General features: G+C 66.0%; 80 protein-coding genes, 2 tRNA genes and 3 pseudogenes. 34 read left to right on the top strand and 51 right to left on the bottom strand.

Features of this window, described 5'->3' with window-relative positions:
• Nucleotides 1-188: 188 nt before the first annotated feature.
• The 14 genes from F9K20_RS13315 to F9K20_RS13380 all read right to left on the bottom strand — a co-directional run bounded on the left by F9K20_RS13315 (nucleotide 189) and on the right by F9K20_RS13380 (nucleotide 16,679).
• Nucleotides 189-1,286 carry a D-alanyl-D-alanine carboxypeptidase family protein gene (locus F9K20_RS13315; protein WP_291002502.1) on the bottom strand — a complete coding sequence of 366 codons (1,098 nt, stop codon included), beginning with the start codon at nucleotides 1,284-1,286 and terminating at the stop codon, nucleotides 189-191.
• A 156-nt stretch (nucleotides 1,287-1,442) separates the two neighbouring features.
• Nucleotides 1,443-2,078, bottom strand: coding sequence for a hypothetical protein (locus F9K20_RS13320; protein ID WP_291002504.1), 636 nt, complete (start codon nucleotides 2,076-2,078; stop codon nucleotides 1,443-1,445).
• Between the two features lie 174 nt (nucleotides 2,079-2,252).
• A complete protein-coding gene (locus F9K20_RS13325) occupies nucleotides 2,253-2,867 on the bottom strand; it encodes a hypothetical protein (RefSeq protein ID WP_291002507.1) in 615 nt (204 codons plus the stop codon).
• Nucleotides 2,797-3,516, bottom strand: coding sequence for a hypothetical protein (locus tag F9K20_RS13330; RefSeq protein WP_291002510.1), 720 nt, complete (start codon nucleotides 3,514-3,516; stop codon nucleotides 2,797-2,799). Before F9K20_RS13330 ends, F9K20_RS13325 begins: the two co-directional genes overlap by 71 nt.
• 51 nt (nucleotides 3,517-3,567) lie before the next feature.
• The gene (gene cobA, locus F9K20_RS13335) at nucleotides 3,568-4,527 is read right to left on the bottom strand and encodes a uroporphyrinogen-III C-methyltransferase (protein WP_291002513.1); all 960 of its coding nucleotides are present in this window, start codon (nucleotides 4,525-4,527) and stop codon (nucleotides 3,568-3,570) included.
• A gap of 12 nt (nucleotides 4,528-4,539) precedes the next feature.
• Nucleotides 4,540-7,230 carry a nitrate reductase gene (locus F9K20_RS13340; RefSeq protein ID WP_291002515.1) on the bottom strand — a complete coding sequence of 897 codons (2,691 nt, stop codon included), beginning with the start codon at nucleotides 7,228-7,230 and terminating at the stop codon, nucleotides 4,540-4,542.
• Between the two features lie 2 nt (nucleotides 7,231-7,232).
• On the bottom strand, nucleotides 7,233-7,562 hold the full coding sequence (nirD, locus tag F9K20_RS13345) for a nitrite reductase small subunit NirD (RefSeq protein ID WP_291002518.1): 330 nt from the start codon (nucleotides 7,560-7,562) through the stop codon (nucleotides 7,233-7,235).
• Between the two features lie 5 nt (nucleotides 7,563-7,567).
• Nucleotides 7,568-10,018, bottom strand: a complete 2,451-nt coding sequence (gene nirB / locus F9K20_RS13350; protein WP_291002521.1) for a nitrite reductase large subunit NirB — start codon at nucleotides 10,016-10,018, stop codon at nucleotides 7,568-7,570.
• A gap of 5 nt (nucleotides 10,019-10,023) precedes the next feature.
• On the bottom strand, nucleotides 10,024-11,784 hold the full coding sequence (locus F9K20_RS13355) for an ABC transporter ATP-binding protein (RefSeq protein ID WP_291002524.1): 1,761 nt from the start codon (nucleotides 11,782-11,784) through the stop codon (nucleotides 10,024-10,026).
• Between the two features lie 7 nt (nucleotides 11,785-11,791).
• Nucleotides 11,792-12,877: an ABC transporter permease gene (locus F9K20_RS13360; RefSeq protein ID WP_291002527.1), complete on the bottom strand. Its 1,086-nt coding sequence runs from the start codon at nucleotides 12,875-12,877 to the stop codon at nucleotides 11,792-11,794.
• Between the two features lie 75 nt (nucleotides 12,878-12,952).
• On the bottom strand, nucleotides 12,953-14,287 hold the full coding sequence (locus F9K20_RS13365) for a CmpA/NrtA family ABC transporter substrate-binding protein (protein WP_291002731.1): 1,335 nt from the start codon (nucleotides 14,285-14,287) through the stop codon (nucleotides 12,953-12,955).
• A gap of 366 nt (nucleotides 14,288-14,653) precedes the next feature.
• Complete coding sequence (locus F9K20_RS13370; protein WP_291002530.1) at nucleotides 14,654-15,877, bottom strand: CmpA/NrtA family ABC transporter substrate-binding protein; 1,224 nt, start codon at nucleotides 15,875-15,877, stop codon at nucleotides 14,654-14,656.
• 2 nt (nucleotides 15,878-15,879) lie between these two features.
• Nucleotides 15,880-16,488 carry an ANTAR domain-containing response regulator gene (locus F9K20_RS13375; protein ID WP_291002533.1) on the bottom strand — a complete coding sequence of 203 codons (609 nt, stop codon included), beginning with the start codon at nucleotides 16,486-16,488 and terminating at the stop codon, nucleotides 15,880-15,882.
• Nucleotides 16,489-16,592: 104 nt separating this feature from the next.
• Nucleotides 16,593-16,679: transfer RNA gene (locus F9K20_RS13380), tRNA-Leu, on the bottom strand.
• Between the two features lie 351 nt (nucleotides 16,680-17,030).
• On the opposite strand from F9K20_RS13380, the gene F9K20_RS13385 reads away from it, so the two are divergent.
• Nucleotides 17,031-17,345 (top strand): hypothetical protein, encoded by a 315-nt coding sequence (locus F9K20_RS13385; RefSeq protein WP_291002536.1) that lies wholly within the window; start codon nucleotides 17,031-17,033, stop codon nucleotides 17,343-17,345.
• A gap of 224 nt (nucleotides 17,346-17,569) precedes the next feature.
• Nucleotides 17,570-18,649, top strand: coding sequence for an AI-2E family transporter (locus F9K20_RS13390; protein WP_291002539.1), 1,080 nt, complete (start codon nucleotides 17,570-17,572; stop codon nucleotides 18,647-18,649).
• Here the strand turns inward: F9K20_RS13390 and F9K20_RS13395 are convergent.
• The 3 genes from F9K20_RS13395 to F9K20_RS13405 all read right to left on the bottom strand — a co-directional run bounded on the left by F9K20_RS13395 (nucleotide 18,630) and on the right by F9K20_RS13405 (nucleotide 21,462).
• Nucleotides 18,630-18,983 (bottom strand): hypothetical protein, encoded by a 354-nt coding sequence (locus tag F9K20_RS13395; RefSeq protein ID WP_291002542.1) that lies wholly within the window; start codon nucleotides 18,981-18,983, stop codon nucleotides 18,630-18,632. The genes F9K20_RS13390 and F9K20_RS13395 overlap by 20 nt on opposite strands.
• 38 nt (nucleotides 18,984-19,021) lie before the next feature.
• On the bottom strand, nucleotides 19,022-21,016 hold the full coding sequence (locus tag F9K20_RS13400; protein WP_291002544.1) for a protein meaA: 1,995 nt from the start codon (nucleotides 21,014-21,016) through the stop codon (nucleotides 19,022-19,024).
• A 98-nt stretch (nucleotides 21,017-21,114) separates the two neighbouring features.
• Entirely contained in the window at nucleotides 21,115-21,462 is a 348-nt protein-coding gene (locus F9K20_RS13405; protein ID WP_291002547.1) for a hypothetical protein, read from the bottom strand.
• Between the two features lie 237 nt (nucleotides 21,463-21,699).
• Here F9K20_RS13405 and ccrA point away from each other — a divergent pair, with 237 nt between their 5' ends.
• On the top strand, nucleotides 21,700-23,016 hold the full coding sequence (gene ccrA, locus F9K20_RS13410; protein WP_291002550.1) for a crotonyl-CoA carboxylase/reductase: 1,317 nt from the start codon (nucleotides 21,700-21,702) through the stop codon (nucleotides 23,014-23,016).
• Nucleotides 23,017-23,085: 69 nt separating this feature from the next.
• Here ccrA and F9K20_RS13415 read toward each other — a convergent pair whose 3' ends face one another.
• Complete coding sequence (locus tag F9K20_RS13415; RefSeq protein ID WP_291002553.1) at nucleotides 23,086-23,964, bottom strand: YihY/virulence factor BrkB family protein; 879 nt, start codon at nucleotides 23,962-23,964, stop codon at nucleotides 23,086-23,088.
• A 185-nt stretch (nucleotides 23,965-24,149) separates the two neighbouring features.
• Here F9K20_RS13415 and F9K20_RS13420 point away from each other — a divergent pair, with 185 nt between their 5' ends.
• The 4 genes from F9K20_RS13420 to F9K20_RS13435 all read left to right on the top strand — a co-directional run bounded on the left by F9K20_RS13420 (nucleotide 24,150) and on the right by F9K20_RS13435 (nucleotide 30,114).
• Nucleotides 24,150-24,704, top strand: coding sequence for a hypothetical protein (locus F9K20_RS13420; protein ID WP_291002555.1), 555 nt, complete (start codon nucleotides 24,150-24,152; stop codon nucleotides 24,702-24,704).
• Between the two features lie 113 nt (nucleotides 24,705-24,817).
• Complete coding sequence (locus tag F9K20_RS13425; RefSeq protein WP_291002558.1) at nucleotides 24,818-26,497, top strand: acyl-CoA dehydrogenase family protein; 1,680 nt, start codon at nucleotides 24,818-24,820, stop codon at nucleotides 26,495-26,497.
• Nucleotides 26,498-26,717: 220 nt separating this feature from the next.
• A complete protein-coding gene (locus F9K20_RS13430; protein ID WP_291002561.1) occupies nucleotides 26,718-28,133 on the top strand; it encodes an HlyD family efflux transporter periplasmic adaptor subunit in 1,416 nt (471 codons plus the stop codon).
• A 10-nt stretch (nucleotides 28,134-28,143) separates the two neighbouring features.
• Nucleotides 28,144-30,114, top strand: a complete 1,971-nt coding sequence (locus tag F9K20_RS13435; RefSeq protein WP_291002564.1) for a glycosyltransferase — start codon at nucleotides 28,144-28,146, stop codon at nucleotides 30,112-30,114.
• A gap of 6 nt (nucleotides 30,115-30,120) precedes the next feature.
• Here the strand turns inward: F9K20_RS13435 and F9K20_RS13440 are convergent, their stop codons facing one another.
• On the bottom strand, nucleotides 30,121-30,960 hold the full coding sequence (locus tag F9K20_RS13440) for a carotenoid biosynthesis protein (protein WP_291002568.1): 840 nt from the start codon (nucleotides 30,958-30,960) through the stop codon (nucleotides 30,121-30,123).
• A 268-nt stretch (nucleotides 30,961-31,228) separates the two neighbouring features.
• Between F9K20_RS13440 and F9K20_RS21340 the strand changes: the two are divergent.
• Both F9K20_RS21340 and F9K20_RS13450 read left to right on the top strand, forming a co-directional pair.
• A pseudogene (locus F9K20_RS21340) lies at nucleotides 31,229-31,447 on the top strand (thioredoxin reductase); the annotation flags it as partial.
• Between the two features lie 97 nt (nucleotides 31,448-31,544).
• Nucleotides 31,545-32,513, top strand: a complete 969-nt coding sequence (locus F9K20_RS13450; protein ID WP_291002574.1) for a cobalamin-binding protein — start codon at nucleotides 31,545-31,547, stop codon at nucleotides 32,511-32,513.
• Between the two features lie 4 nt (nucleotides 32,514-32,517).
• Here the strand turns inward: F9K20_RS13450 and F9K20_RS13455 are convergent, their stop codons facing one another.
• Nucleotides 32,518-32,889, bottom strand: a complete 372-nt coding sequence (locus F9K20_RS13455; RefSeq protein WP_291002576.1) for a cyclic nucleotide-binding domain-containing protein — start codon at nucleotides 32,887-32,889, stop codon at nucleotides 32,518-32,520.
• Nucleotides 32,890-33,109: 220 nt separating this feature from the next.
• On the opposite strand from F9K20_RS13455, the gene F9K20_RS13460 reads away from it, so the two are divergent.
• Nucleotides 33,110-34,951, top strand: a complete 1,842-nt coding sequence (locus F9K20_RS13460) for a hypothetical protein (protein WP_291002579.1) — start codon at nucleotides 33,110-33,112, stop codon at nucleotides 34,949-34,951.
• A gap of 6 nt (nucleotides 34,952-34,957) precedes the next feature.
• On the opposite strand, the gene F9K20_RS13465 is transcribed toward F9K20_RS13460, so the two are convergent.
• From F9K20_RS13465 to F9K20_RS13480, 4 genes are all read right to left on the bottom strand, one after another.
• Nucleotides 34,958-35,224, bottom strand: a complete 267-nt coding sequence (locus F9K20_RS13465; RefSeq protein WP_291002582.1) for a transglycosylase — start codon at nucleotides 35,222-35,224, stop codon at nucleotides 34,958-34,960.
• A gap of 299 nt (nucleotides 35,225-35,523) precedes the next feature.
• Nucleotides 35,524-36,003, bottom strand: a complete 480-nt coding sequence (gene rlmH, locus F9K20_RS13470; protein WP_291002585.1) for a 23S rRNA (pseudouridine(1915)-N(3))-methyltransferase RlmH — start codon at nucleotides 36,001-36,003, stop codon at nucleotides 35,524-35,526.
• A 69-nt stretch (nucleotides 36,004-36,072) separates the two neighbouring features.
• Nucleotides 36,073-36,486 (bottom strand): ribosome silencing factor, encoded by a 414-nt coding sequence (gene rsfS, locus F9K20_RS13475; RefSeq protein WP_291002588.1) that lies wholly within the window; start codon nucleotides 36,484-36,486, stop codon nucleotides 36,073-36,075.
• 207 nt (nucleotides 36,487-36,693) lie between these two features.
• Nucleotides 36,694-37,338, bottom strand: a complete 645-nt coding sequence (locus F9K20_RS13480) for a nicotinate-nucleotide adenylyltransferase (protein ID WP_291002591.1) — start codon at nucleotides 37,336-37,338, stop codon at nucleotides 36,694-36,696.
• 176 nt (nucleotides 37,339-37,514) lie between these two features.
• Here F9K20_RS13480 and F9K20_RS13485 point away from each other — a divergent pair, with 176 nt between their 5' ends.
• From F9K20_RS13485 to F9K20_RS13500, 4 genes are all read left to right on the top strand, one after another.
• On the top strand, nucleotides 37,515-38,516 hold the full coding sequence (locus F9K20_RS13485; RefSeq protein WP_291002594.1) for a serine hydrolase: 1,002 nt from the start codon (nucleotides 37,515-37,517) through the stop codon (nucleotides 38,514-38,516).
• A 3-nt stretch (nucleotides 38,517-38,519) separates the two neighbouring features.
• Nucleotides 38,520-39,005, top strand: a complete 486-nt coding sequence (locus F9K20_RS13490; protein WP_291002597.1) for a nuclear transport factor 2 family protein — start codon at nucleotides 38,520-38,522, stop codon at nucleotides 39,003-39,005.
• A 68-nt stretch (nucleotides 39,006-39,073) separates the two neighbouring features.
• Nucleotides 39,074-39,616 (top strand): PRC-barrel domain-containing protein, encoded by a 543-nt coding sequence (locus tag F9K20_RS13495; protein WP_291002600.1) that lies wholly within the window; start codon nucleotides 39,074-39,076, stop codon nucleotides 39,614-39,616.
• Between the two features lie 308 nt (nucleotides 39,617-39,924).
• A complete protein-coding gene (locus F9K20_RS13500) occupies nucleotides 39,925-42,117 on the top strand; it encodes an EAL domain-containing protein (RefSeq protein ID WP_291002602.1) in 2,193 nt (730 codons plus the stop codon).
• Nucleotides 42,118-42,120: 3 nt separating this feature from the next.
• Here the strand turns inward: F9K20_RS13500 and ada are convergent, their stop codons facing one another.
• The 5 genes from ada to proB all read right to left on the bottom strand — a co-directional run bounded on the left by ada (nucleotide 42,121) and on the right by proB (nucleotide 46,656).
• The gene (gene ada / locus F9K20_RS13505) at nucleotides 42,121-43,200 is read right to left on the bottom strand and encodes a bifunctional DNA-binding transcriptional regulator/O6-methylguanine-DNA methyltransferase Ada (RefSeq protein ID WP_291002734.1); all 1,080 of its coding nucleotides are present in this window, start codon (nucleotides 43,198-43,200) and stop codon (nucleotides 42,121-42,123) included.
• 98 nt (nucleotides 43,201-43,298) lie between these two features.
• The gene (locus F9K20_RS13510) at nucleotides 43,299-43,847 is read right to left on the bottom strand and encodes an SRPBCC family protein (RefSeq protein WP_291002605.1); all 549 of its coding nucleotides are present in this window, start codon (nucleotides 43,845-43,847) and stop codon (nucleotides 43,299-43,301) included.
• 116 nt (nucleotides 43,848-43,963) lie between these two features.
• Complete coding sequence (locus tag F9K20_RS13515; protein ID WP_291002608.1) at nucleotides 43,964-44,185, bottom strand: hypothetical protein; 222 nt, start codon at nucleotides 44,183-44,185, stop codon at nucleotides 43,964-43,966.
• A 22-nt stretch (nucleotides 44,186-44,207) separates the two neighbouring features.
• Nucleotides 44,208-45,494 carry a glutamate-5-semialdehyde dehydrogenase gene (locus F9K20_RS13520; RefSeq protein WP_291002611.1) on the bottom strand — a complete coding sequence of 429 codons (1,287 nt, stop codon included), beginning with the start codon at nucleotides 45,492-45,494 and terminating at the stop codon, nucleotides 44,208-44,210.
• Nucleotides 45,495-45,498: 4 nt separating this feature from the next.
• Nucleotides 45,499-46,656, bottom strand: coding sequence for a glutamate 5-kinase (proB, locus tag F9K20_RS13525; protein WP_291002614.1), 1,158 nt, complete (start codon nucleotides 46,654-46,656; stop codon nucleotides 45,499-45,501).
• 184 nt (nucleotides 46,657-46,840) lie between these two features.
• Here proB and F9K20_RS13530 point away from each other — a divergent pair, with 184 nt between their 5' ends.
• Nucleotides 46,841-47,968, top strand: a complete 1,128-nt coding sequence (locus F9K20_RS13530; protein ID WP_291002617.1) for a WD40 repeat domain-containing protein — start codon at nucleotides 46,841-46,843, stop codon at nucleotides 47,966-47,968.
• 15 nt (nucleotides 47,969-47,983) lie between these two features.
• Here F9K20_RS13530 and F9K20_RS13535 read toward each other — a convergent pair whose 3' ends face one another.
• From F9K20_RS13535 to rplU, 7 genes are all read right to left on the bottom strand, one after another.
• Entirely contained in the window at nucleotides 47,984-48,544 is a 561-nt protein-coding gene (locus tag F9K20_RS13535; protein ID WP_291002620.1) for an HdeD family acid-resistance protein, read from the bottom strand.
• A 53-nt stretch (nucleotides 48,545-48,597) separates the two neighbouring features.
• Nucleotides 48,598-50,160: an NAD(P)/FAD-dependent oxidoreductase gene (locus tag F9K20_RS13540; protein WP_291002623.1), complete on the bottom strand. Its 1,563-nt coding sequence runs from the start codon at nucleotides 50,158-50,160 to the stop codon at nucleotides 48,598-48,600.
• A 99-nt stretch (nucleotides 50,161-50,259) separates the two neighbouring features.
• The gene (locus tag F9K20_RS13545) at nucleotides 50,260-52,470 is read right to left on the bottom strand and encodes an EAL domain-containing protein (protein WP_291002626.1); all 2,211 of its coding nucleotides are present in this window, start codon (nucleotides 52,468-52,470) and stop codon (nucleotides 50,260-50,262) included.
• Between the two features lie 177 nt (nucleotides 52,471-52,647).
• Nucleotides 52,648-53,688, bottom strand: a complete 1,041-nt coding sequence (gene obgE, locus F9K20_RS13550) for a GTPase ObgE (RefSeq protein ID WP_291002629.1) — start codon at nucleotides 53,686-53,688, stop codon at nucleotides 52,648-52,650.
• Entirely contained in the window at nucleotides 53,685-54,206 is a 522-nt protein-coding gene (locus tag F9K20_RS13555; protein ID WP_291002632.1) for a GNAT family N-acetyltransferase, read from the bottom strand. The genes obgE and F9K20_RS13555 overlap by 4 nt, the downstream gene beginning before the upstream one ends.
• A 109-nt stretch (nucleotides 54,207-54,315) precedes the next feature.
• Complete coding sequence (gene rpmA, locus F9K20_RS13560; RefSeq protein WP_291002635.1) at nucleotides 54,316-54,588, bottom strand: 50S ribosomal protein L27; 273 nt, start codon at nucleotides 54,586-54,588, stop codon at nucleotides 54,316-54,318.
• 32 nt (nucleotides 54,589-54,620) lie between these two features.
• The gene (rplU, locus tag F9K20_RS13565; RefSeq protein ID WP_291002638.1) at nucleotides 54,621-54,932 is read right to left on the bottom strand and encodes a 50S ribosomal protein L21; all 312 of its coding nucleotides are present in this window, start codon (nucleotides 54,930-54,932) and stop codon (nucleotides 54,621-54,623) included.
• Between the two features lie 284 nt (nucleotides 54,933-55,216).
• On the opposite strand from rplU, the gene F9K20_RS13570 reads away from it, so the two are divergent.
• Nucleotides 55,217-56,212, top strand: a complete 996-nt coding sequence (locus tag F9K20_RS13570) for a hypothetical protein (RefSeq protein ID WP_291002641.1) — start codon at nucleotides 55,217-55,219, stop codon at nucleotides 56,210-56,212.
• Nucleotides 56,213-56,229: 17 nt separating this feature from the next.
• Here the strand turns inward: F9K20_RS13570 and F9K20_RS13575 are convergent, their stop codons facing one another.
• The 4 genes from F9K20_RS13575 to F9K20_RS13590 form a co-directional block, all read right to left on the bottom strand.
• On the bottom strand, nucleotides 56,230-57,483 hold the full coding sequence (locus F9K20_RS13575) for an aminotransferase class I/II-fold pyridoxal phosphate-dependent enzyme (RefSeq protein ID WP_291002644.1): 1,254 nt from the start codon (nucleotides 57,481-57,483) through the stop codon (nucleotides 56,230-56,232).
• Nucleotides 57,484-57,528: 45 nt separating this feature from the next.
• Nucleotides 57,529-57,759: a hypothetical protein gene (locus tag F9K20_RS13580; protein ID WP_291002646.1), complete on the bottom strand. Its 231-nt coding sequence runs from the start codon at nucleotides 57,757-57,759 to the stop codon at nucleotides 57,529-57,531.
• 130 nt (nucleotides 57,760-57,889) lie between these two features.
• Nucleotides 57,890-59,278 (bottom strand): cell envelope integrity protein CreD, encoded by a 1,389-nt coding sequence (creD, locus tag F9K20_RS13585; RefSeq protein ID WP_291002649.1) that lies wholly within the window; start codon nucleotides 59,276-59,278, stop codon nucleotides 57,890-57,892.
• Between the two features lie 1,357 nt (nucleotides 59,279-60,635).
• Nucleotides 60,636-61,466: a transglutaminase family protein gene (locus tag F9K20_RS13590; protein WP_291002652.1), complete on the bottom strand. Its 831-nt coding sequence runs from the start codon at nucleotides 61,464-61,466 to the stop codon at nucleotides 60,636-60,638.
• Nucleotides 61,467-61,736: 270 nt separating this feature from the next.
• On the opposite strand from F9K20_RS13590, the gene F9K20_RS13595 reads away from it, so the two are divergent.
• From F9K20_RS13595 to F9K20_RS13605, 3 genes are read left to right on the top strand one after another with little or no spacing between them, the layout of a single operon-like run.
• Complete coding sequence (locus F9K20_RS13595) at nucleotides 61,737-62,324, top strand: MarR family transcriptional regulator (RefSeq protein WP_291002655.1); 588 nt, start codon at nucleotides 61,737-61,739, stop codon at nucleotides 62,322-62,324.
• 16 nt (nucleotides 62,325-62,340) lie between these two features.
• Nucleotides 62,341-63,030 (top strand): DUF4166 domain-containing protein, encoded by a 690-nt coding sequence (locus F9K20_RS13600; RefSeq protein ID WP_291002659.1) that lies wholly within the window; start codon nucleotides 62,341-62,343, stop codon nucleotides 63,028-63,030.
• 41 nt (nucleotides 63,031-63,071) lie between these two features.
• Nucleotides 63,072-63,284 (top strand): hypothetical protein, encoded by a 213-nt coding sequence (locus F9K20_RS13605; protein ID WP_291002661.1) that lies wholly within the window; start codon nucleotides 63,072-63,074, stop codon nucleotides 63,282-63,284.
• Nucleotides 63,285-63,366: 82 nt separating this feature from the next.
• Here the strand turns inward: F9K20_RS13605 and F9K20_RS13610 are convergent, their stop codons facing one another.
• Both F9K20_RS13610 and F9K20_RS13615 read right to left on the bottom strand, forming a co-directional pair.
• Entirely contained in the window at nucleotides 63,367-63,723 is a 357-nt protein-coding gene (locus tag F9K20_RS13610; protein ID WP_291002664.1) for a hypothetical protein, read from the bottom strand.
• Between the two features lie 706 nt (nucleotides 63,724-64,429).
• Complete coding sequence (locus tag F9K20_RS13615) at nucleotides 64,430-64,669, bottom strand: hypothetical protein (protein ID WP_291002667.1); 240 nt, start codon at nucleotides 64,667-64,669, stop codon at nucleotides 64,430-64,432.
• Nucleotides 64,670-65,195: 526 nt separating this feature from the next.
• On the opposite strand from F9K20_RS13615, the gene F9K20_RS13620 reads away from it, so the two are divergent.
• From F9K20_RS13620 to F9K20_RS13630, 3 genes are all read left to right on the top strand, one after another.
• A tRNA-Ser gene (locus tag F9K20_RS13620) sits at nucleotides 65,196-65,285 on the top strand.
• Nucleotides 65,286-65,517: 232 nt separating this feature from the next.
• On the top strand, nucleotides 65,518-65,658 hold the full coding sequence (locus F9K20_RS13625; protein ID WP_291002670.1) for a hypothetical protein: 141 nt from the start codon (nucleotides 65,518-65,520) through the stop codon (nucleotides 65,656-65,658).
• A 175-nt stretch (nucleotides 65,659-65,833) separates the two neighbouring features.
• Nucleotides 65,834-66,682, top strand: coding sequence for a fumarylacetoacetate hydrolase family protein (locus tag F9K20_RS13630; protein WP_291002673.1), 849 nt, complete (start codon nucleotides 65,834-65,836; stop codon nucleotides 66,680-66,682).
• Between the two features lie 102 nt (nucleotides 66,683-66,784).
• Here F9K20_RS13630 and F9K20_RS13635 read toward each other — a convergent pair whose 3' ends face one another.
• The 3 genes from F9K20_RS13635 to F9K20_RS13645 all read right to left on the bottom strand — a co-directional run bounded on the left by F9K20_RS13635 (nucleotide 66,785) and on the right by F9K20_RS13645 (nucleotide 72,973).
• A complete protein-coding gene (locus F9K20_RS13635) occupies nucleotides 66,785-68,143 on the bottom strand; it encodes a VWA domain-containing protein (protein ID WP_291002676.1) in 1,359 nt (452 codons plus the stop codon).
• Between the two features lie 164 nt (nucleotides 68,144-68,307).
• On the bottom strand, nucleotides 68,308-71,526 hold the full coding sequence (locus F9K20_RS13640) for a hypothetical protein (protein WP_291002678.1): 3,219 nt from the start codon (nucleotides 71,524-71,526) through the stop codon (nucleotides 68,308-68,310).
• Between the two features lie 292 nt (nucleotides 71,527-71,818).
• Nucleotides 71,819-72,973, bottom strand: a complete 1,155-nt coding sequence (locus F9K20_RS13645) for a thiolase family protein (RefSeq protein WP_291002681.1) — start codon at nucleotides 72,971-72,973, stop codon at nucleotides 71,819-71,821.
• 230 nt (nucleotides 72,974-73,203) lie between these two features.
• Here F9K20_RS13645 and F9K20_RS13650 point away from each other — a divergent pair, with 230 nt between their 5' ends.
• The 6 genes from F9K20_RS13650 (at nucleotide 73,204) to F9K20_RS13675 (ending at nucleotide 78,184) form a co-directional block, all read left to right on the top strand.
• Nucleotides 73,204-73,707, top strand: a complete 504-nt coding sequence (locus F9K20_RS13650) for a Fur family transcriptional regulator (protein WP_291002684.1) — start codon at nucleotides 73,204-73,206, stop codon at nucleotides 73,705-73,707.
• Between the two features lie 31 nt (nucleotides 73,708-73,738).
• A complete protein-coding gene (locus F9K20_RS13655; protein WP_291002687.1) occupies nucleotides 73,739-74,602 on the top strand; it encodes a metal ABC transporter ATP-binding protein in 864 nt (287 codons plus the stop codon).
• Complete coding sequence (locus tag F9K20_RS13660; protein ID WP_291002690.1) at nucleotides 74,602-75,411, top strand: iron chelate uptake ABC transporter family permease subunit; 810 nt, start codon at nucleotides 74,602-74,604, stop codon at nucleotides 75,409-75,411. The genes F9K20_RS13655 and F9K20_RS13660 overlap by 1 nt, the downstream gene beginning before the upstream one ends.
• A 72-nt stretch (nucleotides 75,412-75,483) precedes the next feature.
• Complete coding sequence (gene ispG, locus F9K20_RS13665) at nucleotides 75,484-76,770, top strand: flavodoxin-dependent (E)-4-hydroxy-3-methylbut-2-enyl-diphosphate synthase (RefSeq protein ID WP_291002693.1); 1,287 nt, start codon at nucleotides 75,484-75,486, stop codon at nucleotides 76,768-76,770.
• A gap of 30 nt (nucleotides 76,771-76,800) precedes the next feature.
• Nucleotides 76,801-77,313, top strand: coding sequence for an EF-hand domain-containing protein (locus tag F9K20_RS13670; protein ID WP_291002696.1), 513 nt, complete (start codon nucleotides 76,801-76,803; stop codon nucleotides 77,311-77,313).
• A 181-nt stretch (nucleotides 77,314-77,494) separates the two neighbouring features.
• On the top strand, nucleotides 77,495-78,184 hold the full coding sequence (locus F9K20_RS13675) for an outer membrane protein (RefSeq protein WP_291002699.1): 690 nt from the start codon (nucleotides 77,495-77,497) through the stop codon (nucleotides 78,182-78,184).
• A 62-nt stretch (nucleotides 78,185-78,246) separates the two neighbouring features.
• Here the strand turns inward: F9K20_RS13675 and F9K20_RS13680 are convergent, their stop codons facing one another.
• Nucleotides 78,247-79,146 (bottom strand): polyprenyl synthetase family protein, encoded by a 900-nt coding sequence (locus F9K20_RS13680; RefSeq protein ID WP_291002702.1) that lies wholly within the window; start codon nucleotides 79,144-79,146, stop codon nucleotides 78,247-78,249.
• A 97-nt stretch (nucleotides 79,147-79,243) separates the two neighbouring features.
• Here F9K20_RS13680 and mtgA point away from each other — a divergent pair, with 97 nt between their 5' ends.
• The 3 genes from mtgA (at nucleotide 79,244) to F9K20_RS13695 (ending at nucleotide 81,791) form a co-directional block, all read left to right on the top strand.
• Nucleotides 79,244-80,869 carry a monofunctional biosynthetic peptidoglycan transglycosylase gene (mtgA, locus tag F9K20_RS13685; protein ID WP_291002705.1) on the top strand — a complete coding sequence of 542 codons (1,626 nt, stop codon included), beginning with the start codon at nucleotides 79,244-79,246 and terminating at the stop codon, nucleotides 80,867-80,869.
• Between the two features lie 192 nt (nucleotides 80,870-81,061).
• Nucleotides 81,062-81,247, top strand: a complete 186-nt coding sequence (gene rpmF, locus F9K20_RS13690; RefSeq protein WP_291002708.1) for a 50S ribosomal protein L32 — start codon at nucleotides 81,062-81,064, stop codon at nucleotides 81,245-81,247.
• A 133-nt stretch (nucleotides 81,248-81,380) separates the two neighbouring features.
• Nucleotides 81,381-81,791 (top strand): hypothetical protein, encoded by a 411-nt coding sequence (locus tag F9K20_RS13695; protein WP_291002711.1) that lies wholly within the window; start codon nucleotides 81,381-81,383, stop codon nucleotides 81,789-81,791.
• An 88-nt stretch (nucleotides 81,792-81,879) separates the two neighbouring features.
• Here F9K20_RS13695 and phaR read toward each other — a convergent pair whose 3' ends face one another.
• On the bottom strand, nucleotides 81,880-82,506 hold the full coding sequence (phaR, locus tag F9K20_RS13700; protein ID WP_291002714.1) for a polyhydroxyalkanoate synthesis repressor PhaR: 627 nt from the start codon (nucleotides 82,504-82,506) through the stop codon (nucleotides 81,880-81,882).
• 236 nt (nucleotides 82,507-82,742) lie between these two features.
• On the opposite strand from phaR, the gene F9K20_RS13705 reads away from it, so the two are divergent.
• Together F9K20_RS13705 and phbB are read left to right on the top strand one after the other, a co-directional pair.
• Nucleotides 82,743-83,927: an acetyl-CoA C-acetyltransferase gene (locus tag F9K20_RS13705; RefSeq protein ID WP_291002716.1), complete on the top strand. Its 1,185-nt coding sequence runs from the start codon at nucleotides 82,743-82,745 to the stop codon at nucleotides 83,925-83,927.
• A 96-nt stretch (nucleotides 83,928-84,023) separates the two neighbouring features.
• Nucleotides 84,024-84,752 carry an acetoacetyl-CoA reductase gene (gene phbB / locus F9K20_RS13710; protein WP_291002719.1) on the top strand — a complete coding sequence of 243 codons (729 nt, stop codon included), beginning with the start codon at nucleotides 84,024-84,026 and terminating at the stop codon, nucleotides 84,750-84,752.
• An 87-nt stretch (nucleotides 84,753-84,839) separates the two neighbouring features.
• On the opposite strand, the gene F9K20_RS13715 is transcribed toward phbB, so the two are convergent.
• The 3 genes and pseudogenes from F9K20_RS13715 to gloB form a co-directional block, all read right to left on the bottom strand.
• A complete protein-coding gene (locus tag F9K20_RS13715; RefSeq protein WP_291002722.1) occupies nucleotides 84,840-86,600 on the bottom strand; it encodes an NYN domain-containing protein in 1,761 nt (586 codons plus the stop codon).
• A 209-nt stretch (nucleotides 86,601-86,809) separates the two neighbouring features.
• A pseudogene (locus F9K20_RS13720) lies at nucleotides 86,810-87,243 on the bottom strand (cupin domain-containing protein).
• A 168-nt stretch (nucleotides 87,244-87,411) separates the two neighbouring features.
• On the bottom strand, nucleotides 87,412-88,182 hold the full coding sequence (gene gloB, locus F9K20_RS13725; protein WP_291002725.1) for a hydroxyacylglutathione hydrolase: 771 nt from the start codon (nucleotides 88,180-88,182) through the stop codon (nucleotides 87,412-87,414).
• Between the two features lie 145 nt (nucleotides 88,183-88,327).
• Here gloB and F9K20_RS13730 point away from each other — a divergent pair, with 145 nt between their 5' ends.
• A complete protein-coding gene (locus tag F9K20_RS13730) occupies nucleotides 88,328-89,062 on the top strand; it encodes a methyltransferase domain-containing protein (protein WP_291002728.1) in 735 nt (244 codons plus the stop codon).
• A gap of 193 nt (nucleotides 89,063-89,255) precedes the next feature.
• Here F9K20_RS13730 and F9K20_RS13735 read toward each other — a convergent pair.
• Nucleotides 89,256-90,685, bottom strand: a pseudogene (locus F9K20_RS13735) (chromosome segregation protein SMC); the annotation flags it as partial.

Consider the following 90,685-nt stretch of genomic DNA (forward strand, 5'->3'; position numbering starts at 1 on the left):
CTATCGGCGGCGGGAGCCGCCGATAGCGAGGCGGCGCGCCCGGCGCCCGGCCAGCAGCAGCGCACCGCGCCGACCGGCTGCCCATATCGAGACGGCAAGCTGGAGCTGATCGTTTAGAGACAGCCGCGCACGGGCTCGGTGCTAGCCGGATGGTCGCCTGGTAGCCGAGGACTCGGGTTGCGCTAGGCCTACTGCTGCTGGAATGACGCAGCGGCCGGCGGCGGCGTGGTGCCCCGCAGCTGCACCGTCGCCGGCGTGCCGTCGCCGCCCTCGGGTGCAACCTCGACGGTGATAGGTGCAGCCTTCGCCGCTTCCTCGGTGCCCGGCTTCTTTTTCTTGCTGGCCTTGGCGGTGCGCTTCTTGGCGCCTGCCTTGGCGGCACGCACCTTGCGCTCGTTGCAGCCCCATGAGGTGACATCGTTGCGCACGCTCTTCACGGCGGCGGCAGTCGCCAAGGGCATGTTATCCAGGGTGGTCGAGCTGAACAGCTGCTTCCAACCATGCTGCTGAAAGCCGTACTCGAGCAGGCTGGCGGCGCGCACGTTGCGTTCGCCGCTGCTGTGATCGCCCAGCACGACGGCGATGATGCGGCGTCCATCGCGGCTAGCGGTGGCGACGACGTTGAAGCCGGAGTCGCACGTGAAGCCGGTCTTCATCCCATCGGCACCTTCGAACGACCGCAACAGGCCGTTGTGCGTGACCATGCGGCTCTTACCGAGGCGCATTTCCGGCTTCGCCCAGAGATACTCGTACTCAGGGAAATCCTTCAGAACGGCGCGGGCGAGCTTGGCCAGATCGCGCGCCGTCGTCACCTGATTGGGCGCCGGCAGGCCATTGGGATTGACGAAAACCGTGCGCTCCATGCCGAGCCGCTTGGCAGTGGCGTTCATCTGCGCGACGAACGCCGCCTCGCTGCCGGCGACGGCTTCAGCCAGCATCACGGCCGCGTCGTTCGCCGATTTGATGATGAGCGCGTTCAAGGCGACGTTGACGGTGAGCTCGTTGCCGACCGCTACGCCGATCTTGCTCGGAGGCTGCGCATTGGCGGCGGCCGAGCAGGGAATTCTCGTATTGAGATCGAGTTTGCCGGCCTTGAGTGCCTCGAACACGAGGTAGGCCGTCATGATCTTGGTGAGCGATGCCGGATACCAGGGACTATCGGCATCCTCAGCGTAGAGAACCTTGTTGTTGGACAGCTCGATAACGAGTGCCGGGCCGGCCGCGGCTTCGCGCGGGGCGAGAGCAGCGAGCAGCAGCAGGGTGACGAATGCGGTGCCGCGGCGCATGCAATTCCCCCGACAGTCTCTGACCTCGCCCGATACCACATTCGACGGCGCTGCTGCAACGCAGCGCAGGGGCCTTTCCCGCGCGGTGTGACCGATGGCGCACAGTGCATGGGCGGCCGCAATCGGCCGTCCATGCGAGTTTCGATGCGCACCGCCTCAGGTGGCGAGCGTGCGATAGGCGTGCGCGAAGGCGAGCATGGTGATCGGAACGCTGACAAAGATGCCGACGAACAGTGCCAGGAGGCCGAGCAAGTTGACGAGCAGCAGCGCCAGGAAGAGCAGCAGCAGCTGCCACTTGTGGCCCTTGGTGATGCGCCAGCTCTCCTTCATTGCTTCGATCGGCCATAGCCCGCGTTCGATCACGAGATAGGGAACGAAGGCCAGTCCCAACGCGATAATGACGCCGGGGACGATGAGGGCGAGGAAGCCCAACGCGATCGCGACGACGGTGAGAATGTGGGCGAAGAGGAAGCGCCAGAACGGCGCCGGATTCCACAGGTCGGCGATCTGCACTCCCTCGATGTTGTCGTGGGCGCGCAGCGAGAAAGTCGTAAGGCCCATGCCGACGAAGATCGAGACGACTACGCTAATGAGAGTAACGACGAGATCATACACGGTCATCGGCTGCGGGATGATCTTGCCGTCGGGTCCGAATTCCGGCTGCGGGCCGAACATGCCGGGGATTGCGGCGATGACCATGGCCAAGAGAAACGCCCCGATGAGAATCCAGGGTCGCTTCTTGAAGGTCTCCCATCCAAAGCGCAGGCAGTCTTCAACTGACAACGTGTGCATGTGCACCCCCCGTTGAAATCAGCTTCTCAATACGCTGGTGCTGAAACCAATTCTGGTGCGGTTCGCCGCAGCCAGTCCGAACGCTGCGCCGAGCCTACATGGAACCGCCGGGGCTGTGGAGGGCCCCGGCGGAGTTGTACGCTTGACGGATGAGCCCCGCTCGTGGCGCGTCGGCTAAAAGTTGATCAAGGCGCCGGTGCTGACGTAGCGGAAGTCATCGATCCCGCCGGGAGCAAATCCAGTCACCTCGGCCGTGTGCTCACGGTACTTGACCCACAGCGACATCGAGGCGGCGTCGATCTCCTGCACGGCACCCACTCCCCAGCGGGTGAACTCACCCGAAGTAGCGCCGGCGGCGAGGGCTGTCGGACCGAGCTGATCGAGGTACTGGCCCGATTCGCCATAGAGAACAGTATGGCCAAGCGCCAGCCACTGCCGGCGGATGCCACCCTTCACGTACCACTGGTGCGAGTTGGGCTCGGTAAAGCCGCCGGTGGTCTTCTTGCCGTTGTTGTCTTCCTGACCATAGGCGGCGTGAAGGAACAGGCCCGTCGCGAGGTGCTGGGCGTAGCCGCCGGCCTGGAAGAATTCCGAGTCCTTGCTGAAGGAGACGGGCGGCGGCTGCGTGTTCTGGTCGGTGTTGACCGAGTAGCCGACGCCGAACGCCAGCTTAAAGCCAGAGACTTCTCCCGTATAGCGGCCGGCGACCTCCCAATCGTCATCCTCGCCGTAGCTCGCCGAGATGGAGAAGCCGGCGAAGATGGGGCTGTCGTAGCGCACCCCGTTCATGACGATGCCGTCGCAGTCGCCGCCCCACGGCCGCTGCTGCGAATAGCAGTAGCCGAGATCGCCCCATTTGACGTTGCCGGGAACGAGGGCACCGTTGCTGCGCAGGAAGAACTCCGCCATCGAACAGCACGTAGTTGGCGATAACCTGCGTGCCGGAGAGGTCGGTGAACATGGCAGCGCTCTTCGACGCCAGCGCGTTCTTGCCTACGGCCAGCTTGCCGAACTCTTTGCTCGCAATGTACCAGTGCGACATCTGCAAGTTGAGGCCTTGATCGCCGCTCGGCGTGTTTTGGTTCGCGCCCATCGGATTGTCGTGAAGGTCCTGGATACGCATCAGGTATCCGGCCTTCCAGCCGGGCGCGATCGTCGCCTCTCCGGTGAACCGGAAGTTCGTCGCCTGCGTCGGGCCGATGTCCTGGATGTAGGCGTTGTGCTCGACGCCGTCGTCCCAGAACATGATCTGCTTGGTCACGTACCCGGTGACGGTGAGGGAGACCTTGCGGTTGCCCTTGCGCGCCGTCGTCGCCTCGAGCTCCGCGATGCGCTCCTCGAGATCGGCACAACAGGAGCCACCGAGGTCGGCAGCCGCCAGCGAATCCGGATCGAGCACGCACAAGGTCAAGGCGGCTGCGAACGCAAGTCGAGACAACGCGAACTGCTTATTCAAGACGAAACTCCCCCATGCCACATACTACACGCGCTACCCGGGCGTAACACCCGGATACGAAGAGCAATCTTCGACACCCGCCTGATCGAGGTCAGAGGACTGCAAAGCCGCGGCGCGCCGTGCAGCGGCGACGCCAATTAGGATGATGCATGGCCCCGCCGCTGGCGCTGCGGCAATGCGCTGCGCCAGCGTGGCGAGGCTGGCTGAAAGAACGAGCTCATCGCGGCGGGTGGCGTTAACTACTGCAGCGACCGGATGGTTGCCTGGCAGTCCGCGCGCCATGAGCTCGCGGCAGAGGTCACCGATGGTCGCCTTCGGCATATAGACGGCAGTCGTGGCTTTCGGGTCGGCGAGGCCTGCCCAGTCGAAATCATCGGGCAGCCGGCCGTTGACCGCGTGACCGGTAATGGCCTGGAAGCGGCGCGCGCCGCGGCGGCGGGTGAGCGGCACCCCGAGCCTCGCAGCGGCCCCCTGCGCAGCTGAAATGCCCGGGACGACGCCGAAGGCGATCCCGGCTTTGTCGAGGGCGACGATCTCCTCCTCGAGGCGGCCGAACATCAGCGGATCGCCGGCTTTGAGTCTGACCACGCGGCGGCCGGTTGTGGCGAGCGCCACCATAAGATCGTTGATGTCGCCTTGCCGGCAACCGCGGCCGTAGCCCTTCTTGCCGACATCGATGCGCTCGATGTGTGCCGGGGCCAGTGCCAGCACCTCCGGCGATACGAGCTGGTCGTGGAGGATAACGTCGGCGGCTTCTATGGCGCGCAGCGCCTTGAGCGTGAGGAGCTGCGGGTCGCCGGGGCCTGCGCCGACGAGCATCACCTGTGGGCCACGCGGACCTCCGCCGTCGGCGTGATCGGTGTCAGGATTGCGCGCGCGAGCTTGCTCGCCCAAACGCGAAGCTCCGAGCGTATGGCTCACGCGGCGCAGCAGCGAGCGGGCGAGCTCCAAGAGTACGGCCCAGTCGCTCGATGGTGCGGATAGGGCGTGCATCTGCGCGGCCTCTCAGATCGTGGTGACGGCTTCGCGCGCGGAGGCCGTTGCCGGTGCGCGTCGAGCGTCGAGGATGTTGCGGATTTCGGCGCGGCAGGAGCCGCAGTTGGTGCCGGCCTGCAGCGCGTCGCCGATCGCCGCCACGGTCGTGCAGCCCCGCGCCGCAGCAGCCGCGATCTCGTTGGTGCCGACGCCAAAGCAGGCACAGACGGTAGCGCCGCGGTCCACGGTGCCGTTGGCCGGCCGGCCGGCCATGACGGCAACGCGCGCGTAGCGCCCAGGACAGGAAGCGCCGAGCTGCTCGACCGCCCAGTCGCGCGCTACCGCCACCGGTTCGGGCGCGAAGAACAGCGCCGCGGAAAGACGACCGCCTGCATAGGCGGCGAAGCGGCGATGGCCGGTGTGGGGGTCGTGGTAGGCGCTCAGCACCGGAGCATCGCCCGCGAGCAGCCCGGTGACGAACGCGGACCAATCCTCGGGAGGCGCGGCGAGGGCGAGCTCGATACGCCAGCCGCTACTGCACCGGGCGATGGCCCAATACTCGGCATCGATGGTGGGCGGCTTGTGGCGCAGCACGCAAAACCCGTAGGTGGCGGCGACGAAGCGCTCGATGCGCGCCGGCACGCTCTTCAGCGCCGGTTGTCCGGAGATCGGATCGGTGATTGCGGTCGCCAGTGCGTCGACGCGCGCCCGCGAGGCAAATTGATCGTTCCAGTGCATGGGCACGAAAATGGTGCCGGGCTGCTGGCGCGGCGAGACGAGTGCGCGCACGAGGATGGCACCGAGGCCCGTCGAGACGCGCACGAGGTCGGCATCGGCGACGTGATGGCGCGCGGCGTCATGTGGGTGCAACTCCACGTACGGCTCGGCGCAGTGTTGCGACAGGCGCGGGCTCTTGCCGCTGCGCGTCATCGTGTGCCAGTGGTCGCGCACGCGCCCCGTATTGAGCGTCAGCGGAAATGCCGGGGCGATTTGTGCGACGGCGGGCGCCTGCACGTCGACGAAGCGTGCTCTGCCATCGGCGGTGAAGAAGCGGCCGTCGGCGAACATGCGGGCCGACGACGCGCTGCCGAGGGGATGCGGCCACTGGAACGGTTCGAGCGCATCGTATGCATCGCCGTCCGTCGCAGCCAGCGCGCCGATGTCGAAATCGCGCGCCCCGCCGTTCTCGAAGCCCGAGAGGGCGGCGTGCTCGGCGAAGATCTCCGCCGCCGAGCCATAGGTGAAGGCATCGGCGTGGCCCATGCGCTTGGCGACCTCGCACACAATCCACCAATCGGGACGCGCTTCGCCGGGCAGCGGCAGGAAACTGCGCTGGCGCGAGATGCGCCGCTCCGAGTTGGTGACGGTGCCGCTCTTTTCTCCCCACGCCGCCGCTGGCAGCAGCACGTGCGCGAGGCGCGCCGTATCGGTGGCTGCCGTCACATCCGAGACGACGACAAACGGGCAGGTGCGGATGGCAGCTTCGACGTTCTCGGCCTCCGGCATGGAGACGGCGGGATTGGTGGCCATGATCCACAGCGCCTTGATGCGGCCATCGGCGACGGCGCGGAACATGTCGACGGCTTTGGGGCCCGGCTTTGATGCCATGGTCGGGGAGCGCCAGAAGCGCTGGACGCGGTCGCGATGCTCCGCGTCCTCAATGTTCATATGCGCGGCGAGCATGTTGGCGAGGCCACCGACCTCGCGGCCGCCCATTGCGTTGGGCTGCCCCGTCACCGAGAACGGGCCCATGCCGGGCTTACCGATGCGCCCGGTGGCGAGATGGCAATTGATGATGGCGCTTACCTTGTCGGTGCCCGATGTCGACTGGTTGACGCCCTGGCTGTAGACGGTGACGGTCTTCTCGGTGGCGGCGAACAACGCGAAGAACCGCTCGAGCGTGGCGGCTGGTATGCCGGTGCGCCGTACGAGATCGTAGAGGTCGAGCATCTCGGCCGATTGCAGCGCTTCCTTGAAGCCGCTGGTGTGGGCGCCGATATAGCGGCGCTTGATCGAGCCGCAGCGGGCCAGATAGCGCAGCAGGCCGAGGAACAGGACGACGTCGCTGTCGGGCTTGATGGGAAGGTGCAGGTCGGCGATGTCGGCCGTCGCCGTGCGGCGCGGATCGATCAGCACCACCTTCATCCGCGGCCGCTTCTCCTTGGCTGCGGCCAGGCGCTGATAGAGGACTGGATGGCACCAGGCGAGGTTGGAGCCGGTGAGCACGACGAGATCGGCGAGCTCCAGATCCTCGTAGCAGCCCGGCACCGTGTCGGAGCCGAAGGCGCGCCTGTGGCCGGCGACGGAGGAGGCCATGCACAGGCGCGAGTTGGTGTCGATGTTGGCCGAGCCGATGAAGCCCTTCATCAATTTGTTGGCGACGTAGTAGTCCTCGGTCATCAGCTGGCCCGAGACGTAGAACGCAACCGAGTCCGGCCCATGGTCGCGGATCGTGTCGGCGAATCTGCCGGCGACGAGGTTGAGCGCGCTGTCCCAGCTCGCCCGCTCACCGTCCACCGTCGGAGTCAGCAGTCGGTCATCGAGCCCGATGGTCTCGGCCAGCGCCGAGCCTTTGGAGCACAAGCGTCCGAAGTTCGCCGGATGATTGGGATCGCCGCGCACCGCGACGTCGCCGTTGGCACTGATCTCGGCGATCACGCCGCAACCCACGCCGCAGTACGGGCAGGTGGTCTTGATGCGGCGCGGGGCGGCCATGTCCATGTTCAGGCGGCCCTATGCGCCAGCGCGTCGAGCGCAATGAACAGCGTATCGCCCTCGACCTTGACGGGGATGGTGCGCACGCAGCCCTCGTCGGCTCCCTGCGCCTTGCCGGTTTCCAGCGAGATGACCCAGTTGTGCAGCGGGCACGTCACCGCGGCGCCATGCACGATCCCCTGGCTGAGTGGGCCGCCCCTATGCGGGCAGTGATCATCGATGGCGAACACGCGGTCATCGGCGGTGCGGAATACGGCGATCTTGCCGTCCGGGGTATTGATGCAGCGGGCCCCGCGTTGCGGGATGTCGGAGAGTGTGCCGATGGCGATCCAGTTCATCGCTTCTACTCCGCTGCCTGTGCGACACCGACCGCCGCCAGCGGTCGGAACTCATGCTTGTGCAGGCCGGAGACGCGCTCCGACCACGGATCGACTTGGGCGAACTTCTGCGAGTAGACGAAGCGGTCGTAGAAGGCGCGGCGGCGCTCCATGTCCTCGAGCACCTGGCGACGGATCTCGTCGACGCCGATGCGCTTGGTCCATTTGTAGATGCGCTCGAGGTAGCGCGCCTGCTCGCGATACATCTGGACCAGGGCGACGATTACCTCGAGCGCCTCGTCCTCGGTCTTGACCAGGCCGAGCACCTCGGTGCCCTTGATGTCGAGGCCGGCGGCGCCGGCGAAGTGGATCTCGTAGCCGCTATCGACGCATACGACGCCGACGTCCTTGCACGTCGCCTCGGCGCAATTGCGCGGGCAACCCGACACCGCCATTTTCACCTTGGCCGGCGTCCACGAGCCCCACATGAACTTTTCGATGCGGATACCGAGGCCGGTGGAATCCTGCGTGCCGAAGCGGCACCAATCCGTGCCGACGCACGTCTTCACGGTGCGCAGGCCCTTGGCGTAGGCATGACCCGAAACGAAGCCGGCTTTGCCGAGATCGGCCCACACCGCCGGCAGGTCCTCCTTCTTGATGCCCAGCATGTCGATGCGCTGGCCGCCGGTGACCTTCACGGTGGGGATGGAAAACTTGTCGACCACGTCGGCGATGGCGCGCAGCTCCTTGGCGCTTGTGACGCCGCCCCACATGCGCGGCACCACCGAGTAAGTGCCATCCTTCTGGATGTTGGCGTGGGCGCGCTCGTTGATGAAGCGCGACTGGTAGTCGTCGGCGTATTCGCCCGGCCAGTCGCAGACGAGGTAGTAGTTGAGCGCCGGGCGGCACTTGGCGCAGCCGCACGAGGTCTTCCACTCGAGCTCCTGCATCACGGCGTGGATGGTCTTGAGGCCCTTGGCCTTGATCAGGCGGCGCACGTCGTCGTGCCCGAGCGAGGTGCACGCGCACATCGGCTGCACGGCGGCGGGGTTGTAGGCGTCGCCGAGCGTCAGCGTCATCAGCTGCTCGACGAGGCCGGTGCACGAGCCGCACGAGGCGGAAGCCTTGGTGTGGGCACGCACGTCATCGAGCGTCGTCAGGCCCTTCTCCTTGATGGTGCCGACGATCTTGCCCTTGCACACGCCGTTGCAGCCGCAGATCTCTGCGTCATCGGGCAACGCTGCAACGGCCGCCATAGGGTCCAGGGGGGACCCTCCCTGGTAGGCCTGGCCGAAGATGAGCGTGTCGCGCATGTCGGAGATGTCGACCTGCTTCTTCTTCAGGTCGTTGAACCACGCGCCGTCGGCCGTCTCGCCGTAGAGCACGGTGCCGATGATGCGGTTCTCCTTGAGGACGACGCGCTTGTAGACGCCGGCAGCGGCGTCGCGCAGCACGATCTCCTGACGGTCCTCGCCGTCGGCGAAGTCGCCGAGCGAGAACAGGTCGATGCCGGTCACCTTCAACTTGGTCGGCGTGTCGTTGTGCACGAAGACGGCGCTGTCGTCGCCGGTGAGGCGCGCGGCGGCAACGCGCGCCATCTCGTACAGCGGCGCGACGAGGCCGTAGACCTGGCCGCCGACCTCCACACATTCGCCGAGGGCGAAGATGTCGGGGTCGGTGGTGCGCATGCCGTCGTCGACGAGGATGCCGCGGTTGACATCGAGGCCGGCAAGTTTGCCGAGTGTGGCGTTAGGGCGGATGCCCGCGGCCATGACCACCAGCGTAGCGGGGATGATGCGGCCGTCGGCGAGCGCGACGCCCTCGACCCTGTGCTGGCCGAGGATGGCCTTGGTCGAGGCTTTGGTTAGGATATTGATGCCGCGGCCTTCCAGCTCGCGCTGCAGCATGTAACCGGCCGCCGGATCGAGCTGACGCTCCATCAGCGTGGGCATCAAATGCACTACCGTCACGTCCATGTCGCGGGCCTTCAGCCCAGCCGCCGCCTCGAGGCCGAGCAGTCCGCCGCCGATGACGACCGCCTTGGCGCGCGACTGCGCCGCCACCAGCATGGCGTTGACGTCGTCGAGATCACGGTAGGAGAGGACGCCTGGCAGGTGGTTGCCCGGCACCGGCAGGATGAACGGCACCGATCCGGTGGCGATGACCAGCTTGTCGTAGCTCTGCGTCACGCCGCGGTCGGAAGAGACAGTCTTCTTGGCGCGGTCGATCTCGGTGACCTTGTGCCCCTTGTAGAGCGTGATGCCGTTCTTGATGTACCAGCCGTCGCCGTGAATGATGATCTGTTCGTAGTCCTTCTCTCCCGAGAGGACGGGCGACAGCATGATGCGGTCGTAGTTGACGCGCGGCTCGGCGTTGAAGATCGTGACCTCGTAGCGCCCAGGTGCCCGCTCGAACAGATGCTCGAGCATGCGTCCTGGCGCCATGCCGTTGCCGATGATGACGAGTTTCTCTCCCATGGCGCTTATTCCGCTGCTTGGATGCGCAATTTCGGGCCGGCAGCCAGCCGCTCGGCACGCTTGCGCTTGATTTCGTCGAGAAGGGCCGGCTCCGGATTGGCACCGCCCTCGTAGGCTTCGAGGAAGTCGAGAAGCTCCTCGCGGTAGGCGTAGTAGTCGGGGTGCGACAGCAGCATCTTGCGCGAGCGCGGACGCGGCAGGTTCACATCCATGATGTTGCCGATCGTCGCGTTAGGGCCGTTCGACATCATCACCACGCGGTCGGCGAGCAGGATCGCCTCGTCGACATCGTGCGTGACGCAGATAGCGGTGACCTTGGTGCGCGCCCAGACGTCCATCAGCACATCCTGCAGCTCCCACCGGGTGAGGCTGTCGAGCATGCCGAAGGGCTCGTCGAGCAGCAGCAGCTTGGGCGAGAGGGCGAACGCGCGGGCGATGCCGACGCGCTGCCTCATGCCGTTGGAGAGGTCGGCGGCGCGCCGGTGCATGGTATCGCCGAGGCCGACGCGGTGCAGGTAGTATTCGACTATGTCGCGACGCTCTGCTGCGCTCGCTTTCGGATAGACGCGGTCGACGCCGAGCGCCACGTTCTCGCGCGCCGTCAGCCACGGCATGAGCGAGGGGGACTGGAAGACGACGGCACGATCGGGGCCGGCGCCGCTCACCTCGTGTCCGTCGAGCACAACGCCGCCGCTTGATAGCTTGTTGAGCCCCGCCGCCATCGACAGGACCGTCGACTTGCCACAGCCCGAGTGGCCGATGAGGGTGACGAATTCGCCCTTCTTCATTTTGAGATTGAAGCCGTCGACGACGGTGAGCGGGCCCTTCGGTGTGGAGTAGGTCTTGCGCACCTCGAAGAACTCGACGTAGCGCTCCTCGATCGGCGAGTGCGCCGCCTTCTGGTAGGCGAGCGGCAACTCGCTCTTTACCGTCTTGGCGGTAATCGGCGTGACATTGGGGAGCACCGGCTCGGCCTGCGCATTTGCGCTGCGGGTGGCGCCCAGCTCCATCAAGCAGGCGGTGACCTCGGCCCGGATACGGATGAACTCGGGATCAGAGTTCATGGCCCCCCGGTCGCGCGGGCGCGGCAGGTCCACCTTGAACGAGGGTCCCAGCGTGGCCCGCGGTCCCGGCGTCAGCGGGATGATGCGGTCGGCGAGCAGGATCGCCTCGTCGACGTCGTTGGTGATGAGGATGATGGTCTTCTTGGCGCGCTCCGAGATCTCGGCGAACTCGTCCTGCAGCTTGGCGCGCGTCAGCGCGTCGAGGGCGGAGAGCGGCTCGTCGAGCAAGATGATCTCCGGCTGGATGGCGAGCGCGCGTGCCACCGCCACGCGCTGGCGCATGCCACCCGACAGCTCGGCCGGGCGCCGATCGAGGGCGTGCGACAGGCCGACCATGTCGATGTACTTGTGGATGATGGCGCCGCGCTCGGTCGCCGACTTGCCCTTGTGCACGGCATCGACGGCCAGCGCGACGTTGCCGTAGACGCTCAGCCACGGCATCAGCGAGTAGGACTGGAAGACTATGCCGCGATCGGGACCTGGCCCGGCGATGTCCTTACCGTGGATCTTGATCGTGCCGCTGTCGGGCGCGATGAGCCCGGCGATGGCCGAGATCAGCGTCGTCTTGCCGGAGCCGGAGAAGCCGACGATGGCGATGAACTCGCCCTCGGCGACGGAGAGATTGAGGTCGGCCAGCACCTCGGTGCGAGTTGCGCCCTCGCCGTAGCTCTTGGACAGTCCGGTGATGTCGAGAAAGCTCATCAGTGCCTCACCGGCTGGTCTGGAAGGTGAACGCCGACTGCAGCGCGTACATCAGGCGGTCGAGCGCGAACCCGATGATGCCGATGGTGAGCACCGCCACCATGATGCGCGCCAGCGACGACGAGGAGCCGTTCTGGAACTCGTCCCACACGAACTTTCCAAGGCCCGGGTTCTGCGCCAGCATCTCGGCGGCGATGAGCACCATCCAGCCGACGCCGAGCGACAGGCGCAGGCCGGTGAAGATGAGCGGCAGGGCGGACGGCAGTACAAGCTTGCGGATGGTCGTGAACGTCGAGAGCTGCAGCACCTTGCCGACGTTGACGAGGTCCTTGTCGATGGAGGCGACGCCGAGTGCCGTGTTGATCAGCGTCGGCCACATGGAGCACAGCGTCACCGTGATGGCCGAGATGAGCAGCGCCTTGGGCAGCGCATCGCTCGGGTTCACGTAGAGCGCCGAGACGATCATGGTGACGATCGGCAACCAGGCGAGCGGTGACACAGGCTTGAAGATCTGGATCAGCGGGTTGATGGCGCCGTTGACCGTCTTCGACAGGCCGGAGGCGATGCCGAGCGGCACGGCGATGAGGGTCGCGATGATGAAGCCGAGGCCGACGGTCTTCAGCGAGGTCAGGATCTGATCGAAGAAAGTCGGTTTGCCCGTGTACACGCGCCACTTCACCTCTTCCGGCTTGCCGGCGGCAGCAAGGGCGGCGTTGCGCACCTCTTGCCGCTCGTAGAACGCCGCCTCCTTGGCGCGCTCGGCGCTGTGGTCGGCAAACAGGTTCAGCGCCTGCTCCCACACCTGCGCCGGGCCCGGCAGAGCGCCGAGCGAGGTATCGACGCGCGGGGCGAGCAGGCTCCAGGCGAGAATGAAGAGGCCGATGCCGACCAGTGGGACGAGCAGCACGCGCTTGAGCTCGCCGAGCTGCTCGCTGACGTTGTCGCCCGCGGCGATGCGCAAGAGCGGCGTCACCCAGCCGAGCCCGAGCGCATCGAGCCAACCGGCAGCCTTGTTGATGCGGGCGAAGCGCCTCTCGCGGCGCATGCTGCGCTCGGCCTCGGTGGCGGCGATCGTGTCGGATGCGGTGGTCATGGTTTCAAGTCCCGGCTCAAATGCTGTCTTGATTGGCGACGGCCGCCGCGGTGGCGGCCGTCGCGCGGGCAGCGGTCATCCCCCGACGACTTCGCTGCCATCGACCTTCTGCTGGCCCTTGAGGCCGATGGGCAGCGCGTCGATGTAGGCGTTCGGCTTGCGCCCGTCGTAGATGATGCCGTCGATGAACTCCGCCGTCGGGGCGCGATAGCCGTCCGCGTTCCAGGGGAAGTCGGCTTCCTTCGCCTTGCCTTCGGCGACGAGGAGCTTGGCCGCCTGCAGATAGATTTCCGGGCGGTAGACGTTCTTGGCGACGTTGGCATACCAGTCGTCGGTCTTGGCCTCCGGGATCTGTCCCCAGCGGCGCATCTGGGTCAGGTACCAGACGGCGTCGGAGTAGTAGGGATAGGTGGCGAAGTGGCGGAAGAAGACGTTGAAGTCCGGCACTGCGCGCTTGTCGCCCTTCTCGTACTCGAAGGTGCCGGTCATCGAGTTGGCGATGACCTTGGCATCGGCGCCGACATATTCGGGCTTCGAGAGGATCTCGACCGCCTTCATGCGGTTGGCGTTGTTGTTCTCGTCCAGCCACATGGCGGCGCGGATGAGCGCCTTGGTGAGGGCGAGCGTCGTGTTGGGATTCTTCTCGGCGAACGTCTTGGTGATGCCGAACACTTTCTCCGGGTTGTTCTTCCAGATCTCGTAGTCGGTGATGACGGGCACGCCGATGCCCTTGAACACGGCGGCCTGGTTCCACGGCTCGCCGACGCAGTAGCCGTGGATGGTGCCGGCCTCGAGCGTCGCCGGCATCTGCGGCGGCGGCGTCACCGACAGCAGCACGTCGGCCTTGATCTGGCCGGAAACGTCGCTCGGCGAGTAGAAACCGGGGTGGATCTTGCCGGCGGCGAGCCAGTAGCGCAGCTCGTAGTTGTGCGTGGACACGGGGAAGACCATGCCCATGTTGAAGTTCTTGCCCTCGCCGCGGAACTTGTCGACCACCGGCTTCAGGGCGTCGGCCTTGACGGGGTGCACGGGCTTGCCGTCGGCGACCGGAATGTTCGGCTTCATCATCGCCCACACGTCGTTGGAGACGGTCACGGCGTTGCCGTTGAGGTCCATCGAGAACGGCGTGACGATGTCGGCCTTGGTGCCAAAGCCGATGGTGGCGGCCAGCGGCTGGCCGGCGAGCATGTGAGCACCGTCGAGTTCGCCGCTGATGACGCGGTCAAGCAGCACCTTCCAGTTCGCCTGCGGCTCGAGCGTGACGTAGAGGCCTTCTTCCTCGAAGAAACCGAGCTCCTTGGCGATGGCGAGCGGTGCCATATCGGTGAGCTTGATGAAGCCGAGCTTCAGCTCGTCCTTCTCGGGCACCAGCGGCTCAGCGCGGGCGGTGACCATCGAAGCGAACGCCATAGCCGCAAAGCAGATCAGGAAGGCGAGGGTAGAGACCCACGAAGGGTGGCTTGGCTGGCTGGCTGCAATCCCCTGGGTGCGCATCAATCGTTCCCTTCGCTTGGTCCAAAACAAAAAAGCTGCCGGCCAAGCCTCTGCGCATGCGCAATGGCTGGGTCGGCAGCTTTGCCTGATGAGCGCCCGTCGTTGGGCGCGATCGATTTCCTAAAGAGCAGAAACCATGCCACTTTGGCATGTTTGATATTCTTGTTGAGATTCAGTGCGATAGACGATCAGCGAAGAGTCGGCTGGGGAGCTGGCAAGACCAAAGAATGGTCAGACTGGCGGGCAATCGGCGCAAAATTTGTGCATCGCACATGCGCCAATTTAGCGCGTCTGGGCAGCGATGTAGCTGTCGAGCTGGTCGGGATCGAAGCGCCCGCCGTCGAAGAATCCGTCGGGCCCAAGCGTCAGGCTGGCGCCGGCCGAGCCGACTGGCGTCGGTGCCGACAACGCCCCTTCGACCTTGGCGTTGGCGACCGGCAATGCGACGCCCAGCGGCTTCAGGGCAGCACGATAAAGATCGGGCCGATAGGTGTCGCGCGCGATGCCGGCATGCTCGGCAGTATGCTTCACCTGCCCCCAGCGGACCATCTGCGAATAGAACCACAGCGCGTGGCTCTTCCAGGGGAAGGTGGCCGCCTTGGCGAAGGGGACGAAGAAGTCCTCCATAGGCCGTATATCGCCACCGCCGGCGTCGAGCTGCCCCGAGAGTCCATGCAGCATCCACTCCGCCGGACGCGCGAGATAGGCATTGTCGGCAAGGATGTGCGCCAGCTCGCCGTGGTTGCCCCGATCGGCGCACCACTGTGCCGAGCGACACAGTGCGCGTAGCAGCGCTGCCAGCGCCTCCGGATTGTCCGCCGCCCACTTAGCCCCGGCGCCCAGCACCTTCTCCGGGCTCGAACGCCAGATGGCCGCCTTCACCGTGGCGATGCGCCCGTTACCGGCGACGGCTGCGGCAGTGCTCCACGGCTCGCCGACGCAGTATCCGTCGATGGCGCCGCTGGCCAGCGCGTCGGCCATGAGCGGCGGGGGGACAATGACGATGTCGACCTCGCGTCGCGGGTCGACGCCGCAGGCGGCGAGCCAGTAGCGCAGCTCGTAGTTATGGCCCGAGAACGGGTGCACGACGGCAAAGCGCAGCGCCGGCTCGCCGCGCGCGGCGCGGTCGGCGCATACCTGCTTGAGGGCGTGCCCGGTGGTTGCGGGGTTGAAGTCCGGCGTCGCGCCGCGCTCGAGCATCAGCGCCCACAACGCATTCGATACCGTGACCGCGTTGCCGCCGAGGCCGAGCGCCATCGGCGCGATGGTCGGCACGGCGAGCGGCGTCAGGCCGAGATTGGCCGCGATCGGCATCGGGGCCAGGACGTGCGCGACCTGGAAATGGCCGACCGCCATGCGGTCGCGGATGGTGGCCCACGATGTTTCGCGCACCAGCGTCAGGTCGATGCCCTCGGCGATGGCAAAACCCTTCTCCTTGGCGGCGACGAGCACGGCGCTATCGAGCAGCGGTATGAAGCCGGCGATGATCTGATGATTGCCGTCCATCGTCATCGATCCTCCGGCGGAGCGAGCAGCCCGGCGGCGGTGATCAGGCTCTCGGCGATCTCGGAAAGCTTGCGGTTCTGGTTCATCGCCGTCTTGCGCAGCAGCGCATAGGCGTCGGCCTCGGATAAGCCGCGCGTCGACATCAGGATGCCCTTGGCGCGGTCAATGAGCTTGCGGTTTTCCAGCTCGGAGCGCGCTTCCTGCAGCTCGTGTGCCATGCGCGCGAAGGCGTTGAAACGGCTGATTGCCATGTCGAGGATCGGCTTCACGCGTTCACGCTTGAGGCCGTCCACGACGTAGGCGGAGACGCCGGCGTCGACGGCGGCCTCGATTGCGGCCTGGTCGGAGCGGTCGACGAACATGGCGATCGGCCGCTGCACGGCGCGGGACAGCTGGAACATGTTCTCCAGCATGTCGCGGTTGGGGTTTTCCAGGTCGATGACGATGACGTCGGGTTTGATGTCGGCGATGCGGCGCGCAATGCCGGCGACATCGTGAATGACGGTGATGTTGTCGTATCCGGCGTCGCGCAGGCCGTCCTCGATGACCGCAGCGCGCAGCCGGTTTTCGTCGATAACGAGAATGGAAAGGCTTGTCGGCGCTGCCGGCATACGTTCGCTCTGTCGAGGGCGCAGCGGGGGTGAGACGACCGCGGCATGCAGGGAGCGCGCCTTAGCACGTGGCGGCCGCCGCGCAAACAGTCGCGTCGTCGTGGTGGTGCCCCAGGCCCGACTCGAACGGGCACGTCCTTGCGGACAACAGATTTTGAGTCTGTCGCGTCTACCGGTTCCGCCACTGGGGCTATTGCTGCGCCGCTAGTGTGATGATCGAGCAGTCCGCCAAATCATCTGCGGCCGGGTCGAGAAGCGGACTTCTCGATCTGAATCACACTAGCTCATTGATTGTCCTAGTGTCCTTCAGATCGCGAAATTCGTTCTACATCTGGCGGCGTAGGGCGACGAATTCCGCGATCAGGACACTAGGGCGTTCGGCAAAGTCGCGCGCATCATACTGGCGGACTTGTTCCCGTCAACGCCATGACTTGCACGGGAATTTGAGGCTGCGCGGCCAGCTGTCACGTACCGGGGCCGGAACCCGACTACCAGAGCGGGGGTTGTGCGCCAATGGGGGCAGCAACATGGAGGAATAACCAATGAGAGCAGAGCTTCTTGCCGTGCTGGCCATCGCTGCGCTCGGCGTCTCGGGTGCCATGGCGCAGACGACGGGCGAGAGCCCGGCCGATCCGACCCTGAAGCAGGAGGCACCGGCCGCCGATCCGGCACAGCCGGCTGAGCCTAAGGGAAAAATGCCGATGCGCCGCGAGTTGCCGATCGTGCCCGATCCCACGGCTCCATCGAGCGAAGGCGCCGGTGCGGGCACTTCCGGCGCGGACGCGCCGAGCGCGACACCGCCTGAGCAGCCGGGTGCTACACAGCCGGCGCCAGCGGAAGAGCCGAAGAAATACTAAGCCGGCTCTGGTCTGCGCTGGCCCACACCAGCGCCACCACCCCTGATGCAAGAGAGCGCGCTGCCGGAAGGCATCGCCGCTCTCTTTGCGCTCGATGACAGCCCGTGGCTAGTGCTTCATCGCAACCAAGAGCGGTGATTTCCTCGCTATGCGCAGGTCGTCGCCGAACTGGCGTGATAAACCTGCCTTGCGGGGGGCTCAGCAAGCAGCAAGAGGATGCCAATTTGCCCACGCCGACCACCCCGATGACCGAAGCCGTGTTCATCCGCCGCGTGCTGATCGTCGTCGGCATCCTCGCCTTCGCAGCGGCGCTCTACCTGCTATCCGACATCATGCTGCTTGCCTTCGGCTCGGTTCTCGTCGCCGTCGTGCTGCGTGCCATCGCCCAGCCGATCTACCGCGGCACCTCACTGAGCCGCCGCCTGTCGCTCGCCGCCGCGGGGCTCGGCGTCGTGGTGCTGCTCGGCGGCATCGGCTACCTGTTCGGAGCGCAGATCAACAGCCAACTCGCCACGCTCATCGAGCGGTTGCCGGCGGCTGCCGCCGAGCTGTCCAAGTCGCAGCCCTTTCTGTCCATGTCCGAGCTCGTCAAGGGCTCCTCGGTCGGAAATCTCGTAGCGAGTGCGCTCTCCTGGGGCACCACCGTGTTCGGGGCGCTCGCGACGCTGGTCGTCGTCGTCATTGCGGGCGTTTACATGGCCATCCAGCCGGACGTCTATCGCAACGGCTTCGTCATGCTGTTCCCCAAGCGCGTGCAGGGAAAGGTGAGCGAGACGATCGACGATGCGGGCGAGGCGCTGCGCCTATGGCTCGGCGCCCAGTTGCTGGCCATGATCCTCGTCGGCGTGTTGACCGGTGCCGGGCTGGTGCTGATCGGCGTGCCGTCGGCGCTCGCCCTCGGCTTCATCGCCGGCATGCTGGAATTCGTGCCCATTATCGGCCCGGTCGTCGCCGCGGTACCGGCGCTGCTGCTCGCCTCGACGCAGAGCTGGGAGATGGTGGCATGGACATTGGCGCTGTTCGTCGTCGTGCAGCAGATCGAGAGCAACATCATCATGCCGCTCGTGTCGGGGCGCGCGGTGAAGGTGCCGCCGGCGGTCGGCCTGTTCGCCGTCGTCGCCATCGGCATCCTGTTCGGACCGCTGGGACTGCTGCTCGGCTATCCGTTGGCCATCGTCACCGACGTCGCCGTGCGTCGCCTCTACGTGCGCGAGATGCTGGGTGAGAAAGTCGAGATCGCTGGTGAGACCGCCGTTGTCGAGGCGGCCCGGTCGAAGGGGCTCCCTACTTCCAGGTGTAAGTGACGCGGCCGGTGCGGTGGCGGTGCTCGGTGATCTCGACGTGGTCGCCGACGTGCGGGTCGGTCGTCTTCAATGCCATGACGTTGACGTGGCGGCCGCTGCCGTCGAGGGCGACTTCCACGGAAAGGCCCTCCTCGACCAGCTTCGTGTTGCGGACGTTGAGCGGAGCGACCGAGGTCACCATTGCTGGCACGCGGACATTGTCGACGCGGCCGTCGTAGTCCTCGTAGACGAAATAGGCGGCGACCAGCGCGAGGGCGACGGCGCCGATGCCGATCTTCTTCAGACGTTCGCGCCACAGGGCGCGCTCGAACTTGCGCCGGGTCTCCTCTCGCATCGTCGTTTCTTCCTGATTTGATTGTCGGTGGGTGCCGCCTAGGCGGCCATGGCCTGGCTGCCGACGAGGCGCACGATGTCGCTCATGATGTCGTTGAGCTGGAAGTTCTTCGGCGTGTACACGGCAGCAACGCCGAAGGCTTTCAGCGTGCGCTCGTCCTCCGGCGGAATGATGCCGCCGACGACGACCGGCACGTCGCTCAAGCCCTCCTTGCGCATGCGCTCCATCACTTCTTGCACCAGCGGCACGTGGCTGCCCGACAGGATCGACAGGCCGATGACGTGCGCGCTTTCGTCGACCGCGGCGCGCACGATCTGCGCCGGGGTGAGGCGTATACCCTCGTAGACGACCTCCATACCCACGTCGCGGGCGCGCACGGCGATCTGCTCGGCGCCGTTCGAATGCCCGTCGAGCCCCGGCTTGCCGACCAGGAACTTGAGGCGCCGGCCGAGCTTGGCCGACAGCTCGTCGACCGAGCCGCGCACGTTCTCCAGAGCGACGCTGTCGCGCGCCACGGCAGATTGCGCAACGCCAGTCGGGGCGCGGTACTCACCGAATACGCGGCGCAGCGTTGCGCCCCACTCGCCGGTGGTGACGCCGGCGCGCGCCGCGGCGATCGACGGCTCCATTATGTTGCGACCTTCCTTGGCGGCCGCCTCCAGATCGGCGATGGCCGCCTTCACTGCCTTGGCATCGCGCGCGGCGCGCCAGGCCTTGAGGCGCTCGACCTGCTCGGCCTCGACGGCCGGGTCGACGACCATGATGGCGCCTTCGCCGGCGGTGAGCGGGGACGGCTCCGTCTCCGTCCACTTGTTGACGCCGACGACGATCTGCTCGCCGCTCTCGATGGCCGACAGCCGCGCCGTGTTGCTCTCGACGAGGCGCCGCTTCATGTAGTCGATGGCGGCTACGGCGCCGCCCATCGCCTCGATGGTGGAGAGCTCAGCCTTGGCCTGCTCCTTCAACTCCTCGACCTTGCGGGCGATCTCCGTCGAGCCGTCGAAGATATCGCCGTATTCCAGAAGATCGGTCTCGTAGGCGACGATCTGCTGCATGCGCAGCGACCACTGCTGGTCCCAGGGGCGCGGCAGGCCGAGCGCCTCGTTCCAAGCCGGCAGCTGCACGGCCCGCGCGCGGGCGCGCTTCGACAGGGTGACGGCCAGCATCTCGATGAGAATGCGGTAGACGTTGTTCTCCGGCTGCGGCTCGGTGAGGCCGAGGCTGTTGACCTGCACGCCGTAGCGGAACAGCCGGTCCTTCGGGTTGGTGACGCCATAGCGGTCGCGGGTGATCTCGTCCCACAGCTCGTTGAAGGCGCGCATCTTGCAGATTTCGGTGATGAACCTGAGACCCGCGTTGACGAAGAAGGAGACGCGACCCACCACCGTGCTGAACTGATCGAGCGGCACTTCACCCGAGGCCTTGACGGTATCCAGCACGGCGATGGCGGTCGCTAAAGCGTAGGCGAGCTCTTGGACCGGTGTCGCGCCGGCCTCCTGCAGATGGTAGGAGCACACGTTGGTCGGGTTCCATTTGGGAACCTCGCGGTAGGAGAAAACGATGGTGTCCTTGATGAGCCGCAGCGACGGCTCGGGCGGGAACACGTAGGTGCCGCGCGACAGGTACTCTTTGATGATGTCGTTCTGGATGGTTCCGGTGAGCTTATCGCGCGAAGCACCCTGCTCATCCGCGAACGCGACGTAGAGCGACAACAGCCACGCGGCGGTGGCGTTGATCGTCATCGAGGTGTTCATCTGGTCGAGCGGAATGCCGTCGAGCAGTGCCCGCATGTCGCCCAGGTGGGATACCGGCACGCCGACCTTGCCGACCTCGCCCTTGGCCAGCTCGTGGTCGCTGTCATAGCCGGTCTGTGTCGGCAGATCGAAGGCGATCGAAAGACCCGTCTGCCCCTTGGCGAGGTTCTTGCGGTAGAGCTCGTTCGATTTGGCGGCCGTCGAGTGGCCGGCATAGGTGCGGAAAATCCACGGGCGGTCGGGCGCCCGATTCTCGGCCCCGCTCTTGCCTTCGCGCATACGTCAACCTCGGCTGGGTTCGGCTGTTCCCGTAAAGTACCCATAACCGTCGGTGCAATGCAAAATGATCTTTGCCGCAACGGGCGGGGGCGGCGAGGCTAGGCGCGCCGCAGATCGCGTTTGAACTGATGGCGCTCAACGCGCAGCCCAGAAAGAATGGCTGTGACGCGCAGGCAGAGCAGCAGCACGAACAACGCGAAAATGATGCCGAGCGTGCAGGCGACCACGATATTCGTCTCGCGGTCAGGCGTCGGGTAGAAGCCGGTGAGCTCGAAAACGTAGTTCGTAATGAGGGCGCCGAGGATGAATCCGGGGACAAAAATAAGCGCCAGTACGGTCCGCGACAGGACATGCAGGGTCAGCACCCCGGCCCAGCCGGAGAGCATGGCCACCACGACCAGCGTATAGGTATCGACGGTGACCGCTCTGTTCAGAAAATCAAGCATGTGCAGCTTTTCCAGGACTGCCGCGCCGTGCCCTCCGGCCCGCCGGCCGGGGAAAATGATCGAGCCTTTTAGGCGGGGCTGCCTTAAAGGTCCGTTGACACGATCGACTAGCGGCGCCACAGCCTCTTCATTGCAGCGCGAAATCGTGCTTGAAACGCCGTCAGATACGTGCGGCCATGGCGCCGCAATCTAGTTTCGCCGGCCAGCGGGTCCGGCGTTCCATCACGGGAGCCAAGAATGACGAGCCAAAGCGCCGCCAGGACGGAAATCGCCATGGGCGCACCGGCGACCGCCGAAAAGAAGGATCTCTATGAAATCGGGGAGATTCCGCCGCTCGGGCACGTCCCCAAGAAGATGTACGCATGGGCCATCCGCAAGGAGCGGCATGGCGAGCCCGACACCGCCATGCAGATGGAGGTGCTCCCCACCTGGGAGCTGGACAGCCACGACGTCCTCGTCCTGGTGATGGCGGCGGGCGTTAACTACAACGGCGTTTGGGCCTCGCTCGGCAAGCCCATCTCGCCGCTCGACGGCCACAAGAACCCCTACCACATCGCCGGCTCCGACGCCTCGGGCATCGTTTGGGCCGTCGGCTCCAAGGTGAAGCGCTGGAAGGTCGGCGACGAGGTTGTCATCCACTGCAACCAGGATGACGGCGACGACGAGGAATGCAACGGCGGCGACCCGATGTTTTCGCCGAGTCAGCGCATTTGGGGCTACGAGACCCCGGACGGCTCGTTCGCCCAGTTCGCACGCGTGCAGGATCGCCAGCTCCTCGAGCGTCCGCGCCACCTCACCTGGGAGGAGAGCGCCTGCTACACGCTGGTGCTCGCGACCGCCTACCGCATGCTGTTCGGCCACCGCCCGCACGTTCTGCGCCCCGGCCATAACGTGCTGGTATGGGGCGCCTCCGGCGGTCTCGGCTCGATGGCCGTGCAGCTGTGCGCCACCTCCGGCGCCAACGCCATCGGCGTCGTCTCGGAGGAGGACAAGCGCGATTTCGTTATGCAGCTAGGCGCGCGTGGCGTCATCAACCGCAAGAACTTCGATTGCTGGGGGGAATTACCCAAGGTCGGCACCCCCGAGTACGACACCTGGTTCAAGAGCGCGCGCAAGTTCGGCGCCGCGATCTGGGAGACGACCGGCAAGGGCAACAACGTCGACTTTGTCTTCGAGCATCCGGGGCAGTCGACGTTCCCGGTGTCGGTATTCATCGTCAAGCGCGGTGGCATGGTGGTCATCTGCGCCGGCACGACCGGCTATAACCTCACCATGGATGCCCGCTACCTGTGGATGCACCAGAAGCGCGTGCAGGGCTCGCACTTCGCCAACCTTCTGCAGGCGGCGCAGGCCAACAAGCTCGTCGTCGAGCGGCGCATCGATCCCTGCATGTCCGAGGTGTTTCCCTGGGACCAGATCCCCAAGGCGCACATGCGCATGCTGCGCAACGAGCACAAGCCGGGCAACATGGCGGTGCTCGTCTCGGCGCCGACCACCGGGCTGCGCACCTACGAGGACGTGCTCGAGGCCAGCCAGCGGCTACATAAGAAGTAAGGCCGCTACTGTCGTTTCCGGCTCAGCGCTCGCTGCCGCTCGCTTGGCCGGGAAGACGGTGGGGCGTGGTCAGCGTGCGCGGGTGGGCGAGGGAGCGGCGACCGGATCGAGCCCCATGGCATTCATGCGCTTGAATTCGTAGATGCCGCGATTGAGCTCGGCGCCGAGGATGACGATCACTGCCGTCATCTGGAAGAAGATCATCGCCACCATCAGCTGCGACAGGCCGGCATAGAAGCGGGTGTAGTCGCTGAGGTTGAGGTAGTACGAATAAAGGCTCGCGGCGAGCAGCCACAGCGCGGTCGACAGCAGCACGCCCGGCCAAACGTCCTTGATGCGGCGGCGTCCGGCGGCGAGCCACAGGTGGATGGCCAGAAGCTGCGTGGAAATGACGGCCGCGGCCGACGCATAGCGCAGCGTGGCGCCGAGCCACGTCGAGCGCATGAGCATGAAGGATTGGGTCAGCTCGGGATCGAAACGCGCCGCCAGTGCCGGGCCGACGACCACCACCCAGGTGAGCACCAGCATCGACACAGCGCTGGCGAACACGAACACCATGCTACGCGCCAGGCAGTAGAGGTAGGGGCGCTTTTCGACCACTCGGTAGGCGCCGTTGAGGGCGGTGCGCAGTGTCTCGATGGCATTGGTAGCAAAGAAAAGCGATAGCCCGGCGCTCGCGGTGAGAAGGTCGATACGGGTGCGCCCCATGATGGCTTCCACCTGCGGGGCAAGGCCGGCGGCGACGCCCGGCGGCAGGATCTGGAACAACTGCTCGACCGCCTGCGCGGCCAGCTCGCGGCCGCCGAAAATTCCGGCCAGGGCCCCGAGAAAGATGCAGAACGGAAACAACGACACCACGAACGAGAATGCTACCGCGCCCGCCATGGCGAAGCCGCTATGCTCGTAAAGCCGATAGATGGCCTCGAGCAAGGTGCGGTAGCGCTGCATTCCCGTCTCCCGGACGCTGTTGAATTGGGGCGGACCCTAGCGGCGCACTCGGGTGAGGTCTATGCCAGTGTTGCCGCGCCGCCGGCGAAACATCCCTCGAGCCTCCAGGTCATTTCACCCGGAGCGTGGACGGGGCGCGCCGGCTTTCCTAAAATGACGGCTCAACGGCAAGAAGCGGGGCCCGCGTGGCAAGCAGGAACGAGGATCGAAAGCGCGAGAGCGTCTTTACCGGCTACGAGCCGACGCGGCCCGCGAGGCTGCGTGGTTCGGGGGCCGAGCCGCCTCCGTTGCCGCCCCCGGCGAGCGAGGGCAGCGACGGTTTTGGTACGGCCGACGAGGATGGCCTGCGCATGCTCGCTGCCTTGGAGACCCTGACCAGCCTCGAGCCCGACTACTCCGATGAGCTGGCGGCGGAGGCCTCTGTCACCATCATCGAGTCCGCCGGCCACGACATTGTCGCTGAGGCGCTGGGCGCTGAGACGTCCAGCCGTCCGCTGCGGGCGCTGCTACATGGTGACGATCAGGTGCCCGAGTTGCTCCTCAATGGCTATGAGACTTTCACTGGCCCCGGTGACGAGGCCATGGTGGAGATAGTCGAGGCAACGCACGATTTCGCAGCTTTCGAGCAGTCCGCGGAGCCGCAGGCCGCCCAGCCCGCCTCGCTCGCCGAGCGCATTGCCGCCGTCACCGGGCGCGGCGCCGCCGGCAGTCGCTTCTTCAAGGCGCTGTCGGGCGGGTGACGAGCGCCCTGCGGCACCAATTGCCTTGACGACTGGTCCGGTTATTCTGCAACGCAACGCTCGAGCGGCGCCGATCGCGGCGCGCCCGCTGCAAAATTCCCAGGAGGGTTACGATGTCGACTGCGGTGAAGACGGCCGAGCAGGATCTCCTTGCAGCCGGCCCCGATGCGCTGCTCGAACGCGCCGGGCGCGCTGTTACCTCCGCCGACAAAGTGCTGCAAGCGGCCAAGTCGGGGGTACGCGCGGCGGTCGCCGCGGCGGGCGGCATCGACAACGCTCAGCACGCCGCGCATGGCCTCGCCTGGCTGGCGACGGCGGTAGAAGGCTTGCGGCAGATGCACGTGTGGGGCACACGCCTTGCCGGCGAAGGACGCTTCGGTGAGTTCGAGCAGCTGATCCTCGCTGCCGCCTTCGCCGAGTACTTGGCGCAGATTTCCGGCGGCATTCCCATGAGCCAGCTGGAGCTCGTCCGCCCCGAGCAGCTCGGGGTGTCGCGCGCCGATGTGCGCCGCTACGAGGATGAAGTCGCCGACATGATCGCCGCCGGCGGCACGCAGGCGGTTAAGGCGCGCCTGGCCGACCTCATCGCCGCGCAGCCCAACGCCGCCACGTTCGGCGATTCCGGCCTCGACGAGACACACGCCGCCATCCACGACCAGATGCGCAAGTTCTCCGAGGCCGAGGTGGTGCCCCATGCTCACGAGTGGCACTTGAAGAACGAGTACATCCCGCTCGACATCATCGCCAAGGTGGCCGAGCTGGGCGTGTTCGGGCTGACGCTGCCCGAGGAGTACGGCGGGCTCGGGCTCGGCAAGGAAAGCATGTGCATCGTCTCCGAGGAGCTGTCGCGCGGCTATATCGGCGTCGGCTCGCTCGGCACGCGCTCGGAGATCGCCGGCGAGCTCATCCTCAACAACGGCACCGACGAGCAGAAGCAGAAGTACCTGCCGAAGATCGCCAGCGGCGAGTTGCTGCCCACCGCTGTCTTCACCGAGCCTAACACCGGCTCCGACCTCGCCTCGCTGAAGACGCGCGCCATCAAGGAGGGCGACACCTACAAGGTCACCGGCCAGAAGACGTGGATCACGCATCCGGTGCGCGCCGATCTGATGACGCTGCTGGTGCGCACCAACCCCCACGAGCCGGGCTACAAGGGTCTCTCGATGCTGCTGGCCGAAAAGCCGCGCGGCTCGGATGCGGATCCGTTCCCGGCCAAGGGCATGACCGGCGGCGAGATCGAGGTTTTGGGCTATCGCGGCATGAAGGAGTACGACATCTCATTCGATGCCTTCGAGGTGCCGGCCAGCCAGCTCCTCGGCGGTACCGAGGGCCAGGGCTTCAAGCAGCTGATGAATACCTTCGAGGCGGCGCGCATCCAGACGGCGGCGCGTGCGGTTGGCGTCGCGCAGGCGGCAATGGACTTGGGGCTGAAGTATGCGCTGGAGCGGGTCCAATTCGGCAAGCCGATCTATTCCTTCCCGCGCGTCTACAACAAGGTCGTCATGATGGCGGTCGAGACCATGATCGCCCGCCAGCTGACGTATTTTGCCGCGCGCGAGAAGGATCAGGGCCACCGCTGCGATCTGGAAGCCGGCATGGCCAAGCTCCTCGGCGCACGCGTCGCCTGGGCCAACGCCGACAACGCGCTGCAGATCCACGGCGGCAACGGCTTCGCGCTCGAATACCCGATCAGCCGCGTACTGTGCGATTCGCGCATCCTCAACATCTTCGAGGGCGCGGCGGAGATCCAGGCGCAGGTGATTGCTCGCCGCCTGCTCGAAGGCGCCAACTGAAGGCCCCTCACATCGTCCTTTTGTCGCAAGCCGCGCGTGGACCTGCCCGTGTTTGCGGGGGCAGGCTTAACGGCCTTCATCTCTTTTTAAGCGAATTCACCGAAACGGCCGACGATCCGACTGCGCATTAATTTATGCCCCCTAAGTATCATTGCAGCATTCGACCCGAGCGCCCTCGTCGTTCGGGTCGCCGCTTATTACGTGTCAAAGAGTATCATTGATGTCTTCGAACGTTACGCCGAAGCCGCTGCCAACACCCGACGTCTCCCCGGAGACGCCGGTGGGGGCGGCCGCCGAGGTTGGCGCCCTGGAGCGACTGCAGCGGCTGAACGAAGAGATGCGCGCGCGTGCGCGCCCCGAGGTCGTCGAAGCTCCCAAACAGCGGGCGCCAAAGCGGCTGGGCGAGAAGGTCAATGCGCTGCGCGCGCGCCGGGGCGTGAAGTCGCTGATCGCCATCATCGTCGCCGTTGCCCTCGGTTGGTATCCACTTCAGCGTCTACTCGCCGCGACGAGCGCCGAGGCGACCGTCAATGCACGCCTCATCAACTTGCGCGCGCCGATCGACGGGAAGGTCTCGCTTGTTGCGCCTTCAATTGCCGTCGGCACCGAGGTGGAGCCGGATGAGCCCCTCTTGCGCGTTACCAACGTACGCGCCGACCGCGGCCGTCTCGATGATCTGCGCCGCACCGTCGATGGATTGCGGTCGGAGATCACGGTACTGTCGCAGCGCTTGGGGCAGCTGCAGGGCATCGAGAAGGACGTGATTGCGCAGCGCAATGCCTTCCAGGAGGGCCGCATCCACCAGCTCGAAGCGAAGGCCGCCGAGCTTGCCGTGCAGATTACCACGGCGGAGGCCCAGCATGAGGATGCCAAGGAGGCACTCGAGCGGTCGAGAAAGCTGCGCCAGTCGGGGTCGCACACCGTCGCCACTCTTCTCCACGCCGAGCGCGACTACAAGGTGTCGAAGCTCGCCATCGAGGCGGCGCGCATCCGCCTCGAGGGAAACAAGATCGAGCTCGAGGCAGCACGCAAGGGTCTATTCGTCGGCGACAGCTACAACGATCTGCCGCGTTCGGCGCAGCGCCTCGACGAGATCCGCCAGCAGACCGTCGAAGTCTCCAGCCAGCTCGACGAGCGCAAGGCGCGCCTCGCCTACCTCGAGAAGGAGCTCGTCGCTGAGACTGATCTTTTTACCGCGCATTCGCACGCGATCATCAACGCGACCGTGCGCGGGCGAATCTGGGAGGTGCTCACCGCCAATGGCGAGGAAGTACGCACCGGCCAGGATCTCCTGCGCATCCTCGACTGCGCCGGTGCCGTGGTGACGGCGACGGTCAGCGAGGCGGTCTACAACAAGCTCTGGGTGGGACAGCCGGCCCAGTTCCGGCTGCGCGGCGAACGCCAGCAATATGGCGGCAGCGTCGTCGGCCTGACCGGTCTTGCCGCCGCCGGCTCGAACTTCGCCATCGAGCAGACGGCGCTGACCCGCGAGCCGTACCACGTCACCATCGCCGTTCCGGGCCTCGCAGCGCGGCGCGAGTGCAATGTCGGTCGTACGGGACAGGTGACCTTCGATACGTCAGCGAGCGCCGCCAACGCCGAGCCGGCTCGCATCATGACCGCCGCTGCCGAGTGAGGCGACACCCATGGCCGTCGCCTCGGGCATGACGTATTGGGACGCGCTACTGCCGAGCATCGTGCTGGGCTTGTTGGCAGTGGGCATCCTGCCCTGGCTCAATCGCGGCAACACTCGGGCACGCACGGTGGCCATCGGCGTGTGCATATTTCTCGCCTGGCGCTACATGTTGTGGCGCATCACCGAGACGCTGCCCCCCGCCGATCAGACGCTCGACTTCGCCGTCGGTGCCGTGTTCACGCTGGTCGAGATGCTGTCGATGCTCGGCGCCACGTTGGCGCTCGTATTTCTGACCCGCACGAAGGATCGCACGCCGGAAGCCGATACCGACGTCGTATGGCTCAAGTCGCAGCCCGAGCAGCCCCTCGTCGACGTGCTGATCTGCACCTATAACGAGGAGGAAGCCATCCTCGATCGCACCATCATCGGCGCACTCGGTATCGATTACCCGCGCTATCGGCTTTGGGTCTGCGACGATGGCCGTCGTGAGTGGTTAAAGGAGCTCTGCGAGCGCCACTCTTGCGGCTACATCACGCGCGCCGACAACCGCCACGCCAAGGCTGGCAACATCAACAATGCCCTCGCTCACTTGGCGGCGCTCGAGGAGCGACCGGATTTCGTCGCCATACTCGATGCCGATTTCGTCGCCAAGTCGCAGTTCCTGACGCGGACCGTGGCGCTGATGCGCGAGCCCGACGTCGGCGTGGTGCAGACGCCGCAGCACTTCTTCAACCCGGACCCCATCCAGACCAACCTCGCCCTCACCCGCGTGTGGCCCGACGAGCAGCGCTTCTTCTTCGACGTGGTGATGGCGTCGAAGGATGCGTGGGGCGGCGCCTTCTGCTGCGGCACCTCGTCGGTGCTGCGCTTCGCGCCGCTCGTCGAGATAGGCGGATTTCCGACCGATTCCGTCACCGAGGACTATCTGGCTTCGCTGCGGCTCAGCGAGATCGGCTATCGCACGATCTATCTGAACGAGCCGCTGTCGCTCGGCTTGGCGCCCGAAGGGCTGAAGGAATACATCTCGCAGCGCGCCCGTTGGGCGCTCGGCTTCATGCAGATTTGCCGCGGGCCGAGCGGTCCGTTCAGTCTGCAGGTGGACACTCCCCTTCTGCAGCGGGTGATGCTGCTCGAGACGTTCCTGCACTGGTCGGCGACGCACGTGTTTCGTCTGCTCGCGCTCGTCGTTCCGGCGCTCTACCTGCTGTTCGATATCCAAGCCGTCTACGCCAGCGTGCCCGATGCTATCTCGCACCTGTTGCCCTTCTTCGTCGTGCAAGCGGCGATTGTCACCTGGCTCACGAAAGGGCGCGTGCTCCCCCTCATGGCCGACCTGAGCCAGCTTCTCGGCGCCACCGACATCACCAAATCTGTGTTCGCCGGGCTGTTCAAGCCGCAGGGACACAAGTTCCAGGTCACCGCCAAGGGCGGCGACCGCAGCAAGGGGTTCGTGCAGTGGCGGATGCTGCGGATCTTCCTGATCTACTTGGCACTCAACGTGGGCGGCATCCTGTGGGCCTTCCTTCTGGATGACACGCGATCGCTTGCGGATGCCAGCATCATCGCGCTGATATGGAGTTGGTATAACATCGTCATCCTGACGATGGCGTGCTTCGTCTGCATCGAGGCCTCGCAGACGCGCCGCGGCGATCGTTTCCTAAGCGATGAGCTTGCTACGCTCACCATCGGCGACGTCGTTCTCCGCGCACCCATCGACAACATATCGGTGAGCGGCGTATGGCTGCTGGGAGCGCTGCCCGCTCCGCTCGGCACTCGCGTTCGCATCCAATTCGACGCCATCGACACCGAGGGAGCGTTGGCGCGCGCCGACGCCAGCGGCTTCGCGGTACAGTTTGCTCCCTCGCAGGAGATGCACGCCCGCCTTGTCCGCCACGTCTATTGCGACGAATACGGCGGCAAGCTGCCCGAAATCAGCGCCGCCAAGGTGGCAGGCGCCGTGCTCAATCGCGTATTCGGCTGATGGCGGCTAGTGCACCGCCGCCGGAGAGCGGATGATCGTCACTGCCGCCAGCACGGCAACGAACAGCATGGTAAACAGGGCGGTGATGGCCGACGCCTCGAGGATGTCGCCGCTGCGCCATTGAACGCCGGCCGCATCGACCAGCGGCTCGCTCCCCTTGACGGCGTAGTTGACGACGAACTGCAGCGCGACCACGGCGTACATGGCAGTCGCTTGCATGTAGTAGCTCTTCGGCTGCGGCGCGCTTGGCTCCGGTGCGCGCGCCCGCATATAGAGGGCAAAGATCAGCATGAAGGCGAACACGGTCAGATACCAGCCGAGATAGTTCGACAGCGGCACGCCGAAAAAGCCGCCGCCGCCCTCCCAGACCCACCACTGACCGAAGGTCGAGACCGCCGGATCGAGCGTCAGGTCCCACAGCACCATGACGAAGGCGCCGATGGCGGGCGTCGCCAGCGTCGTCAGCGTATCGGAGCCGCGCTTGATGTCGGCGACGAGGACCGTGCCTAGTACCCACGCGAGGTAGCCGACGCCGAGGTAGGCCGGTCCGATGAGGAGCGGCACGTAACCGAGCTTCGGGCCGAGCACGTCGGTGTAGTGGTACGCACCGAAGGGAAAGCCGGTGGCGACACCGATGTTCTCCAACGCATTGCTGACCACGAGACAGATGACCGCGAACGCGGCGATGCCCTTGCCGCCGTAGCGCATCGCACCGTGCACGAAGGCGAAGGTGAGCATCACCGCCAGATGCAGCGAGGTGAGGGCAACGTTGGAGCGCGCAATGGCGACAAGCTCGACGAGCGCGAGGAGGACGACCAGCAGCCAGAGAAAACGGCGACACGCCATCGGTTGCCCTCGCGAATGCCGATCTGGCCCGGCTTCATGGAACGCTTGAAGGCGATGCCCCATGGCTTGATATTCCGTCGGCGCTCACCGAGCTATAGATTCCCCGCGGCCGCAAAGGCCAATCCACAGCGCAGCGACTGAGGGCACATGGTCCAATCGGTCATCGAGACGCGTTGGCACCGGCGGCAGTCTGGAGGCCAGCACGTCGCGCTATCTCGTCGATCGCGCCGGCGGCCTCGCCAGCCTCGAGGTGCTGACCGGCGCGAATGTGACCGCCCTCAATGGCAGCGGCGGTCGGCTCGAAGCCGTGCACTGGCATCACACGGCATCGGGCGACACGCGGCGTGCGCTCGGGCACCTGTTTCTGTTCATAGGCGCCGATCCCCACACCGAATGGCTCGACGGCTCGGGAGTGGCGCTCGATGGTAAAGGCTTCGTGCTCACCGGCGCCGACTTGAACGGCTCCGCAGGCAGGCCTTTGGAAACCAGTCGGCGGGGAATCTTCGCCGTCGGGGACGTTCGTTCGTGCTCCATCAAGCGCGTGGCTGCTTGCAACGTCTTCCACACGGTGCGATCACGTCGTCATGGCAGACCAGAACTCACCCCATCCGCGCGTTGTCTCGCTCATCGCCAGCTCCACCGAGATTCTGCATGCCCTGGGCGCCGGCGACCTGCAGGTCGCACGCTCGCACGAATGCGACTATCCGGCTTCGGTTCTGAAGCTGCCGGCCGTCACGCGGCCGAAGTTCGACGTTCATGGCTCGAGCGCGGAGATCGACAGGCGCGTGCGCTCGCTCGTCGAGCGCGGCCTCTCGGTCTACGAGGTCGACGCCGACGCGCTGGTAAAGCTCAAGCCTGACGTGATCCTCACGCAGGACCAATGCCAGGTGTGCGCCGTCTCGCTCGCCGACGTCGAGCGCGCGGTGTGCGAGTTCGTGCACGGCCGCCCGCGTATCGTATCCATGCGCCCGCACACCATGGCCGACATCTATGCTGACATTCGTCGCATCGCCGAGGCTATCGGTCGCCCAGAAGCCGGAAAGAAGCTCATTGCCTCGATGCAGGAGCGGCTCGCCGCCGTTAAGGCCGCCGTCGTCGGGCAGCCGAAAAAGCGCCTGGCCTTCATCGAATGGGTCGATCCGCCGATGTCGGGGGGGCACTGGATGCCGGAGCTGATCGATATGGCCGGTGGCGACAGCGTCTTCGGCACCACGGGCGAGCCCTCGCCATGGATCACCTGGAAAGATGTGTCGGTCGCCGCCCCCGACGTGATCCTCGTTGCCCCCTGCGGCTATGACATCGAGACAACGCGGCGCGAGGTGAGGCCGCTCGCCCGGTACGCCCTCTGGCAGGAGCTGCGCGCCGTGCGCGACGGCAACGTGTTTCTGGCCGACGGCAATGCCTACTTCAACCGCCCTGGCCCGCGGCTCGTCGAAAGCACGCAGATTCTCGCCGAGATCATGCACCCGGACGTGTGCGACTTCGGACTGCGCGGCAAGGCCTACATTGATCACAGAATGATCTCCGCGGGCGCGATCACCAACGCAAGTTAGGCCGTCATAGGCTGTCGTTCATGCGTCTGAGGCGTCGGGCGAGCCGGCGCAAGAGGTCGAGCGCAAAGCCAGGATTGCGCTCGACGAGGTAGAGAAAGGCGCGCTCGTCGATCACCGCGGCTTCCGTCGGCTCGCGGGCGATGGCCGTGGCGCTGCGCGGCGAGCCGTCGATCAGAGCCATCTCACCGAACGTGCCCCCCGGACCTATCGTATCCAGGACGGCGCCGCCGGACATGATCGCCACCTGACCGGAGCGCACGACGTACATCGTCGAGCCCTCGTCCTCCTGGGTGAAGATGCGCTCTTCGGGCTCGAAGCGTCGCAGCGGGTAGCCGCCCCGCACCAAAGCGTCGAAATCGAAGCCGTCGTTCGCCATGTCACGCGCCCAATAGGCAACCGCATACGCTGCAGTGCGAAAAGACTATGCCGCGACGGCGATCCCGACAACCGCCGTGCGCTTCTGCGCGCTATGCGTGGCGCCGCCGATACGCCGCGCGTCCCGCCAACCGCTGAATGACGGCAATCGGCGCGACAAACGGCCGATTTTCCTATATCGGCCTATACAAGGTGGGACGACTAGGACGGGGGACTGAGACATGGCAGCGACGAGGCCCGCATCAAGCTCTCTATGGGGCCGCGCGACCGACTACCTGTTGGGTCGCAACACGCTCATCGGCGTTGCCTCCATCATGCTGCTGCTCATCGCGGGCTTCGCCACCTGGCACGGCATGCGCGACTTCATCATCGGCGTATCGACATCGCCCGCCGCCAGCGCGCAGGAGCTGCCGGGCGGGCTGTCGTTCTCCAACGATTTCCTCGTCATCATCGTTGTCGTCGCCCTCACCTTCCTGATGTGGCTGATGTTGCGCGAGACCTTCGCGCAGGGGCGACGCTTCACCGATCGGCTGGTCACCTTTCCGCTCTACGTATTCCTCGCCATCTGGTCGATCGGCTTCGGCTACGGCTTCTGGTGGAGCCTCATCGCCGGCGAGGAGGCGACGCGCACCGGTCTTGCCGGCCTGCAGCAGGACGCGGGCGATGCGGCGAGCGCCGTCGCTGCGCGGCTCGACGCCGTCAAGGTCGGTCTCGACGGTGTCGTCACCTGGTCGGAAAGCCAGATGAGCCGCGAGGAGACGAGCGGCGGGTCCTGTGGCACCTCGTCGGGCGCCGGCCGCGGTCCGCTGTACAATGCGCGCGTCGGTGTGCGCGACCAGATCGCCTCGTTGCGTGACGGGGTGCAGAACTCGTGGATCGCGCCGGTGCAGGCCGACATCACGTCGCTGCAAAAGAGCGTCGCTTCGCTCGAAGGCGCTACGGTCGCCGAGCGCCAGGCGAGCTTCAATGCCATGGCGAGCAACATCCGCTCGCGCGCCCGCGACATCGCCACCCGCTCCAACGAGCTCGGCAAATCGACCGCCACCGAAATGCGAGCCATCGCGGCCGCGGTCTCCGTGCCGCCCGGGCAGAGCGGCTTTTCCTGCTACGACCCTACTCTGGCGCAGCGCTTGACGCAGGCCGCCGTGCAGGCCGACCAGCCGGCCGTGCTCGAGCTGCGCGAGGCGGCCTTCAACGAGGGACCGGCGGGTGTGGCCAACGCCATCAAGCGTCTGTGGGAGAACATCGGCACCTACCTGTCGAGCCTCGTAGGCTATGTCTCGGGCGAGGCGCCGGAGGCCACCACCAAGACGGGGCAGCCAATCACTGGGCGCGACATGATCGCCCTGCTCGCGACTATCGGCATCGACCTCGGCTTGCTCGCCCTCGCCATCCTCAATCCGCCCCCGCCGGAGAGCAAGCGGCCGTCATCGCAGGTCACCCGCCAGATCCGCGCCGCCATCAACACCGCCATCGAGCGCGCGCCGGGAGCGACGCTGGAGTGGGTACGTCGGCACTTCATCTACCACAAGGAGTCGTCCTACCTCGTCATCCCCAACCTCTACAGTTGTGACCCAAAGAACGAGGAGGAATGCGCCAGGGCGCTGGCCATGAACCAGCTTGCCGGTGTGCTCGACGATTTAAACCTGGTGCGCTGGCCGCAACGCGCCCGTTGGTGGAAGTTCCAGACGGGCGAGCTCGACAAGCTCAAGGCCGAGGAAAGCCAAGCGAGCCAGACCGATCTCACCGACATTCGTAAGCAGTGGATCGAAAAGCGGGGCGGCGAGAAGAGCGAGGACGACATCGCCTTCGAGAAGGCGCAGCCGATCCGCAATCACGGTCTGTTCTCGAAAGCCGAGAAGGCACTGACATTCGCCGGCTGGAGCGAACGGGCCCGCCGGGACATGGAGATCTTTCCGCTCGAGGATGTCGAGGGGCTGACACCCATCCTCATGGTGCTCGCCGATGACGGCACCTTCAAAGCCGAGGAGGAGGCGCAGGCAAAGGCCGCCGCGGCCAAGAAATCGTGGTTCTCGCTCGGCCGCGAAGCTAAGAGCGCGTGAGGGCGCTCAGCGTCCCTGCCACAGCCACACCGTCGCCGCCGCTCCGGCGACCGCGAGGATGTACGACAGCAGCTCCGAGCCGATCCCCAGAATGCCGGCGATGTGGTAGCCCATGAACGAGCCGGCGATGCCGACCAGCGCGTAGGTGATCTCACCGCCGCTGGTGGCGCCGGCCATCTGGCGCCCGAGCCACGTATGACCGTAGCGGATCATGGCGAAGCCGACCGCGGCTCCGAAGACGACGAGCAGGAGAAACGTGCCTAGAGCGCCCATGTGCGCACCTCTCAGCTGGTGGCTGGATGACGACGCGAATCACTCCCCGGCATTCTACCGGAGTTCCAGGCAATGCGGCGGGAAGCAGCAAGTTCGCGCGCCAAACGTGCCCACTGCCCCTGTTGAGGCGCTCTCAGGTGTCATCCTCGGCCTTGTGCCGAGGACCCAACTCTCCGCCTGCTCGGCAAAAAGACCGCGTGCGGCACAGATCGCCCGACCGACCACAACCCGAGCCTCTTGGACCGTGGATCCTCGGCACAGAACCGAGGATGACAGCGTTGGCGGCAGCGATGGTGTGCTCAAGCGCGGTGGTAAGGGTGGCCGGCGAGGATTGTTGCGGCGCGGTAGAGCTGCTCGATCAGCACGGCGCGCGCGAGACCATGCGGCAGCGTCATGGCGCCGAGCGACAGCTTGAGCGCGGCGCCCTGCACGGCTGCGGGCCCGTGTCCGTCCGGGCCGCCGATGAGAAATGCCAAGCCCTTGCAGCCGGAATCGCGTGTTTGCGCAATCCAGCGGGCGAAGGCGTCGCTCGACAGCGCCTTGCCGCCTTCATCGAGCACCACGCGGGCGCCCGCCGCGGCCGTGGCCTTGAGCAGGCGCGCGGCCTCGTCGGCCTTGCGCGCCGCGGCGGTTTCCGCGCGGCTTTCGCTCAGTTCGGAAATGTCGAGCGGGCCGAGGCCGAGTGAGCGCCCGGAAGCGTCGAAGCGCTTCTGATAGCGCTCGCAAAGCTCGCGCTCGGCGTCCTTCAAGCGGCCGACGGCGGCAACGATGAGGCGCATGGCCGCTCCTCCCGCCGGGAGTGCGGGCTCGTTACGTCGCGCCGTCGCGCCGGAGCGCCAGAGGCGGCGTCAGTGGGCGGTCGTCGGTTCGCCCGGCCGGTCCGCCGACCACATCTTCTCGAGGTTATAGAACTCACGCACCTCGTCGCGGAACACGTGGACGATGATGTCGCCGGTGTCGAGCAGAACCCAGTCGCACGCTTCCAGGCCCTCGATGCGTACGCGACCGAGGCCCTTTTCCTTGAGCTTGCGTCCGAGCTGCTCGGCGATCGCCCCGACGTGCCGGTCGGACCGGCCGGTGGCGACCACCATGAAGTCACCGATGGAAGACTTGCCTGCCAGATCGATCGTCACGACGTCCTCGGCCTTGGCCTCATCGAGCCAGCGGACGATTTCTTCGAGCAGGGCGGCCGGCTTCTGTCGTTGCGACAAAAGTTCGGCGTGAGGCGTGCCTTTGCGGGCACCCTCAAGTGCGGTTCGCATCGTGTGCTGGTTGTCCCTTCCTCATGCACCCCTTAGGGCCTGCGCCGTGGCGCTTTGCGCATTTTCAACGCCTGCGACGCTCTTCAGCGGGAGGCATCGAGCCAGCCCACCGAAGCAAAACATAAGGCCTCACCCCGCCCGGCAGCAATAGTTAATGCATGACGGGCGTGTGAAAGCGGCACGCCCGCTTGTAAAAAAGCGTTGTTATTACCGTGCGTTACGCTCGGTATCGCGGCGCAGGGAGGTCGAGGAGGCCTCCGACAGGCGCGTGCTGAGGAGGGTCCAGGCGGGGGGCGCCATGAGCGGGAGCAAGGCCGCGCGGCTTTCCGACACCCGGTGACGGGAGAGGCTGGCTGCGGCGGGCGAAGCCAGGGCCGGGAGCCGCCAGCCGGGCCGATCGACGATGGCCATCGGCACCAGGCGGGCGATCTTGCGCCACTGCTGCCAGCGGTGAAAGCCGGCGAGATTGTCGGCGCCCATCACCCAGACGAAATGTACCCCCGGCAGCCGCCGCGTGACGTGGCGGAGCGTCTCGTAAGTGTATGCGCTGCCGAGCGCGGCCTCGAAACCCGTCACCTTGATGCGCGGGTCGGTGGCGAACAGGCGGCTCGCCGCCACGCGCCGCGCCAGCGAAGGCAGGCCCTCGCCGCTCTTCAGCGGATTACCGGGCGTCACGATCCACCACAGCTGGTCGAGCTTGAGCCGGCGCAATGCCGTGATGGCGCAGGTGGCGTGGCCGGCATGCGGAGGGTTGAAGGTGCCGCCCATCAGGCCGATGCGCTGGCCGGCTAAGGCGAGCGGCACCTCGGTGCGCAGGTCGGCGGAGCTCGGTCGGGGGGATGGTCGGGACATGGCTCTTTGGCGGACGGCGTTGGCAGCGATTGTAGGCGCGCGGGAGCCCGGCGCGAACCCGGCAACCGATTGAATCTTCGCGTGGTCCAAATTCGACATGCAACTCCGGTAACGCCCCGGTCATTATTGCTCTGCCATTGCTGGTGCGACCGGCCGCCGCGGCCAGGAGGCGCGTCATGCGTAGACGGCAGTTTCTGACATTGCTGGCGGGGTCGGCGGCTATCGCGAGCGCTCCCGCATTTGCTGCAGCGGAAAGCCAAGGCAGCTCGCCGGCCATTCCGCATCTGCTCGACAGCTTCTTGAAGCTGCCCGGCAAGAAGAGCGCGCAAGTCGATATCGACGCGCCGAGCAGCCCGTGGCGCGTCACCTCCGATCCCGACGCAGAGCTGTTCTGCGGCAGCTGCTTCAAGACGTTCGTGCTCGCGGCGTACCTGCAGGAGGTCGAGGCAGGGCGCCTTAAAGAGAGCGAGCAGCTCGCCGTCGACGACGCCGTCCGCTCGCCGAGCAGCTCCGTGCTCGAAAATCTCACGGGCACGACGCAGGCGACGAGCGTCCTCGAGGCGATGATCGCGCACAGCGACAACACGGCGACCGACATCGCTTTGCAGCGCGTCACCCCGGCACGTGTGCGCCAGTTCATCGCCGATGCGGGTCTAACGAAGGCTCGCATTCCGGATTCGACGCGCCGCTTCTTCTCCTACGTCGCCGGCGCACCGCCGGGCGAGGACCTCGGCTGGAAGGCGATGAAGGCCCTCGTCGATGACGACAAGCCCGACACCTCGAAGTATCGACCGGCGCTCAATGACGTCGAGACGATGGCCGTGCCGGCTTCCGAGTTCGTCACCTACTACAAGCGCGCACTCTCCGGCGGATTCTTCGAAAAGCCAGAGACGCTGACGGAGTTCAAGCGCATCCAGGCGATGGCCGATGCTATCGCGCTCGTCGTCCCCGCCGATACGCCCGCTTTCATGAAGGGCGGCTCCATCGACTGGAATGGCTTTCATTGCATGGCGATAGCCGGGCAGATGATCGTGCGCGAGACGCCGGTGACATTGGCGCTGCTCCTCAACTGGACGGATGCCGACGGCGACCAGAAGCAGACGGTCGCCGCCTACAAGGATGCCGTCGCCGACGTTCTGAGCAAGGTTCACAAGCGACTGCTGGAGGCGCGCTCTTAAGCCATGCCGAGCGACAATATCCTCGCCTCGATCGTCCTCGCGCTGCTGCTGTTCGCGGCGCCGGCCGGACGCATTGTCGCCGGCGACGCCGAGGATGCGATCCGCGCCACGCTGCTGCAGTGGACCAAGGATTTCAACGCCGGCCATGCCGACGCCGTCTGCCAGCTCTTCTCGCCCGAGCTACGCTACGATTTCCGCGGCTATCCGGAGCGCGACTACGACGACGTGTGCACACGCCTACAGCGCTCGCTGAAGGATGCGAGCAAGCGCTACGCCTATAGCCTCGATATCCGCGAAATCATCGTCGCCGGCGACCTCGCGGTAGTGCGGCTGGCATGGACGCTGACTGTGACGCTGCCCAATGGGCAGACGGTCATCTCCGTCGAGCCGGGCATGGACATATTTCGTAAGGCCCCGGACGGCCAATGGAAAATCATCCGCTACATCGCCTACGAGGCGCCCGAGCGTCCGATAAGCAACGGCGAGTAGAACCCGCGAGGCACTGAAGGAGTTGTTGTTGTTGCGTCTGTTAATGGGTCGATCCCAGGAGGAGTCAAATGAACGCTAGATTGAGCATCGTTGCTGCGCTTGCGATTATGGCCGCCCCGGCCTTCGCGCAGGAGGCGCCCACACCTTCGACGCAGGAAACTGCGCCGAGCACGCAGACAGACCAGATGGCGCCTGCGACGCCCCCGGCCCCGGAAGCGCCCGCGGCGACCGAGCCGGCACCATCGCCTGCCCCTGCCCCGGCCCCTGACAAGGAAGCGGCTGCACCCGCGCCGTCCGGCGACGTGGCCGTCGGCGATCTCAAGGAGTCCGAAGATGACAGCAAGATGGTTGGTCCGCTGAATGCTTCGGTCGACAAGGTCGAGGAGATGGATGTCTACGACGCCAACGGCAAGAAGATCGCCGAGGTCGACTCCGTTCTCGAAGACAAGAATGGCGAGATCAAAGGTGTCGCCATCGAGTACGGCGGCTTCCTCGGCTTCGGCGAGAAGGGTGCTGTTCTGACGCTCGATCAGGTCAAGCAGAAGGATGGCAACATCGCCATCGAATTGACTGAGGACCAGTTGTCCACGCTGCCGGCCTGGGACCAGTAAGCGGTCTGATACAGGATCGTCGCGCGCGGCGCCTCGGCGCCGCGCGCAATCTTCGCCGTCGCCGTAAGGTACTGTTAGACATACGCGCAACTGGTACTTCTTTGAGCAAGCACGCCCATGCGGCATGCATTTGCCGAAGGCATGGGCGAACAATCGGAGCCGCGCGCTGTATTGCAGCGTCACAAACGGCAAGCGTGCTCAATAACTGAGCGCGGCGTCTACGGAACAATTTTGCCGCACCAAAGTCGCACAAGCTTTTATTAGGCACGCGCAGGCAGCTTTGTCGCTGAATTGCAGGCGGCGGAGCCATGGCGGAAACCTCGGAAACATGCACGGGCGAAGTGCGCCCTGGTGGTGCGCGTGAGTCAGCGCGACGCCTGTGGCAGCTCACCGTCGATGGTTGCTCGGCAGCATTCGAAGCCCTGCACAGCAAGGAGCTAGAAAGCGCCCGCGCCGAGGCCGACGCGGCCGCTGCCGACGCCGCTGCTGCCCACGCGCGGTTGCGCGAGGCGCTTGAAATTCTTCCCCAGGGCATTGTGTTCCTCGACAACGAGGGGCGCTACATCCTGTGGAACCAGAAGTACGCCGACATCTACAAGCGCAGCGCCGACCTGTTCAAAGTCGGTATCAAGCTCGAGGACACGCTGCGCATCGGCGTCGCGCGCGGCGACTATCCGGCTGCCAAAGGGCGCGAGGAGGAGTGGATCAGAGAGCGCCTCGAGCTGCTCTACAAGCCGGGCAAGCAGCATGAGCAGGTTCTCGCCGACGGCCGCTGCATCCTCATCGAGGAGCGGCAGACGAGCGACGGCGGTATCATCGGGCTGCGCATGGACATCACCGGCCTCAAGCAGCGCGAGGCGTCGTTCCGCTTGCTGTTCGAGGACAATCCCGTGCCTATGTTCGTGCTGCGGCGCGACACGCGAGCATTCCTCGCCGCCAATGCCGCGGCGCTATCGCACTACGGCTTCGCTCGCGAAGAGCTCCTGGCCATGAGCCTTCACGATTTGCGTGCCGCGCGCGACGAGCCGACCGAGGACGGCGTCGATCCGTCCGAGACCAGCGTCATCACCTCGAAGCACCGCACAAGCAATGGACGCACCATCGACGTCGTCGTGTTCTCCCGTCAGCTGGACTACGAGGGCACGCCCGCGCTGCTCATCGCCGTCATCGACATCACCGAGCGCAGGGAGGCCGAGGCGCGCATTGCGCATATGGCGCATCACGACGCCCTCACCGACCTGCCCAATCGCGTGCTGTTTCGTCAGCATATGGCCGATGCGCTTGCACAGCGCGCGCGCACGGGCAGCCTCGTCGGCGCGCTGTGCATCGACCTCGACAATTTCAAGCTGGTCAACGATACGCTTGGCCATCCGATCGGCGATAAGCTGCTGCAGGACGTCGCCGAGCGCATCAAGCGCGTGACGCGCCAGCGCGACACCGCCGCGCGGCTCGGCGGCGACGAGTTCGCGGTGCTGGTTCCGGAGGTGAAGGCGCCGCAGGAGCTGGCGGTGCTCGCGCAGCGGCTGATCGACGTCGTCAGCGAGCCATATGTTACCGAAGGCCACGTGCTGACGGTTGGTACGACCATCGGCATCGCCGTTGCCCCCACCGACGGCGAGGATGCCGATCGACTGCTGCGCAACGCCGACCTCGCCCTCTACCGCGCCAAGGCCGACGGCAAGTCGACCTTCCGCTTCTTCGAGCCCGAGCTGGACGCGCAGGCGCAGGCGCGCCGCCAGCTGGAGATCGACCTGCGTTGCGCACTCGCTGCCGAGGCGCTGGAGGTGCACTACCAGCCGCTCGTCGATCTCACCAGCCGCGAGGTTGTCGGGTTCGAGGCGCTGCTGCGCTGGCCGCATGCGACGCGCGGCTTTATCCCGCCTTCGGAGTTCGTTCCGCTCGCCGAGGAGACGGGCCTCATCACCCCGCTCGGCAATTTTGTGCTGCGGCGCGCCTGCGCCGACGCCAGCGCGTGGCCCGCCCACATTAAGCTCGCGGTGAACCTTTCGCCCATGCAGTTTCGCGTCGGCAACGTGTTCACCGCCGTCAGCGAGGCGCTGAAGGCTACGGGTCTGGAGCCCGAACGCCTCGATCTCGAGATCACCGAAAGCGTGCTGCTCGATCGTACCGATCAGGTGATCGCGCACCTGCACGCGTTGCGCGCCTTGGGCGTGCGCATCTCGATGGATGACTTCGGCACCGGGTACTCTTCGCTCAGCTATCTGCGCGCCTTCCCGTTCGACAAGATCAAGATCGACCGCTCCTTCGTGCGCGATCTGCCGGGCAACCGACATACTCTGGCGATCGTGCGCGCCATCCTCGGCCTTGCCGCCGGGCTCGACATGAAGGTCGTCGCCGAGGGGATCGAGACGCAAGCCGATCTCGCCTGCCTGGCTGCCGAAGGCTGCGAGGAGGGGCAAGGCTTCTTCTTCAGCGAGGCGCGGCCGCAGAGCGAGGTCTTGAAGCTGCTGGCCGAGACGCCGCGCCGGCAGGTCGCCTAGCTTTCAGCGCTTTCGCTTCTCGCGCTCCAGCAGCGCCCGCTTGCGCGCCGTGCCCCACCGGTAGCCCGACAGCGTGCCGTCGCTGCGCACGGCGCGATGGCAGGGAATGACGACGGCGATCTTGTTGGCGGCGCAGGCGCCGGCCACCGCCCGCACGGCGTCGGGTTGGCCGATGCGCTGGGCGATCTCCGCATAGCTGGCGGTCTTGCCGACCGGGATAGCGCGCAATGCCATCCACACCCGGTGCTGGAAGGCCGTGCCGCGCACGTCGAGCGGCAGATCGAGGCGGCCGTGCGGCGCCTCGATATAGTCGACGACCTTCGCAACGAGCGCCGCGAATTGGCGGTCGCCGACGCGCAGTCGCGCCTTGGGAAAGCGGTCTCGGAGCTCGCGGATAAGAGCATCCTCGTCGTCACCGAGCATGATCGAGCACACGCCCTTGGGGCTGGCTGCGACCATGACCAGGCCGAGCGAGCACGCCGCTGCGGCATAGCGGATGTCGGTGTTGGCGCCGCCGGCGCGAAATTGACTAGGCTTCATGCCCAGCGATTGGGCGGCCGCCGCGTAGAAGCGGCCGCTCGAGTTGAATCCGGATGCGTAGATCGCCTCCGTCACCGATTTGTCCCCCTTCAGCACCTCGCGCACGCGCTTGTTGCGCTGCGCGACAGCATAAGCCTTCGGCGTCACACCGGTGACGGCTTTGAAGACGCGATGAAAGTGATAAGGGCTCATGCCGGCGCCTTGCGCCAGCTCCTCCAGTGTCGGCGATGTCTCGGCCGCTTCGATCTGCCGGCAGGCGTCAACAACCTTCGCGGCGTTGGCATCCTGTGGCGCGGCCTTCGGCGTGCAACGCTTGCAGGGGCGGAAGCCGGCGGCCTCTGCTTCGGCGCATGTGGCGTAGAAGCGCACGTTTTTGCGCAACGGCTTGCGCGCCGGGCATGACGGCCGGCAATAGATGCCGGTGCTCACCACGCCAAGCACGAATGTGCCGTCAAAGGACTTGTCGCGCGCTAGCACCGCCGCCCAGCGGCGATCATAGGCCGATAGCGCGCGGCTGCGCGTTTTGGAGGCTGCAGGAGGCATGGGGCCCATTTTGATGTGTTCCATGCCCCAAACATAGGGTACCTGCCCGGTCCGCACACTCCGATCCTTGCGCTCGAATTCGCGCCGGGGTCCGTCCGCTACTGAGTAGCTGGTGCGGCGCCCTGCTCGGCGACGGTCTTCAGGTTCGCGAGGCCCTTCTCCATCTCGCCGCCGAGCATCTTCTTGCCGTTGAACACGATGCACATCGCCTTCATCAGGAAGTTCTGCTTCCCGCCCATGCTCCAGGTGACGACGGTCTGGTTGCCCTCGGGCTTGAACTCGAACTTCGAGCTGCTCGTGTTCTCGAACGGCTTGGTCATGGCGACACTGATATCGACCAATTCTGCCGGGCGGCTGTCGACAATGGTCATGCGGCCTTCGCCGATCTCGTCGTTGCCGGACCAGGTGAATGCCGCGTCCTTGCCCGCGGCCGGCCCCTCGAATCCGACCTTGACGTTGGGATCGATCTTCGCCCATGGAGACCAGGCGTCCCATTTGTGCAGGTCGTTGACCTGGGCGAACACCTGATCCGCCGGCGCGGCGATGGTCGCCTGCCGCTGGATAAGCAGCTCATCCGGCTGCATCGCGACGTAGCCGGCGAAGGCGGCAATGAGCACGACGATGACCGCCAGAATCTTCTTGAGCATGGCTTCGCTCCCTTGGTGCGCATTTTCTGGAAAGGCGCCACGGCAATCAGGCAATATCGCGGCGCATCTCAGCTGATGCCGACCTACAGTCCGATTGTGACAGGGAAATTGTCCCGCTAGCGGGCGATGCGGCGCGCCTCGGCGCGGTCCCAGGCGTTCTGCTCGGCCGGAGTGCACCACGGATTGCCGTAGTAGCCGAAGCGGCCGTTGAGGCGCGTGCAATCCTTGAGCGGCGGGGGCGAGGCGCGCCAGGCCTTATGGCGGCCTGCGTCGGCCGGCGGGGCGAGCCCGCTCGTCACGGCGAGGAGGAGGGCGATACAAGCCAGCGAACGCAGCATCCGACTACCTCGACTTTGGAGCTCACTTAGGCCTTATCTGGCCGTCCCCGCGCACCACGTACTTGAAGCTGGTCAACTGCTCGACGCCGACCGGGCCGCGGGCGTGCAGCTTGCCGGTGGCGATGCCGATCTCGCCGCCGAAGCCGAACTCGCCGCCGTCGGCGAACTGCGTCGAGGCATTGTGCAGAACGATGGCGGAATCGACTTCGCGCAGGAAACGCTCGGCGGCCGCTTCATTGCCGGTGATGATCGCGTCGGTGTGTTGCGTGCCGTAGCGGGCGATGTGCTCGATGGCGCCGGCTACGCCGTCGACGGTCTTTACGGCAATGATGGCGTCGAGGTGCTCGGTCGCCCAGTCAGCTTCGCTCGCCGGCTTGACCCGCGCATCCGCCGCTTTCGCAGCCTTGTCGCCGCGCACTTCGCAGTCTGCTTCGAGCAGCGCCTTGATAAGAGTCGGCAAGAAGTGCGCTGGCGCGGCGCTGTCGACCAACAGCGTCTCGGTGGCGCCGCACACGCCGGTGCGCCGCATCTTGGCGTTGAGCACCACGCTCACCGCCATGGGAAGATCGGCGTCCTTGTCGACATAGGTGTGGCACAGGCCTTCCAAGTGCGCGAACACCGGCACCCGCGCCTCCTTTTGCACGCGCTCAACGAGGCTTTTCCCCCCGCGCGGCACGATTACGTCGATGGCGCCGCCAAGGCCCGCGAGCATATGGCCGACGGCGGCGCGGTCAGGGGTCGGCACGAGCTGGATCGCCGCCTCGGGCAGGCCCGCACTCTTGAGACCCGAAATGAGTGCCGCGTGGATGGCCAGCGCCGAGTTGAGGCTTTCCGACCCGGCGCGCAGGATCGCCGCATTGCCGGCTTTGAGCGCCAGCGCGCCGGCATCCGCCGTCACGTTGGGCCGGCTCTCGTAGATGATGCCGATGACGCCGAGCGGCACACGCACGCGCTGAAAGGCGAGCCCGTTCGGACGCGTCCATTCGGCGAGCACGGTTCCGACCGGATCGGGCAGCTCGGCGATCTCCTCCACGCCCTTGGCGGTCGCGGCGACGCGCGCCTCATCGAGCAACAGCCGGTCGATGAAGGCCGCAGGGCGTCCCGCCGCACGGGCCGCGGCGAGGTCCTTGGCGTTGGCGGCGAGTATCGCCGGCGTCGCCGCATGCAATGCCTTGGCGGCAGCGCGCAACGCCTGCGTCTTCACCTCCGGTGAGACAAGCGAAAGCGCATGCGCGGCCTGGCGCGCCCGCCGGCCGATGGCCAGCATCGTCTCCTCGGTCGAAGCGTCGATGCGCTCGGGCTTGTTCATGCGCTCACTTCCGGTGCAGGGCCATGTCGTCGCGATGGATCAGCTCATCGCACCGCGACACCCCCAATATAGTGGCGATCTCGGAGCTTTTCCTGCCGATGATACGCTCGGCGTCGAAGCGCGCATAGGCGATTAGGCCGCGCCCGAGTTCGCGGCCGTCAGGGGCGCGGATGACCACAGCATCGCCGCGGTCGAAATTGCCCTCGACGCGGGCGACGCCGGCCGGCAGCAGGCTCTTGCCCGCCGCCAGCGCCTTCTCGGCGCCGGCATCGACGTGCACCTGCCCCTTGGGCTCGAGCTGGCCGGCGATCCAGCGCTTACGCGCCGTCATCGGATCGGAGTGGGCGAGGAACCACGTGCACGGCGCACCTTCGCCGATCGAGCGCAGCGGGTTCATCACCTTGCCGCTGGCGATGACCATGTGCGTGCCGCCGCCGAGGGCGACCTTCGCGGCCTCGACCTTGGTGCGCATGCCGCCCTTCGACAGCTCGGTGCCGACGTCGCCCGCCATTGCCTCGATCTCCGGCGTAATGGCAGTGACGACGTCGAGGCGCGTGGCATTGGCGTCGACATTGGGCGGCGCCGTATAGAGCCCGTCGATATCCGACAACAGCACCAGGCAATCGGCCGACACCATGGAGGCGACGCGCGCCGACAGGCGGTCGTTGTCGCCGTAGCGGATCTCGGTCGTCGCCACGGTGTCGTTCTCATTCACGACGGGCACGGCCTTGAGATCGAGCAGGGTCTCGATGGTGTGGCGCGCATTGAGATAGCGGCGGCGCTCCTCGGTATCGCCGAGGGTGAGAAGAATCTGTGCCGCGACCAGCCCGCGGGCGCGCGCCATGTCCTGATAGGCGTGGGCGAGGCTGATCTGCCCCACCGCTGCCGCGGCCTGGCTCTGCTCTAATTCGAGCGTCCCCTTGGGCAGCTTCAGGGTGTGGCGGCCGAGCGCGATGGCGCCAGAGGAGACGAGCACCACCTGCTTGTCCTGCGCGGTGAGCGCCGCCACGTCGTCGAGCAGCGAGGCGAGCCAGTCGGCTTTCAGCGTGCCCGTCGCCCGGTCGGTTAGCAGCGCCGAGCCGATCTTGACGACGATGCGGCGGGCATTGGTCCACTCGGCGCGCGCGGCGCCGGTCGCGGTTGTTTTTGCTTGCGGTTTCATGGCTTGCGCTTTGGCGCCGGTGCTCCGGTGAGGCTCAAGGCACGCCTGATAGCCCAGCCGCGCCAAAAGCGGTAGCCTCGCCGAAAAAACAGGGGCCCTCCCGGCCCTCATTAGCGTGGCGCTCATAAACAGGCGGTTGCTCCGGAGCACGGAGTGGCTCGCGCACGCGATTGAGGGAGCCCCAATGCATAAATGCCCGCACACGCATATCCTTGCGCTCACAACCGTACTTCTGACGGCGTCCTTGGCGGTCCATGCGTGGGCCGGCGCCATGGCCCCCGACGGTCCGCCGCCGACCCTCGTCCTGAAAGGGCACGCGGCCGATCTCGCCGGTGCCGCGTTCAGCCCCGAAGGTAGCAAGGTGGTGACGGCTTCCAGTGATGGCACGTCGCGCGTATGGGATGCCGCGACCGGCGCCATCATCGCAGTCCTCAAGGGCCATGAGGAGGCTGTGCGCAGCGCCGCATTCAGTCCGGACGGCAAGCGTATCGTCACCGCCTCGCGTGATGGCAGCGCTCGCATCTGGGATGCGGCCTCAGGCGCCGAGCTGGTTATGCTGGCCGGCCATGCCGGCATGTTGGAATACGCCGCTTGGAGCCCCGACGGCAGCCGCGTCGTCACCGCCTCGCGCGACAAGCGGGCAACCGTTTGGGATGCGGCAACGGGCAAGGTCGTCGCCGAGCTCATGGGGCACAAAAGCCCGGTGATGCGCGCTGCATTCAGCCCCGACGGGAGCCGCATCGTCACCGCCTCGACCGACAAGACGGCACGCGTGTGGGATGCGCTGACGGGCGCCGCCATCGCGACCCTTGAAGGCCACCAGCGCATGGTGCTTGGTGCAGCGTTCAGCCCCGACGGGCAGAAGGTCGTGACGGCAGGCAGCGACGAGATCGCCGCAGTGTGGGACGCCAAGTCCGGTGCGCGCCTCGCCTCGCTCGCCGGTCACGAGCGTGGCGTGCTGCACGTCGCGTTCAGCCCCGATGGAACCAAGATCGTGACCACCTCGAGCGATCGGACGGCGCGAGTTTGGGATGCGCGCACGGGTGCTCTGTTGCTGACGCTTTCCGGTCACGGGCGCCCGGTGATGGGCGGCGAGTTCAGTCCCGACGGGAAGCTGGTCGTGACGGCCTCGCACGACAAGAAGGCACGCCTCTGGGACGCCGCGACCGGTTCCCTGCTGGCCGCGCTATCAACCGACGGCAGCGAGGTGCAGACCGCGGCCTTCAGCCCCGACGGTAAGCGCATCGTCACCGCCTCGTTCGACGGTGTGGCCCGCGTTTGGGATATCAGTGCATTGGGCGGCGCACGCTGAGGTGCGCTTGCGCCTTCAGGCAGTCGCGCGGCGCACGTCGAGCGCCAGCAGTGTCAGGCTGATACCCTGCAGGAGCAGCGCGGCACCGACGATGGTGCCGAGCGTCCAACCGGCCGACGAAGGCAAGTCGAACAGGATCAGCAGCCCAGCGACGATCGAGATCACCGCCGACAGGATCAGCCAGCGGCGGCCGCTCGCGTCGCCGACGCCCCCGCCAACCATCAGCGAGGTGATGCCCTGGGCGACCAGCGTCACGGCGATGACCATCGTCAGCGAGACGAGGCCCAGCGTTGGATAGAGGAAGATGAGCACGCCGCCGACGATGAAGATGATGCCGCCCAGCATCTGCCAGGTTGCGTGGCTCCAGTCGCCGGCGCGGATGCCGTGCATGAGCTGCAACACGCCCGCCGCCACCATCGCCGCGGCGATCCAGATCTCGGTGGTCAGCGAGGCGGTTACGACGCCCATCGGCGTCGTCAGGATGAGGAAGCCGAACAGCACGAGCACGATGCCGAGGGCGAGCAGCCAGCCCCAGCTCTGATGCAGCTTTCCGCGCAAACCTGTCGTCTCGGTCATGGGTAGGGTCCCCGCCAGCCTTCTGTTGCCAGCCGGACTAGCACGCCATCTGCCTATTTTTTGCTAACCGGGAGCGCGGCGAGGACATGCCGCGCTGCCGTGGCGCCGGCAAGGATGGCCCCCGTATAGCCGCCGCTGCCGGCGTACGAGGAGGCGAGGAACAGCCGGTCGACGGGCGTTCTGGGCGAGCGGCCCGAGCCCTGCCAAATCGGCCCCGTGGGGGGCGTAGGGGCAAACCCGTACACCGCGCCGTCGGGCGCGTTGAGGTAGCTGCTGATCGAGCTGGCCGTGCTGAAAACGGAGCTGACGACGCTTCCTGCAAAGCCCGGGTAGACGCGATCGAGCCCCGCGACCAGAGCCTTCGCCCAGCGATCGCGCTTCTCCTCATAGGATGCGGCGTCCAAGTCTTGCCAGTTCGCCAGCCTGTCGGCACCGACCACCGACACGGGGAACGGCGGCCCGCCGAGGCCGCTGTCGATCGCCGAGTAGTTGACGACGGCGATCGGCGGCAGGGCTTCGCCGGGCAGCTCTGCCAGAATGGCGGCGCCGCGCCGATAGTCTCTGAGCGTCCGCATCCACTCCGGAAGCAGCATCGTCGAGTAGGCGGCCATCCCGAATTCGGCCGGTCGCTGCGCGATGCCGAAGGTCGCCGAGAACAGCGAGATCGATAGCGGCCGTTCGGCGTAGGGCGCAGAGAAGGCCTGCCGCTTCGTTTGCGGCAGCATGCTCGCTACCGCAGCCGGGGCGGCATTGCTGACGATGACGCGCCCACGCGCCTCTGCGCGTCCGCCTCCCTTGCCCTCATGCGCCACGCCAATCGGAAGGCCGTTGGCGTCGAGCAGGATTTCGGTGACGCGGCGGTGCAGGACAAGCTCGCCGCCGGCCGTCCTCAGCGCGCGTGCCAGCGCGTTACTCAGGCGCTGCGATCCGCCTTGAATGTAGCGGCTGCCGGATGCGATGTAGCCGCCCTGCGCGACCGCGAACAGGATCCACCACAGCGTATCGGGATTGTCGTGCCAGTAGAGCACGTTGGCGGCGAGTGCACACTTGGCGGCCTCATCCTCGCCGAAGGCCCGCTGCAGCCGCTCGGAGAGCGAGCCTCGCCAGCCGCTCACCACGGGGCCCAGCTTGAGTAGGGCCGAGAGCCCCGCCAAGGGGTCGTCGAACGCGGCGCGGCCTCTGCTCAACACGCCTAATCCGGTGGCGATGCGCTCCATATCGGAGAGCACCTCGCCTATTCCGGTCCGCAGCGCAGGAAAGCGCTCGATGAGCGCCGCGCGCGTGTCCCTAAAGCCCTCGGGGAGCACGAACGACGGACCGAGCGGGCCGCCGCGCGCTTCGTACACGCTACCCGTGGGGACCCAGGCGACTTTGTCGAGGACACCCAGGTCCTCGAGGATATGGTGCTTGGGATCGACAGGATCTTCGGGATTAGACGTCTCGTGCAGCGAGGCCTCGACGACGAGGTCGCCGGATTTGTAGGTCGAGGCGGCACCGCCGACGCCGTAGTTGCGCTCGACGAGCAGCGTCTTGCATCCTGTTTTGGCCAGCATTGCAGCTGCCGTAAGGCCGCCGAGGCCGGCGCCGATGACAATGACGTCGTATTGAGTGCTCATGCCGCCTGTTGCGCCTCGCCAACCCCTCTACTGCTACTTGCTTAATCCAGGTGGCAGACCGGCGGTAGTCGGCGCGTATCGGTGTGCTGGTTGGCGCTGTCAGCTCGCAATGGCGTCCTTGGCCGTATGTGCGGCGATGAAGGCGGTCATCTGATCGGCCGGCAATGGTCGCGAGAACAAATAGCCCTGCAGCTGGTCACAGCCCGACGTCTGCAGCCAGCGCTGCTGCTCCACCGTCTCGACCCCTTCGGCGGTGATGGTCAGATCGAGATCCTGGCCGAGTTTGATGATCGAGGCGAGGATGACAGAGCTGTCCAGCGGCTCGCCGGCGCCGTCGATGAAGCTGCGATCGATCTTCAGCTTGTCGAAGCCGAAGCGGCGCAGGTACTGCAAGCCCGAATAGCCGGTGCCGAAATCGTCGAGCGCCACCTTTACGCCGAGCGCCTGCAACCCGCGCATCTGCTCGTTGGCGCGCTTCTCGTCGGCGAGCAACACGCTTTCGGTGATCTCGATCTCCAGACGCTCGGCGGGGAACTGGCTGTCCCCGAGCACGTCGCGCACCACTCCCACCACATCGCCATGATGGATCTGCGAGGCCGACACGTTGACGGCGACGTTGATGCCGGGCCACGCCTTGCCGTCCTCGACGGCGCGACGCAACACGTGCTCGCCGATGTTCTGGATGAGCCCCGTCTCCTCGGCCAGCGGAATGAAGATCTCCGGCGATATGGGGCCGAGAGTGGGGTCCGTCCAGCGCGCCAGTGCCTCGACACCCAACACGCGTCTGCCGCTCGCATCCATCAGCGGCTGATAGAAGACGTTGATAGAGCCCTCGGCAACGGCACTTCGCAGAGCCATTTCCAGCATGCGGCGGTAGGTGACCTCGGCATCCATTTCCGGCGCAAAGGCGACCACCGTCTCCCCGGCCTCTTCCTTGGCCTTTTCAACCGCAAGCTCGGCTCGGCGCAACAGCTCATCTCCCGTATCGCCGTCGCGCGGACCGATCGCATAGCCGACCGAGACCGTGGCAAAGACGCGCGTGCCGCCATCGAGGTCGAACGGTTCTGCCAGCGCCGTCAAAGCGTCGGTGGCCAGCTCAGCGGCGGCCTTGTCGTCGAGGCCTGGCACCAGCATTACGAAGCTATCGCCGTCGGGCCGTGCAACGATGCCACCGGCACCGACGAGGCTCTGCAAGCGCCTGGCGACGGCGATGAGCACGCCATCGCCGACGGCATTGCCGAATGCGTCGTTGATCGACTTGAATTGATCGATATCGATCGACAGGACCCCGAGCGTCGACTTATCGCCTTGGATACCGTCGAGCAGGCGAGCAAACGCCTCGCGCAGCGCAACGCGGTTGGGCAGGCCGGTTAATGCATCCGTGCGCGCCGCGAGCGTCGCGTGCTCCTCGCTCTGCAGGATTTGCTTGGCCTGCCACTTGCCCCAGAGGATTAGAATATAGGTAAGGGCAGCGATCAGGATCAGCGAAATGCCGAGACCCGGCGCCACGCGCCGGATGAACTCCAGGCCGGGACGGTCCTTGCGCCAGGCGAGAGTGCCCACGGGAGCCCCGTCGAGCGATTTGACAACGTTGCTGGCGTCACCGGCCGGCGTCTCGTGCGTCACCCATTGCAGATCGCGAAAGCCGAAGTTTGCGCCCAGCCGCCTGGTGAACTCCTTGTCGATATCCTCGACGGCGACGAGCAGCATCGGCGGCTCGGTGACGTCGGAGCGATAGCCCCGGTCAGGCACGATGGTCGAGACGACGACGGTCGCCGGCCGGCCGCGGATGCTTCTGACATCGGCGACGGCCCGGTGCTGCAGCATGCTTCCATTGCCGAGCGGCACGTCGGTCACGACCACATTGTAATCGGCCGGCATCGATTGAGGAACTCGCACGGCCTTGAGCAGATCCTTGAGTCCTCCGCCGATGCTGGCAAAACTCGAGGACGCCGACTGATCGCTCGGCACGAAGCCGAAGACTGGCGTGTCGTCGCTGGCGAGCACGTAGATGCGGTCGTAGCCGAGAATCTGGCTGAGATAGATGCCGTAGAACGAGCGTATCCAGGACGTGTCGTGCTCGCGCGTCTTGTTGTACGCCTCGGTCCATACGGTCTGAATGCGCAGCTCGCGCGCCAGCGACAGCCCATGCTGATCGATAGCGTGCTCGATCGTCTCGCGCTGGCGGCTCAGAGCGATAGCATCGGCTTCACGCGCGCCGATCACCAGCGACGCCAGCACAATGCCGATCGACGCGGCCGCGAGGGCCGCGATCGGCAGGGTCACGAATGTGGTGGTCCGCTTCTGCAATCGGCTCACCCGGCGCGGTGCGTGCGTTCCCTATCGCTAAACGCGAAACTCGGCGTGGGCGCTGAACAAGCGGTAATTGCTGGGAAAAAGCCTGTCGGCGCGGTGAGCGGTTCGTTAACAAGTCGCCGAAGTCGGCCCCAAACGGGACACGTCCGAAGGTCGAAGATACATTGATCGTTAAGGGTGCCAGCGCGCCCTTGCCGCATGCGCCTCGGCGGCGTCGTCCTTTTTGGCGCGGCCGATCTCGCGGGCAAGGGCGAACAGCGCCTCGCGCACGCCTTCCCCCGAAACCGCCGACAGGACGAGCGGTTTCTTCTTCGCCGCCTTCTTCAAGGCTTCGGCGCGAGCCTGAAGCGTCTCGGCATCGACAGCGTCGCATTTCGACAGCGCGACGATCTCCTTCTTCTTGTCGAGCCCCGCGCCATAGGCCTTCAGCTCGCGGCGCACCGTGCGATAGGCGTGCACCACGTCCTCCTCGGTCGCATCGACGAGGTGCAAGAGAACTTTGGTGCGCTCGACATGACCGAGGAAGCGCGTGCCGATGCCGGCACCCTCGCTGGCGCCCTCGATAAGCCCGGGAATATCGGCGAGCACGAAGTCGATGTCGCCGGCGCGCACCACGCCGAGGTTCGGGTGCAGCGTCGTGAAAGGATATGCGGCGATCTTCGGCTTTGCCGCGCTCACCGCCGCGAGGAATGTCGACTTGCCGGCGTTCGGCATGCCGACGATGCCGGCGTCGGCGATCAGCTTCAGACGCAGCCAGATGGTCAGCTCCTCGCCCGGCTGGCCGGGGTTGACGCGGCGCGGCGCCTGGTTGGTCGAGGTCTTGAAGTGGGCGTTGCCGAAGCCGCCGTTGCCGCCCCTGGCCAGCAGCGCGCGCTCGCCCGGCTTGGACAGATCGGCGAGCAGCGTCTCTTGATCCTCGGCGAAGATCTGGGTTCCGGGTGGCACCTTGATGATGCAGTCGGCACCATTGGCGCCGGCGCGGTTCTTGCCGGCCCCGTTGCCACCCTTCTTCGCCTTGAAGTGCTGCTGGTAGCGGTAATCGATCAGGGTGTTGAGATTGTCGACGCACAGGGCCCACACATCGCCGCCCTTGCCGCCGTCGCCGCCGTCGGGGCCACCGAACTCGATGAACTTCTCGCGCCGGAACGACAGCGAGCCGTCGCCGCCGGCGCCCGAGGCGATATAGATCTTGGCCTGGTCGAGAAATTTCATCGCGCGCTTCTCCGCCAGCCGCCGAGCAGAGGGCGGCGGCGCGCGTATCTTATCGTCGGCACCTCGCTTTGCCGCGCTTCACACCATTGCGCGCCATTGCCGATGCGCCGGAAGCCTAGCTTGGCGATGACGCGCGCCGAGGCCGGGTTGTCGAAGAAGTGGCCGCAGGTGAGGCGGCGGAGGCCCAATTCGCCGAAGCAATAGGCCATCAGCGTGCCGGCCGCCTCGGTGGCATAGCCGTTGCCCCACCACGGCTTGCCGATCCAGTAGCCGATCTCGGCCTGTGCCGGCTCGCCGGCGATGTAGCCGACGGCGCCGATCAGCTCGCCGTCCTTCTCGACGCCACGCACGAACTCGTCGTCGCCGATGGAGGCGATCCACAAATCGGCGTCGATCAGCGAGTAGGGATGCGGGATGCGCGAGGTCATGCGCGCCACGTCCCAGTCGCCGGCAAGCGCGGCAATGCGGCCCGCGTCGCGGGCATCGATGGGGCGGTAGGTCAGACGTGGCGAGCGCATATGCACCGCGCTCCGATCTCATCCGGCAATTTCAAGCTGCCGGCGGGCCATGAAAAAGGGGGACGCCGCGACATCCCCCTTGCAATACCTTGGGCGGATTGCCGCGAGCTTACTCGGCCGTCTCGCTCTCACTGCCGCGTACCGACACGTAGACGCGGCCGTTGCGCTTGGTGTTGAACTCCACGGCGCCCTCGACGACGGCGAAGATCGTGTGGTCCGTCCCCATGCCGACGCCGGTGCCCGGGTGCCACTGGGTGCCGCGCTGGCGTACCAGGATGTTGCCGGGGATGACGCGCTCACCGCCGAAGCGCTTCACGCCGAGCCGCTTGGAGTGCGAGTCGCGGCCGTTCTTGGACGAGCCGCCTGCTTTCTTTTGTGCCATCGATCAGATCCTCGAATTACGCTGGCTGCCGCTTAGGCGCCGACAATGCTCTTGATGCGGACCGTGACGAGGTCCTGGCGGTGGCCGCGTTTGCGGCGTGAATTCTTGCGGCGGCGCTTCTTGAAGGAGATGACCTTGGGGCCGCGCGTGTGCTCGACGAGCTCGCCCACGACCTTGGCGCCGGAAACGAGCGGGGTGCCGAACTTGGGCGTGTCGCCGCCGATCATGAGGACCTCGGCGAACTCGACCTTGGCGCCGGCGTCGCCGGCGATCTTCTCGATGGTGATGACGTCGTCAGCAGCAACACGGTACTGCTTGCCGCCCGTCTTGATGACAGCGTACATGGCTATTCCTTCTTGCGTTTCCGCGCCCTATGGCGCCGCAGGCGAGCTGCGGACTTTATGAGATCGCCTCGTCGAGACGGGCGAACAGGCCTCGGGCAGCGCATTGCGCGCCCCGGTTGAGGGGGCGCGAGAAGGCGGGTTTATCGTCGAAGGCCTGCAGATTGTCAATCCGGCTCGGCATTTTGGCCCCCGGTGCGGCACACGACCAGATCCTAGAAATGATCGCCTATTCTACCCAGATCATGGCATGGCGGACCTGACCTCCGCGTGCCGAAGCGGAAGCGATGCAACCCTTAGATCCCATACCCGTCCACGACGTTGGCGCCGCCTACCCGCTGGAAACGCTAGGCCTCGAGACCGCGCGCGCCAACGCCCTGATCGACGGCGCCACGCGCGGCGTGCCGCGCACCGCCCTGCGCGCCCTCGATGCCGTCTCGCGCCGCTGGCTGGCCAAGCAGGACAGCGTGCACCTGGGTGAGATCGATGCCATTGCCGCTCAGCTGGGGCGCCCCGGCGCCTACTTTCTGTCCGTCAACTACGAGTGGGGCTGCACCTGCCGGGTCGCACCGTCACCGGAGGGGACAAGTGCCCGCCTCGTGCGCGTGCTCGATTGGGTGACGCACGGCCTCGGCCGCTACGTCATCGCGGCGCGCGTCGCCGGCGCCGCCGGACCGTTCGTGACGCTCACCTGGCCCGGCTACACCGGCGTGTTGCAGGCCATGGCGCCGGGGCGCTTTTCAGCGGCGCTCAACCAGGCGCCGATGCGCCGGCCGCTCGGCCAGTTCCATCTCGACTGGGCCGTCGGCCGCCACCGCGTGTGGCGCATGCCGCACTTAACGCCCGCGCACCTCTTGCGCGAGGTGTTCGAGACAGCACCCTCGTTCGCCGATGCCAAGCGCATGCTCGCCGAGCGGCCGATCTCGACCCCGGCCATCTTCTCGCTCGCCGGGCTCAAGCCCGCGGAGACCGCCGTGATCGAGCGTACCGAGGACGAGGCGCGCGTGCATGAAGGTATCAACGCTGCCGCCAACCACTGGCAGACGCCCGGCTGGCGGGGGCACACGCGCGGCAACGACAGCGCCGGCCGCGCGCGCCAGATGCACTGCGTGTCGACGGCGCTCGATCCGGGCTTCGGCTGGTTGATACCGCCGGTCCTCAACTGGAATACGCGCCTCGCCATGGTGGCCGACGCGCGCGAGGGGCGGCTCATCGCGCAAGGCTACGAGGTGGCAGGGCGCACGAGCACGCCGGCGACGGCGCCGCTCGAGCTTTCCACTTGAGCGACGCCGCGCCGTGATCAGCGCGCCAGGACGTCCTTGGCTACGTCCAATGCGTGCGTGATCTCTTCGGGCGTGAACTCGCAGCTGAGGAAGAACCGCAACCGGGCAGCGTTGACCGGCACGCCCGGCGACATGATCAGCGAGGTGTTGATGCCGCGCTCCAGCACCTGCGACACGGCCTTGGCGGCGCGCGTCGTGGAGCCCACCATGATGGGCAGCATGCCGATACCGATGGAGCGGCCTGTGTCGAGCCCGCGCGCCTTGGCCTCCCTGAGGAAGAGGGCGCCGTTCTCGTGCAGCTTCTTGACGCGCTGCGGCTCACGCTTGACGACGCGCAGCGCCGTGAGCGCGGCGGCCGTCATGCTGGGCGGCAAGCCGACCGAGAACACGAAGCCGGGCGCGGAATAGCGCAGAGTATCGATGAGCTCGCGGTTGCCGGCGATGTAGCCGCCGCACGAGGCATACGCCTTGCTGAGCGTACCCATCCAGATGTCGACCTTGGCGCCGGGAACGCCGCAGTGCTCGGCGAGGCCGGCGCCGGTCTTCCCGAGCACGCCGCAGCCGTGCGCGTCATCGACCATCAGCCAGGCGCCGTAGCGCTCTTTGAGCTCGACGACGCGGGCGAGATCCGGAATATCGCCTTCGGTGGAGTAGAGGCCCTCGATGACGACGAGCGCGTTCTTATACTTGATGCGCTCTTCGCGCAGGATCTTTTCCAGCGCCTCGAGATTGTTGTGGCGGAATGTCATCGTCTTCGCGCCCGACAGGCGCATGCCGACCACGGCGCTGTTGTGCACGAATTCGTCGTGCACGATGAGATCGTCAGCGCTCATGATCGTGCCGATGGTCGACACGTTGGCGGCGTGACCGCTGACGAACACCAGCGCGCCTTCGACGCCGATCGTGCGCGCAATCTCCTGTTCCAGCTCGCGGTGCAGCGGCGTGTCACCGGAGACCATGCGGCTCGCCGACACGGAGGTGCCGTAAGCGTCGATGGCGGCTTTCGACGCCGCGATGAGGTCGGGATGCTTGCTCAAGCCGAGATAGTCGCACCAGGCGAAGTTGAGCACCGGCTTGCCGTCGATCAGCGTGTGCCGCCCTTGCGGGCCCTCGGTCGAGCGGAAGAACGGGTTCTCGATGCCGAGCAGTGCACCGAGGTTCTGGTGATGCTTGATCGATTTATATTCCGGCAACGACGAGAAGGGGCTGGCGACCATGTCGCGGTCGAGCCTGGCGCGCAGCTTGTTCAGCGTCTGTGGCATGATGTTCATGGCAGTTACTCCTAAGCTGCGCGGCCGCATTGCCGCGCTGACCGATCAGAATCTCGAGTAGACACCGAGGTGAAAATCGAAGCCGCCGGTCGCGTCGTCTGACGCGTCGACCTTGTCGCCGCCGTTGGCCGGACCGTCGGCCGGAGCGTGCGGGAACGGATCTTCGAAGGTCGCGATGACGCCGAAGCGATCCTCGCGGATTAGGCCACCGAACGGATGGCCGGCGAATGGAGCCTGCTCCTCGACGGCATGCGACTCGTGCGACGGATAACTCATAGAACCTCTCCTTATGTCCTCGCGCGGGGCTCGCGGCGCGAAGTGGAGATGGTTTTAGGAGAATGATCGGCCTCGGCGCTGTTCCGGTAGGAACACCCCGTAATCAATGAAGGTAAAGGCGCGGCGGACCTCAGCCGGCGTTGCGCTTCTGCCCCGACCAGTCGACCTGTAGGGTCGAGAACATGACGACCGCTAGCATCACGAAGCCGGCAATGGCGCCGGCGAGCAGCGCATAGTCCTCGAGCCGCAGGATGAGGTACAAGAGCCCATATAGGACGAAGAATGCACCAGCCATGACGAGCCCCTTGTTGAGGCTCGCCTGCACCCGCGCCACATACAGAGACAGGAGCCCGCCGGTCGCTACGGCGGCAATGAGATAGGCGCGCAGGAAGCCGATCTGCTCGGCGAACGACAACAGCAGCACGTAGAAGAAGATCATCGTCAGGCCGACGAACAGGTACTGCACCGGATGCACTTGCCGCGCCGAGCGGATCTCGAGAAGGAACACGGCCATGAAGGCGGTGGCCAGGAACATCATGGCATATTTCGCGGCGCGACTGACGAGCTGGTAGAAGTCGACCGGCACGATGAAACGCACCCCGAAGCTGTAGGGCGCCATGCGCTCCAGCTCCTGCTCTCCGAGGCTCCACGCTTGCGGGACGCTGCGTGCCAAGTGCGGGATCTGCCAACGGGCAGCGAATGCGGCCGGGTTGAGCACACGGTCGTTGGGCAGGAAGGCGCCCATGAAGCTCGGGTCGCGCCAGTCGGATGTCAGCTCGACGGTCGTCTGCTGCGCCACGGGGGCGAATGTCAGCTCGGACGAGCCGTTGATCGTGAGCGAGAATTTGAAGTTGAAAGCATTGAGTCCGGTGGGCGTCGCATCGGGCGCCGTGCCGGGGGAGGCGAACAACTTCGTGGCCGAGGCAAGCCGCACATGGATGCCGTTGGCACTCGTCGCCGGCACGCCGATGCTCGGCTCGAAGGGGAGCGTCTCGCTGCCGTCGATGCTGAGCGAAGCGGCCGCCTTCAGCCCCGATACGTCGCTCACCGCCACTGCCAGCACCGCATCGCGCCAGCGCACGGATTGCGCATCGGCTACGACCTCGCTGATGTCGGGGGCTGCGAAGCTTCCCTCGAAATCGAGAAAGCCCGTATAGACCGCCACGTCATAGATCGAGCGGTGCAGCACCTTGGTGGTCGCCTTGCCGGTGATCTTGAGCGACTGCGGCAGAAACACCGCGCGCTTCTCCACCAACTCCTCGACGCGCTTGTCGCCCTCTCCCGTGATGCGCCGCACCGTGTAGGGGACGATCAGCAGCGGCCCGTCGATGTACTGCGAGCGTCCCCACTCGTTGGCCACGCTCTGGCGCACGCCCTCGGCGCGCTGCTCACGCTCGCCGATCAGCCCCCAGACCAGGAGAAGGGGAATCGTCAGGACCAGTATTAGTCCGCAGATGAGTAAGAATTTGAAACCGGGGCTGGCGAGCAGGCGCCCGACGGCGGCGGACAGGCTTTCCACAACTGGTCTCCACAGCGAGCAATATCGCGGCGGAGGAAATAGCAGGCGCGTGGCGCGAACAAGTCAGCAATTTGGCGGGAATTCCTGGAAATTTCGGAAGTCCGCGCCCCACGCGCGACGTTCTTGGGCGGCATCTCTGATGCAATCCTCGACAGAACTAGGCGGCACACTATATCTTACGATATCTTAGGGGGACCAACAGATCCGGAGCCCTATTATGATTGAGGAGAATTGGGTTAGGCGAAAATTGCAGGCGCTCCCTACGCTGGGGGCCAGTGAGGGAATCGGAGCTGTGCAGCGGGGCAGGATTAGCCGCGTTGTGCCCGGTAGACTCGTCTACGTAGAAGCGGAAACGGAGGAAACGCGGACCGCGACCCCGATCGAAACTTATGCCGTCAAGTTGAACAACGTGCTTGTCGAGCGTGCCGATAATTTGGCGCCATACCGCGGCGAATCCTTTGCGGAGTTGGGCTTGGCCGCGGGGGCGGAGGTATTCATTGTGAGGGGTTCACACGGTCCAGAGGTGAACGCGGTGGTGGTTCCCACCCAGCCCATGAAGCGCAGTCTGCGTCGCTACATCAAGCAGCCCTAGAATCCAGCAGCCCAGCCTATAGTCACTCAATTTTCGCTTTTCATTTTAGATGTCCGATGGCCTTCTGCCGGCTACTGCTCCGGCCCGCAAAGAACGAGTAGATCGAGAACTCCCGCAAGAGGCTCGGTCGTGGGGTCGCATACTGGACCTCACGCATCTCGAGGCGGGCGATCTGCTGTTGTTTCGCAACGTTCCACCTCATATAGACCGCGTCGCCAAAGCCATTGTTTCGGCGCAGTCCAAGGGCGGGTTGCATGAGCGCCACGCCCAATGGACACATGCAGCGGTCTATTTGGGCGACGGCGAACACGTATGTGAGGCAAACTTTGGCCTCGCGGGGTTTCCCCGCGGTGTGATCATGCGATCAGCGCATTGTTATTGCGATGGGACGTATGCAATTAGGGCCCGGCGTCCGCGAAATATGGATGAGCGGCAACGTCTGCGGATTGCGCTCGGCGCAATGAGTAACCTAGGCAAAGGCTATAGCCTTGGCCAGATTTTCAGCTTTTGGAGTGCGGCTCGTACCGGTCGAGGATTTTGGTCTTCCACGCCACGGGGACCTCGGTTCAAAGTTAGAGCCCTTGTCTGCTCGACGCTGTACCAAGACGCCTTCAATTTTGCCTATCAGGGAACGACAGTAAGGATGGGTTCCCTTTGTACGCCGGCGCACCTAAGCGCCAGCACGGATTTCGAACCGTCGGATCCCCAGTTGAACTGGCTAGAAATTGAGTAGGGCGTGAGCAGATCTCGCATCCGGGAGGCGCTTTAGGCGCTCGCCGCTTGCACCTCGGGAGGCCGCTCGTCGGTCCACACCTTGAAGGTCTTCAAGGTATGGGGGCCGAAGGAGTTGACCAGCGGCACGTCGGTGGCATCGCGCCCGCGCGCCACGACGATGCGGCCGATGCGCGGCGTGTTGTGACGCGCATCGAACGTGCACCAGCGGTTCTCCAGGTACACCTCCGTCCAGGCGCTGAAGTCCATCGGCGCCGGACTGGGAGGCACGCCGATGTCGCCGAGGAAGCCGTTGACGTAGCGGGCCGGAATGTTGAGGCAGCGGCACAGGGCGATCATCAGGTGGGCGAAGTCGCGGCACACGCCCTTCTTTTCCTCGAAGGCTTCCAGCGCCGTGCGCGTCCCCCGCGCATGCTCGTAGCCGAAGGTCAGGTGGCTATGCACGAAATCGCAGATGGCCTGCACGCGCGTCCAGCCCGGCTTGACGCTGCCGAACAGGTCCCAGGCGACTTGGCTGAGCCGATCGGTCTCGCAGTAGCGGCTGCCGAGCAGGAAGCTGAGCAGATAGTGCGGAAGCAGCTCGACGGGCACTTCGCGTGCGTGCGGCGCCACCTCGTCTGGCTTGCCGCTATCGACGATGGTGCCGTCGAGGCGCAGCATGATATCGCCGGCCGGCGCCATGAGCCTCCGGCACTGATTGCCGAACCCGTCGAGGTACATCATCGAGGGCGCTGCGGGCAGCGCGTGAAACGGCGCCTCCGAGTTGATGTCCTTGCGCCGCTCGGGATGCACGTCGAGCAGGCAGATCAATGGGGTGGCTCTGGGGACCGAGATGCCGATCTCATAGCCGTAGTTGATGAGCATATGGGGAATTCCTCTGGGCGGTGGCCGTAACGCGCGCCGGTCCGCGCGGTTCCTGCTCGAAGCAACGCTTTGTCGAGTGAGGGCCGCTGGTCTTCCGCGAAAAATCCGCAATGCGATCTAGGTAGCCATCGTAGCACTCGTGGCTACGCGGCGATATCGGCATCACTGTGCCACGGCGCGCATAATCGAGGCGGTTTCCTGCCCAAAATCGCGGCAGTGACACCCGAGACACCGTTGACAAAGCGGCCGCTCCCGTCTCATATTTCTGTAATGACAGAAACAAGTGTACATACTGACAGCTTGCCCGGCACGGTGGAGCGCTTTGTCGTGCACTGGGGCGAGATGGGCTCCTCGTGGGGCGTCAACCGCTCGGTCGCGCAGATCCACGCTCTGCTTTACCTCAGCGAATCTCCGCTCACCGCCGAGGACATCGCCGAGCGGCTGGGCATGGCACGCTCGAACGTGTCGACCAGCCTGCGCGAGCTCCTGACTTGGAACCTCATCCGCCGCGTGCATGCCATGGGCGACCGACGCGACTACTACGAGGCCGAGGCCGACATGTTCGAAATGGTCCGGCGCATTGCGCTGGGACGCAAGGCACGCGAGATCGACCCTGCGCTCGCCGTCTTGCGCAGTTGCGTCGCAGAGGTGAAAGCCGACGCCAGTGTTCCCCCGGGGATACGCAAGCGGCTCTCCGCCATGCTCGACTTCACCGAGACCGTCGATCGTAGCTTCGGCGAGATCATGCGTCTGCCGGCGCCGACGCTGATGCGGCTCATCCGCATGGGCGGCGCCATTGCCCGCTTCGCCGGGCGCAAGTCCCATAGGAAGCCGTCACGTGGAACGCGGTCGGCATGAACGGGGGAGACACGCCGTGCCGGCACTGGAGGAACGCAATTTAGTCGACGCGCAGCCGCCGTGCGATCTGGCCCCGGTCGCGCTGCCAGTCACATCGCCCGAGATCGGGGACTTACGGTTCCGCACGCTCGTCGGCGAGGCAGCCTGGGCGCAACTGCCCGAGGCCGTACGGCGCCGGTTCTCCAAATGCCTCGGCCCCGAGGAGACGCTCATCTACCAGGGCCGCGTCGTCGCCACCGAGCTATCGAGGCTGGGGCGCGTGCTGGCGTTCCTTGCCCGTGCCATCGGTTCGCCGCTGCCACTCACCAATGGCGCCACGGGCCCGGCACTCGTGGTCGTTACCGAGGACGCGCGCCTCGGCGGGCAGAGCTGGCTCCGGATCTACACGCGGCCAGGCCGCTTCCCGCAGGCGATCCACTCGGCAAAGCGCTTCTGCGGCCCCACGGGGCTGGAGGAATACGTCGGCTGCGGCATCGGCATGGCGCTGCGCATCAGCGTCGAGGAGGGCGCCCTCGTCTTCCGCTCGGCTGGCTATTTTCTCGCGTTGGCCGGCCGGCGCCTGCCGCTGCCGCGTTTGCTGCATCCTGGCCACATGCAGGTCGAGCACCGCGACCGGGGGGATGGCACCTTCGCCTTCTCGCTGGCATTGATACACCCGCTGTTCGGCTGCCTCGTGTACCAGCTTGCCGTCTTCCATGATGCGTGAGCGTGCTCGCGCAAGCCGGCGCGGACGGCTATGATCACCGCATGACTCGCCGCGCCGTACGTCTGATCTGGGTTCTGACCGGGCTGTGCCTCGTGGCCGGCGTGCTGGTTAGCGCGGCCATTTGGCTTGGGGCACCCGACCGGCCCTGGCAGCACGCCTTGAAGGAGCTTTCGACGCTGCTCGACGTGGTGGCGCTGCTGCTGTGGATGGGCATCTTCGCCATCTACTGGGCGCGGCGTCGGCGGCGCCCTTAAAGCACAGCGCGCCGGGACACCCCGCGGGCCCGGCGCGCTTCTCAAGTCGCAATTCCCGAGAGACCAAAGGGATTGCGATTATTCACTCGACGGGGAGTGACACCGTGTAGTCTCGCATTTGCGGCTCGGGCTCAGCCTGTGACCGCACCTTCTGCGAGTAGTCGACCTCGCACATTTCGACCGTGTCGTTGGCTGCCTCTTCCTCGCTTGGCGCGCCCCAGATCCACGGCATGGCGACATTCGCCAGCGGGTCCGGCTCGGCGGCGACCTGCTCCACGATGCATCTCACGCGCAGATCGTAGCGGATGCGCGCGACTTTGACGGACGACCGTCGAGCCTCGTCCAGCAGGCGGGCGGTTTCCTTACGCATTTGCGCCAGCGCGGCCCGCGCCGGAGCGTCTTTGCCACGGGCATTCAGCCCGGTCGCGGTCTGGGGCATTGCCCGGCCCGTTTCGTCGACAACTGTCCACTGGAAGCTGCCCGGCTGCGCCAGAGCGGCCTCGCTTGCACGCCACGCATTACTTGTCTGCGGCAATTCATCGGCAACTACCGGGAGCGATCCCAATAGAAATGCAATAGCAAGACAAGACGCTTTCAATTTACCACCTCTTCACATTCGAAGGCGACGGCCAATTTGCTACCATGCCGGCATCTGCCCACCAACGCGCCGCCCGGCGTTTTGCACGCTATGCACATGCCAGCGCCTCATTGTGCATTTCCCACCCAGGGGGCCTGCGGTTCGAAAGCCTGGTGCATGGCGGTACATGCACCCCCGATCGGCCGGTTGGAGAATGAAAATAAATGGCGCATTGGCAATGCGTTAACCACGACGCGCTGAGACTCTACTTTGCGCGGCGGTGGAGGGACGGGACTGTGACAGAGGCACTGAAATTGGTTGCATCCGAGTGCGCAGCAGCGTGCCGGGAGCGGGTTGAAAGCATGGCGCGGTCACATGATCGCCATTGGTGGGCCGGCGTCGGCCTTTACCTGTGGACCGCATTCTTGTTCGGCAATGTGATGGGCGAGATCTGGCGTCTTTTCGCAGCCCCGATGGCGTAATTCCGATCGGCAATTTCTACCCAAATGAAAAGCGCGGCATTCCTGGGAACGCCGCGCAATGCCGTCACAGATTCAATGGCGATGGCTTAGCTGGCGCGCGCCCGCAGCCGCGCATTGATAGCCTCGATTGAGCTGTTGAGAGCGCGCAGCCGCGCCCGGTTGTCGAGGTAGGCTTGGCGGCGCGCATCGCGCTCGGCCGCCGTCGGTTCACGCTGCAGGTGCTCGAAGCGGCCGAGGATGCTTTCGCACTGCTTCTCGACCGCGGTGACCTCGTCCTTCAGCCGCTCACAAGCCATCAGCCATTCGAGTGATTGCGTGTTTAGCATCGCACTGCCCTCCGCTCACCGTGACTGAGGCATTTTGTGGCCGGTGGTGCCGCGCGGGCCAGTTGCGAGCCGGGTTTATCCCCGCAATCCCCTGCGCGGGCTGCACTTTCGTCGTCGGACTGTACCCGAGGGAACAGGCAGGCCCACGCGGCGCCGCTACGGTCGGCTCATCAGGACATCAAGGAGCCCTCCAATGCTGACGGAAATCGTACAGTTGCTGAGCGAGCCGGACCGGTACTTCGTGACGGTGCGTGGCGGCGAGATTTACATCGAGCAGGGTGACTGAGAGCGGCCCAGGCCTGCCGCTCGGACAAGCTGCCGGCCTTTGCAGCGTTTGGAGCGCGAGCACTGCGCGCTCCGGCAGGTGCATGCCGCTTCGACCCCGGGCCGCCAGCAGGCAGCCGTCGACGCCTACCGTTGAGGCTTGTCAGGCCCACGCGTTTCTCTTAAGAGCACCGTTCCGAACTTCCAGGCGCCGCCGGCCGACCCAAATGCTCGCCGCGCGTACAGCCTGGGCGACAGGTTTGGAGAGGTGGCTGAGTGGCTGAAAGCACCGCACTCGAAATGCGGCATACTCGCAAGGGTATCGTGGGTTCAAATCCCACCCTCTCCGCCAACGGCCTGCCCTCTTTCGACAGCTCGCCCGCCAAGGCCAGCCGCCGCGATTGCTGAGGAGCGGGGGAACACCTGCCCGTGGCATTCGTTTCCGTGCAGCGCGGCGGGGCAGGGCCGGCAAAGGGCTCAGGTGCCAAGTAAGCGGCCATCAGCTTCGCCGCGACACAGCTGTTGGGAACCGAGGGCGCGTGCCCTTGGTTCGCCTAATGCGGAGGGCAGCAGGAGGAAAGCCGATGGCATTTCCTATCGAAACTGTCACCGATGCCGATCTGCGCTATCACTATCGGACCTACCGCGGCTTTGTGTTCGCGGTCCTTGCTACGGCTGCGCACGCGCTGCTCATTCTGGCGTTGCTCGCGTATTTCTTTGCTTGAGCAGCTCAGGCAAGGTCGAAAGACCCGTAGTAGCATCGCGCTTGACGCGGCTGAGCGTTCGCCGGCCAGATGCGCAGGTGCCCCTGTGAGTTGCCGGCGGCTGCAGAGTGCGATAGCGAGTACTTCGTTACCCGCCTCCCGCCCTCAATCTCACCTACCTGCGAGCGCTGACTTCATGAAGCTTGTGCGTTTTGGCCAGCCTGGCGCAGAAAAGCCGGGCCTCATCGATAGCCACGGCAACGTCCGCGACCTCTCCAGCCACATCCCAGACCTCACCGGAGCGACCCTGTCGCCCGCGTCGCTCGACGGGCTGCGCGCCCTCGACCCTGATACGCTGCCACTGGCGCCGGCCGGCGTCCGTCTGGGGCCGCCCATCGCCGGCACGCGCTCGTTCATCGCCATCGGCCTCAACTACGCCGATCACGCCAAGGAGACCGGGCAGGAGATCCCGGTCGAGCCGATCCTCTTCAACAAGCTCGCCAACTGCATCGTCGGGCCCAACGACGACATCATGTATCCGAAGAACTCCGATCGTATGGATTGGGAGGTGGAGATCGCCTTCGTCGTCGGCACGCGAGCCCGCTATGTCGAGGAGAAGGATGCCATGGCGCACATCGCCGGCTATTGCCTGTGCAACGACGTGTCCGAGCGGCGCTTCCAGGTGAAGCGCGCCGGGCAGTGGGTGAAGGGCAAGTCGGCGGAGACGTTCGGGCCGCTGGGGCCGTGGCTGGCGACGCCGGACGAGATCCCGGACGTTCACAACCTTGCCATGTCGCTCGACGTCAACGGCGAGCGCAAACAGACGGGCTCGTCGTCGACGATGATCTTCTCGATCCCGTTCCTGCTTTCCTACATCACGCAGTTCATGGTGCTGGAGCCGGGTGACGTAGTGACCACCGGCACGCCGCCGGGCGTTGGCTCGGCCAAAAAGCCGCCGGAGTATTTGAAGCCCGGCGATGAACTCGTCCTGCGCGTCGAGGGGCTGGGCGAGCAGCGCTCCAAGGTCGTCCCCTTCAAGCTGTAAGGGGCGAGCGCGGTCCCTCCACTGTCATCCTCGGGACAAGCCCGAGAATGACAGGATGGCGGTGTCCGACCCTCCGGGTCACCGCAGCAATACGCGCCGTCGTCAATAGGCCTGCTGCACCTTCGCCTTGTGCTGGTCGTGGCGCATCATTTTGCGCGTACGGTCCCAGTCTCCGGCCCCGAGGCTGCCCGCCGCCTCGCGGCTCTTGTTCTCGAGGTCGGTGAGTGCGCCGACGGATGCCGTCGGAGCCGGCGCCGCGCCGGAGGCGTACACGTCACGCGAGCGCTTGATGTACTCGGCGTTCTCCTCCAGCACCTTGCGCGCGCCCTCGATATCGCCCTTGTCGCGCAGCTCCACCGCCTGCTCGCTGTTCTCGGTGGCGATCTGCTGCGTCACCTGGCTCATCACCGGCTTGTTGAGGCCGTCCTCGATTTCCTTGGCATTGGAGGAGAAGCGCACGCTGGGCTTGGCCTCGGCGCGCGCCGGCTTGCCGCCGTTGTCGAGGTCGACGTAGGTGACCGATACGTCGGCGACATCGGCGGCGCCTTCGGTGCGCCCCTCTGGCGCCTCGAGCTCGACGACGACGTAGCGCTCGTTGTCCGCCTGCAGCTGGTTGAGCTTCAGCGTGACTTTGTTACCGTCGACGCTGCCGTCGCGGCCGAGGATGCGCTTCGGCGTGAAGCCCGCCCTGCACTCGATGATGATGGTGATGTCGCGCGCCGACACCGAGAGGGCGTCGCCGAACTCGCGGTCGAATATCTCGGCGAGGTCGCTCGGGCGCTCGACGAACACGTGGTTGCCGTCGGAAGCCGCGGCGAGACGCTGCATCAGGTCCTCGTTGTAGTCGAGCCCGAGGCCGATGGTCGAGACAGAGATGCCCTTGCTGGCGAGCTTGCGGCCGAGCTCGGCCAGCTCGCCGGGGCTCGACGGGCCGACATTGGCAAGGCCGTCGGAGAGCAGGATCACGCGGTTGACGTTGTTGTCGGAGACGTACTCCTCGACCTGCCGTCCGCCTTCCTTGACGCCATCGTAAAGCGCCGTGGTGCCGTCGGCGTGCAGCCGGTCGATGGCCTCGAGCAGCTTGTCGCGCGAATTGCGCAACGGTGCCGCCGGGCTCAGCACGTCCACCTCGTGATTGTAGGCGATGAGCGCGACGGTATCGTCGGACGACAGGCGCTTCAGCGCCACGCGCGCGCCCTCCTTGGCGGCCGCGATGCGCTCGCCCTGCATGGAGCCGGAGCGATCGATGACGATCGCCGCGTTGACCGGCGTACGCTTCTCGCGTTTGCCGGCAGCGAGGCTCTTCAAGCTGAGACGCAGGTAGACGTTGCCGGGCTTGGAGGCGGAAAGAACGGTCTGGCCGAGATCGGCTTCGAGCTTCAGCTCGGCGGCCCCGCCTGGGGCGGGCAAGAAGGAGGCGCTGAGTGCAATAACGAGCGCCGCGGTACGGATCTTCGACATCGCAATATCTCCTCAACTGAAATGAGCCGCCAAGCTAATGCTCTGCCGCGGCGGAAGCGGGCTCGGGCGATGGCGAAACGGCGTCGCCGCAATGGCTGAAAAAAGGGAATGCCCCGCGTTGCCGAGGCGCAACGCGGGGCACGGAATTGGCGAAGGCGACGGCGTTAGTTCAGCGTGCGGCTGCCGTCTCCAGCGACGCGCGCTTCGGCGCGTGGAACTTCGTCAAACCGCATCTCCAAGCGGCGCCAGGAGGCTTCATTGCTGCGCGCGCTCGCCCGTAGAGCGTCACCCAGTGTGCGCGCGGCCCCATAGAGCGCCGCCTGATCGTTGGACAGCCGCCCCGCGCCCGCATCGGCTTCCAAGCTTTCGACAAGGTCCTGCAGGAGCGACTCGTAAGGCCCGTTTGGGAGCAGCATGAGCACGGCCCAGTGCTGATCGAGCTCCTGATAGGCATCATCGAGCAGCTGCTGATCCCAGCTCGCCTGCGGCTTCAGTTTGCTCTTGAGCAGCCTGTATGCTTCGTCGAACGAAAGACGCGCCTCGTCCTCGCGTTTGCGCAGCACCGAATCGAGCGCCGAGTTGACGCGCCGCGCGCGGCCGAACGCATCGTTGGCGGCAATGGCAGCGCCATAGGCGGCGCCCGACACGCGTCCCCACGCCTCGGGCTTGATGTTCAACGCCGCCAATAGCTCGGTGAGGAATCCCTCGCGGATCTCGGTCGAGGGCTCGTCGTCGATGAGAGCCTTGGCCGGCTTGTGCTCGATAGCCCGCGTGGAGTCGGGAATGAGGCTGCCCCGCCGCTCGCCACCTTGACCGATCCGCGGACGCGCGTAGTCGGAGAACAGCGTGCGCGCGCGGATGCGCGCCAGCGTCTTGTAAAGGTCGCGGTGGATCCAGAACTCGTGGGCGTTCTTGCCGCGCCGCTGCACGCGCCCCAGGGTGGCGCCGGCGTTGAGCGTCGAGCGCACCGTGCGCTTGTGCTCGTCCGCCACCTCACCGAGATTGATCTCGGCGGTGAAGCCGCGGTCCTCGTCGATCGGGTGCATGTAGTGCAGCACCGTCTCGGCGTTCTGGTTGATGTCGGGCAGCAGCGCCACGCCGACGATCTTCTCTAGCTCGGCCAGATCGACGTTGGCCTTGTCGGCCTCGAACGAGCGCTTGGCGACGATGGAGAGGAACTCGTACAGCTCGGCCCGCACGAGATAGCGGCCCTGCGCCTCATCGTACTCGACGGCGTTGATGGTTGCGCCGGCGTTGAGCACGCCCAAGACCTGCCGCTCGGCGTGCGCATCGAGCAGCTCCGGGCGCACCTCGGCCATGAAGCCGGACGCATTGGTGATCGGCCGCATGGCGTTGAGCGTCGCGCGCGCGTTGTCGAGCGTGTCGGGGAGCAGCGCGTTCTCGACGATGGCCTCGAGCTGCTGTGAGTTGCGGCCCTTTGCCGATGGCACGTCGGCGAGCGGCGAGCGCACCGCGTTGGCGCCGAACAGGCCGGTCATGAAGATGAGACTATCGATGCCGATGGCGATGGCCAGCGCCAGGTAGGCCAAGCGGTTGCCGTCCTGGAAGGCATTCCAGGAGACGACGAAGCGATGCGCCTTGTCGTCACGATTCATCTCGGCAAAGCTGATCTTGGTGCGCAATTCGTCCGTCTGCCGGCTGGGCAGGCCGCTGTCGGAAAGGCACTTCACCGCAAAGCCGAACAACGCATCCGTCGAGCGCTGCGCGGCGAGCTTGTCGCCGCCGACGCAATTGGCATTGAACGCCTTGGTGCCGGCCTGCAGCGTGAACAACGCCGCCGCCGCCTCGCTCGCCTGCTTCGGGTCGCAGTCGATGCCGGCCACCTTCGGCTTCGTCACGTCGGCCGCGAACATGGCGCTGTAGAGCTGCGAGCAGCGCTGCTGCACCTCGGCGAGGTGCGCGGCATCGGGGCGCTGGCGGAACTCGGCGCGTGCCGTCTCGAAGGCGGGCAGCACGCGGCCGGGGTCGATGCGTTGGCTGGCGTCCTCGCCGGCAATATTCTCCTGCACCATGCGGATGCGCTGCGCGGCGGTTTCCTCCTCGCCCTTGTACTTGGCGAGCTCGCCGTCGATCGAGGCCAGCTCGCGCTTGATCTGCGAGATGCGCGCCTCCGCCGTGTCGAGACGCTTCTTGGCGTCCTTCACGCGGTCGTCCTGGATCTTGTAGGCGGCCTGCATCTTGCCCAGCTCGCCCATGAGCTGGCGGTAGACGGGGCCGCGGCCCTCCTTGAGGGTTCCCTCGACGCCCTTACCTTCGGCCATGGCCTCGACGCGCTTGGCGTCGATCGCCTTGGCGCGGCTGTCGAGCTCGGTCTTCGTTGCCGCGTAGTCGGCGGCGAGCGTCGCGCGATCGCCTTCGAGGCGGGCGAGCTCGTCGGTCAGCGACGTCTTCTTGCCGGCGATGCCGGCTTGGCCGCTCTGCGCCGTGGTGATGCGCTCCTGCTGCTCCTTGATGCCGCGGTTGCGCGCTTCGATCTGGTCGTTGAAGTACTTCTCGATCTCGCCGGTCGAGCCCTGCGCCGCCCCTGCGAGGCGGTCGAGCTGGCCCTCGTAGGCGTGCCAGCCCTCGCTCTGGAACAGCGCCGAGGTCTGCTCCAGCTCCTGGTTGGCGATGGTGGTGCCGATGTCGGCGATGATGCCCGAGACCTGGTTGGTGGCGCGCATCTCCGACACGCGCTCGCGCTGGTCCTGGGGGAAGACGACGTTGAAGCGGCTGTCGAAGGAGAAGAACACCGAGGTCGACATGCAGGCGAGGAACATCACCCACAGCATCGAGTTCTTGGCCATGATGCGCAGCGCCTGCGCGTACGGCGCAACGACATCGGTGCGCGCGAACACGGCTATGAAGCCGAGCACGCCGAAGATGAGGCCGGCGGCGGTAAGCGCCTTGATCCAGTAGTCGGCCTCGATGCCGTATTTCCACTGGTAGAAGCCGACAGCGGCGGCGAGCAGCACCACGGCAAGGCCGATGACGACGATCAGCGGCGCGGTCACCCGAGCAATGCCCGAGCGTGGCACGGTGCTCATGCCGGTGGCGAAGCTCTCGCCGATCAGCCAGGCGACGATCAGCATCACGCCGTGGATGCCGAAGGTGAACATGAACGACAACACCGGCTCGCCGGTGAAATTCGTCATGCCGTCCCAGGTGGTCCAGCCGCCGGCCAGGGAGAGGGCGACGGCCGCCGTGCCGAGCATGGCGAGCTGCCAGTAGGTGAAGAACACCTCCTCGATAACGCGCCACAGCCGCGGCCCCACCTTGAACAGAGCAATGAGGGCGGCGATCACCACAACGGTCAGGAGAATGCTGCGCGCGTAGGCGGCCGGGTTGGCCATTACGGCGTCCAAAGCCTGCTTCACGTCCATATACAGTTCCCGCTTAGCCGGCTGACGCCGGATCCAGCATGCCGCGATTTCACAGCGGCGCAAAGGTCACGCGACGATGCACGATGACCACAGCTCCTGGCCACTTCGGGGCAGGATTGCGGCGATCCCATGCACGAGGACCTGATTTTGGGCTCTCCGACTGGGCCAGGATTGTCGAGCGTCGCGCGCTGGAGAGAATTGGGGTCGACACCCCGTCGGTGCAAGCGGCACCTGCGCGCGAGCTCGGCGGCGACGGTCGCGCCTCGCCGATTATTCAATGCGTGTTGCGGCGTTAGACAGCTTCGAACAGGGCCGCGAGCCCCATGCCGCCGGCGACGCCCAGCGTCGCGATGCCGAGCGGCGGTCCCTTGTTCTCACCGCGTGCGAGGCGGGTGAAAAGTCGCGCCACGAGCACCGAGCTCGCAGCAGCGAACGGGTGCCCGCGAGCCAACGCGCCGCCATCCGGATTGACGAGGTCCTCATCGACCTCAAGGCTGCGGATGAGGGCAATCGCCTGGGCGGCGGAGGACTCACTCATCTCAATGACGCCGATGTCGGAAGGCCTGTAACCGTTGAAGCCGGCTTTCAATTTCTGCATCGCTTCGATGGGTGCGGCCGCCTCGTTGTCAGGCGCCGTGCCGCGCGCAGCGTGTGCCACGAGGCGCAAGCCGCGCGGCTTGCCGAGCGAGGCCCACACGCTCTTCGATACAACTACGGCCATCGCCGCCCCGTCATGCAGGCTCGAGGTGTTGCCGGGCGTCAGGGTGCCATCGGGCAGGTAGGGAGCCTGCTGCGCCAAATCCTTGAAGTCGGGTGCCACGGAGCTCTGGTCGCGCGCCTCTTCTGCGTTGGCGCGCAGAGGGGCGATCTCGCCGATGAAGCGCTTACCCTCGCGCGCCTGCTCGGCCTTGAGATGCGAACGCAGCGCGTAGGCGTCCTGCTCGGCGCGGCCAATGCCGAGCTCCGCCGCCAGCGCTTCGGATGATTCGATGTGGGCCGGGCCTTCGCGCTCGTCGCCGGAGCCCGGCTCGTGGCTGAGAAAGCGGGGAAGCTGCTGCAGGCTGCGCGGCTTAGCCACGCGCCAGGGTGCCATGGAGATTGCTTCGGCCCCGCCGGCGACAATGGTCTGCGCATCGCCAAGCGACACGGCGCGCGCGGCGGCGAGGATGGCATCGAGGCCGGAGCCGCACTGACGGTCGAGCGTGGCTGCTGGTGTCGTCTCGGGGAGCCCCGCGGCCAGCGCGATAAGCCGCGCCGGGTTGCCCCCCTGCGTGGCGTTGCCGACGATCAGCTCGTCGACCTGCGCAGGCTCGAGACCGCTATCCTGCAATGCAACACCGACGAGCGGCGCGCACAGCTCCTCGATGCGCCGGTTCCTGTGCAGGCCGCCGACGCGACCGATAGCAGTGCGCCTGGCCGCGACGATATACGCGGATTGAGAAGGCATATTTGCTGTTTATGGCTCTCGAAAATTGACACGCGAGAGAGCTTCGACATGGCGCCACAGTCCGGCACCGGCTCCCGACTTCCATTGTCCGGTGCCGGCTAGCAACCATATGATGGTGGCGGAAAAGGGATGGCGCGCGGGTAGGTTTATGATCCGTTTCCCGCATCCGCCTATGCCGCGCAGGCGCTCTGGTATACAGTGACTCAAACAGAAACGCTTGGGATGAAACGATGACCGAGGCCACCGCCAAGCAACATAGTGCGTCGTCGTTGACCCAGGCGGAGCGCAAATTGGCAAAAGCCGTCGAACGAGCTAACCAGGCATTTACCGAAAAGAACCTGCGCTTTACCAAACTGCGCCAGGACGTTTTCGAGGAGATCGCCGCTACGCACGCTTCGATCGGTGCCTATGACATTCTTGCCAAGCTGGCCGAGAAGGGCACCCGCCTGGCGCCGATCTCCGTCTACCGTGCCATCGATGCGCTGCTCGAGGCCGGCGTCATCCACCGGCTGGAAAGCAAGAACGCGTTCTTCGCCTGCCGCCGGCTGGACCATCGTACCGGCCGCCGCCCGATCTTCCTGTCATGCGAGAAGTGCAACACCGTGCAGGAGGTCGACTCGGAGGGCATCTTCGACACCATTGACCGCCTCTCGCGTGAGGCGTCGTTTCAGCCGCGGGTGAAATTCGTCGAGGTCTCCGGGCTGTGCCGCAGTTGCCAGGCTAAGAAGGACTAAACCGCCGATGCCGGAGAGCGATGGAGTGGCCATGGCGGCATCACAGCCGTGCGGCCACGGTCGCGGTCACGTCTGCGCGCATGCGCATGGGCGTGCGCCAGATGCCACGCCGTTCGATGCGACCGCGCTCATCTCGGCGCGCGGCGTCGGCATCTTTCGCAACGGCCGCGAGCAGCTCATCGACGTCAATCTCGACATTCATGAGCGCGAGATCGTCACGCTCATCGGACCCAATGGCGCCGGCAAGACGACGCTGGTGCGCGTGCTGCTCGGCCTGGAGAAGCCCGATCGCGGCGAGGTCCGTCGGCGCCGCGATCTACGCATCGGCTATGTTCCGCAACGCTTCGATAGCGATGCGGTCATCCCCATGACGGTCGAGCGCTTCCTCATGCTCGGCAGCGATGACAGCGCAGACCGCATCAGCAGCATGCTGGCGAGCGTCGATGCAACGTCCGTGCGTCACCAGCAGCTCGGCGAGCTGTCGGGCGGCGAGCTACAGCGCGTGGTGCTGGCGCGTGCGCTTCTGCGTCGGCCGAATCTCTTGGTGCTCGATGAGCCGGTGCAGGGCGTCGACTACACCGGCGAGGCCGATCTCTACAACCTGATCGGCAAGCTGCGCGATGCGGCCGGCTTTGGCGTGCTGCTCGTCTCACACGACTTGCACATCGTCATGGCGCGCTCCGACCGCGTCATCTGCCTCAATCACCACGTTTGCTGCTCCGGCGTCCCCGAGGCGGTGGCGCAGCATCCCGCCTACGGGCGCCTGTTCGGTCCTGAGGCGGCGCGCGCCTTTGCCGTCTATCGCCACCGCCACGATCACAGCCATGACCTCGCCGGTGTTCCGCATCCGGTAACGGAAGAAGCGGCGGACGATCCTGCAGGCGGAGAGAAGTAGTGCTCGAGCCGTTTCTCGTCCGCGCTCTCATCGCCAGTCTCGGTCTCGCCGCCGTCGCCGCGCCGCTCGGCTGCTTCGTCGTCTGGCAGCGCCTTGCCTACTTCGGCGAGACGGTCGCGCAGGCGGGGCTCATCGGCGTCGCGCTTGGGCTGGCGTTACAGATGGATGTTACGTGGGGCGTGCTTGTCGTCGCGCTGGCCGTCGCTGGGCTGTTGCTCTGGTTCGGCCGCCAGAGGCTCGTCGGGCTCGACTCGATCCTCGGGCTCCTGCATCACGCGGCGCTTGCCGCCGGCGTCATCGCCACTTCGATGATCAAGGGGGCGCCGGTCGACCTCACCGGCTTCCTGTTCGGCGACGTGTTCGCCGTCACCGCCACCGACGTCGCGGTCATCGTCATCGGCGGAGCCGCAGTGCTCGCCGTCGTCGCCTGGCTGTGGCAGCCGCTGTTGCGTCTGGCTGTGCATGAGGAACTGGCCGCCGCCGAGGGTGTCGATCGCGAGACGGTGCGCACGGTGTTCATCGTGTTGCTCGCCGTCACAATCGCCGTTGCCATGAAGATCGTCGGCATCCTGCTCGTCATGGCCTTCCTCGTCGTGCCGGCGGTCGCCGCCCGGCCGCTGGTGGGCACGCCCGAGCGCATGGTGCTGTTAACCGCCCTCATCGCGGCGGCGAGCGTCATCGTCGGACTGTGGCTGTCCGCCACAGTCGACAGCCCCGGTGGACCCTCGATTGTGATCGTCATGTCCATCGTGGCCGGGCTGTCGCTCAGCTGGGCCGCTTTTGGGCGCCCGGGGGCGCGGGGGCCGTAGGGAGGAGTGGCGCCGCCCTCTGGCCAAGTTGTGGGCGCTGGATTAGTTAGACGCTTGGTGCCACTGGCGGAAATGAGAGCCATGCAGGCTTCGGCCACCGAACCCATCGCCTCTCGGCGCAGATCGCATGTCGTCCGCGTCGCGGGTGTAGCGGTCGGCGGCGGTGCGCCCATCGCCGTGCAGTCGATGACCAACACCGACACCGCCGACGTCGAGGCGACGGTGGCGCAAGTGGCGGCACTCGCCCGCGCCGGCTCCGAGCTTGTACGCATCACCGTCGATCGCGACGAGGCGGCCAAAGCGGTGCCGCACATCCGCGACCGCCTGGCGCAACGCGGCGTCACGGCGCCGTTGGTCGGCGACTTTCACTACAACGGCCACACGTTGCTGGCCGACAATCCAGCCGCTGCCGAGGCGCTCGACAAGTACCGCATCAATCCCGGAAACGTCGGCTTCAAGGATAAGAAGGATCGGCAGTTCGGCGCCATCATCGACACGGCGCTGCGCTGGAAGAAGCCGGTGCGCATCGGCGTCAACTGGGGCTCGCTCGATCAAGAGATATTGACGCGGCTCATGGACGAGAACGCCCGCTCCGCCGAGCCCAAGGACGCGCGCGCCGTCATGCACGAGGCCATCGTGCAGTCGGCGCTGATCTCTGCCGCTCGCGCCGAGGAGCTCGGCCTCACCGCGGGCGACATCATCCTGTCGGCCAAGGTCTCTGCCGTGCAGGACCTCGTCAGCGTCTACACCATGCTCGCTGCGCGCAGTGCCTACGCATTGCACGTTGGCCTCACCGAGGCTGGCATGGGCTCGAAAGGCATCGTCGCCTCGACCGCCGGCATCGGCCTCTTGCTGCAGGCCGGCATCGGCGACACCATCCGTGTGTCGCTGACCCCCGAGCCGGGCGGCGACCGCACGCTGGAGGTGCGCGTGGCGCAGGAGATCCTGCAGTCGATGGGGTTGAGGTCGTTCATGCCGGTCGTCACGGCCTGTCCCGGCTGCGGCCGCACGACCTCCACTGTGTTCCAGGAGCTGGCCCGCAATGTGCAGGACATGATCTCGGAGCGCATGCCCGAATGGCGGCGGCGCTATCCCGGCGTCGAGACGCTGAACTTTGCGGTGATGGGCTGCATCGTCAACGGCCCGGGCGAATCGAAGCACGCCGACATCGGCATCTCGCTTCCCGGTACCGGCGAGGCCCCCGCCGCCCCGGTATTCGTCGACGGAAAGAAGTCGACAACCCTGCGCGGGCCGAACATTGCCGCTGAATTCCAGAAAATCGTGGAGGACTATATCGAGCGCCGATTCGGCGCGTCGGCATCGGTCGAGGCTCCGCCGCCGGAACGGCATAGGGCTTGAGGCGCGGTCGCGCCTTTTGGGGGAACGACAATGACAAGAACAACAATGCTCGCCTCTCGCTTCGCCGCGCGTGCAGCTTCAGCGAGCGTGCTGCTCATCCTTGCTGCCTGCTCTGGAACATCGTCGTTGCCCGATACTGATCGCGTGTTCCTCTCCGCCGCCGGCAGCTGGGACCGCAATCGCGATGGCATGGTCACTTGCGAGGAGTGGAAGGCCTATGCCGCCGAGCTGTTCGACGGCGCCGATGCCAATCATGACGGCAGCCTCGATCGCACCGAGTATGCCAAGGTCATCTCCACCGATCGCATGTTCGAGACCGTCGACTTCGGCTACTACGACGCCAACGGCGACGGCAAAGTTGCACGCACCGAGTTCGTCGACAAACCGAACCGCGCCTTTGCGCTGCTCGACAAGAGCAACGAGTGCAGGCTGACGGCGAGCCAGGTTGCCGGCGCGCGCGCCCACACCGAGCAGATCTTCGATTCCAAGAAGCCGGAGTCGGGCGATCCGCGCGAGAAGGACAAAGGTGGCCCCGGGCTTTAACGGCAGCCTCCTTCATTTAGCCCCATGTGGGGCCATCCGGCCCACGCATCGCCAAGCTTAGGTCATTGGTCGCACATAGCTTTCCCCCAACACCGGACCGCCCGCATGGCCGGTTCGCGGGAACTCCGCAACGAGACCCGCGTTTGCCGCTCGGTTAGCAAACCAACGGGGATTACTCGCCATGAAACAAGTCCTGTTGGCCGGCATCGCCGCCGGTGCGTGGTCGAGCGCCGCCCTCGCGGCCGACCTCGGACCCTACCGTCCGCCGCCGCCGGTAGAACCCATCTATGAGCCGGTGCGCGCCGGGCCCTGGGACTGGCAAGGGCTCTACTTCGGCGCCAATGCCGGCTACGGATGGGGCAATGACAATGGTGCCGCATTCAGCGGCGGTGGCAGCGGTGCGCTCAACCCCGACGGCTGGTTCGGCGGCGGTCAGATCGGCTACAACGCACAGTTCGGTGCCCTGGTGCTCGGCCTCGAAGCCGATCTGCAGGGCGCCGATATCAGCGATACGACGACCTTGAGCGGCGGGCTTACGAACGTCACCACCGACATCGAGTGGTTCTCCACGTTGCGTGGCCGCATCGGCTACGCCGCCGGCCCGGCACTTCTCTATGTCACCGGCGGCTGGGCGTTCGCCGACCTCAATCAGAGTGTCGCTGCGCCGGGCGCAACTTTGACCAGCGACGATTGGGAAACGGGCTATACGCTCGGCGGCGGTATCGAATGGGCGTTTGCGCCGAACTGGTCGCTGAAGTCGGAATATCTCTACGTCGATCTTGGCGATCAAACCTTGTCGAGCCCCGCCGGCACCTACACTACCGAGACCGACTTTCATACCGCGCGCGTCGGCCTAAACTACCGCTTCTGAAGTCGAACGGGGCAACAAGGCGTCGCTCGAGCACCGAGCGGTGCCTTTCTTGCTCTTGTGCTTCAGTATCCGCGGCTTGCCGTGAATTGCGCTGCCTCGATGAGAGGTGTCGCGCGAGCGCCGAAGCGATTGAGCTCGCGCGCAGCACGGCCCACCGCCTCGGTCAGTCGTGCGCGCGCTTCGACGATGCCGATCAGCGAGACGAGCGTCGCCTTGCCGGCGGCGCTGTCCTTCCCCGCCGCCTTGCCCATCACCGCGGCATCGCCTTCCGCGTCGAGCAAATCGTCGGCGATCTGAAACGCCAGACCGAGACCCTCGCCGTAACGCTTGAGCGCGGCGCGCTCCTCGTCCGAAGCATGCGCCAGCACGGCGCCCGCCTCGCAGCAGGCCGCGATAAGGGCGCCGGTTTTCAAGCCCTGCAGGCGCCGCACGTGCTCAGCCGTTAGCTGCTGCGGCTCGCCGCGCTTTTCCGCTTCGAGGTCGAGCATCTGCCCGAGCACCATGCCGCGTCCGCCGGCTGCGTGTGCGAGAATGCGCGCCAGCTCGGTGCGCACCGCCGGATCGGCATGCGTCTGCGGACGCGCGACGATTTCAAAAGCGAGTGTCAGCAGCGCGTCGCCGGCAAGGATTGCCGTCCACTCGTCGAACGCCCTGTGCACCGTCGGGCGCCCGCGCCGCGTGTCGTCGTCGTCCATTGACGGTAGGTCGTCGTGAACGAGCGAATAGCAGTGCACGCATTCGAATGCCGCCGCCGCATCGAGCACGGCCGGTGCCTCGAGGCCGAACAGCCCCCCGCTCTCGATGACGAGGAAAGGGCGGAAGCGCTTGCCGCCGTCGAGCAGCGCGTGGCGCATGGCCGCGCCGAGGCGCTCGCCCTTTTCTGGCCCGCATTCTGCGAGCAATTCGGTGAGGCGCCGCTCGATATGCCCCGCGGCGGCGCCGAGCCTTTGCACGAACGTCATTTCGGATTACCTACTAGCGTCGGGCCGGCCCGCCTCACGCCGTTTGGCGGCGGGCGACAGCGCTGCGGATATAGCACCGGGGCGATGCAAGCACAGTATGGAAAGGTCCGATCCTCCTCGGCCGGCCGTCGCCAATACGGCTGCGGCGAATTCAGAGCCAGCGAAACCGGCGGCCGACGGCACAGGTTTGCCTCCGGACGAGAGCCCTGTCGACTCGCCGGCGGAGGCTGAGCCCGACACGATCGAGCGCGCCCACTTTGAGGCGTTGGACCGCGAGACGACGCAGCCGGTGAGACGGTATCCGCAGGCGCCGGTCGATGTCGCGCATGCCGTCGACTACCAGCCGCCCACTCCGGTTGCCGCCGACGCGCCGCCTTCCGAGGAGCCGGTCCCGAGTTGGACGCACGTCCTGGAGGAAGCGCTGACCCCGCCAACGCCGGGTAAGTCGCCAGCGGAGCAGCCATCAGCGCAAAGCACGCCCGCTGAACCAGAGGAGATATCGGCGCCTGCTAGCCCCGATGGGCCATCCGCCGCGGCAGAGCCGCTCATCGAAACGCCGTGGCCCGATCCGTTGGAGACGACACCGCCTTCGGCTGCCGATCCAGCCGCCGAGCCGGCAGAAGCGAATTACTTCACTGTCGAACCGGTTCCATTCGCGGTGCTGCCGCCATCCGATCGGCGCCCGCCGATCATCCCCCAAGCGGCGCCCGCACCCATCGAGCAAGTGCCGCCGCGCGACGAACCGGCCGCTGCCGAACCGCCTCTCGCGGAGCCGGTCTTGCACGAGCCGGTCCGCGCTGGGCCGGTGGCGCATGAGCCATACCAATCGAAGCCAGAACCCGAGCCCGAGCCCGAACCCCAATCGACGCCACATCTGGCGCCTCCGGCGCAATCAGTAAGGCTTCAGCACGATATCGCGGCTGCCTGGTCGCCGCCGCGCCCGATGCGCCGCGAGCCGACGTTCGAGCGCAGCGAACCGGCGCTGCGCAGCGCTGCCGTCGCGTCGCCCAACACGCAGCAGGCGCCCGCGCGCGACTACCGGGACATGGTCCGTCGGACAGCCAACGTCGCCTTTCTCGTCTTCTGCGGCTGGTTCATCGCCGTACTGCTGTTGATTGCGGCTTACCGCTTCATCAACCCACCGGTTTCGGCGTTGATGGCGCTGCAATGGGTGAGCGGTACGCCGATCCACAAACAATGGGTGCCGCTCGAGCGCATCTCACCCAACCTTACGCGCGCCGTGATCGTCGCCGAGGACGGCCGCTTCTGTCAGCACTGGGGCGTCGATTTCGTGGAGGCTGCGAACGCCATTCGTCGCGCCACCGACGGGTACCCACGGGGCGCCAGCACCATCACCATGCAGGTGGCGAAGAACCTGTTTCTGCTTCCCACCAAGAGCTATCTGCGCAAGCTGATCGAGATACCGCTCACCTTCGCCATCGAGCTGGCCTGGCCGAAATGGCGCATCCTCGAGGTTTACCTCAACATCGTCGAATGGGGCCCCGGCATCTTCGGGGCCGAGGCTGCCTCGCGGGCCCACTTCGGCCGCTCGGCCGCAGGCCTCAGCACGCGTCAAGCGGCCCAGTTGGCGGTCGTCCTGCCCAACCCGATCGTGCGTGATGCCGGCTCTCCGAGCCCACGCACCGCGCACCGGGCCTCGGTGATCCAAGCCCGCGCAGCGAGGAACCGCGAGGCCTCCTTTTGCGTCGATCGCCGCCGTTAAGGCTCGCCAAGGCTCTGGCACTCCCCCCGGAATGTCGTTATAAGGCGCCCCACGCGCGCCCCGGCCCGGATGAGCCGTGCGGGGTGTCGATAGGATTTGAGCTTCCCATAGCCGGGGTTTGGACGGGCTTGCGAAGGCCCGAGCGCGGCGCATTTAGCCCCGCACCACCCGGACTCAGCACGGAGTTAGACGATGGCAGTTCCGCGGAAGAAAGTCTCGCGCATGAAGCAAGGCATGCGCCGCTCGCATGACGCGCTCACCTCCCCGACCTATATCGAGGACAAGGACTCCGGCGAGCGCCGCCGTCCCCACCATATCGACCTCAAGACCGGCAAGTACCGCGGTCGTCAGATCCTCGCGCCGAAGGCCGACGTCTGAGCTGATGCGGCGGCGACAGCGTGTCGCTGGGATGGCACGCCAAGCGCCCTTTCGGCGTTGCAGCGGCAATGCCCGCGTGGCAGAAACGGTCTGCCAAGGCTGACCGTGCCCGGCTCAACAGGGGGAATGCGTTATGTCGCTCAGGTCGATTCCGTCCATTGTCCTCGCGTTCATCCTCTATAACGCGGTGGTGTTCCTGTCGGGCGGCACGGATGTCCTGAACAGCGCGCTGTTCGAGCTGAACATGCTCAGCGGCGGCGTCTGGCGCTTCACGGTCGGCGACCTGATCATCCTTGTCACGCTGTTCCTGTTGTTCGGCGAGCTGATCAAAGCGACCTACACGAGCACAGCCTCGCTCGTCGATCACGGCCTCTCGATGCTCGTCTTCATCGCCTGCCTCGTCGAGTTCCTGCTGGTGCCGCAGGCAGCAACGTCGACGTTCTTCCTCGTCATGGTGGCCACCGCCATCGACGTCGTTGCTGGCTTTACGATCGGCATCCGCGTGGCGCGGCGCGATCTCTCCATCGGCGGCGTCGAGCACTGACCGAGCGGCGCGCCGCCGGCGCTCGCACCTGAAATGAAAAAGCGATCGCTCTGGCGATCGCTTCTTTTGTCAGTGCTTCGTTGAACGCTCAGTCGCGGTCCTGCGACAGCTTGTCGATCTTTTGTTGCATGTTCGCGAGCTGCGCTTTGAGCTCGCTGATCTCGTTCGGATCGGCGGCCTTCGCCTCCGGCGCGGCCTTATCGCCCTTGCCCTCGCCACGCTTGCCTGGCATGCCCGTGAACGGGCTCCACATCGATAGTGCCTGCTCGAACATCTGCATGTTCTTGCGCGCCTGGTCCTGATAGACCTCGAACGCCGCGGCCGGGTTGGAGAATGCGGTGGCGAACTGCGCCCGGATCTTTTCCTGCTCCTTGACGAGGTTCTCGAGACTGAACTGCAGATAGCCCGGCACCATGCGGCCGATGCTGTCGTCATAGAAGCGGATGAGCTGGCGCAGGAACGGAACCGGCAGCAGCGTCTGGCCGCCTTGGCGGTTCTCCTGCTCGACGATGATCTGCGTAAGGACCGAGTGTGTCAGGTCGTCGCCCGTTTTCGCGTCGTAGACGACAAAGTCCCGATCCGAGCGCACCATCGCCGCCAAATCTTCGAGCGTGACGTAGGTGCTCGTCTCCGTATTGTAGAGACGGCGGTTGGCATATTTCTTTATGACAACCGCTTCCTTTTTGTCGGCAGGCGCGTCGGGTTTGTTCAACATTGCAGGAGCCGCCAGAGAAGGTTGTTGCACTGCGGCAGCGTAACACACCCCCACCTATCGGTGCCAGCCGTTTGTGTTGACCGTAGGGGCCAGATGGCGCATTAGCTGGCGGCAAGCCTAAGCTTTGGTAATACGTGGTTTACACCGCGGCCGGCCAGGGCCCCGAGGACGGACAGCGTCCGCGCGGCGCGGGACGGCCCAATGAGATCTTTGCGCTTGAGGAGGCGCCTTTTCGGATGAGCGACGACAACACCATCGTCATTGCCAGCGCGGCGCGGACGCCGGTCGGCTCGTTCAACGGCTCGCTGTCGAGCCTGCCCGGCCATGAGCTCGGCAAGATCGCCATCAAGGCGGCGATCGAGCGGGCCGGCGTGCAGCCGGGCGAGGTCTCCGAAGTAATCCTCGGCCAGGTGCTCACCGCCGGCCAGGGGCAGAACCCGGCGCGGCAGGCCTCCATCGCCGCCGGCATTCCGGTCGACAGCCCAGCCTGGGGCATCAACCAGGTGTGCGGTTCGGGCCTGCGCGCCATCGCGCTCGGCGCTCAGCAGATCCAGTCGGGGTCGGCGAACATCGTTGTCGCCGGCGGCCAGGAGAGCATGAGCCAGTCGGTACATGCCGCGCATCTGCGCAATGGCACCAAGATGGGCAACCTCGAGTTCGTCGATACGATGATCAAGGATGGCCTGTGGGATGCCTTCAACGGCTACCACATGGGCACCACCGCCGAGAACGTCGCGCGCCAGTGGCAGATCACGCGCGAGGATCAGGACAAGCTCGCCGTCGCCTCGCAGAACAAGGCGGAGGCCGCCAAGAAGGCCGGCAAGTTCAAGGACGAGATCACGCCCGTCACCATCAAGACCAAGAAGGGTGACGTCGTCGTCTCCGATGACGAGTACATCCGCGACGGCGCCACTCTCGACAGCGTCGCCAAGCTCAAACCCGCCTTCGACAAGGCCGGCACCGTCACCGCCGCCAACGCCTCGGGCATCAACGACGGCGCCGCCGCCGTGGTGCTGATGACCGCCGCCGAGGCCAAGAAGCGCGGCATCAAGCCTCTCGCCCGCATCGTCTCGTGGGCGCAGGCCGGCGTCGATCCCTCGATTATGGGGACGGGACCCATTCCCGCCTCCAAGAAGGCGCTGGAGAAGGCCGGCTGGCAGCCCAAGGACCTCGACCTTATCGAGGCCAACGAGGCTTTTGCCGCGCAGGCGTGCGCCGTCAACAAGGGCGTCGGCTGGGATACCGACAAGGTCAACGTCAACGGCGGTGCCATCGCCATCGGCCACCCGATCGGCGCCTCGGGCGCGCGCGTGCTGACGACGCTCGTACACGAGATGAAGCGCCGCAACGCAAAGAAGGGCCTCGCTACGCTGTGCATCGGCGGTGGCATGGGCATCGCCATGTGCGTCGAGCGCGACTGATCGAGAGCAAACGCGGGCAGGCTCCGGCCCGGTAGGCTGGAGCTCACGCCGCGCCCCAATCAAACCAACAAAAGGCCAATTCGAGAGAGGTATTTCATGGCTCGTGTCGCGCTGGTGACGGGAGGGACGCGTGGCATCGGCCACGCCATTTCCGTTGCCCTCAAGAACGCCGGCTATCGTGTCGCCGCCAACTATGCCGGCAACGATGCCGCCGCACAGCAGTTCCAGGCCGAGACGGGCATCCCGGTGTTCAAGTGGAACGTCGGCGACTACGCCGCCTGCGAGGCCGGTTGCGCCCAGGTGGCGAAGGAGGTCGGCCCCATCGACGTGCTGGTCAACAACGCCGGCATCACGCGCGATGCCATGCTCCACCGCATGACGAAGGAGCAGTGGGACGAGGTGATCAGCGTCGATCTCGACAGCGTCTTCAACACCACGCGCCAGGTGATCGACGGCATGCGCGCCCGCAACTTCGGCCGCATCATAAACGTCTCCTCGATCAATGGCCGCAAGGGCCAGATGGGGCAGACGAACTATTCGGCGGCCAAGGCCGGCGTGCACGGCTTCACCAAGGCCTTGGCGTTCGAAGGCGCCGCCAAGGGCATCACCGTCAACACCATCGCGCCGGGCTACGTTGCCACTGAGATGGTCGCCGCCGTGCCGAAGGAAGTGCTCGACACCAAGATCATCCCGCAGATTCCCATCGGCCGCCTCGGTGAATCCGAGGAGATCGCGCGCGCCGTCGTGTTCCTGGCGGCGGACGCTGCCGGGTTCATCACCGGCGCCTGCTTCGACATCAACGGCGGCCACTACATGGCCACCTGATCGCTGCAGCACCAGCCTGTAAAAATGAAATGGCCGGGCATGATGCCCGGCCATTTTCATCTGTGGGCCTGTCGGTTGACTGCCGCCCTATCCCCGCAGGCGCGTGCGAATGATACGTGGGAACTCGTCGCCACCGGTGCCCGTGGCCTGCTCGGAGGCGGGCTGACGGCCCTCATCGAGACTCCACCAACGGTCGGCGCGCACACCCTCGTTCTGGGCTGCATCTGGTCCGACGCCGAGCAGCTGCGGCTGCCGTGAAGGCGTATAGCCGCCCTGGGCCGCGGCGGCGGCACGCTGCGGAACCGGCGCGGCGAACCATGCTTCGATCAGGTCGAGCTCGTCGGCCGATAGGCTGAGCCCCTGACCACGGCAGCGGGCCATGACGAAGTTGCGGAAACGCGAGGCGAACAGGCTTGGGGAGGCGCCCTGGTCGAACCACGGATCCGCCTCGCTGACGACGTCGAGCACGAAACGCACGTCGTCGCGGCGGATGTCAATGCCGACATTCTCCGCACGCTTGACGATATTGATCAGCGTCTGCTGACCGGCAAGGCCATTGGCGGCAATCTCCTGCGCCATGACGTCGAAGAGCGTGCGGTAGTCCTGAGGCGACAGTGTCGGCGCCTGGCTCGCCTCGTGGATGCGAGCGATGGACTGCTGAATGGCGGCGGCACCCTGGGCCGTGCGCTGCGCGCCGGCAGGTTGCTGGCGAGGCAGCCCCGGCTGGCCCGAGAGGGTTTCGGGCTGGGCCGGGGCCAGCGGTCCGCGTTGCGCCGGGGCGGGGGCCCCGGTCTGCGCAGCGACAGGCCGCTGAGCTGGTTGTGCGCCAAAGAGGGGGGCGAGCGCGCGCTGCAAGGGCGCCTCGGCACGCGTCGGCTCGGGGCGGGCGATGTCCGCCCGTGGGTCGACGCGCGGTTGCATCTGCGTTTCGATTCTGGTTTCGATCCTGGGCGCTTCGCTCTGCGCGGCCCTGTTGGCGTCGTAGACGAAATAGGGTGGCTGGGCGGTGAGGCGAATGTCCTCGGGCAGACCCCGGGCGAGCAGATCGCGGAAGCTGCCCGTGCCGCCCCAGGCGCCGCCGACGGTCTTCTCGTGACCGAGGACGCGCACACAGCGGTCGGCCAGTGCCTCGAGCGGCATCGGCTGGTCGGCCGCACGCACGGCATTGGCGACCTCGGTAAGGATCTCGTTGCGCACCGCCTCGATCGAGGCGGCGCTCGGCAGGGCCTGCGGCTCGCCTCTCTGGCTCTGGTTCGTCAGCTGGCCGTCGATCAGCAGTGCCAAGAAATCGGCTTCGCGGATTTCGGCGTCGCAGATTGCCGTGTAGGGGGCTGCCGTGTGGTCGTTGGAATAGATGACCGTGCGCCGGGCGTGCGAGCGCAGGCGATGCAGCACCGGCGTGAAGTCGGCGTCGCCAGAGAGAATGACGAATTCGTCGAAGCGGGTGTCGTGCGTAAGGATGTCGCGCACATCCATTACCATGCGGATATCGGCGGAGTTCTTCAGCTGCGCGGTGAGCGGCGGGCAGTCGACCACCTCGAACCCGGCGCGCAGGAAGTGGTGGCGCACGAACGGGAACGAGCTCATGTCGGTGGAGTTGTCGCTCTGATTACGCCGCGGCACGGGATTGCCATAGCAGCGGTTGATGACGATGCGGCGCTCAGTCTCGATGGCGGGAGCGTTGGTCGGCGTCATCAGTGCGCCAGTTGCGATCTCCTTGAGCCACAGGCCGGCATCCTTCGAAAAGCGCTTGGCAGCTTCCTCGCTCTTGCGCTTCAGCGACAAGTAAACGTTGTCGTAGTCGACGAACACCGTGGTCAGAATTGGCCCTGACGACTCGCGCTTCATAACCGGCATCCCCCCGCGTGGCCGTAAACAAATGGATTGCGAGGACTTTTTGGTGAGTCGCGCCGAGGCGGCAACCGTCCGTTGGTCAGCGACACGGGAAAACTGTTCGCGAACGGGCGCTTAGTGGATTGTACGGTTGAGCATTAGCGGTGGAAAACGCGATTGTGAGCTTTGCAGGCAACAGAGTTACGCGGGGCTTGTGCAACATCTCAGCGGCGCGGGGGAGCAAATCCTTCCGGCGCCAGCTCGAATTTGTCGAACATGAATCCCGGCGCCACCGTGCAGCCGACGAGCGTCCAGGCGCCGAGGCTCCGCGCGCTCTGCCAGTAACCCGGTGGCACGACCCTTGCGGGCGTTGGCCGGCGGCAAGATCGGTGCCGAGCATCATTTCGATCGCGCAGCCGTCCGGCGGCGCCATCGATAGCGCCAACGGTGCGCCGGAATGCCAGTGCCACACCTCCGCCGTATCGACCCGGTGCCAGCGCGAGACTTCCCCCGCCGCGAGCAGAAAGTAGATTGCCGTCGAGGCGGCGCGCGATCCATCGCCGCGATCATCGCGAAATGTCTCGCGGTAGTGTCCGCCCTCGGGATGCGGCGCAAGATCGAGCAGGCGGATGACGTCGGCAGCGCCAAGCTCAGACATCGGCACTAGTGTCCCCATTCCGAAGTTCGCCAGAGTTCGCTGCTGGGGCGGGGAGCGAACTTCGGGATGATAAGGGACACTAGAACCATGGACCTGCTAGTGTGATTCAGATCGAGAAATTCGCTCGATACCTTGCCGCCGATGATGGCGAATTTCTCGATCATCACACTAGCTCTTGTTCTTGCGTTCGCGGATAGCCGCGAACACGTGCCAGTCGGGCGCGTACAGCATGCCGAGCTTGGCGCGGATGGCGGTGACGTGCGGGCGCAGAAAGGGATTCGTCTCCAGCTCACGATCGAGCCGCGTTGGCAGCGTCGGCTTATTGTCTTTACGCAGCTGATCAACCTCCTTGGCGCGGTTGACGAGCGCCAGGTTGTCGGGTTCCAGCGTCAGCGCAAAGCGGGCGTTGGACTGCGTGTATTCGTGGCCGCAGTAGATCTCCGTGTCGCGCGGCAGGCGCATGATCTTCTGCATCGAATTCCACATCATCTCGGCATTGCCCTCGAAGATGCGGCCGGCGCCGAGAGCAAACAGCGTGTCGCCGAGGAATGCCACCTTGGCAGCGGGAATCCAATAGGCCACGTGGCCCATCGTGTGTCCGGGCGTATCGATGACCTTGACCTCGAAGTTGCCGAACTTGATGACGTCGCCTTCGGAGACCTCGACGTCGATACCCGGGATGCGCTCCGCTTCCTCCTTCGGCCCGATGATGGTGCAACCCGTCGCCTCCTTGAGCTGCAGGTTGCCGCCTGTGTGATCGCTGTGGTGGTGGGTATTGAGGATGTGGGTCAGCCTCCACCCCTTGTCCTCGAGCCGCTTCAGGATCGCCTTGGCGTCGGGCGAGTCGATGGCGGCCGTGACACCGGCCTCGGGATCGTGGATCAGCACCGCGTAGTTGTCGGAAAGACAAGCAAACTGTTCTATTTCGAGCTTCGGCATTCGTACCGGCTCTCTTGCATTGCATGCGAGGACGAAGCGCGAAGGTAGCGGCGCCCTACCGCGATGACAACGCGGGTAGTGCAACGAGGCTTGAAATGCGCCGGGAAGCGGTCAGATTGGCGGGCGACGCAACAGGACCCGAGCCATGCAGCTCGACGTCGACGACCTGCAGGAGTTCTACGCCACGCCGCTCGGGCAGACGGTGCGGCGGTTGCTGACGCATCGCATCCGCGCGCGCTGGCGCGGCCTGCATCGCTCGACGCTCATCGGCCTCGGCTACTCGTCGCCCTACCTCGGCGCCTTCCGCGGCGAAGCGCAGCACCTGGGAGCGTTGATGCCCGACAGCCAGGGGGTCGTGCGCTGGCCGCGCGAGGGAGCTTCACAGAGCGTTCTCGTCGATGACGACCGACTGCCGCTGGCCGACGGATCGGTGGATCGGCTCCTTGCCGTTCACTGCCTCGAGGTCGCCGAGCGCACGCGGCAGCTGTTGCGCGAGATGTGGCGCGTCCTGGCACCCGAGGGCCGCATGATCCTTGTCGTGCCGAACCGGCGCGGGGTGTGGGCGCGCCTCGACAACACGCCCTTTGGCCAGGGGCGCCCTTACAGTCGCCGGCAACTCGATCAGCTTCTCGTGGGAGCGATGTTCACGCCGCTCGATTGGGGCGGCGCGCTGTTTTTTCCGCCGCTCGGCCGCCAAGTGCTGCTGCGCTCGTCGACGGCGTGGGAGCGCGTGGGTGCCAGCGTGTCGCCCGCCTTCTCCGGCGTGCTCATCGTCGAAGCGAGCAAGGAGCTCGTGGCGCCCATCGGCAAGCCGGCGAAGGCAAGGCGCCTGCCTCAACTCGTACCGTCCGCCAGCCCCGCGCGCCGCGACCGCGCTTGATGGCTTCGGGCCATTCAACCCCTCACCCAGAAGCGATCGGAAGATCGCTCCCGACCCCTCCCTCTGGGAGAGGTTGTGTCTCGCATGCGGCTTGCGAAGGCAGTGCCTCTCCCATGGGGAGAGGTCGGCGCGAAATGCGTAAGCACTGAGCGCCGGGTGAGGGGATGCAGCGCTATCTGGCTTCGTCGCGGCGCTAGCCGGCTTCACGGAAGCGCTGCGCCGTCTGCAGATCGACCGACACCAGCTGCGAGATGCCCTTCTCGGCCATGGTGACGCCGAACAGCCGGCTCATGCGCGACATGGTCATCGGGTGATGCGTGATGACGAGGAAGCGCGTCGCCGTGTCCGCCGCCATGCTCTCGAGCAATCGGCAGAAGCGGTCGACGTTGGCGTCGTCGAGCGGCGCATCGACCTCGTCGAGCACGCAGATCGGCGACGGGTTGGTCAGGAACACCGCGAAGATCAGCGACAGCGCCGTGAGCGACTGCTCGCCGCCCGATAGCAGCGACAGGGTCGCCGGCTTCTTGCCCGGCGGCTTGGCGATGATTTCGAGGCCGCCTTCCAAAGGATCCTCGCCCTCGATCATTTCGAGGCGCGCCTCGCCACCGCCGAACAGCGTGGTGAACAGCTTGCGGAAGTGCGCGTCGACAGCCTGGAACGCATCCTCGAGCCGCTTGTGCGCCTCGCGATTGAGCTGCCCGATGGCGCTGCGCAATTTTGCGATGGCGTTCTCGACGTCCGCCTTCTCGGTGTCGAGGCCGGCGGCCTGGATGCTGAGCGCCTGCAACTCCTCGTCGGCGGCGAGATTGACGCCGCCCAGCCGTTCGCGGTCGGCCTTGAGGCTCGCCAGTTTGCGTTCGACGTCGGCGAAGGCGGGCAGCATTGCGCCCGGCTGAATCTCGGCAAGGGCGAGGCAGCCTTCCGGCGCGATGCCGAGCCCCTCGCGGATCTGCCGCGAGATATCCTGCCGCCGCGTGCGCGCGCCTTCGAGGCGCGCTTCTGTCCGCGCGCGCCCTTCGCGCGCTTCGGAAACCGCACCCTGCGCCGCCCGCAGAGCCTGCACGCCGGCCTTCAAGGCGGTGTCGGCCTCGGTGAGGGCGTCGGCGGCGACCTGGCGCGCGAGCTCGGCTTCGGAGAGCGCGCTCATCAGCTTGCCGCGCTTTTCCTCGATCATCGCCGGTACGTTGGCGAGGGCCTTCAACTCACTCTCTGTTTCGACAAGGCGCGCCTTCAAGGTCTCGATCTGCTGCTCGGCGCCGGCCGAGCGCGTCGTCCACCGTTCCCGCTCGACGCCGATGGCGGCGCCGCGATCGGCACGCGCGCGGCGATCGCGCTCGATATCGCTCAAGGCCGCGCGTGCTTCGGCTAGCGCCAGGCGCCGCGCCTCGGCTTCCGACTTGGCTGCGGCCAGCGCTGGCTCCAGATCCTCCGCGGCGGCGACAGCAGCGACCGCTTGCTCGGCCTCGCCCAGCCTTTGCTTAGCGACGACAAGCTCTTCCTCAGCGCGCGCCCGCGCGCCCGAAACCGCGGCGAGCTTGCTTTCCGTCTCGCGCGCGGCACGCTCGATGGTGGTGAGGCTGTCGCGCGTTTTCGCCAGCATGCTCTGTGCCTCGCGGCCGAGCT

The sequence above is a fragment of the Hyphomicrobium sp. genome, from assembly GCF_009026145.1.
GTDB lineage: Bacteria > Pseudomonadota > Alphaproteobacteria > Rhizobiales > Hyphomicrobiaceae > Hyphomicrobium_A.

Coding starts and splice junctions, on each gene's coding strand:
- F9K20_RS13575 (WP_291002644.1), bottom strand. CDS start 57,483: ATGAACATCATGCCACAGACGCTGAACAAGCTGCGCGCCAGGCTCGAC.
- rplU (WP_291002638.1), bottom strand. CDS start 54,932: ATGTACGCTGTCATCAAGACGGGCGGCAAGCAGTACCGTGTTGCTGCT.
- F9K20_RS13340 (WP_291002515.1), bottom strand. CDS start 7,230: ATGGACATGGCCGCCCCGCGCCGCATCAAGACCACCTGCCCGTACTGC.
- F9K20_RS13625 (WP_291002670.1), top strand. CDS start 65,518: ATGGCATTTCCTATCGAAACTGTCACCGATGCCGATCTGCGCTATCAC.
- nirB (WP_291002521.1), bottom strand. CDS start 10,018: ATGGGAGAGAAACTCGTCATCATCGGCAACGGCATGGCGCCAGGACGC.
- F9K20_RS13520 (WP_291002611.1), bottom strand. CDS start 45,494: ATGAACAAGCCCGAGCGCATCGACGCTTCGACCGAGGAGACGATGCTG.
- F9K20_RS13540 (WP_291002623.1), bottom strand. CDS start 50,160: ATGAGCACTCAATACGACGTCATTGTCATCGGCGCCGGCCTCGGCGGC.
- F9K20_RS13465 (WP_291002582.1), bottom strand. CDS start 35,224: ATGGGCGCTCTAGGCACGTTTCTCCTGCTCGTCGTCTTCGGAGCCGCG.
- F9K20_RS13630 (WP_291002673.1), top strand. CDS start 65,834: ATGAAGCTTGTGCGTTTTGGCCAGCCTGGCGCAGAAAAGCCGGGCCTC.
- F9K20_RS13490 (WP_291002597.1), top strand. CDS start 38,520: ATGCCGAGCGACAATATCCTCGCCTCGATCGTCCTCGCGCTGCTGCTG.
- nirD (WP_291002518.1), bottom strand. CDS start 7,562: ATGAACTGGATCGCCATCGGCACACTCTCCGACATCCCGCAACGCGGG.
- F9K20_RS13580 (WP_291002646.1), bottom strand. CDS start 57,759: ATGAGTTATCCGTCGCACGAGTCGCATGCCGTCGAGGAGCAGGCTCCA.
- F9K20_RS13610 (WP_291002664.1), bottom strand. CDS start 63,723: ATGCCCCAGACCGCGACCGGGCTGAATGCCCGTGGCAAAGACGCTCCG.
- F9K20_RS13555 (WP_291002632.1), bottom strand. CDS start 54,206: ATGCGCTCGCCACGTCTGACCTACCGCCCCATCGATGCCCGCGACGCG.
- F9K20_RS13605 (WP_291002661.1), top strand. CDS start 63,072: ATGACTCGCCGCGCCGTACGTCTGATCTGGGTTCTGACCGGGCTGTGC.
- F9K20_RS13640 (WP_291002678.1), bottom strand. CDS start 71,526: ATGGACGTGAAGCAGGCTTTGGACGCCGTAATGGCCAACCCGGCCGCC.
- F9K20_RS13635 (WP_291002676.1), bottom strand. CDS start 68,143: ATGTCGAAGATCCGTACCGCGGCGCTCGTTATTGCACTCAGCGCCTCC.
- mtgA (WP_291002705.1), top strand. CDS start 79,244: ATGGAAAGGTCCGATCCTCCTCGGCCGGCCGTCGCCAATACGGCTGCG.
- F9K20_RS13570 (WP_291002641.1), top strand. CDS start 55,217: ATGCAACCCTTAGATCCCATACCCGTCCACGACGTTGGCGCCGCCTAC.
- ispG (WP_291002693.1), top strand. CDS start 75,484: ATGAGAGCCATGCAGGCTTCGGCCACCGAACCCATCGCCTCTCGGCGC.
- F9K20_RS13485 (WP_291002594.1), top strand. CDS start 37,515: ATGCGTAGACGGCAGTTTCTGACATTGCTGGCGGGGTCGGCGGCTATC.
- F9K20_RS13385 (WP_291002536.1), top strand. CDS start 17,031: ATGAGAGCAGAGCTTCTTGCCGTGCTGGCCATCGCTGCGCTCGGCGTC.
- F9K20_RS13325 (WP_291002507.1), bottom strand. CDS start 2,867: ATGAACGGGGTGCGCTACGACAGCCCCATCTTCGCCGGCTTCTCCATC.
- F9K20_RS13395 (WP_291002542.1), bottom strand. CDS start 18,983: ATGCGAGAGGAGACCCGGCGCAAGTTCGAGCGCGCCCTGTGGCGCGAA.
- rsfS (WP_291002588.1), bottom strand. CDS start 36,486: ATGCGAACCGCACTTGAGGGTGCCCGCAAAGGCACGCCTCACGCCGAA.
- F9K20_RS13460 (WP_291002579.1), top strand. CDS start 33,110: ATGGCAGCGACGAGGCCCGCATCAAGCTCTCTATGGGGCCGCGCGACC.
- F9K20_RS13535 (WP_291002620.1), bottom strand. CDS start 48,544: ATGACCGAGACGACAGGTTTGCGCGGAAAGCTGCATCAGAGCTGGGGC.
- F9K20_RS13480 (WP_291002591.1), bottom strand. CDS start 37,338: ATGTCCCGACCATCCCCCCGACCGAGCTCCGCCGACCTGCGCACCGAG.
- F9K20_RS13430 (WP_291002561.1), top strand. CDS start 26,718: ATGTCTTCGAACGTTACGCCGAAGCCGCTGCCAACACCCGACGTCTCC.
- F9K20_RS13705 (WP_291002716.1), top strand. CDS start 82,743: ATGAGCGACGACAACACCATCGTCATTGCCAGCGCGGCGCGGACGCCG.
- F9K20_RS13365 (WP_291002731.1), bottom strand. CDS start 14,287: ATGGCGTTCGCTTCGATGGTCACCGCCCGCGCTGAGCCGCTGGTGCCC.
- F9K20_RS13675 (WP_291002699.1), top strand. CDS start 77,495: ATGAAACAAGTCCTGTTGGCCGGCATCGCCGCCGGTGCGTGGTCGAGC.
- F9K20_RS13715 (WP_291002722.1), bottom strand. CDS start 86,600: ATGAAGCGCGAGTCGTCAGGGCCAATTCTGACCACGGTGTTCGTCGAC.
- F9K20_RS13670 (WP_291002696.1), top strand. CDS start 76,801: ATGACAAGAACAACAATGCTCGCCTCTCGCTTCGCCGCGCGTGCAGCT.
- F9K20_RS13500 (WP_291002602.1), top strand. CDS start 39,925: ATGGCGGAAACCTCGGAAACATGCACGGGCGAAGTGCGCCCTGGTGGT.
- F9K20_RS13375 (WP_291002533.1), bottom strand. CDS start 16,488: ATGCCGGCAGCGCCGACAAGCCTTTCCATTCTCGTTATCGACGAAAAC.
- F9K20_RS13315 (WP_291002502.1), bottom strand. CDS start 1,286: ATGCGCCGCGGCACCGCATTCGTCACCCTGCTGCTGCTCGCTGCTCTC.
- F9K20_RS13320 (WP_291002504.1), bottom strand. CDS start 2,078: ATGCACACGTTGTCAGTTGAAGACTGCCTGCGCTTTGGATGGGAGACC.
- F9K20_RS13435 (WP_291002564.1), top strand. CDS start 28,144: ATGGCCGTCGCCTCGGGCATGACGTATTGGGACGCGCTACTGCCGAGC.
- F9K20_RS13355 (WP_291002524.1), bottom strand. CDS start 11,784: ATGAGCTTTCTCGACATCACCGGACTGTCCAAGAGCTACGGCGAGGGC.
- F9K20_RS13655 (WP_291002687.1), top strand. CDS start 73,739: ATGGCGGCATCACAGCCGTGCGGCCACGGTCGCGGTCACGTCTGCGCG.
- F9K20_RS13730 (WP_291002728.1), top strand. CDS start 88,328: ATGCAGCTCGACGTCGACGACCTGCAGGAGTTCTACGCCACGCCGCTC.
- ada (WP_291002734.1), bottom strand. CDS start 43,200: ATGCCTCCTGCAGCCTCCAAAACGCGCAGCCGCGCGCTATCGGCCTAT.
- rpmA (WP_291002635.1), bottom strand. CDS start 54,588: ATGGCACAAAAGAAAGCAGGCGGCTCGTCCAAGAACGGCCGCGACTCG.
- gloB (WP_291002725.1), bottom strand. CDS start 88,182: ATGCCGAAGCTCGAAATAGAACAGTTTGCTTGTCTTTCCGACAACTAC.
- F9K20_RS13415 (WP_291002553.1), bottom strand. CDS start 23,964: ATGCAGCGCTACCGCACCTTGCTCGAGGCCATCTATCGGCTTTACGAG.
- F9K20_RS13360 (WP_291002527.1), bottom strand. CDS start 12,877: ATGACCACCGCATCCGACACGATCGCCGCCACCGAGGCCGAGCGCAGC.
- ccrA (WP_291002550.1), top strand. CDS start 21,700: ATGACGAGCCAAAGCGCCGCCAGGACGGAAATCGCCATGGGCGCACCG.
- F9K20_RS13405 (WP_291002547.1), bottom strand. CDS start 21,462: ATGCTTGATTTTCTGAACAGAGCGGTCACCGTCGATACCTATACGCTG.
- proB (WP_291002614.1), bottom strand. CDS start 46,656: ATGAAACCGCAAGCAAAAACAACCGCGACCGGCGCCGCGCGCGCCGAG.
- F9K20_RS13590 (WP_291002652.1), bottom strand. CDS start 61,466: ATGCTCATCAACTACGGCTATGAGATCGGCATCTCGGTCCCCAGAGCC.
- cobA (WP_291002513.1), bottom strand. CDS start 4,527: ATGCACGCCCTATCCGCACCATCGAGCGACTGGGCCGTACTCTTGGAG.
- rlmH (WP_291002585.1), bottom strand. CDS start 36,003: ATGCGCCTCATCGTTGCCGCCGTCGGCCGCTTGAAGGACGCCGAGCGC.
- phbB (WP_291002719.1), top strand. CDS start 84,024: ATGGCTCGTGTCGCGCTGGTGACGGGAGGGACGCGTGGCATCGGCCAC.
- phaR (WP_291002714.1), bottom strand. CDS start 82,506: ATGTTGAACAAACCCGACGCGCCTGCCGACAAAAAGGAAGCGGTTGTC.
- F9K20_RS13440 (WP_291002568.1), bottom strand. CDS start 30,960: ATGGCGTGTCGCCGTTTTCTCTGGCTGCTGGTCGTCCTCCTCGCGCTC.
- F9K20_RS13450 (WP_291002574.1), top strand. CDS start 31,545: ATGGCAGACCAGAACTCACCCCATCCGCGCGTTGTCTCGCTCATCGCC.
- F9K20_RS13695 (WP_291002711.1), top strand. CDS start 81,381: ATGTCGCTCAGGTCGATTCCGTCCATTGTCCTCGCGTTCATCCTCTAT.
- F9K20_RS13370 (WP_291002530.1), bottom strand. CDS start 15,877: ATGGACGGCAATCATCAGATCATCGCCGGCTTCATACCGCTGCTCGAT.
- F9K20_RS13530 (WP_291002617.1), top strand. CDS start 46,841: ATGCATAAATGCCCGCACACGCATATCCTTGCGCTCACAACCGTACTT.
- F9K20_RS13650 (WP_291002684.1), top strand. CDS start 73,204: ATGACCGAGGCCACCGCCAAGCAACATAGTGCGTCGTCGTTGACCCAG.
- F9K20_RS13400 (WP_291002544.1), bottom strand. CDS start 21,016: ATGCGCGAAGGCAAGAGCGGGGCCGAGAATCGGGCGCCCGACCGCCCG.
- F9K20_RS13510 (WP_291002605.1), bottom strand. CDS start 43,847: ATGCTCAAGAAGATTCTGGCGGTCATCGTCGTGCTCATTGCCGCCTTC.
- F9K20_RS13680 (WP_291002702.1), bottom strand. CDS start 79,146: ATGACGTTCGTGCAAAGGCTCGGCGCCGCCGCGGGGCATATCGAGCGG.
- rpmF (WP_291002708.1), top strand. CDS start 81,062: ATGGCAGTTCCGCGGAAGAAAGTCTCGCGCATGAAGCAAGGCATGCGC.
- F9K20_RS13515 (WP_291002608.1), bottom strand. CDS start 44,185: ATGCTGCGTTCGCTGGCTTGTATCGCCCTCCTCCTCGCCGTGACGAGC.
- F9K20_RS13615 (WP_291002667.1), bottom strand. CDS start 64,669: ATGCTAAACACGCAATCACTCGAATGGCTGATGGCTTGTGAGCGGCTG.
- F9K20_RS13495 (WP_291002600.1), top strand. CDS start 39,074: ATGAACGCTAGATTGAGCATCGTTGCTGCGCTTGCGATTATGGCCGCC.
- F9K20_RS13455 (WP_291002576.1), bottom strand. CDS start 32,889: ATGGCGAACGACGGCTTCGATTTCGACGCTTTGGTGCGGGGCGGCTAC.
- obgE (WP_291002629.1), bottom strand. CDS start 53,688: ATGAAATTTCTCGACCAGGCCAAGATCTATATCGCCTCGGGCGCCGGC.
- F9K20_RS13595 (WP_291002655.1), top strand. CDS start 61,737: ATGACAGAAACAAGTGTACATACTGACAGCTTGCCCGGCACGGTGGAG.
- F9K20_RS13425 (WP_291002558.1), top strand. CDS start 24,818: ATGTCGACTGCGGTGAAGACGGCCGAGCAGGATCTCCTTGCAGCCGGC.
- F9K20_RS13645 (WP_291002681.1), bottom strand. CDS start 72,973: ATGCCTTCTCAATCCGCGTATATCGTCGCGGCCAGGCGCACTGCTATC.